This is a genomic window from Pseudomonas sp. H26/SER47-MNA-CIBAN-0231, assembly GCF_040310465.1.
Taxonomy (GTDB): Bacteria; Pseudomonadota; Gammaproteobacteria; order Pseudomonadales; family Pseudomonadaceae; genus Aquipseudomonas; species Aquipseudomonas atacamensis.
The window spans coordinates 55,890-167,117 of record NZ_JBEOPW010000005.1 but is presented as its reverse complement, the minus strand read 5'-3'; the positions used below and the strand labels follow the sequence as shown (position 1 = coordinate 167,117).

Annotated in this window: 109 protein-coding genes, 4 tRNA genes and 2 pseudogenes (2 of these 115 running past the window's edge); 32 read left to right on the top strand and 83 right to left on the bottom strand. The window is 60.9% G+C overall.

The annotated features are described in order from the left end of the window. The 5 genes and pseudogenes from AAEZ10_RS10250 to AAEZ10_RS10230 form a co-directional block, all read right to left on the bottom strand. Positions 1 to 292: the beginning of a 2-dehydro-3-deoxygalactonokinase gene (locus tag AAEZ10_RS10250; RefSeq protein WP_350569056.1), read on the bottom strand. Its footprint begins 698 nt before the window's first position; the window shows 292 of its 990 coding nt (coding positions 1-292); it begins with the start codon at positions 290 to 292; its stop codon lies beyond the left edge, outside the window. Positions 293 to 1,069: 777 nt separating this feature from the next. Next, positions 1,070 to 1,810: an alpha/beta hydrolase gene (locus AAEZ10_RS10245; RefSeq protein ID WP_071173197.1), complete on the bottom strand. Its 741-nt coding sequence runs from the start codon at positions 1,808 to 1,810 to the stop codon at positions 1,070 to 1,072. A gap of 6 nt (positions 1,811 to 1,816) precedes the next feature. After that, positions 1,817 to 2,311: pseudogene (locus AAEZ10_RS10240) on the bottom strand (PAAR domain-containing protein). Continuing rightward, complete coding sequence (locus AAEZ10_RS10235; protein ID WP_350569054.1) at positions 2,308 to 2,970, bottom strand: hypothetical protein; 663 nt, start codon at positions 2,968 to 2,970, stop codon at positions 2,308 to 2,310. Before AAEZ10_RS10235 ends, AAEZ10_RS10240 begins: the two are co-directional and overlap by 4 nt. A gap of 159 nt (positions 2,971 to 3,129) precedes the next feature. Then, entirely contained in the window at positions 3,130 to 3,609 is a 480-nt protein-coding gene (locus AAEZ10_RS10230; RefSeq protein WP_197891417.1) for a GNAT family N-acetyltransferase, read from the bottom strand. A gap of 225 nt (positions 3,610 to 3,834) precedes the next feature. On the opposite strand from AAEZ10_RS10230, the gene AAEZ10_RS10225 reads away from it, so the two are divergent. From AAEZ10_RS10225 to AAEZ10_RS10210, 4 genes are all read left to right on the top strand, one after another. After that, complete coding sequence (locus tag AAEZ10_RS10225; RefSeq protein WP_350569052.1) at positions 3,835 to 4,488, top strand: HD domain-containing protein; 654 nt, start codon at positions 3,835 to 3,837, stop codon at positions 4,486 to 4,488. 108 nt (positions 4,489 to 4,596) lie between these two features. After that, positions 4,597 to 4,941 carry a hypothetical protein gene (locus tag AAEZ10_RS10220; protein ID WP_071173201.1) on the top strand — a complete coding sequence of 115 codons (345 nt, stop codon included), beginning with the start codon at positions 4,597 to 4,599 and terminating at the stop codon, positions 4,939 to 4,941. A gap of 44 nt (positions 4,942 to 4,985) precedes the next feature. Then, complete coding sequence (locus tag AAEZ10_RS10215) at positions 4,986 to 5,243, top strand: hypothetical protein (protein ID WP_110646004.1); 258 nt, start codon at positions 4,986 to 4,988, stop codon at positions 5,241 to 5,243. Between the two features lie 61 nt (positions 5,244 to 5,304). Then, positions 5,305 to 5,685 carry a Rho termination factor N-terminal domain-containing protein gene (locus AAEZ10_RS10210; protein WP_071173202.1) on the top strand — a complete coding sequence of 127 codons (381 nt, stop codon included), beginning with the start codon at positions 5,305 to 5,307 and terminating at the stop codon, positions 5,683 to 5,685. 145 nt (positions 5,686 to 5,830) lie between these two features. Here the strand turns inward: AAEZ10_RS10210 and AAEZ10_RS10205 are convergent, their stop codons facing one another. The 27 genes from AAEZ10_RS10205 to AAEZ10_RS10075 form a co-directional block, all read right to left on the bottom strand. Continuing rightward, complete coding sequence (locus tag AAEZ10_RS10205; protein ID WP_350569050.1) at positions 5,831 to 6,760, bottom strand: PfkB family carbohydrate kinase; 930 nt, start codon at positions 6,758 to 6,760, stop codon at positions 5,831 to 5,833. Beyond that, positions 6,753 to 8,219, bottom strand: a complete 1,467-nt coding sequence (locus tag AAEZ10_RS10200) for a purine-cytosine permease family protein (protein ID WP_350569048.1) — start codon at positions 8,217 to 8,219, stop codon at positions 6,753 to 6,755. The genes AAEZ10_RS10205 and AAEZ10_RS10200 overlap by 8 nt, the downstream gene beginning before the upstream one ends. A gap of 203 nt (positions 8,220 to 8,422) precedes the next feature. Beyond that, positions 8,423 to 9,421 carry an ADP-ribosylglycohydrolase family protein gene (locus AAEZ10_RS10195; RefSeq protein WP_350569046.1) on the bottom strand — a complete coding sequence of 333 codons (999 nt, stop codon included), beginning with the start codon at positions 9,419 to 9,421 and terminating at the stop codon, positions 8,423 to 8,425. Beyond that, positions 9,418 to 10,131 carry a GntR family transcriptional regulator gene (locus tag AAEZ10_RS10190; protein ID WP_073472290.1) on the bottom strand — a complete coding sequence of 238 codons (714 nt, stop codon included), beginning with the start codon at positions 10,129 to 10,131 and terminating at the stop codon, positions 9,418 to 9,420. Before AAEZ10_RS10190 ends, AAEZ10_RS10195 begins: the two co-directional genes overlap by 4 nt. Before the next feature lie 269 nt (positions 10,132 to 10,400). Then, on the bottom strand, positions 10,401 to 11,369 hold the full coding sequence (araH, locus tag AAEZ10_RS10185) for an L-arabinose ABC transporter permease AraH (RefSeq protein ID WP_350569043.1): 969 nt from the start codon (positions 11,367 to 11,369) through the stop codon (positions 10,401 to 10,403). A 12-nt stretch (positions 11,370 to 11,381) separates the two neighbouring features. After that, positions 11,382 to 12,929, bottom strand: a complete 1,548-nt coding sequence (gene araG / locus AAEZ10_RS10180; RefSeq protein WP_041479431.1) for an L-arabinose ABC transporter ATP-binding protein AraG — start codon at positions 12,927 to 12,929, stop codon at positions 11,382 to 11,384. Between the two features lie 53 nt (positions 12,930 to 12,982). After that, positions 12,983 to 13,987, bottom strand: a complete 1,005-nt coding sequence (locus AAEZ10_RS10175) for a substrate-binding domain-containing protein (RefSeq protein ID WP_016770973.1) — start codon at positions 13,985 to 13,987, stop codon at positions 12,983 to 12,985. A 137-nt stretch (positions 13,988 to 14,124) separates the two neighbouring features. Continuing rightward, positions 14,125 to 14,943, bottom strand: a complete 819-nt coding sequence (locus tag AAEZ10_RS10170) for an SDR family oxidoreductase (protein WP_073472288.1) — start codon at positions 14,941 to 14,943, stop codon at positions 14,125 to 14,127. Between the two features lie 270 nt (positions 14,944 to 15,213). Then, on the bottom strand, positions 15,214 to 16,089 hold the full coding sequence (locus AAEZ10_RS10165; protein WP_024013913.1) for an SMP-30/gluconolactonase/LRE family protein: 876 nt from the start codon (positions 16,087 to 16,089) through the stop codon (positions 15,214 to 15,216). A 133-nt stretch (positions 16,090 to 16,222) separates the two neighbouring features. Continuing rightward, positions 16,223 to 16,939 carry a FadR/GntR family transcriptional regulator gene (locus AAEZ10_RS10160; protein WP_350569040.1) on the bottom strand — a complete coding sequence of 239 codons (717 nt, stop codon included), beginning with the start codon at positions 16,937 to 16,939 and terminating at the stop codon, positions 16,223 to 16,225. Between the two features lie 192 nt (positions 16,940 to 17,131). Then, on the bottom strand, positions 17,132 to 17,692 hold the full coding sequence (locus tag AAEZ10_RS10155) for a DUF1285 domain-containing protein (RefSeq protein ID WP_073472283.1): 561 nt from the start codon (positions 17,690 to 17,692) through the stop codon (positions 17,132 to 17,134). 14 nt (positions 17,693 to 17,706) lie between these two features. Next, positions 17,707 to 18,312: a DUF4823 domain-containing protein gene (locus AAEZ10_RS10150; protein ID WP_016770979.1), complete on the bottom strand. Its 606-nt coding sequence runs from the start codon at positions 18,310 to 18,312 to the stop codon at positions 17,707 to 17,709. 166 nt (positions 18,313 to 18,478) lie between these two features. After that, positions 18,479 to 19,447, bottom strand: a complete 969-nt coding sequence (locus tag AAEZ10_RS10145) for a GTP 3',8-cyclase MoaA (RefSeq protein WP_073472281.1) — start codon at positions 19,445 to 19,447, stop codon at positions 18,479 to 18,481. A gap of 138 nt (positions 19,448 to 19,585) precedes the next feature. Then, the gene (locus AAEZ10_RS10140) at positions 19,586 to 20,224 is read right to left on the bottom strand and encodes a TetR/AcrR family transcriptional regulator (protein WP_016770981.1); all 639 of its coding nucleotides are present in this window, start codon (positions 20,222 to 20,224) and stop codon (positions 19,586 to 19,588) included. Between the two features lie 351 nt (positions 20,225 to 20,575). Further along, complete coding sequence (locus AAEZ10_RS10135) at positions 20,576 to 21,367, bottom strand: TatD family hydrolase (protein ID WP_110645998.1); 792 nt, start codon at positions 21,365 to 21,367, stop codon at positions 20,576 to 20,578. A gap of 15 nt (positions 21,368 to 21,382) precedes the next feature. Then, positions 21,383 to 21,739, bottom strand: coding sequence for a PilZ domain-containing protein (locus AAEZ10_RS10130; RefSeq protein WP_016770983.1), 357 nt, complete (start codon positions 21,737 to 21,739; stop codon positions 21,383 to 21,385). A gap of 42 nt (positions 21,740 to 21,781) precedes the next feature. Then, positions 21,782 to 22,765, bottom strand: coding sequence for a DNA polymerase III subunit delta' (locus AAEZ10_RS10125; RefSeq protein WP_073472277.1), 984 nt, complete (start codon positions 22,763 to 22,765; stop codon positions 21,782 to 21,784). After that, positions 22,758 to 23,390 carry a dTMP kinase gene (tmk, locus tag AAEZ10_RS10120; protein WP_016770985.1) on the bottom strand — a complete coding sequence of 211 codons (633 nt, stop codon included), beginning with the start codon at positions 23,388 to 23,390 and terminating at the stop codon, positions 22,758 to 22,760. Before tmk ends, AAEZ10_RS10125 begins: the two co-directional genes overlap by 8 nt. A 19-nt stretch (positions 23,391 to 23,409) precedes the next feature. After that, positions 23,410 to 24,579, bottom strand: a complete 1,170-nt coding sequence (gene mltG, locus AAEZ10_RS10115; RefSeq protein ID WP_110645996.1) for an endolytic transglycosylase MltG — start codon at positions 24,577 to 24,579, stop codon at positions 23,410 to 23,412. A gap of 3 nt (positions 24,580 to 24,582) precedes the next feature. After that, complete coding sequence (gene pabC / locus AAEZ10_RS10110; protein WP_350569035.1) at positions 24,583 to 25,398, bottom strand: aminodeoxychorismate lyase; 816 nt, start codon at positions 25,396 to 25,398, stop codon at positions 24,583 to 24,585. Continuing rightward, complete coding sequence (fabF, locus tag AAEZ10_RS10105) at positions 25,398 to 26,642, bottom strand: beta-ketoacyl-ACP synthase II (RefSeq protein WP_038860467.1); 1,245 nt, start codon at positions 26,640 to 26,642, stop codon at positions 25,398 to 25,400. The genes pabC and fabF overlap by 1 nt, the downstream gene beginning before the upstream one ends. Positions 26,643 to 26,750: 108 nt before the next feature. Continuing rightward, a complete protein-coding gene (gene acpP, locus AAEZ10_RS10100; protein ID WP_003175607.1) occupies positions 26,751 to 26,987 on the bottom strand; it encodes an acyl carrier protein in 237 nt (78 codons plus the stop codon). Between the two features lie 196 nt (positions 26,988 to 27,183). Continuing rightward, positions 27,184 to 27,927: a 3-oxoacyl-ACP reductase FabG gene (gene fabG / locus AAEZ10_RS10095; protein WP_016770989.1), complete on the bottom strand. Its 744-nt coding sequence runs from the start codon at positions 27,925 to 27,927 to the stop codon at positions 27,184 to 27,186. A 16-nt stretch (positions 27,928 to 27,943) separates the two neighbouring features. Then, on the bottom strand, positions 27,944 to 28,882 hold the full coding sequence (gene fabD / locus AAEZ10_RS10090) for an ACP S-malonyltransferase (protein WP_130928912.1): 939 nt from the start codon (positions 28,880 to 28,882) through the stop codon (positions 27,944 to 27,946). A gap of 123 nt (positions 28,883 to 29,005) precedes the next feature. Next, positions 29,006 to 30,016, bottom strand: a complete 1,011-nt coding sequence (gene plsX / locus AAEZ10_RS10085; RefSeq protein WP_073472269.1) for a phosphate acyltransferase PlsX — start codon at positions 30,014 to 30,016, stop codon at positions 29,006 to 29,008. Positions 30,017 to 30,020: 4 nt separating this feature from the next. After that, positions 30,021 to 30,203 (bottom strand): 50S ribosomal protein L32, encoded by a 183-nt coding sequence (gene rpmF, locus AAEZ10_RS10080; RefSeq protein ID WP_003179396.1) that lies wholly within the window; start codon positions 30,201 to 30,203, stop codon positions 30,021 to 30,023. A gap of 13 nt (positions 30,204 to 30,216) precedes the next feature. After that, the gene (locus AAEZ10_RS10075; protein ID WP_003204262.1) at positions 30,217 to 30,744 is read right to left on the bottom strand and encodes a YceD family protein; all 528 of its coding nucleotides are present in this window, start codon (positions 30,742 to 30,744) and stop codon (positions 30,217 to 30,219) included. Positions 30,745 to 30,849: 105 nt separating this feature from the next. Between AAEZ10_RS10075 and AAEZ10_RS10070 the strand changes: the two genes are divergently transcribed. Further along, positions 30,850 to 31,428 (top strand): Maf family protein, encoded by a 579-nt coding sequence (locus tag AAEZ10_RS10070; RefSeq protein ID WP_110645993.1) that lies wholly within the window; start codon positions 30,850 to 30,852, stop codon positions 31,426 to 31,428. An 85-nt stretch (positions 31,429 to 31,513) separates the two neighbouring features. On the opposite strand, the gene sppA is transcribed toward AAEZ10_RS10070, so the two are convergent. From sppA to rluC, 3 genes are read right to left on the bottom strand one after another with little or no spacing between them, the layout of a single operon-like run. Then, a complete protein-coding gene (gene sppA / locus AAEZ10_RS10065; RefSeq protein ID WP_071173216.1) occupies positions 31,514 to 32,503 on the bottom strand; it encodes a signal peptide peptidase SppA in 990 nt (329 codons plus the stop codon). Between the two features lie 23 nt (positions 32,504 to 32,526). Further along, a complete protein-coding gene (locus tag AAEZ10_RS10060) occupies positions 32,527 to 33,189 on the bottom strand; it encodes an HAD-IA family hydrolase (RefSeq protein WP_016770993.1) in 663 nt (220 codons plus the stop codon). Then, the gene (gene rluC, locus AAEZ10_RS10055) at positions 33,176 to 34,135 is read right to left on the bottom strand and encodes a 23S rRNA pseudouridine(955/2504/2580) synthase RluC (protein WP_016770994.1); all 960 of its coding nucleotides are present in this window, start codon (positions 34,133 to 34,135) and stop codon (positions 33,176 to 33,178) included. The genes AAEZ10_RS10060 and rluC overlap by 14 nt, the downstream gene beginning before the upstream one ends. A 699-nt stretch (positions 34,136 to 34,834) precedes the next feature. Here rluC and rne point away from each other — a divergent pair. Then, the gene (gene rne, locus AAEZ10_RS10050) at positions 34,835 to 38,107 is read left to right on the top strand and encodes a ribonuclease E (RefSeq protein WP_071173218.1); all 3,273 of its coding nucleotides are present in this window, start codon (positions 34,835 to 34,837) and stop codon (positions 38,105 to 38,107) included. Positions 38,108 to 38,298: 191 nt separating this feature from the next. Here rne and AAEZ10_RS10045 read toward each other — a convergent pair whose 3' ends face one another. The 12 genes from AAEZ10_RS10045 to AAEZ10_RS09990 form a co-directional block, all read right to left on the bottom strand. Further along, positions 38,299 to 38,895 carry a nucleotidyltransferase family protein gene (locus AAEZ10_RS10045; protein WP_071173219.1) on the bottom strand — a complete coding sequence of 199 codons (597 nt, stop codon included), beginning with the start codon at positions 38,893 to 38,895 and terminating at the stop codon, positions 38,299 to 38,301. Next, entirely contained in the window at positions 38,892 to 39,872 is a 981-nt protein-coding gene (locus AAEZ10_RS10040; protein ID WP_016770998.1) for an XdhC family protein, read from the bottom strand. Before AAEZ10_RS10040 ends, AAEZ10_RS10045 begins: the two co-directional genes overlap by 4 nt. Further along, positions 39,873 to 42,194, bottom strand: coding sequence for a xanthine dehydrogenase family protein molybdopterin-binding subunit (locus tag AAEZ10_RS10035; protein ID WP_350569029.1), 2,322 nt, complete (start codon positions 42,192 to 42,194; stop codon positions 39,873 to 39,875). After that, entirely contained in the window at positions 42,191 to 42,661 is a 471-nt protein-coding gene (locus AAEZ10_RS10030; RefSeq protein ID WP_016771000.1) for a (2Fe-2S)-binding protein, read from the bottom strand. The genes AAEZ10_RS10035 and AAEZ10_RS10030 overlap by 4 nt, the downstream gene beginning before the upstream one ends. A 299-nt stretch (positions 42,662 to 42,960) precedes the next feature. Continuing rightward, positions 42,961 to 43,980: a UDP-N-acetylmuramate dehydrogenase gene (murB, locus tag AAEZ10_RS10025; RefSeq protein ID WP_122746710.1), complete on the bottom strand. Its 1,020-nt coding sequence runs from the start codon at positions 43,978 to 43,980 to the stop codon at positions 42,961 to 42,963. Next, positions 43,977 to 44,441, bottom strand: a complete 465-nt coding sequence (locus AAEZ10_RS10020; RefSeq protein WP_122746711.1) for a low molecular weight protein-tyrosine-phosphatase — start codon at positions 44,439 to 44,441, stop codon at positions 43,977 to 43,979. The genes murB and AAEZ10_RS10020 overlap by 4 nt, the downstream gene beginning before the upstream one ends. After that, positions 44,441 to 45,205 carry a 3-deoxy-manno-octulosonate cytidylyltransferase gene (gene kdsB / locus AAEZ10_RS10015; RefSeq protein WP_073472249.1) on the bottom strand — a complete coding sequence of 255 codons (765 nt, stop codon included), beginning with the start codon at positions 45,203 to 45,205 and terminating at the stop codon, positions 44,441 to 44,443. Before kdsB ends, AAEZ10_RS10020 begins: the two co-directional genes overlap by 1 nt. After that, a complete protein-coding gene (locus AAEZ10_RS10010) occupies positions 45,202 to 45,387 on the bottom strand; it encodes a Trm112 family protein (RefSeq protein ID WP_003179363.1) in 186 nt (61 codons plus the stop codon). The genes kdsB and AAEZ10_RS10010 overlap by 4 nt, the downstream gene beginning before the upstream one ends. A 24-nt stretch (positions 45,388 to 45,411) precedes the next feature. Then, positions 45,412 to 46,422: a tetraacyldisaccharide 4'-kinase gene (gene lpxK, locus AAEZ10_RS10005; protein ID WP_122751512.1), complete on the bottom strand. Its 1,011-nt coding sequence runs from the start codon at positions 46,420 to 46,422 to the stop codon at positions 45,412 to 45,414. Continuing rightward, positions 46,422 to 46,850 carry a flagellar polar localization protein PocB gene (pocB, locus tag AAEZ10_RS10000; protein ID WP_016771006.1) on the bottom strand — a complete coding sequence of 143 codons (429 nt, stop codon included), beginning with the start codon at positions 46,848 to 46,850 and terminating at the stop codon, positions 46,422 to 46,424. The genes lpxK and pocB overlap by 1 nt, the downstream gene beginning before the upstream one ends. Beyond that, entirely contained in the window at positions 46,847 to 47,482 is a 636-nt protein-coding gene (pocA, locus tag AAEZ10_RS09995; RefSeq protein ID WP_350569025.1) for a flagellar polar localization protein PocA, read from the bottom strand. The genes pocB and pocA overlap by 4 nt, the downstream gene beginning before the upstream one ends. 101 nt (positions 47,483 to 47,583) lie before the next feature. After that, positions 47,584 to 49,818, bottom strand: coding sequence for a DNA internalization-related competence protein ComEC/Rec2 (locus AAEZ10_RS09990; protein WP_350569023.1), 2,235 nt, complete (start codon positions 49,816 to 49,818; stop codon positions 47,584 to 47,586). Between the two features lie 136 nt (positions 49,819 to 49,954). Here AAEZ10_RS09990 and AAEZ10_RS09985 point away from each other — a divergent pair, with 136 nt between their 5' ends. After that, positions 49,955 to 50,473 carry a DUF2062 domain-containing protein gene (locus AAEZ10_RS09985; RefSeq protein ID WP_016770668.1) on the top strand — a complete coding sequence of 173 codons (519 nt, stop codon included), beginning with the start codon at positions 49,955 to 49,957 and terminating at the stop codon, positions 50,471 to 50,473. Between the two features lie 137 nt (positions 50,474 to 50,610). Here the strand turns inward: AAEZ10_RS09985 and AAEZ10_RS09980 are convergent, their stop codons facing one another. From AAEZ10_RS09980 to AAEZ10_RS09965, 4 genes are all read right to left on the bottom strand, one after another. Then, positions 50,611 to 51,390, bottom strand: a complete 780-nt coding sequence (locus AAEZ10_RS09980) for an ABC transporter permease (protein ID WP_056788203.1) — start codon at positions 51,388 to 51,390, stop codon at positions 50,611 to 50,613. Continuing rightward, the gene (locus AAEZ10_RS09975) at positions 51,387 to 52,319 is read right to left on the bottom strand and encodes an ABC transporter ATP-binding protein (protein ID WP_016771010.1); all 933 of its coding nucleotides are present in this window, start codon (positions 52,317 to 52,319) and stop codon (positions 51,387 to 51,389) included. The genes AAEZ10_RS09980 and AAEZ10_RS09975 overlap by 4 nt, the downstream gene beginning before the upstream one ends. Before the next feature lie 133 nt (positions 52,320 to 52,452). Beyond that, positions 52,453 to 53,076: a glutathione S-transferase family protein gene (locus tag AAEZ10_RS09970; RefSeq protein WP_024013937.1), complete on the bottom strand. Its 624-nt coding sequence runs from the start codon at positions 53,074 to 53,076 to the stop codon at positions 52,453 to 52,455. A 43-nt stretch (positions 53,077 to 53,119) separates the two neighbouring features. Next, positions 53,120 to 53,779, bottom strand: coding sequence for a transglutaminase-like domain-containing protein (locus AAEZ10_RS09965; RefSeq protein ID WP_110645984.1), 660 nt, complete (start codon positions 53,777 to 53,779; stop codon positions 53,120 to 53,122). Between the two features lie 247 nt (positions 53,780 to 54,026). Between AAEZ10_RS09965 and AAEZ10_RS09960 the strand changes: the two genes are divergently transcribed. Then, positions 54,027 to 56,474, top strand: a complete 2,448-nt coding sequence (locus AAEZ10_RS09960) for an acyl-CoA dehydrogenase (protein WP_339101162.1) — start codon at positions 54,027 to 54,029, stop codon at positions 56,472 to 56,474. Between the two features lie 73 nt (positions 56,475 to 56,547). Continuing rightward, the gene (locus AAEZ10_RS09955) at positions 56,548 to 56,955 is read left to right on the top strand and encodes a PA2817 family protein (RefSeq protein ID WP_039760212.1); all 408 of its coding nucleotides are present in this window, start codon (positions 56,548 to 56,550) and stop codon (positions 56,953 to 56,955) included. Between the two features lie 635 nt (positions 56,956 to 57,590). On the opposite strand, the gene AAEZ10_RS09950 is transcribed toward AAEZ10_RS09955, so the two are convergent. Then, positions 57,591 to 58,589, bottom strand: coding sequence for a LysR family transcriptional regulator (locus AAEZ10_RS09950; protein WP_024013940.1), 999 nt, complete (start codon positions 58,587 to 58,589; stop codon positions 57,591 to 57,593). Between the two features lie 89 nt (positions 58,590 to 58,678). Here AAEZ10_RS09950 and AAEZ10_RS09945 point away from each other — a divergent pair, with 89 nt between their 5' ends. The 4 genes from AAEZ10_RS09945 to AAEZ10_RS09930 all read left to right on the top strand — a co-directional run bounded on the left by AAEZ10_RS09945 (position 58,679) and on the right by AAEZ10_RS09930 (position 62,734). Then, on the top strand, positions 58,679 to 59,305 hold the full coding sequence (locus AAEZ10_RS09945) for a serine-tRNA(Ala) deacylase AlaX (protein ID WP_041479464.1): 627 nt from the start codon (positions 58,679 to 58,681) through the stop codon (positions 59,303 to 59,305). A 90-nt stretch (positions 59,306 to 59,395) separates the two neighbouring features. Further along, on the top strand, positions 59,396 to 60,166 hold the full coding sequence (locus tag AAEZ10_RS09940; RefSeq protein ID WP_076563824.1) for a 2OG-Fe(II) oxygenase: 771 nt from the start codon (positions 59,396 to 59,398) through the stop codon (positions 60,164 to 60,166). Between the two features lies 1 nt (position 60,167). Beyond that, entirely contained in the window at positions 60,168 to 60,806 is a 639-nt protein-coding gene (locus tag AAEZ10_RS09935) for a LysE family translocator (RefSeq protein WP_042610677.1), read from the top strand. 188 nt (positions 60,807 to 60,994) lie between these two features. Then, entirely contained in the window at positions 60,995 to 62,734 is a 1,740-nt protein-coding gene (locus AAEZ10_RS09930) for a dipeptidase (protein WP_350569017.1), read from the top strand. Between the two features lie 137 nt (positions 62,735 to 62,871). On the opposite strand, the gene AAEZ10_RS09925 is transcribed toward AAEZ10_RS09930, so the two are convergent. The 4 genes from AAEZ10_RS09925 to AAEZ10_RS09910 all read right to left on the bottom strand — a co-directional run bounded on the left by AAEZ10_RS09925 (position 62,872) and on the right by AAEZ10_RS09910 (position 63,284). Further along, a tRNA-Gly gene (locus tag AAEZ10_RS09925) sits at positions 62,872 to 62,947 on the bottom strand. 3 nt (positions 62,948 to 62,950) lie between these two features. Beyond that, positions 62,951 to 63,026 (bottom strand) — tRNA-Glu (locus AAEZ10_RS09920). 104 nt (positions 63,027 to 63,130) lie between these two features. Beyond that, positions 63,131 to 63,206, bottom strand: a tRNA-Gly gene (locus AAEZ10_RS09915). Between the two features lie 2 nt (positions 63,207 to 63,208). Beyond that, positions 63,209 to 63,284: transfer RNA gene (locus tag AAEZ10_RS09910), tRNA-Glu, on the bottom strand. Positions 63,285 to 63,667: 383 nt separating this feature from the next. Between AAEZ10_RS09910 and AAEZ10_RS09905 the strand changes: the two genes are divergently transcribed. Continuing rightward, positions 63,668 to 64,426, top strand: coding sequence for a hypothetical protein (locus AAEZ10_RS09905; protein WP_039764159.1), 759 nt, complete (start codon positions 63,668 to 63,670; stop codon positions 64,424 to 64,426). 243 nt (positions 64,427 to 64,669) lie between these two features. On the opposite strand, the gene AAEZ10_RS27920 is transcribed toward AAEZ10_RS09905, so the two are convergent. The 4 genes and pseudogenes from AAEZ10_RS27920 to AAEZ10_RS09890 form a co-directional block, all read right to left on the bottom strand. Continuing rightward, entirely contained in the window at positions 64,670 to 65,533 is an 864-nt protein-coding gene (locus AAEZ10_RS27920; RefSeq protein ID WP_371699606.1) for a methyl-accepting chemotaxis protein, read from the bottom strand. Beyond that, positions 65,531 to 65,755 (bottom strand): annotated as a pseudogene (locus AAEZ10_RS27915) (HAMP domain-containing protein); the annotation flags it as partial. The gene AAEZ10_RS27920 and the pseudogene AAEZ10_RS27915, both read right to left, overlap by 3 nt. A gap of 990 nt (positions 65,756 to 66,745) precedes the next feature. After that, the gene (locus AAEZ10_RS09895; RefSeq protein ID WP_350569013.1) at positions 66,746 to 68,146 is read right to left on the bottom strand and encodes an aminotransferase-like domain-containing protein; all 1,401 of its coding nucleotides are present in this window, start codon (positions 68,144 to 68,146) and stop codon (positions 66,746 to 66,748) included. Positions 68,147 to 68,337: 191 nt separating this feature from the next. Beyond that, positions 68,338 to 69,099 (bottom strand): SDR family oxidoreductase, encoded by a 762-nt coding sequence (locus AAEZ10_RS09890; RefSeq protein WP_110645976.1) that lies wholly within the window; start codon positions 69,097 to 69,099, stop codon positions 68,338 to 68,340. A gap of 237 nt (positions 69,100 to 69,336) precedes the next feature. On the opposite strand from AAEZ10_RS09890, the gene AAEZ10_RS09885 reads away from it, so the two are divergent. Beyond that, positions 69,337 to 70,341, top strand: a complete 1,005-nt coding sequence (locus tag AAEZ10_RS09885; protein ID WP_073472221.1) for an NADP-dependent oxidoreductase — start codon at positions 69,337 to 69,339, stop codon at positions 70,339 to 70,341. A gap of 126 nt (positions 70,342 to 70,467) precedes the next feature. Here the strand turns inward: AAEZ10_RS09885 and pyrF are convergent, their stop codons facing one another. Next, positions 70,468 to 71,166, bottom strand: coding sequence for an orotidine-5'-phosphate decarboxylase (gene pyrF / locus AAEZ10_RS09880; protein ID WP_350569011.1), 699 nt, complete (start codon positions 71,164 to 71,166; stop codon positions 70,468 to 70,470). A 262-nt stretch (positions 71,167 to 71,428) separates the two neighbouring features. Here pyrF and AAEZ10_RS09875 point away from each other — a divergent pair, with 262 nt between their 5' ends. Together AAEZ10_RS09875 and AAEZ10_RS09870 are read left to right on the top strand one after the other, a co-directional pair. Continuing rightward, positions 71,429 to 72,178 carry a response regulator gene (locus AAEZ10_RS09875; protein WP_151551046.1) on the top strand — a complete coding sequence of 250 codons (750 nt, stop codon included), beginning with the start codon at positions 71,429 to 71,431 and terminating at the stop codon, positions 72,176 to 72,178. Continuing rightward, positions 72,178 to 73,227: an ATP-binding protein gene (locus tag AAEZ10_RS09870; RefSeq protein ID WP_350569009.1), complete on the top strand. Its 1,050-nt coding sequence runs from the start codon at positions 72,178 to 72,180 to the stop codon at positions 73,225 to 73,227. Before AAEZ10_RS09875 ends, AAEZ10_RS09870 begins: the two co-directional genes overlap by 1 nt. A gap of 801 nt (positions 73,228 to 74,028) precedes the next feature. Here AAEZ10_RS09870 and AAEZ10_RS09865 read toward each other — a convergent pair. From AAEZ10_RS09865 to AAEZ10_RS09825, 9 genes are all read right to left on the bottom strand, one after another. Next, positions 74,029 to 75,069, bottom strand: coding sequence for an AI-2E family transporter (locus tag AAEZ10_RS09865; protein ID WP_110646673.1), 1,041 nt, complete (start codon positions 75,067 to 75,069; stop codon positions 74,029 to 74,031). 69 nt (positions 75,070 to 75,138) lie between these two features. Next, entirely contained in the window at positions 75,139 to 75,945 is an 807-nt protein-coding gene (locus AAEZ10_RS09860) for a DUF4892 domain-containing protein (protein WP_350569217.1), read from the bottom strand. 115 nt (positions 75,946 to 76,060) lie between these two features. Then, a complete protein-coding gene (locus AAEZ10_RS09855; RefSeq protein ID WP_350569006.1) occupies positions 76,061 to 76,915 on the bottom strand; it encodes an alpha/beta hydrolase in 855 nt (284 codons plus the stop codon). Next, positions 76,912 to 77,718, bottom strand: coding sequence for an alpha/beta fold hydrolase (locus tag AAEZ10_RS09850; protein WP_110646675.1), 807 nt, complete (start codon positions 77,716 to 77,718; stop codon positions 76,912 to 76,914). The genes AAEZ10_RS09855 and AAEZ10_RS09850 overlap by 4 nt, the downstream gene beginning before the upstream one ends. Positions 77,719 to 78,031: 313 nt before the next feature. Continuing rightward, the gene (locus AAEZ10_RS09845; protein ID WP_350569004.1) at positions 78,032 to 78,475 is read right to left on the bottom strand and encodes a hotdog fold thioesterase; all 444 of its coding nucleotides are present in this window, start codon (positions 78,473 to 78,475) and stop codon (positions 78,032 to 78,034) included. A gap of 31 nt (positions 78,476 to 78,506) precedes the next feature. Continuing rightward, the gene (locus AAEZ10_RS09840; protein WP_350569001.1) at positions 78,507 to 80,162 is read right to left on the bottom strand and encodes an AMP-binding protein; all 1,656 of its coding nucleotides are present in this window, start codon (positions 80,160 to 80,162) and stop codon (positions 78,507 to 78,509) included. A 204-nt stretch (positions 80,163 to 80,366) separates the two neighbouring features. Continuing rightward, positions 80,367 to 80,819, bottom strand: a complete 453-nt coding sequence (gene sixA / locus AAEZ10_RS09835) for a phosphohistidine phosphatase SixA (protein ID WP_350568999.1) — start codon at positions 80,817 to 80,819, stop codon at positions 80,367 to 80,369. Beyond that, positions 80,816 to 81,163, bottom strand: a complete 348-nt coding sequence (locus AAEZ10_RS09830; protein WP_350568997.1) for a DUF4389 domain-containing protein — start codon at positions 81,161 to 81,163, stop codon at positions 80,816 to 80,818. Before AAEZ10_RS09830 ends, sixA begins: the two co-directional genes overlap by 4 nt. Positions 81,164 to 81,193: 30 nt before the next feature. Further along, complete coding sequence (locus AAEZ10_RS09825; protein ID WP_024013958.1) at positions 81,194 to 82,219, bottom strand: NAD(P)H-dependent glycerol-3-phosphate dehydrogenase; 1,026 nt, start codon at positions 82,217 to 82,219, stop codon at positions 81,194 to 81,196. A gap of 197 nt (positions 82,220 to 82,416) precedes the next feature. Between AAEZ10_RS09825 and AAEZ10_RS09820 the strand changes: the two genes are divergently transcribed. From AAEZ10_RS09820 to AAEZ10_RS09795, 6 genes are all read left to right on the top strand, one after another. Continuing rightward, positions 82,417 to 84,540 carry a TonB-dependent receptor plug domain-containing protein gene (locus AAEZ10_RS09820; protein WP_350568995.1) on the top strand — a complete coding sequence of 708 codons (2,124 nt, stop codon included), beginning with the start codon at positions 82,417 to 82,419 and terminating at the stop codon, positions 84,538 to 84,540. A gap of 1 nt (position 84,541) precedes the next feature. Continuing rightward, positions 84,542 to 85,474 (top strand): ABC transporter substrate-binding protein, encoded by a 933-nt coding sequence (locus AAEZ10_RS09815; RefSeq protein WP_350568993.1) that lies wholly within the window; start codon positions 84,542 to 84,544, stop codon positions 85,472 to 85,474. Next, positions 85,471 to 87,375 (top strand): ATP-binding protein, encoded by a 1,905-nt coding sequence (locus AAEZ10_RS09810; protein ID WP_350568991.1) that lies wholly within the window; start codon positions 85,471 to 85,473, stop codon positions 87,373 to 87,375. The genes AAEZ10_RS09815 and AAEZ10_RS09810 overlap by 4 nt, the downstream gene beginning before the upstream one ends. A gap of 247 nt (positions 87,376 to 87,622) precedes the next feature. Next, complete coding sequence (gene fabA / locus AAEZ10_RS09805; protein ID WP_024013962.1) at positions 87,623 to 88,138, top strand: 3-hydroxyacyl-[acyl-carrier-protein] dehydratase FabA; 516 nt, start codon at positions 87,623 to 87,625, stop codon at positions 88,136 to 88,138. A gap of 11 nt (positions 88,139 to 88,149) precedes the next feature. After that, entirely contained in the window at positions 88,150 to 89,370 is a 1,221-nt protein-coding gene (gene fabB, locus AAEZ10_RS09800) for a beta-ketoacyl-ACP synthase I (RefSeq protein ID WP_016773647.1), read from the top strand. A gap of 417 nt (positions 89,371 to 89,787) precedes the next feature. Beyond that, positions 89,788 to 89,976, top strand: coding sequence for a hypothetical protein (locus AAEZ10_RS09795; protein WP_016773646.1), 189 nt, complete (start codon positions 89,788 to 89,790; stop codon positions 89,974 to 89,976). A 68-nt stretch (positions 89,977 to 90,044) separates the two neighbouring features. Here the strand turns inward: AAEZ10_RS09795 and AAEZ10_RS09790 are convergent, their stop codons facing one another. The 7 genes from AAEZ10_RS09790 to AAEZ10_RS09760 form a co-directional block, all read right to left on the bottom strand. Next, complete coding sequence (locus AAEZ10_RS09790; protein WP_016773645.1) at positions 90,045 to 90,587, bottom strand: DUF2058 domain-containing protein; 543 nt, start codon at positions 90,585 to 90,587, stop codon at positions 90,045 to 90,047. Positions 90,588 to 90,613: 26 nt separating this feature from the next. Next, positions 90,614 to 91,447, bottom strand: a complete 834-nt coding sequence (gene mazG / locus AAEZ10_RS09785) for a nucleoside triphosphate pyrophosphohydrolase (protein WP_323167437.1) — start codon at positions 91,445 to 91,447, stop codon at positions 90,614 to 90,616. A gap of 146 nt (positions 91,448 to 91,593) precedes the next feature. Next, positions 91,594 to 93,837: a GTP diphosphokinase gene (gene relA / locus AAEZ10_RS09780; protein ID WP_041479585.1), complete on the bottom strand. Its 2,244-nt coding sequence runs from the start codon at positions 93,835 to 93,837 to the stop codon at positions 91,594 to 91,596. A 101-nt stretch (positions 93,838 to 93,938) separates the two neighbouring features. Beyond that, a complete protein-coding gene (gene rlmD, locus AAEZ10_RS09775) occupies positions 93,939 to 95,315 on the bottom strand; it encodes a 23S rRNA (uracil(1939)-C(5))-methyltransferase RlmD (protein ID WP_281878002.1) in 1,377 nt (458 codons plus the stop codon). Further along, the gene (gene cysM, locus AAEZ10_RS09770) at positions 95,315 to 96,217 is read right to left on the bottom strand and encodes a cysteine synthase CysM (protein WP_039757833.1); all 903 of its coding nucleotides are present in this window, start codon (positions 96,215 to 96,217) and stop codon (positions 95,315 to 95,317) included. Before cysM ends, rlmD begins: the two co-directional genes overlap by 1 nt. A 209-nt stretch (positions 96,218 to 96,426) precedes the next feature. Beyond that, a complete protein-coding gene (locus AAEZ10_RS09765) occupies positions 96,427 to 97,851 on the bottom strand; it encodes a sensor histidine kinase (protein WP_350568987.1) in 1,425 nt (474 codons plus the stop codon). Then, on the bottom strand, positions 97,838 to 98,560 hold the full coding sequence (locus AAEZ10_RS09760) for a response regulator transcription factor (RefSeq protein WP_243240921.1): 723 nt from the start codon (positions 98,558 to 98,560) through the stop codon (positions 97,838 to 97,840). Before AAEZ10_RS09760 ends, AAEZ10_RS09765 begins: the two co-directional genes overlap by 14 nt. A gap of 206 nt (positions 98,561 to 98,766) precedes the next feature. On the opposite strand from AAEZ10_RS09760, the gene AAEZ10_RS09755 reads away from it, so the two are divergent. Both AAEZ10_RS09755 and AAEZ10_RS09750 read left to right on the top strand, forming a co-directional pair. Then, complete coding sequence (locus tag AAEZ10_RS09755) at positions 98,767 to 101,520, top strand: response regulator (protein ID WP_350569215.1); 2,754 nt, start codon at positions 98,767 to 98,769, stop codon at positions 101,518 to 101,520. An 81-nt stretch (positions 101,521 to 101,601) separates the two neighbouring features. Then, the gene (locus tag AAEZ10_RS09750) at positions 101,602 to 102,591 is read left to right on the top strand and encodes a 2-hydroxyacid dehydrogenase (protein WP_123443632.1); all 990 of its coding nucleotides are present in this window, start codon (positions 101,602 to 101,604) and stop codon (positions 102,589 to 102,591) included. Positions 102,592 to 102,597: 6 nt separating this feature from the next. Here AAEZ10_RS09750 and AAEZ10_RS09745 read toward each other — a convergent pair whose 3' ends face one another. Continuing rightward, on the bottom strand, positions 102,598 to 103,056 hold the full coding sequence (locus tag AAEZ10_RS09745) for a hypothetical protein (protein ID WP_130929333.1): 459 nt from the start codon (positions 103,054 to 103,056) through the stop codon (positions 102,598 to 102,600). Positions 103,057 to 103,190: 134 nt separating this feature from the next. Here AAEZ10_RS09745 and AAEZ10_RS09740 point away from each other — a divergent pair, with 134 nt between their 5' ends. Next, positions 103,191 to 103,625: a hypothetical protein gene (locus AAEZ10_RS09740; protein ID WP_016773638.1), complete on the top strand. Its 435-nt coding sequence runs from the start codon at positions 103,191 to 103,193 to the stop codon at positions 103,623 to 103,625. Further along, entirely contained in the window at positions 103,625 to 104,029 is a 405-nt protein-coding gene (locus tag AAEZ10_RS09735) for an META domain-containing protein (protein WP_130929331.1), read from the top strand. The genes AAEZ10_RS09740 and AAEZ10_RS09735 overlap by 1 nt, the downstream gene beginning before the upstream one ends. 143 nt (positions 104,030 to 104,172) lie before the next feature. Here the strand turns inward: AAEZ10_RS09735 and AAEZ10_RS09730 are convergent, their stop codons facing one another. Beyond that, positions 104,173 to 104,637, bottom strand: a complete 465-nt coding sequence (locus AAEZ10_RS09730) for a TlpA disulfide reductase family protein (RefSeq protein ID WP_130929330.1) — start codon at positions 104,635 to 104,637, stop codon at positions 104,173 to 104,175. A gap of 113 nt (positions 104,638 to 104,750) precedes the next feature. On the opposite strand from AAEZ10_RS09730, the gene arsC reads away from it, so the two are divergent. The 3 genes from arsC to AAEZ10_RS09715 are packed head-to-tail and all read left to right on the top strand — an operon-like array spanning position 104,751 to position 106,122. Then, complete coding sequence (gene arsC, locus AAEZ10_RS09725; protein ID WP_016773635.1) at positions 104,751 to 105,104, top strand: arsenate reductase (glutaredoxin); 354 nt, start codon at positions 104,751 to 104,753, stop codon at positions 105,102 to 105,104. Then, positions 105,101 to 105,697, top strand: a complete 597-nt coding sequence (gene wrbA / locus AAEZ10_RS09720) for an NAD(P)H:quinone oxidoreductase (RefSeq protein WP_016773634.1) — start codon at positions 105,101 to 105,103, stop codon at positions 105,695 to 105,697. Before arsC ends, wrbA begins: the two co-directional genes overlap by 4 nt. Then, a complete protein-coding gene (locus AAEZ10_RS09715) occupies positions 105,697 to 106,122 on the top strand; it encodes a DUF2069 domain-containing protein (RefSeq protein ID WP_076563849.1) in 426 nt (141 codons plus the stop codon). Before wrbA ends, AAEZ10_RS09715 begins: the two co-directional genes overlap by 1 nt. Positions 106,123 to 106,257: 135 nt before the next feature. On the opposite strand, the gene AAEZ10_RS09710 is transcribed toward AAEZ10_RS09715, so the two are convergent. Both AAEZ10_RS09710 and ttcA read right to left on the bottom strand, forming a co-directional pair. Further along, positions 106,258 to 106,932, bottom strand: a complete 675-nt coding sequence (locus tag AAEZ10_RS09710; protein ID WP_350568982.1) for a DNA-3-methyladenine glycosylase I — start codon at positions 106,930 to 106,932, stop codon at positions 106,258 to 106,260. A 167-nt stretch (positions 106,933 to 107,099) separates the two neighbouring features. Continuing rightward, positions 107,100 to 107,924 carry a tRNA 2-thiocytidine(32) synthetase TtcA gene (gene ttcA, locus AAEZ10_RS09705; RefSeq protein ID WP_056788114.1) on the bottom strand — a complete coding sequence of 275 codons (825 nt, stop codon included), beginning with the start codon at positions 107,922 to 107,924 and terminating at the stop codon, positions 107,100 to 107,102. A 425-nt stretch (positions 107,925 to 108,349) separates the two neighbouring features. Here ttcA and AAEZ10_RS09700 point away from each other — a divergent pair, with 425 nt between their 5' ends. Beyond that, positions 108,350 to 108,952, top strand: a complete 603-nt coding sequence (locus tag AAEZ10_RS09700; protein ID WP_016773629.1) for a Yip1 family protein — start codon at positions 108,350 to 108,352, stop codon at positions 108,950 to 108,952. Positions 108,953 to 109,100: 148 nt separating this feature from the next. Continuing rightward, positions 109,101 to 109,595 (top strand): SprT family zinc-dependent metalloprotease, encoded by a 495-nt coding sequence (locus AAEZ10_RS09695; RefSeq protein WP_024013976.1) that lies wholly within the window; start codon positions 109,101 to 109,103, stop codon positions 109,593 to 109,595. Between the two features lie 107 nt (positions 109,596 to 109,702). On the opposite strand, the gene AAEZ10_RS09690 is transcribed toward AAEZ10_RS09695, so the two are convergent. Further along, positions 109,703 to 110,884, bottom strand: a complete 1,182-nt coding sequence (locus AAEZ10_RS09690; protein WP_350568979.1) for a CaiB/BaiF CoA transferase family protein — start codon at positions 110,882 to 110,884, stop codon at positions 109,703 to 109,705. A gap of 267 nt (positions 110,885 to 111,151) precedes the next feature. Continuing rightward, positions 111,152 to 111,228: the 3' end of a dicarboxylate/amino acid:cation symporter gene (locus AAEZ10_RS09685; protein WP_350568977.1), read on the bottom strand. 1,258 nt of this gene lie beyond the right edge of the window; the window shows 77 of its 1,335 coding nt (coding positions 1,259-1,335); the start codon falls outside the window, past its right edge; its stop codon occupies positions 111,152 to 111,154.

The following is a 111,228-nucleotide window of genomic DNA, read 5'->3' as shown; positions in this document are numbered from 1 at the left end:
CGGCCGGCGTCTCGCAGTAAGCCGCCTCGCGCCAGCCCTGTGCACTGCCGACCATGCCGCAAGCGATTACCGGCAGATCCGGCTGCGCATCGAGCCAGTCACCACAGGCTTCGTCGAAGGCCAGTTCAAAACCATCGGCGCATTCACGGCCGTGGATGATTCGCGGGGTCTTGGGCAACTGCATGATCCCGGACGACAGCGCACGCTGCTCCAGCACCACACCGTCCGCCGCGAGTTTGTAAGCACGTAATGAGGTCGTCCCCCAATCGAGCGCGATCAATTGCGCCTGCATCGCTTCACCTGTTTTGTTTTTGGCAGTGAGTGCGATGGACTATAAACCCGAGGGACGGGAAATCTCAATATATAAATATCGATCCCACATTATGGGAAAATCAACAGTAACGGTATCACCTCACTCAAAGCGCCCCCTCTTGGGCTGCAACGATGGCGATCGAAGGGCCGAGTCAGGCTTGCACGGACAAAAATGCAAGGTTCGCCATGCCGCTGCGGTCGGGAAATACTCAGGGAGAGCGGCCCTCGAAAGAGGCAAGGCCGGACGGGATACTTTTTATTTTGCAGGTCCAGTTGTCAGCAAATCCGCGCTAGGTACCCGCATAATCTTGGAAAAATACGTCTTGTATGTAGTGGAGTGGACTCTATACACACAGGAAAAGGAATCTCTGGCTTTTAAAAAGGGATCCAGTGTTTCCCCTTTCAGGCGCCTTTCTCCCCCCTCATCGTCTACCGACTCGTCAAAAATGACATCTGCTCTATAGATTAACGAGTCCGGCGAAACCCTCTCGATAAACCCGAAGCCGGACTGTTTAATTCGGTGTGCCTGAGAGAAATCAAGGTCATTCGTCAACGAGCAGACCAGCCCACGCCCTATAGACGACTTGAACAGGCCGAGAAGTTCCACGTCGGACTTGAAATAAACTTGATAAATTCCGGTAGTACGAAGCCGCTCTGTCTTTTCGTATTTGAGGTTAGCAATGGGCCGACCATGATTCAAAGAACAAGCCGAGAGTACCGACATACATATTGTCAAGATTAAAACCTTCACAGGTAGTTACCCCTTAATCCATTTGAATATTGACTCCGCTACAATCTGTCGCGCTGACTTTCCACCGGGCAAGGCGTGAGCATACATAGAGTTGGCATCTGCGTGATTGATATCGAGCCGCCCCATGACGTTCGGTCCTTCGGAGATCTCCCATTGCTCACCGAAGTCTGCAACCAGATCTGACAGGTTCCAATCGACCGCAGCTGCCCTGATATTTACCCAATACTGCGCTTTAGGCTTGGGAACCTGACGATATATTTTCGAAATACCATATACGATTTTGCCGTGTCCTACGGGATCCAGGGTCACCAAAATTTTTATTTTGAAACCGCGCTCGGTTAAAATCGCAGACAAATGAGCACCGTTCCAGCCGCCCAAACTGTGGCCAATGATATAAATCGCAGTATTGCAACTTGGAATTTTTCGAATAACGTTACGCTCCAAATCCTCCTCACTCATAAATGAGTTATAACCAAGAGGCAACGTCGTACAAGATTTCTGTATTTCCAGCGCTTCGATGTCCGCGTCGACCATGTCTCGCACATAGTCGACATTGTGATTGGGACCATCAACGTAATACCGTTCCTGATCGCCAGCTCCACCAACAAGAAAAACCATTGCATCGCGGACGCTTACTGTTACTTGCTTGACCGATTGATCTGTCTTGCAAGTAAGTGTATGACTCACCGGATCCCTTTTCGCCATTGGCGGTGGTGGAGCCTCTGCTGTAGCACTTCCATTTGCCATCTCTAATTACTCCACAAATAATTTAATCGTCTCAGCCAGGTGCGAACTGACGGTATGGGTAAATCCCGCCGCATCCGTCACGCCAGACTCTTCACTGCCGTCACCCCGCTGAATGATGTAAGGGTGATAAGAGACCGGCTCTCCGGTGTCCTAATTGACTACTTGCAACCTGTCAGTGAAATGCACCGGCATCGGCAACAGCCCACTAAATGCGGCCCCTCCCCCACTTTGGCCGATGATCACCGTGCCCGAGCCACCGATCACGACATTGCCATGCCCACCAGTGCTATCGAGCATCGCGGCGTTCAGGCCGTTAATGAAAACAGTGCCGGAGACCGCTTCGGTGATAGGGCTGCCACACGCTGATTTATCGGTCATGCGGGCAGCAGCGAGGCCGTCGAAGAATACGTCCGGCGAGCCGGAGACAATCGGGTTGGTGCCGTGACCTGGCAGTGGGCAGGCGGTTGGGTCGGAGACGCGAGCTGCGGGTTTACCACTCAATTCAAAGCTCCTTGCTTAAGGGGTGCCGGGGATGGCTGATAGATGTCGATGTCGGTCGCGACAAAGCGCCAGCGATTATCGACCGGGTCGAACAGAGCATGACAATGCTCACGGCTTTCAGGTGCTGTCGCGGTTTGTATGGCACGCCAGGCTTCGTTGGCTTGCCAACTCAACTCGGCAGGCGTTGCATCATCAAGTTCGTTGAGCCAGGCGTTGTAGTTGCGCAGGTGATTGCGCTCGAAAGTCGATTGCAGTAAGTCGCCCATTTCCACGCCAAGGTCCAGATGATGCCTGGAGGTCCAGCGCCCTACTTCGGAGTAGACGTGCCAGCCCATCGGGATCAACGCACCGTTTTTCAACAGAGAATGACCGGCGAGAGCGACGAAGCCGCAACAGATGTGCAGCATCAGCCAGCCTTGATGGGCGTCGATAATCGCTGTGGGATCAAAGGTTCTCAGCGCTACCACGCGGTAGTCGCCAAGGTCGGCACTGCGCGTCATCAACTCGGCATCAAGCCGCGACACGAAAGCCCGTATAGCCACGCCGCCAGTGCGCTGGGCCATGCAGAGAATTTCGACAGCCTGTCGATTCGGGTCGTCAGAAGAGCCGGTGGTTTTCACCAGACCATACAGACGCATGGACGCCTGCAGTCCGCTCATAGCTGGTCACTCATTGACGCAGCGAGGGCTCCACAGGCGCGGAGAAATTTTGCCAAATGCATTGCAGGTGTCGTCCGTGAGCGCGCAAAAATGGCGCACAGAATGCCGGACTAGAGCGGTGGCGACAACTGAATCAGTAGTAGATTGCCATCATTGTGCTCAGCCCTCGGCAAACTCTCGCAACACCTTGCCGTCCATGCGATACCGCACCCACTCCTCCTGCGGTTGTGCGCCGAGGGATTTGTAGAATTCGATGGCTGGGGTGTTCCATTCCAGCACGCTCCATTCGAAGCGGCCGCAGTCGTTGGCGCAGGCGATTTTTGCCAGGTGGCGCAGCAGGGTTTTGCCGGCGCCGCCGCCTCGTTGTTCGGGAGTGATGTAGAGGTCTTCGAGGTACAGGCAATTGCTGCCCAGCCACGTTGAATAACTGAAGAAGAACACCGCGAAGCCGATCGGCGAGCCGTCGCGCAGGCAGATCAGGCCGTGGGCGGTGGCGCCTTCGCCGAACAGGCTGCGTTCGATGTCGGCGACGCTGGCGATGACTTCGTGACGGGCCTTTTCGAAATCTGCCAGTTCGGTGATAAAGGCGAGGATTTGCGGCGCATCGCTGGGGGTCGCCGCGCGGATTTCGATCGTCATGGACAGGCCTTGTCTGCAAATTAAAGCGCCATACTAAGGCGCGCAGCGGCGCTCGTCACATGGCAAACATACTGATCTGCCCAATTTGCTGAACACTGTTGCCCTTGTGGGAGCGAGCCTGCTCGCGAAAGCATTCTGTCAGTTGAATCAACGTTTGACTGAAATGACGCTTTCGCGAGCAGGCTCGCTCCCACAGTTGATATCGCAAATTCTGAAAGGATGCTTATGACCGTTAACTGTTTTGCGCCGATGGAAGCACTGGCATCAGCGCTGATTCGGCACACACTGGAGTCGTCAGATGACGGCGCCCACGACATCGTCCACCTGCAGCGGGTCTGGCACACCGCACGCACCCTGCATGCGACCGAAGGCGGCGATCTGGAGGTTTTGCTCGCAGCGGTGCTGTTGCACGACTGCGTATCGGTCGAAAAAAACTCGCCGCTACGCTCGCAAGCTTCGCGTCTGGCAGCGGACAAAGCTTCTTCCGTGCTGAAGGAATTGGACTGGCCCAACGAGAAAATCAGCAACGTCGCCCACGCCATCGAAGCCCACAGCTTCTCTGCCAACATCACCCCAATCACTCTCGAAGCGAAAATCGTCCAGGACGCCGATCGCCTCGACTCGCTGGGGATGCTCGGTGTTGCCCGAACCTTCTATGTGGCGGGACGCATGGGCTCGGCGCTGTACGACCCGCAGGATCCCGAAGCGCTTGAGCGTGAGTACGACGACACGCGTTTTTGCCTCGATCATTTCCAGACCAAACTGCTACATCTGGCCGACGGTTTTCAGACCGTGACCGGTCAGCGCTTGGCGCAAATTCGTCATCAACGACTGAAGGGTTTCATGGAGCAGTTCAAGGAGGAAATTGGCATCGTCTGAACAGCAGCCACATGACCCCGGCGAAGACCGTTCGTCGATCATCAGGCACCAATCCGTCATCAGGGCTGACCAATCCAGTGTAAGGATTCCAATCACTGGAGAAGCCCTATGATCCCGTCAAGGTTGACCGCTTTAGTCTTCAGCGCCCTGCTCTGCCCTGCGGTGTTCGCCGCCTCGTCCACGGCAGCGGGCACTGGCCCTACCGATCCGACCCCGCCACGCGCGCCCGCCATCAACAGTGCCCCCGGAATGAACACCGATGGCTCCGGCGTGCCGCTGATCAATCAGCCACCCGCCACCGGCACCGACCCGCGCACTCAAGGCAGTGATCCGGGGCGTCAGGGTGGCATGAACACGCCTGATTCTCCCGCCACTGCGCCTGACAATGCCGGCCCCGGTGTCGGCTCGAAAACCACCACAGGTGGCTCCGGTTCCGAAGGTGCCGGTCAGTAGTTCGCCGACGCGAGCGCCCTATTCACTCCCATGAAGAGGTAACCATGAACGTCGACAAAGACCTGGAAAAAGAAGTTCTCACTCGCCTGTTGCACGCGCATCCCAATGGCTTGGGCAAGGAGGTGCTGGACAACTACCGGGGCGAGAAGGTCGTGGCTAGCGCCCTCGCCGCCCTGCAGGATCGCGGGCTGATTCATCATGGTCATGTGACCATGAGCGAAGCGGGCGAACACTCGCTGAACCTGCCGATCAAGCTCAGTTCTGCCGGCGTCGAAGCGGCGCGCAAACTGGATATGCAGTAGTGCCAAGCCGCTCGCCGTCGAAGCGGCGAGCGGCCGGATCCGCAACTTGAGGAGAAATCCCATGCCTCGTGGAAGCAAAGACAAATACACCAGCGAACAGAAGCGCAAAGCCGAGCACATCGAAGACAGCTACGAGAAAAAAGGCGTGTCGAAAGATGAAGCTGAGGCGCGCGCTTGGGCGACGGTCAACAAACAATCCGGTGGCGGCGAAAAGTCCGGCGGTTCGGGTCGCAAGAAGCCCGCCAGTGCCAAGTCGGAAGATCGCAAAGAATCATCGCGCCGCGCGGTGGCCAGCCGCAAGGGACATTCGCGTAACAGCGAAACTTCGAAGGATACGCAGACTGTCGATAGCCTGATGAAGGAAGCCCGAGCGAAGAATATTCCGGGGCGCTCATCGATGCGCAAGCAGGAGTTGATCGAGGCGTTGCGCAAGGCGAGCTAGAACGACGCCCACTGTAGGAGCTGCCGAAGGCTGCGAACTTCTGCTTTTCAAGATCAAAAGATCGCAGCCTTCGGCAGCTCCTACAGAAGATTTGTGTACGACGTAGATCCAATGTGGGAGCGAGCTTGCTCGCGAAGGCCTCATGTCAGTCGCGGCAGGACTCGCGGATAAATGCGTCCACCTCACCCGCCCCCGGCGATGTCGCCGGCCCCCAGCGAGTCACCGCCAGCGCCGCCGCCGCATTCGCCCGCCGCGCCGCTTCCGGTGCCTCCAACCCCTGCGCCAATCCAGCAACAAACACCCCGGCATGCGCATCACCGGCGCCATTGCTGTCCACCGCTTTGACAACAAACCCCGGCACTTGTCGACGCTCGCCCCGCTGCTGAATCCAGCAACCCTGCGGCCCGTCGCGCACCACCATCAGCACACTTTCCGGCAGCAGTTCCGCGAGGCGATCCATCGCTATACCAATCTCATCGGCTCCGGTAAACCGCAGCGCCTCGACGCTGTTGCTGGTCCACACATCGATGCGCGGCAGCAATGCCTGCATCATCGGCGCGTCAGGTGACTCCACCAACGGCCCCGGGTCGAACACCACATTGACCGCCGCCGGCAGCGCCAGCGTCCAGTCGAGCAACGCCTGCGCCTTGCCCTCGTGCAGCAGACTGTAACCGCTGAGATAAACGTAATCGCCGGGCTCGGCAGCCACGCTGCTCAGGTCCTCCTCGGTCACCTCACCTTCAGCGCCGATGTAGGAAATGAAACTGCGTTCAGCCGACGCATCGGTCAGCGCCACGCACAGACCGGTATCGCGCTCGGCCGGTTCGCGGATGCCGATGCAGATACCTTCCGCCTGCATCGCTTGGCGCGCCAAGTCACCGAAACGCCCCGTGCCATGGCGACCGAGGTAAACCACCGGCAGACCGTTGCGCACCGCAGCGGCCATCACGTTGAAGCCGCCACCGGCTTCGAACCCCGCCGACTGCGCCAGCACGTCGCCGCCAATCTGCGGCAGTTTTTCCACGGCCATGACCAGGTCGATGATGACCTGGCCGGTGTGCAACATCTTAGGCATGAGCATTCTCGGGTTGCGCGGCGCGGCGATCTTTCGCGCCGCCAAGTATCAGGTAAATGCCACCGGCGACGACGAAGGTCACGATCCAGCCGAGGCCGTTGTGGCCCAGCCAGGAGTCGGACAGAACGCCCTTGAACCAGACGTTTTCTGCCGTGGTGCCGATGGTAGTGAAGCTGAAACCAAGGACGATGGCGATCGCCCAGGCGCCAAACGCGCGCCACTCGATGCCGCCGCGATACCAATAGGCGCTGCTCGGGCCGACGTCGAGCAGGTCTTTGGGGCTGTAGTAGTGACGGTGAATCAGGTCGACCACGAAGATCCCCACCCAGGCAGTGATCGGCACTGCCAGCAGGGAAATGAAGGTAATGAACGGGCCGTAGAAACTGTCGGCGATCAGCATGAAGTAGATCGAGCCGGCGAAGATCGCGACGATATCCACCACCACCGCGTAGACCCGTTTGACCTTGAGGCCCAGGGTCAGCGTGGTCAGGCCGGCGGAGTACACCGACAGGTTGTTCGACAGCAGCAGACCGCCGAACGCGGTGATCAGGTACGGCACGGCCATCCACGTCGGCAGCATGTCGCGGATCGCCACGATCGGATCAGTCGCCGACGCCAGATCATTGTTGCCCACCGACAACAAGCCGCCGAGAGTGATCAGCAGCACCAGCGGAATGCCCGCGCCGAACGCCGCCGACGCCACCAGGCGTACAGCCTTGACGCTGCGATGCTGATAGCGCGACATGTCCGCACCGGCGTTGGCCCAGCCGATGCCGGTGCCGGCGGCCATGGTGCCGATGCCGATGATCATTGCGCTCAGCGGTGCTGGCGTGGCGTTGAATACCGCGCTCCAGTCGATCGTCGCGCAGAGAAAACCACCGACGAGAATGTTCAGCGCACCGAACACGTACGTCGCCCACTTCTGGATCACCAGCAGGGTCGCGTGGCCGAGGCCGGACACCGACAAGGTCAGCAGGACGAAGATGGCGATAAAGATCAGCGTCAGGACCGGCGCACTTTTCGCCTCGACCGGCGAGCCGAACAGGATCGAACACAGCGACAGCAGCACGAAGGCAGCGGTGGTGGTATTAACGGTCTCCCAACCCAGACGCGACATCAGCGAAACCAGCGTCGGGCCGATGTTGCCGCGTACGCCGAAAATTGCCCGGGACAGCGTCAGGCTCGGCGCGCGGCCACGCCGCCCGGCAATCGAAATGATCCCGACCACGGCAAACGAACCGGCGGCACCAAGAATCGCGACGATGATCGCCTGCCAGATCGCCAGCCCGCGAAACGCCACCAGCGTGGCGCCCAGCGGCAGGCCGAGGATGGAAATATTCGCCGCAAACCAGACCCAGAACAGCTGCAGCGGATGACCGTTGCACTCGGCTTCCGGCACCGGCTCGATGCCCCGGGTTTCCAGTTGCCCGACGCTTTGCCCGGCGTTTGATGAACTCATGAAGATGCTCCTGTTTGCCTTTTTTGTGGTTGTGGCAATGATGCAAAACGACAAGACAACCGGCCTTCCGAGGCCTGTCTGTGCGATCCATTGCTGTGTGAATTCTTTAGAAATGCGTCGCCCCTTTCGCGAGCAGGCTCGCTCCCACAAGGGAATGCATTCCAATTGTGGGAGCGAGCTTGCTCGCGAAGGCGCCAGCCCAATCAGCGCAAGGCCAACAGCCCCTGCACCAAAGGCTCAAGCTCCAGCTGATTAACAGCTTTCACCGTTTCGATCATCGGCTGCGGCCAGCACTCAAGCCCCAGGCAGGCGCCGAGCATGGCGCCGAGAATCGCCGCGATGGTATCCGTGTCGCCGCCCAGGCTGGCGGCCATGCACAGCGCTTCGAATGCAGTCATCTCGCCGATGGCCACTTGCTGGGCCAGGGCGAATGAAACCACCACCGACTCCTGCGAAGCCACCGATGTGCCGATTACGTCGTAGAGCAGATCCGCCAGCAGCGCCTTGTCGCTGTCGACACTGATGCTGCGCGCCCAACTGATACGCGAGGCGATGCGCCCGCCAGCCACCCAATGCCCGTGGGCTTCGGCCTGCTGGGCGATCTGCTGGCCAAGGTTCAGCGCCTCGCCGAGATCGACGTCATTGATGCCAGCAGAGACCACCGCCGCCACCGCCGCCGCACTGGAAATCCCCAGCGTGGTGTTATGCGTCACCTGGCAAGCCTGCACGACCGCCGTGATGAAGCGCTGCGGGTCGGCCACGTTCGCGGCAATGCCCACCGGGGTAATGCGCATCGCCGCGCCGTTGGTGGTGCCGTAGCGCCCGGCTTCTTCCGGGGAATGCCCGGCGAGGATCATTTCAATGGCGCGCTTGGTCGACGGGCCGAGCAAGTCCTGCGAGCCTTTGGCCTGCATCTCGGCTTCCCATTCGATCAAGCGCTGGGCGAGAACCGCCGGCTCGATGCGGCCGTGACCTTCGACCAATAACTCGCCGACCAGGATCGCCTGCTCGGTGTCATCGGTGATCGAGCCTTTGGGCATGTTCGCGGCGATCGGTTGCAGTGGGCCGGCGTCCTGCAGATCAGTGATCTGGCCGAAGCGCGCCTTGATCGTTTCACGATCGAGCGACTGCGTCGGCATGCCCAGCGCGTCACCCAGGGCCAGACCATAGAAAGCGCCAAGCGCACGGTTGAGCGCGGTCATTTCGATTCTCCGAATTGCAGGTGCAGACGAAAGTGCACCGGGTCGAGCAGGCTTTCCACCTGTTCCATGAAACGGTTCTGCCGGTCGTAGGTGGTGCGCAAGGCTTTGAGAAACACCGTGCCGACCGGACGGCCGAGCAGCTCGGCGTCTTCGGCATTCAGCGGCTCGGCGCCGATCCACTGATCGCCGCGCTCGCCGATGTAGCCGTAGGCGGCCAGGGTGATGGTCAGGGAATTGTCGATCAAACCGACGCGAGGCAGGCTTTCCAGGCCGCCGTTGGCCGGCATCAAGGATCGTTCCAGAGACACTAGCGTACCGTCGGTGGCGCGCCGGCGACGGTCGAGGGTGATGAACTGATCGGTGCCGAAATGCACCAGCAGATCTGGCCGCGTCACGGCTTCGAGGCGCAACACTTCGGTATTGATCAGCGCCCCGCTGTCGGCCAACGCCTGCGCCCAGCCGCTGCGCTGATCCAGCGCGACACCGTCGAAAGTGACGATGGAACCGACACCGCTCTGCGTGGCGATGTAATTACGCCGCTTCAGTTCGGCCAGCGCCTCACGCAAGGTGCCACGGCTGACCTGGAATTCTTGAGCCAACTGATGTTCGCCGGGCAACAGAAAGCCGTCCTCCATGAGGCCGCTTTCGATGCGTCGGACGAGCTCGTCGACCACCCTTTGCTTCTTGTCGAATCGTACCTGTCTAATCATGTACAAATTGATAACCGAAACGGTGCGTGGCGGGCAACAAAAATTTGAGCGAGGTGACCGGTGGAGAGAGCAAAATCAAGAGCCCCTCACCCTAGCCCTCTCCCGGAGGGAGAGGGGACTGAATGGGGGATGCTCAAGAGATACGCCGACCTGAAAGTGCTTCGCCGAATCCATAATCGACGAGAGCTTTCAGGTCGACGGATTACGCAAGACACCTCGGTCGGCCCCCTCTCCCTCCGGGAGAGGGCTGGGGTGAGGGGCTTTTGACGTTAGCGTTGTTTCAGGCGGTCAATGACCACGGCCAGCAACAGAATCGAACCACGAATCACATACTGATAAAACGTATCGATGTTCTTCAGGTTCATCGCATTCTCGATGATCGCCAGAATCAACACCCCGGCAATCACATGGCGAATCATGCCGATGCCGCCACTCAGCGAAACCCCGCCCAGTACGCAAGCCGAGATCACCGTCAGTTCAAAACCCTGACCAATCATCGGCTGCCCGGAAGTCATCCGCGAGGCCAGAATCACACCCGCCAGCGCACCGATCAAACCATGCACGGCGAAGATGATGATCTTGGTCCGGTCAACGTTGACGCCCGCCAGCAACGCCGCTTCCTGGTTGCCACCGATAGCCATGGTGTTGCGCCCGTAGGTGGTGTAGTTCAGCAGCCAGCCGAAAAACAGGAAGCAGACAATGGTGATCAGGATCGGCACCGGCACACCGAACAGCTGGCCGTTACCGAAGACGAAGAACGATTCCTGCGAAACACCGACCGCTTTGCCGTTGGCAAAAATATAGGCCAGACCGCGAACGATCTGCATGGTCGCCAGCGTCGTGATCAAGGCATTGACGCGCAACTTGGCAATCACGATGCCGTTGATCAGCCCGACGACCAGGCCCATCACCAGCGCCGCACTGACCCCGAGAAATACGCTATTGGTGTCACGCATCACCACCGCCGCGACCACGCCGGCGCAGGCGATCACTGAGCCGACCGAGAGGTCGAAGTGCCCGGATGCCAGGCAATAAAGCATGGTGCACGCGGCGATACCGGTGGTGGAAATCGCCAGGCCCAGGCCACGCATGTTCAGCGGCGAGAGGAAGTTGTCGATCAGCAGTGTGCAGGCGACAAAGATGCCGATCGCCGCCAGCAGCATGACCCAGTCATCGAGGAAGCGCCGCAGGTCCAGCGGTTTGCGCTCGGTCGGCAGGGTTTCGTTTTGCGTAGTCATCATAGTCACCTCTCAGTTCGCCACGCCGTCAGCGCGGTGGCGTGGCAAAGCCAGTTGCAGCAGGTTGGATTCATTGGCCTGGTCGCGGCTGACTTCGCCGCGCAGGGCGCCTTCGCACAGCACCAGGATGCGGTCGGAAATGCCCATCACTTCCATCAGATCGCTGGACACCACGATCACCGAAATGCCGTCGGCGGCGAGGTTATGAATGATCTGGTAGATCTCGGCCTTGGCGCCGATGTCGATGCCACGGGTCGGTTCGTCGAGCAGCAGGACTTTCATCGGCATCGACAACCAGCGGCCGAGAATGGCCTTCTGCTGATTGCCGCCGGAAAGGAACTTGATCTGCTGGCCGGCGTGCGGGGTTTTCACTTTCAGGGCCTTGATCTGCTTGTCGGCGTTGCCCTTTTCCCACAGGCCGCGAATCAGGCAGCCGAGCCCGGAATGCGCGCCACGGGCACTGATGTTGATGTTCTCGGCGACACTGGCCAGGGGGATGATGCCTTCTTTCTTGCGATCTTCCGGGCAGAGCAGAATGCCGGCGGCAATCGCATCACGTGGCGAGCGCAGTTTCAGCTCATGGCCGCGCAATTCGAGACGGCCGGCGGTGTTGCGCTCCAGGCCGCTGAGCAAGCGAAACAGCTCGGTGCGCCCTGCCCCGACCAGCCCGAACAGGCCAAGGATTTCGCCCTTGTGCGCTTCGAAACTGATCGGCTCGCGCAGGCCCGGGCCGAGCAGGCCGTCGACTTTCAACGCCACGGCGCCACGCGGGCGATGGCGGTAATCGTAGATGTCCTGAATGTCGCGGCCGACCATGCAGGTCACCAGTTGATCGTGGGTCAACTGGCTCATGTCGTCGAAGGTACGCACGTAGCGGCCGTCCTTGAACACGGTGACGGCGTCGCAGATACGGAAGACTTCTTCCATGCGATGGGACACGTAGAGCACCACTTTGCCTTCGTCGCGCAGACGACCGATGATCGCCATCAAGCGGTCGATCTCGCGTGCCGAGAGACTACTGGTCGGTTCGTCGAACGCGATAACGTGAGCGCCGCGCGACAGCGCTTTGGCGATTTCCACCAACTGCCGCTGCCCCAGCGACAAGCGTCCGACCTTGGTTTGCGGATCGATTTCGTCGGCCAGGCCTTTCAGGCAATTCAAGGCTTTCTGGCGCAGCTCACTGCGATTGATCAGGCCGAAACTCGCCGGCAGATGCCCGAGAAACAGGTTCTCGGCCACGGTCATTTCCGGGACCAGATGCAGTTCCTGGTGAATCACCGCGACGCCGCTGCCGATGCTGTCAGCGGTTGACTTGAAGGCCATCGCCTGCTCGCCGATCTGCAGCTCGCCGCTGCTCGGAATGTAAGCACCACCGAGAATCTTCAGCAGGGTCGATTTGCCCGCGCCGTTCTCGCCCATCAAGGCATGAACCTGGCCGGGGTGGGCGACGAAGCTGATGCCGTCGAGCGCTTTCACGCCGGGAAAGGTCTTGCCGATCCCGTTGAAGCGCAGGCTGCCGCTGGCGCCGTGTTGTTCTTGTGTCTGTACTTGCGCGTGCATAAAGCCACCTCTTCACACCGAAAAACGGCCCGGCTGCCCGGGCCGTCGCTGCCTCAGTTCCACAAGCCGATTTTTTCCAGCTCTTGCTTGAAGTTTTCGCGGGTGATCAGGGTGACGTCATCCATGGCGGTGTACTTCGGCGGCTCTTTGCCGGCGGTGATCCACTCGTACATCATCTCGGCGGTCTTGTAGCCTTCGATGTGCGGGCTTGGCAGCATCGAACCGAAGAAGCCGCTGTTAGGCTTTTTCAACTCGCCGATGGCGTCGGTGCCGTTGATGCCGATGCCGATCACGTTGCTCGCGGCAAAACCGGCCGCTTCGGTGGCGCGCACGCCGCCGAGCACGGTGTTGTCGTTCATGCCGCCGATGATCAGGTTTTTCGCCGCGCTCGGCAGTTTCACCAGCGCCGAGTTGGTGGCGTCCATGCTGCCCGGTACGTCGAGGGTTTTCAGTGCGGCGAAGAGGATGTGGTCCTCGGGCATGCCGGCCTTCTTCAGGGCATCGACCGAACCGTCGGTGCGCTTCTTGCCGGTGTCGAGTTCGTTGTAGGTATTGACCACCGCGTAGGTGTCTTTCCAGTCCCAGTTACGCTTTTTCGCTTCGGCGGCCATGGCGGCGCCCTGCTTCTGGCCGACTTCAAACGCGGCCATGCCCAGGTACGGCACGTCTTCCATGAACTTGCCGTTGGCATCGACAAAACGGTCGTCGACGGCAATCACTTTCAGGTCGTTGATCTTGGCTTTGGCCATGATCGCCGGGCCGAGGGACACGTCAGGCGGGCAGATCACAAAACCCTTGGCGCCGTTGGCGGCCAGGCTGTCGATCGCCGAGAGGGTCTTCTCGCCATCCGGCACCGCGATCTTGATCAGTTCAAAGCCTTTGTCCTTGGCGGCTTTTTCGGCAAAAGCCCATTCGGTCTGGAACCACGGTTCTTCGGCCTGCTTGACCAGAAAACCGATCTTCACCGCGTCGGCGGCGAGCAGCGCACTGCTCAGGCTGAACGCAGTGACCGCCAGGGCAGTGCTGCACAGGGTACGAATCCCGAAACGACGTTTCATCAGATGACTCCTTGTTATTTTTTTTGAGCAAGGTTTGGAAAGCGTTGAAGCGTGTTCTCAGTGAAGCTGTTTGAAAATAGTCATATCGTATGATGATTGGATTTCAAGCGTAGTTCAGCGCTGGAAATCCGTTTTGTTCAGTCGTGGTACATCACCGAGCGGCCACCATCGATGGTGATGCACGAAGCGTTGATAAACGGTGCCTCATCGCTGGCCAGAAATACCGCCGTCATTGCCACTTCGATCGGCTGGCCGATGCGCTTGGGCGGGTGCAGGTCAAAGGCGCGTTGACGCTCGGCATGCGGATCGGCAAAGCCATTCCAGTAATCGACGTTCAGCTGCGTTTCGATGTAGCCCGGCGCGATGGCGTTGACGCGAATGCCTTTGGCCGCGTATTCGATGCCGAGAGCGCGGGTCAGGCCGAGCAAGCCGTGCTTGGCTACCGGGTACGGGAAGCAACCGGGAATGATCTGGCTGGAATGGGTCGAGGCGATGTTGATAATGCTGCCCACGCCCTGCTCGATCATCTGCGGCAGCACCGCTTTGCAGCCATACCAGGCGCCGTCCAGGTCAATGGCGAAGCAGCGGCGCCAGTCTTCTTCCGTCATCTGCAAAGGATCGCGGAACACATTGACCCCGGCACAGTTGACCAGCACATCGATGCGGCCATGCAATTCCACCGCGCGTCGGGCCAGGGCGTGCAGATCCTGCTGATTCGATACGTCGACCTTGAGCGCCTGCACGTCATGGCCCTGATCGCGCCAGTGAGCGGCGACCTGCTCGACCTTGTCAGCCTGGATGTCGCTGATGAGTAATCTGGCTTGCTGCGAGGCGAAGGCGGCGACGATGGCTTCGCCGATGCCCTGAGCGGCCCCGGTCAACAGCACGACCTTGTTTTTCAGGCGCTCGCCTTTCGGCGGGGCCGGCACTGCCGGCAATGTCAGCGCTTCAGCCATGGCTCAGGCCTCCTGCACGCAGGCGCAAAAAAACCGGGCATCGGTCGATGTCCGGTTCTGACGGCTGGGGAAAACAAACAGGCAAGCGCCGCCGCCGGCATTGAGCCGTGGCGAAAGGCGGATCCCGCTTGCGCGGGCGAGAAGAATTCGCTGCATCACTTCACCTGTTTTGTTCTTTTTAAGTGTGAGTGCGTGTTACTGCTGGAGCCGACTATAAACCCGACCGCCAAATAATCTCAATATATAATTTTGCATCCCATATTCTGGGATTTATCCAGCAAAACGCGTACAGAGTTTTCCTGCAACGTCGACGCGCATGCTCAGCACCGCGCCATCCAATGGATGGTTCAGCGGACTTTTGGCGCTGGTGATGAATAAGGTTTTCAAGTCTTCGCCACCGAAAACGCAACTGGTCGGGCGACTGACCGGCAGATCGATCTTGCGGTCCACCTGCCCGTCCGGCGTCAGGCGCAACAGGCAACTGCCGTCCCAGCGTGCATTCCACACGTAGCCTTCGGCGTCCATCGCCGAGCCATCGGGACCACCGTGTTGATCGGACGAGTAAAACACCTGCGGCGCATCAAGACTGCCGTCGGTGCGGATGAAATATCGATTGAGCGTGCTGTCGAGACTTTCACCAAACAGCAGCGTGGTGCCGTCGTCACTCCACAGCAGGGTGTTGGGGATGCCCAGACCGAGCAGCAGCGGTGTCACGCGCTGATCGGGATCAATGCGGAACAGGCCTCCGGAACGGCGCACCAGCGGCAGATCCTCACCGTGCTCGCCGATGTTGTTCTGCATGGTGCCTAACCACAACCGGCCCAAGGCATCGCAACGGGCTTCGTTGGGCCGGTTGCCCGGTTGCGGGTCGGCGACGCAGAACAACGTCAAGCGTGGCTCGAGGCCGGGCGAATCGAGATCCAGCCGATAGACACCGCTGCTCAGCGTGACCAGCGCATCGCCGCTGGCGCAAGGAATGAAGGCGGAGATGTGCTCGGGCATCTGCCAGATCTGCACGTTCTGACCGATCAGGCGCAACGCTTGTTTACCGGCGATATCGACCCAGTACAACGCCTGGGTCGGCGCATCCCAAAATGGGCCTTCGCCGAGTTGCGCGCGGTGTTGGGTCAGTGCGGTGAACGGCATATCAAGTCCTTCTGAGTTGTTGTTTTACTGTGGGAGCGAGCTTGCTCGCGAAGGCGGAGTGTCAGTCAATGATGATTTATCTGACCTGACGCATTCGCGAGCAAGCTCGCTCCCACAGGATGTCTCGACATTTTCAGCTAGCTTTTCTATTGGCCATGACTTTCGGGTAAAAGCGTTTTATCGCCAGATCGGCGTTGTCGATCAAGGTCATGCACGCCCACACGCCACGAGTCGAATCGCGCGCGACGATGGCGTCGGCCATGTCTTTATGGATCGGCAAGGTGCGGCGCAGTTCATCGGGGTCGGCGGCGGAGACTTCGAACGACACCGCCAGCAACGCGCCGAGGGCCGGGACCATTTGTTCGATGAACTGATTATGGCTGGCGGCCAGGATGCATTCGTGGAAGGCCTGGTCGGCACGGTTGTAATCGATGCCACTTTCGACCGCACGCTCCAGTGCATTGAAGGCCAGTTGCACCGCTTCAATCTGCTCCGGCGTCGCCCGCTCACAGGCCCAGCGCACCGCCATCGGCTCGATGGTGCGGCGCAAATCCAGCAGGTCATCGACGAAGTTTTCCGGCAAGCCGTTGCGCGATAGCCAACCGACCACTTGCGGATCGAACAGATTCCAGCGCCGCACCGGCAACACTCGCGTGCCGACCTTCGGTCCGACTTCAAGCATGCCTTTGGCGACGAGGGTTTTGATGGCTTCGCGAATCACCGTGCGGCTGACGCCAAGCTGTTCGCCCAGATCCGCCTCGACCTTGATGGTCTGCCCCGGCTTGACCTGACCGGCAGCAATCCAGCTGCCCAGCCAGTCAACGGTCGACGCATGAAAGCTGCTGGACATGAACACCTCAAGGCGAATCGCGATGGGTGCCTACGCTAATCATCATACGAATAACAGTCAATCGGATTTTTTCAGCTTGCGCAAACCATTGTGGGAGCGAGCCTGCTCGCGAAAGCGTCGCGTCAGTCAACATTGCTGGCGACTGATACAGCGCGTTCGCGAGCAGGCTCGCTCCCACATTTTGATGTTGTGTCAGGGTTCCAGGCCGATGCGAAAGAACTCGCCGCCACTCCACACGCCCAACCAGCGCTGACCATCGATCTCGCGGCTCACCGCCAGTTCCACCAACTGGTAAAACACATTGCGGTGAATCAGCGCTTCAAGGTTGCTGCGCACATGCACATAAGGCGCAGGCTCCTGGGTTTCAGGATCAATCTCGACACGGAGCGGATGCTCTGCCCCCGCCTCGGTGGTTTCCTCGACATTGGTGGTAAAGCGCAAAACCTGCGCCTCGCCCTCCCCCTCCACGTCAACGGCAACCGCCACGAACGGCGCGTCATCGACCTTGATGCCGACCTTCTCGACCGGGGTGATCAGGAAATAATCATCGCCGTCGCGGCGGATGATGGTGGAGAACAGTTTGACCATCGGCTTGCGCCCGATCGGCGTACCCAGGTAGTACCAGGTGCCGTCGCGGGCAATGCGCATGTCGATGTCGCCGCAGAAATCCGGGTTCCACAAATGCACCGGTGGCAGGCCTTTGGTCTTGGGGATCTGCCCCAGCAGGTCATTGGCTGTTTGCGGGTCACTCATGGCGTACTCCTTGATTACTGGTCGCCGATCCCCAGCAGGCTGCGTGCGTATTGCGCCAGCGGCGGACCGATGAGGTCTTCGGGTTTGGAGTCATGGAACGTCAGTAAACCGCCACGACTCTTGATCCGTGCAGTATCAATCAAATACTGGGTGCTGGTCTCGATCAACATGATCTGAATCACGCCGCCGTCGATACCGAGGCGATCCACGGCTTCCTGGTCCAGCCACTCGTCAGAGTTGCCGATGCGGTCGTCAGCCTTGGCGAAACGTGTGTACAGCAGATAATGCGCGCCGGCATCACGGGCTTCGCCCATGGCCTGATCGAGGCCTTCCGGCGCACGGGCGCGGCGGACCATCGGGAAATATTCGACAAAGCCCTTGAAGGCTTCTTCGGCGACCACGTTCGGCCGTGGATAGGAACCACCCGGTGGCGCGAACGCGCCCTGGGCGATGAAGATGAACGAGTCCGGCTGAATGCGGAGATTGTTCACCCGGCGGCTGTCGCTATGGTCCAGAAGCCCCGCATCGCTCATATGATAACGAGTGCCTTCGGCCATATCGCTGACATTCATGCAGCCGCCAAGCGCCAAAACGGCCAGCAGCAAAACCAGGCTACGCATCCTATTCCTCCAGAAGCCGGTGTCGGAAAACCGGCGAATGGCCGTTGGATGCAGCTTTTGCGCCAGCTCGGCAAATTCAGTGATAGAGGCATTCGCGAGCAGGCTCGCTCCCACAATTGAAATGCATTCCAAATGTGGGAGCGAGCCTGCTCGCGAAAGCGATTATTCAGCCACCAATAATCTTCATGACAGTAGCGCCGCCAGAGAACGCCACCTCCTGCTTGTCACCCAACGCCTTGACCAGCAAACGTTGCAGCGCCGGCAAAGCCTGGTGGCGCGGCTTGTCGAGCAGATCGCCGACATAGTGGCGGTTGCTCGACGACAGGCAGCCATGCAGCCAACCGGTCGACGACAGGCGCAAGCGCGAACAAGTGCGGCAGAACGGCACGCTTTCGTTGGCGATCACCCCGAAATTGCCGCGACCGGGAATCGCATAGCGAACGGCCGTGGCGTCCACCGGTGCGTCGGTCTGGGCGTATTCATAACGTTCGCCGATCAGGCCGAGCAACTGCGCAAGGCTGACGAACTGCTGCAGAAAAGCATTCGAGTCCTTGGCCAGATGGCCCATACGCATCAGCTCGATGAAGCGCAGTTCGAAGCCGCGCTCCAGACAGTAATCAAGCAACGGCATGACCTGATCGAGGTTCTGCCCGCGCAACGGCACCATGTTGACCTTGATCTTCATCCCGGCGGCGGCAGCCTGATCCATGCCATCGAGCACGCTGGCCAGATCGCCGCCACGAGCGATGCTGCGAAACGCAGCGGCATCAAGAGTATCGAGGGAAACGTTGATTCGACGCAGACCGGCGTCGACCAGCAGCGGCAGTTTTTTCGCGAGGAGTTGACCATTGGTGGTCAGGCTGATGTCGTCGAGGCCCATCTGGCCGACGGCAGTCATGAACGATTCGAGTTTGGGGCTGACCAGTGGCTCGCCGCCAGTGATGCGCAGGCGCTCGATGCCGGCCGCTTCGATCAGGTATTCGACGCCGCGCGCCATGGCTTCGGCCGACAGTTCATCCTGCGCAGCGACCAACCGCTTGCCGTTGGGCACGCAGTAGGTACAGGCGTAATTGCAGGCAGAGGTCAGGCTGATGCGCAGATTGCGAAAACGCCTGCCTTGACGGTCAACGATCATGAAACACTCCGGCGAAAGAAAATCGAGCGAGCAAAACTTGACTGAGAAATCAGGTTTTAGCAAGCCCTATGCCTGAGTATATTCCTGCGCTATTGCGCCATGTTGTGAAAACACGGCGCAATCAGCCCGCTGAATGACTTATGTGCTCGGGGTTTCCGGGTCGCGCTTGCGCTTGTTGCCCATGCGCACGCCGATGTCCATCAGGAACTGGAAGAAGCCTTCCTGATCTTCCAGCACGTTGCTCCAGAACGGCGAGTGATACAGCGCCACCGCGCCGTGCACCAGCGCCCAGGATGCGCAGTAGTGGAAGTACGGCGGCACGTCTTCGAGCTTGCCTTCGCTGATGCGACCCTTGATCAGCAGGGTCAGGCGTTCGAAGTTCGAGGCACGGATCTTGTGCAGCTCCTCGACCATCTCCGGCACCTGATTGCCCTTGACCACTTTCTCTTCGAGACGGTCGAACAGGCGATAGCGCTGCGGGTCGCGCATGCGGAATTCGAAGTAGGCGCGCGACAGCGCTTCCTTGTCCTTGTCGACATCCGCCGAATGCAGCAGCTCGTTCAGATCGCGCTCGTAGTCGAGCATCAGGCGCAAGTAGATCTCCGCCTTGGATTTGAAGTGCTTGTAGATCGTGCCTTTGCCGATACCCACGGCATCAGCAATCATCTCGACGGTGACACTGTCTTCACCCTGGTCGAGGAACAGCTTGAGCGCGGTATCGAGAATTTCCTGCTCGCGGCGACGAAATTCACGGACCTTACGAGGTTCTTTATGCATAAGAAAAAGGTCTGAAGGGTCAAAATTCGAAGCCGCGTATTATGCCTAACTTGCGCAAAAAAGCACGGTTCATCGACCAAATCTGTGTTTCTTGTTCATTTCGAGAACGATTCGGGTGCAATGAGAACTCAACTGAAGCAAACGTATTCCAAATTTGTTTAAAAACCCCGACCGGCTCACTGGACTGCACGCCAGACTGATCAATACTTGAACTGTCGGGCGACATCTCCCCCAAGTGTCGCGCCGGTAAAGGTACCAACGGACCGCGTGCCTTTGTTTTACTCCTAATGGTCTTAACCCGGATTCACCCCCCAGAACCCGGGTTTTTTTTGCCTGCGATTTGGCCAGCCGTCATACGGCAGATTTAACACTCGCCAGCGGGAACAGACGCTTGAAGTTCTCTGTGGTCTGCTCGGCAAAGCGCTCGTAGTTCTCACCACGCAGCATCGCCAGAAACTCCGCCACTTCGCGCACGTACTGCGGCAGGTTCGGCTTGCCGCGATACGGGATCGGCGCCAGGTACGGCGAGTCGGTTTCCACCAGCAGGCGATCGGCCGGCACTTTGCTCGCCACGTCACGCAAGGCGTCGGCATTGCGGAACGTGACAATGCCCGAGAGGGAAATGTAATAGCCCATGTCCAGCGCCGCTTTGGCCATGTCCCAGTCTTCGGTGAAGCAATGCAACACACCCGCCTGGGGCAGCGCCGCTTCGCGCAGCAGTTCCAGGGTGTCGGCACGAGCGCCACGGGTGTGGATGATCACCGGTTTGCCGGTCTGCTGCGCCGCTTGCAGGTGCAGGCGAAACGATTCCTGCTGCAACTCGGCAGCTTCCGGCTCGTAGTGATAGTCGAGACCGGTTTCGCCGATCGCCACCACTTTCGGGTGATCGAGTTCGTGCAGCAGCCAGTCCAGCGCTGGTGCCGCCCCCGGCTGCACATCCAGCGGATGCACACCGACCGAGCAATCGACATCGGCATACCGCTCGGCGAGGGCTTTGACGTCGGCGGCATTGTCGGCACTGACGCCGATGCACAGAAAATGTCCGACCCCGCGCTCGCGGGCCGCAGCGAGTGCGGCATCCAGCGAGCCGTCATGGGCGGCGAGGTCGAGACGATCAAGGTGACAATGGGAATCTACGAGCATAAAAAGGACTGCAACTTACATCGTATGAGTGGGACGGTCGGATTTCAGCGCTCCGGCCAGATGAGTTTCGATGCGACTGCGCGCGGTGTCGTCGCCGTCGTTGAACTGCACGCCGACACCGGCGGCGCGATTGCCTTGTGCGCCTTTGGGGGTGATCCAGGCGACTTTGCCGGCGACGGGGATTTTTTCCGCTTCATCCATCAGGTGCAACAGCATGAACACCTCGTCGCCCAACCGGTAGCTTTTGTTGGTCGGGATGAACAGACCACCATTCTTGATGAACGGCATGTAGGCGGCGTAGAGCACCGACTTGTCCTTGATGGTCAGGGACAAGATGCCGTTACGCGGCCCCGGGCTGACAGGTTCAATCATGTTCACCTCCACTGCTGATCTTCAGAGTCTAGGTACACATTCTTATCTTTGACCAGGCAATCCCACCCATTGCACCAACAATGCTTCCAGCAAAAGCGCCGGATTGAGGTTGGCCTTGCTCAACACTTTCTGCCGTTGGGCGAGAATCCAGTCCTGAATATCCAGCACTTTGCCCTGCGCGCTTTTCTGCGCCAGATACTGCACGACCTTGCGCATATCGGCCAGGCCGAGGCCGCCTTCGTCCTGTGTCAGTTGATAGCGCAGGATCAGGCTCGACCAGTCGCAGAACCAGTCGAACAGACGCAACATCGGAATACTTTTCCACTCTTCCGCCAGTTGCGTCGGCGATTGCTGGCCCTTGAGCAACTTCTTCACGCCTTCGACAACTTGCGCGCGCTGTTCACGCACACCTTGCGATTGCAGGCTGACCGCCATCAGCGGCGACCCGGCGGCCAGCGTCAGCAGTTCGACACGTTCGTCTTCCGCGCAATCCGGCAGCGCCTGGGCCAGCCATTGCAGGCTCATCGCCTCGCCCGGCAGCGGGCAGGCCTGCTGCACGCAACGGCTCTTGATGGTTGGCAACAAACGGCTCGGCTGGTGACTGACCAACAGCAGAACAGTATCGCCGGACGGCTCTTCAAGGCTTTTGAGCAAGGCGTTGGCAGCGTTGATGTTCATCGACTCGACCGGCTCGATCAACACCACTTTGCGCCCGCCGAGCTGCGCAGTCTGCACGACGAAACTGACCAGATCACGAACCTGATCGACCTTGATCGCCTTGTCCGCCTCTTCCGGCTCCAGGATGTAATTGTCCGGATGACTGCCGGCCTTGAGCAGCAAGCAGGATTTGCACTCGCCACACGCCTCAGGCGTAGGACGCTGACACAGCAGGCTGGCCATCAAGCGTTCGGCCAGAGCACGTTTGCCGATACCGGCGGGACCGTGCAGCAGGTACGCGTGGGCATGCTGACTGCGGCCGGCCAGTTGCTGCCAGAGGCTGTCCTGCCATGGATAGGCCTCAGCCACGGGCCAGCTCCAGCAGATTCGGCAGCAAGGTGTCCAGCGATTGCTGGACCTTGGCCAATGGCTGACCGGCATCGATGCGCACATAGCGCGAAGGATCGGCTTCGGCGCGCTTCAGGAACGCATTGCGCACGTTTTCGAAAAACGCCCGGCCTTCGAGTTCGAAACGATCCAGTCGGCCACGGGCACTGGCGCGGGCCAGACCGATCTCTACGGGCAGATCGAAAATAAGTGTCAGATCGGGCCGCAAGTCACCCTGCACGAAAGTTTCCAGGGTGGCGATGCGTTCCAGCGACAAACCACGACCGCCGCCCTGGTAGGCGTATGTCGAGTCGGTGAAACGATCACACAGCACCACAGCGCCACGGGCCAGCGCCGGGCGAATCACCTCGGCCAGGTGCTGGGCGCGGGCGGCGAACACCAGCAACAGCTCGGCGTCCGGATGCATCACTTCGTCGGCCGGGGTCAGCAACACGTCACGAATCCGCTCGGCCAGCGGCGTACCGCCGGGCTCACGGGTGAGCAGCACTTCGATACCGGCGGCGCGCAGGCGCTCGGCGAGGTATTCGCGATTGGTGCTCTTGCCCGCGCCTTCCGGGCCTTCCAGGGTAATAAACAAGCCAGTCACAGGCAGTCCTTCATCAAAGTCATTGCGCGTTCTGTGGTGCAGCGGCGTCCGGTTCCGGGGCTGGCGCAGGTTCTTGCGACGGCACTTGCGGCAGCGCCTCGGGCGCGGTGTTCGGCGAGGCCGCCGGAATCGCCTCATCGGTGGCCGGCGCGGTTACTGGTGCCGGGCTGGAACGGTAATCGGCACGGCGCTTGAGCTGGTATTCGCGCACTGCGTTGTTGTGCGCATCCAGATCATCGGAGAACACATGGCTGCCATCGCCACGGGCGACGAAATACAGGCTGCTGCCCTCCACCGGGTTGAGCGCAGCATGAATCGCCTCGCGCCCGACCATCGCAATCGGCGTCGGCGGCAAGCCTGGAATCACGTAGGTGTTATAGGGTGTCGGTTCTTTCAGATGCGCGCGGGTCAGCTTGCCGGTGTAGCGATCGCCGAGGCCATAAATCACCGTCGGATCGGTCTGCAACTGCATGCCCAGCGCCATGCGCCGTACGAACACACCGGCAATCTGCCCGCGCTCCTGCGGAACGCCGGTCTCTTTCTCGACCAGCGAGGCCATGATCAGCGCTTGATAAGGTTCGCTGTAAGGCACGTCGGCAGAACGCTGCGCCCACTCTTTGGCGAGCACCTCATCGAGACGATCAAAGGCTTTCTTCAACAGCTCGGCATCGGACATGCCGCGCACGAAGCGATAGGTATCCGGGAAAAACCGGCCTTCCGGGAACAAGCCTTTGTGGCCGATCTTCGCCATGACGTCGCTGTCGCTCAGGCCGGTGAGGGTCTGCTCGAGCTTGTCGTCCTTGGCCAGGGCGGCGCGCACTTGATGGAAAGTCCAGCCTTCGACCAGGGTCAGGCTGTACTGAACCACGTCGCCGCGCTTCCACGAATCGATCAGACCGTTGACGGTCATGCCCGGCTGCATGCGGTACTCGCCGCTGTGAATCGGCGTGCCGGCAAGATTGAAGCGCCAGTAGACGCGCAGCCAGAACGCGTCCTTGATGACGCCATCGGTTTCGAGTTCAAGGAAGGTACGGGTCGGTGTAGAGCCTTTCGGCACATCCAGCAGTTGTTCCTGCGGGATGTTCAGGGGCTGTTCCAGCGCCGAATGAATTTTCCAGGCGCTGGCGCCCAACAGCAGCCCTGCCAGAACCAGTCCGGTTTCCAGCAGCAGCAAAAGTTTACGTCTCACGAATCAAGCATCCAGTAGCGCGCGGGCAATGGTTTGCAGTTTACGGGTGAGCGGGCCAACCGGCCAGCTCAGTGCGGCACAGGCGCGTACCGGCCAGACGCCATAAACGCTGTTGCAGACAAACACTTCATCAGCCCATTGCAGCTGTTCGAGGCTGATATCGGCGATTTGCGTGGGGATGGCCAGTGACTCGGCCTGAAACAAAATTTCCGCGCGCATCACACCTGCGACGCCGCAGCGTTTCAAGTCGGGCGTGATCAAGCCACCGTCGCGCACCAGGAAAATATTGCTGTACACGCCCTCAACGACGCGCCCGGCCTGATCAAGCATCAAGCCTTCGGCATGCTCGCTGTCCTGCCATTCGGCGCGGGCGAGTACCTGTTCCAGTCGATTCAGATGTTTGAGCCCGGCCAACAACGGCTGCGTAGATAAACGCGTGCTGCAGGGAAACAGGCGGATGCCGTACTCGGCATGGGCAGCGGGATACGATGCCGGCGGATTGCCTTGCAGTATGCGTCGGCCCTGCGCCGCAGGATCGGGCGCATAACCGCGCAAGCCGTCGCCACGCGTGAGGATGAGCTTGAGCACGCCCTCGCCCATCGCAGCGGCATAGCTGAGCAGCTCATGGCGAACCAGCTCGAGGTCGGTCGCAATGGCCAGACGCGCGCAGCCATCGGCCAGGCGCGTCAGGTGTCGATCCAGCAGGACCGGCTGTCCACTGCGCACGGCAATGGTCTCGAACAGACCATCGCCGTAAGCCAGGCCGCGATCTTTCAGCGACAGCGCGTCAGCCGGTTGACCGTCGACCCAGCTGTCCATCAGCCGGCGAACCGACGGAACGCCAGCGTGCCGTTGGTGCCGCCAAAACCGAAGGAGTTGGACAGCACGACATCGATGTCCATGTTACGCGCGGTGTGCGCGACGAAATCGAGATCGCAGCCTTCGTCGGGCTCATCGAGGTTGATGGTCGGCGGCGCCACCTGGCTGTTGATCGCCAGCACGCTGAAAATCGCTTCGACCGCGCCCGCCGCACCCAACAGGTGGCCGGTCATCGACTTGGTCGAGCTGACGGCCAGCTTGTAGGCGTGATCGCCGAACACCGACTTGATCGCATTGGCTTCGGCAAGGTCGCCGGCCGGGGTCGAGGTGCCGTGGGCGTTGATGTACTGCACTTGATCGACATTGATCTTCGCGTCGCGCAGGGCATTGGTGATACAGCGCGCGGCACCGGCGCCATCGGCGGGTGGCGAGGTCATGTGGAACGCGTCGCCACTGGTGCCGAAACCGATCAGCTCGGCGTAGATCGTCGCGCCACGGGCCTTGGCGTGCTCCAGCTCTTCAAGGACCAGCGCACCGGCGCCGTCGGACAGGACGAAGCCGTCACGGCCCTTGTCCCAAGGACGACTAGCACGGGTCGGCTCGTCGTTACGGGTCGACAGCGCACGGGACGCGCCGAAGCCGCCCATGCCCAGACCGCAAGCGGCCATTTCCGCACCGCCGGCAATCATCACGTCGGCTTCGTCGTACATGATGTTGCGCGCGGCCATGCCGATGCAGTGCGTACCGGTGGTGCACGCGGTGGCGATGGCGTAGTTGGGTCCCTGTGCGCCCAGATGGATCGACAGGAAACCGGAAATCATATTGATGATCGAGCCAGGCACAAAGAACGGCGAGATCCGTCGCGGACCGGTCTCGTGCAGGGTGCGGCTGGTCTCTTCGATGTTGGTCAGACCGCCAATCCCCGAACCCATGGCCACGCCAATGCGTTCACGGTTGGCATCGGTGACTTCCAGACCGGCGTTGCGCACGGCTTGAAAGCCTGCGGCGAGGCCGTACTGAATGAACAGGTCGAGCTTGCGCGCTTCCTTGACCGACAGGTATTCCTCGACATTGAAGCCTTTGACCGAACCGCCGAAGCGGGTCGAATAGGCAGAAAGGTCGGTGTGTTCGATCAGACCAATGCCACTGCGGCCAGCCAGAATGCCCTGCCAACTGCTCGGCACATCCGTGCCCAGTGGCGACAACATACCCATACCGGTGACTACGACGCGTCTACGCGACACAGCACTCTCCTTTTTCAAATGACGACTTTGCATCAGGCCTAAAGAAAAAACCGCACGCCATGATGGCAGTGCGGTTTTTCCATGACAGCAAGCAACGATTACAAACTGTTACGCCTGGTGGCTGGTAACGTAGTCGATTGCAGCTTGTACAGTAGTGATCTTTTCAGCTTCTTCGTCAGGGATTTCGGTCTCGAATTCCTCTTCCAGAGCCATCACCAGCTCAACGGTGTCAAGGGAGTCGGCACCCAGGTCTTCTACGAAGGAAGCGGTGTTGACCACTTCTTCTTCTTTAACACCCAGTTGCTCGGCAACGATTTTCTTGACGCGCTCTTCGATGGTGCTCATACCTTGTTTTCACTCCTAATGGACAAATTCAGGCAGCTGGCCAGTGGGTAAGTGTATAGAAAGCCTTTTCAGTTTTTCAACTGAAAGCTTCACTCCTCAAACCCTGCGGCCCTCTGCCTATAAATAGATTGCAGCTTTATAACGGATTTTAGACAGCTCGTATGACATTTTTTTGAAGCAATCCGTCACATTTTACTTACATGTACATCCCACCGTTCACCGGGATTGTAGCCCCGGTAACGTATGCCGCACCGTCGGATGCAAGAAAAGCGACCACGGACGCGATCTCTTGAGCTTGCCCCAGACGACCCAGCGGAATCTGCGTCTGCAAGGCTTCACGCTGTGCTTCAGGCAGTTCGCGGGTCATATCGGTGTCGATGAACCCTGGGGTTACCGAGTTGACCGTAATCGAACGCGAACCGACTTCACGCGCCATCGCCCGGCTGAAACCTTCCAGACCGGCCTTGGCGGCTGCATAGTTTACTTGGCCGGCGTTGCCCATGGCACCCACCACCGAGCCAATACTGATAATTCGACCCCAGCGCGCCTTGGTCATGCCACGCAAAACGCCCTTGGACAGGCGATACAGACTGTTCAAGTTAGTATCGATCACGTCGTACCACTCGTCGTCTTTCATGCGCATCATCAGGTTATCGCGGGTGATACCGGCATTATTGACCAGAATCGCCACCGGAGCACCGAACTGCTCCTGAATGCCTGCCAGCACGGCGCTGACCGATTCGTCGCTGGTGACATTGAGTTCGAAACCGGCGCCCTGAATACCGTTTTCCTTCAGGGTCGCGGCAATGCGCTCGGCGCCCGACGCGGAGGTCGCGGTGCCGACAACGATGGCGCCCTGACGACCCAGTTCCAGCGCGATGGCCTGGCCGATACCGCGGCTTGCACCGGTAACCAGTGCAACTTTACCTTGCAGACTCATGCAAGTTTCTCCTGATTCAGGCCTGCGCTGCGCGAGCGGCAGCGAAGGCGTCTGGGGTATTGAGATTGGAAGTCGAAACGCCTTCGGCGCAACGTTTGTTCAGGCCAGCGAGGACTTTGCCCGGGCCGCACTCGACCAGATTGGTCGCGCCCTTGGCGGCCAACGTCTGTACCGATTCAACCCAGCGCACTGGCTTGTAGAGCTGTTCGAGCAGATCACGCTTGAGGGTTTCCAGATCGGCCGGCACTTGTGCGCTGACGTTCTGCACCACGGGGATCTGCGGCGCCTGCCAGTCGATGGCGGCGATGGATTCAGCGAAACGGTCGGCAGCCGGACGCATCAGCTCGCAGTGCGACGGCACGCTCACCGGCAACGGCATGGCGCGTTTGGCACCACGGGCCTTGCAACCTTCGATGGCGCGCTCGACAGCCGCCTTGGCACCGGCGATCACCACTTGGCCCGGCGAGTTGAAATTCACCGCGCTGACGACTTCGCCTTGCGCCGCTTCGGCGCAGGCAGCCAGCACGTCGGCATCTTCCAGGCCGAGGATCGCGGCCATGCCGCCCTGCCCGGCCGGCACCGCTTCCTGCATCAACTGGCCACGGCGCTCGACGAGCTTGACCGCGTCAGCCAGGCTCAGGCTGCCGGCGGCAACCAGCGCGCTGTATTCACCCAGGCTGTGGCCGGCGACAAACGCCGGACGCGCGCCGCCTTCGGCCAGCCACAGACGCCACAGGGCGATCGAAGCGGTCAGAATGGCCGGCTGGGTTTTGTCGGTTTGATTGAGCAGCTCTTCCGGGCCCTGCTGGGTAAGTGCCCATAGGTCGTAGCCCAGCGCAGCAGAGGCTTCTTGAAAGGTTTCAAGGATCAGCGGATGTTGCGCGCCCAGCTCGGCCAGCATGCCGAGGGACTGCGAACCCTGTCCTGGAAAGACGAATGCGAGGGAAGCAGACATGTAACAAGCCCCTAATGATCTTGTCGTCGGAAAATAACGCCCCGTTGGGGACGCCAGAAACTGACAGTTTGGATGGCCCTTTGAACCGGGCGGTCACATTTAAGCATTGTCCGACGAAAACGCCTAAGACAACAGTTCCTCCAGACGACCGTGGAGACGCTCGGGCAGGTTCTCCTGAATCTCGATCAGCGCCCGTTGAATCGCACTCTGAAAGCCTTGAACCCCGGCCGATCCGTGGCTTTTCACGACGATGCCCTGCAAACCGAGAAAGCTTGCGCCATTATGTCGCGCCGGGGCCAGATCAGCCTGCAGACGCTTCATTAACGGCAGCGCGAGAGCGCCGACAGCGCGCGAGGCCAAGTTTTTCTTGAACAGGGCCTCGATGCGCATCGCAATCATCGTCGCCAGGCCTTCGCTGGACTTGAGCAGGATATTGCCGACGAAGCCGTCACACACCACCACGTCGGCCTCACCGCGGTACAAGCCGTCACCTTCGATGAAGCCGATGTAGTTGATCCCGCGCGCAGCCTGCAACAGCGTTGCGGCCAGTTTGACCTGCTGATTGCCCTTGATGTCTTCGGTGCCGATGTTCAGCAACGCAACACGTGGACGGGCGATGCCCAAAGTCTGCGCGGCCACCGAACCCATCACCGCGAACTGCAACAGATGCTCGGCACTGCAATCGACGTTGGCGCCCAGATCGAGCAACTGGCAATAACCGGTCTGCGTCGGAATGGCCGCGACCATGGCCGGACGATCAATGCCCGGCAATGTCTTCAACACGAAACGCGACAAGGCCATCAACGCACCGGTATTGCCGGCACTGACACAGGCCTGCACCTTGCCATCGCGCAGCAGTTCGAGGGCCACACGCATCGACGAATCCGGCTTGCCACGCAGGGCCTGGGCAGGTTTCTCGTCCATGGTGATGACTTCGCTGGCCGCAACAATCGTGAGGCGCGCGCGATCGGCAGCCGACTGGCCGTGGATCAGTTCTTCAAGAAGGGAGGGTTGACCGACGAGGGTCAGGTGCAGCGAGGGTGTAGCAGACAGGCAAGCGAGACTGGCCTGAACAATGCTGCGGGGACCGAAGTCCCCGCCCATTGCGTCAATCGCGATGACTTGAGCAGACAAGTGATTACTCGTCAGCGCCCTTGTCGATCACTTTACGGCCACGGTATACGCCTTCTGGCGATACGTGGTGACGCAGGTGAACTTCACCAGTGGTTTTTTCTACAGACAGGGTGCTAGCCTCGAGAGCGTCGTGCGAACGGCGCATGTCACGGGCAGAGCGGGATTTTTTGTTCTGCTGAACAGCCATAATTGATTAACTCCTAAACGTTTGGGTCACGCTTTAACTGCGCCAATACACTGAACGGGTTGGACCGCGTTACCTCGTCCTCGCTCGGTTCGGGCTCATCTGCTCCCGCCGGCTGCTGGCATTCTTCCGGATGATGAGCAGGCACAATGGGCAAGGCGAGCAGAAGCTCCTCCTCGATCAGTGACTGCAGATCCAATGGATCTTCGCCCAGTTCCAGCACGTCATAACCTTTCGGCAACGACTGGGTATTCGCACCCTCCTTCACCACCGCGTAACTGCATTCGCTGTGGATCGGCAGGGTGACCAGCTCAAGACAACGCTGGCAAACCATTTTGACTTCGGTGTCGATAAAGCTGTGGATGACCACAGACTTACGTTCATCTCGTTCAAAAACGAATTTGGCCTGCACCGTACCGACATCGTCGGAAAGCGGGTCGCAGAGTCTCTTCAAATCGGCCAGCAGCAGTTCACCTTGAAGGGTGGTGCCACGGTCAGCCAATTTGCGCGGGTCAACGTGAGGTGGAATCGGGTCATTCAACATAGGCGCAGCATTATAGGGATGCACCCACCCATGTCAAAGGAAATTGTGCCCTGTCCGTCACTTGCGCGCCTCCGCTAGAATCCGCACCTGCCTCAGGAGACGTCCATGCTGCCTTTATTACTCGCTTCAAGCTCGACTTATCGCCGTGAATTGCTCGCCCGCCTGCACCTGCCGTTCGTCTGCAGCTCGCCGGACATCGACGAAAGCCACCGCCCGGGCGAGTCCGCGATCGATCTGGTCAAACGCCTCGCTGAGGAAAAAGCCCGCGCCCTGGCGGACAGCCACCCTGCTCATCTGATCATTGGCTCGGATCAGGTCGCCGTCCTCGGCGAACAGATCATCGGCAAGCCGCACACCTTCGAGAAGGCTCGCGAGCAATTGATGGCGGCCAGCGGTGCGAGCGTAACCTTCCTGACTGGCCTGACGCTGCTCAACAGCCAGACCGGGCAATGCCAGGTCGACTGCGTGCCGTTTACCGTGCACATGCGTCAGCTGGATCAGGCGCGCATCGAACGCTACCTGCGCATCGAGCAACCGTACGACTGCGCCGGCAGCTTCAAGGCCGAAGGACTGGGCGTGAGCCTGTTTCAATCGACCGAAGGCCCGGATGCCACCAGCCTGATCGGCCTGCCGCTGATTCGCCTGATCGATATGTTATTGGTCGAAGGCGTGCAAATCCCTTAAAAGCAAAAGATCGCAGCCTTCGGCAGCTCCACACCGATCCGTGCAAGAGTTGCCGCCGACTGCGATCTTTCGACCTTCAAACGTCTTAACGCAACGAAGGCCCGTGGAAACCCATCCACATCGCCAACTGCTCGGCCACGCTGGCGCCGAGCTTTTTCGAGAAGCGATCGAACGGCGATTCCTGCACGGTGAAGTCCACCAGCTCCTTCTCGCCAATCACATCACGCGCCACCGAACTGGCACTGCCCAAGCCATCGATCAGGCCCAGCGGCAGCGCCTGCTCACCCGACCAGACCAGTCCGGAAAACAGCTCCGGATGCTCCTTGTCTTTCAGACGATCGCCACGGCCCTGCTTGACGCTGTTGATGAACTGCTTGTGCGTGGTGTCGAGCACGCTTTGCCAGAATGCGGTTTCTTCAGGCTTTTGCGGCTGGAACGGATCCAGAAATGCCTTGTGTTCGCCCGAGGTGTAGGTGCGACGCTCAACGCCGAGTTTCTCCATGGTGCCGACGAAACCGTAACCCGCCGCCGTCACGCCGATCGAGCCGACCAGACTGGCCTTGTCGGCGTAGATCTGATCCGCCGCACTGGCGATGTAATAGGCGCCCGAAGCACCAAGATCGGAAATCACTGCGTAGAGCTTGATCTCTGGATGCAGGCCACGCAGACGCTTGATCTCGTCATAGACATAACCGGACTGCACCGGACTGCCGCCCGGACTGTTGATGCGCAGGACCACGCCTTTGACCTTCTTGTCTTCGAACGCCGCGCGCAGGCTGCCAACGATATTATCGGCGCTGGCCGGCTCCTTGTCGGCGATTACGCCGTCGATCTCGATCAACGCCGTGTAGTTCGGGCCGCGGGTGGCGCTTTTTTCCATGTCCATCAGCGGCGTGAACAGCAGCAGCGCAACAAACAGATAAACAAACGTCAGCAGCTTGAAGAAAATCCCCCAGCGCCGCGAACGGCGTTGTTCCTGCACGCCGGCCAGCAAAGTCTTTTCCAACAGCTTCCAGCTTTTCGCGTCACCGTCGTCGGCACTTGCCTTGGCCGGTGCTTTCCATTCGTCGGTCATGCCATCTACCCCAGCAAAACGTATTAAGCCCGCTGACCCAGCCAGGCGTGCAATTCAGAAAAACGGTCGATCGACAGGCGTGGCTCGAACTGCTGCAGGGACTCGATCGATTGCGCGCCATAACTGACCGCCACCGAATCCATCCCCGCGTTGCGCGCCATCAGCAGATCGAACGACGAATCACCGACCATCAACGCCTGCTCCGGGCGTACGCCGCAGTGGCTGACAATCTGCTCAAGCATCAGAGGGTGTGGCTTGCTGGCAGTTTCATCGGCAGCGCGGGTGATATCGAAATAATCTTCCCAGCCATTGGCCTTGAGCACCCGATCCAGTCCGCGACGATTCTTGCCCGTCGCTACCGCCAGGTGATAACCCTGCTCGCGAAACGATGCCATCGACTCGACCACACCCTCGAACAGCGGCGAAGGCACGGCTTCGGCAGCGATGTAGTGATCGGCGTAGTACTCGCGAAACGCGAGCATTTCTGCGTCGCTGATTTCGGGATACAGGGTGCGAATCGCTTCCGGCAAGCCAAGACCGATGATGCCTTTGACGGCGAAGTCATCGCGCAGCTCGAAACCGGAACGCCCGGACGCCGAGTGCATCGCCTCGACGATCCGATGAATGGAATCGGCAAGGGTGCCGTCCCAGTCGAAAATCAACAGCTTGTAATCAGATGGGCGCACTCAATCGCTCCACGGTCTTGGCCCACATTTCATCGACGGGCGCTTGCAGATTCAGCTTGCCGCCGTCGGGCAGCGGCACGGTCAGCATGTAGGCGTGCAGGAACAGGCGCTTACCACCCAGATCGCGGATTTCCTTGGTGAAATCCTCGTCGCCATACTTGCTGTCACCGGCAATGCAATGGCCAGCATGCAAGGTGTGCACGCGAATCTGGTGGGTACGACCGGTAACCGGTTTCGCCTCGACCATGGTGGCAAAATCGCCGAAGCGGCGCAGCACCTTGAATAGCGTCAGGGCTTCTTTGCCCTCGTCATTGACTTCGACCATGCGCTCGCCGGAGCGCAGATTGCTCTTGAGCAACGGTGCGCGAACCTGCTTGATCGAGGTTGCCCAGTTGCCACGGACCAGCGCCATGTAGCGCTTGTCGACGCCATCGCCACGCAGCTGCTCGTGCAGATGGCGCAACATGCTGCGTTTTTTGGCGATCATCAGCAGGCCGGAGGTGTCACGGTCGAGACGGTGAACCAGCTCCAGCTCCTTGGCGTCGGGACGCAGCTGACGAAAGGCTTCGATCACGCCGAAATTCAGCCCGCTGCCGCCATGAACCGCAATGCCGGCGGGCTTGTTGATCACGATCAGGGCCTTGTCTTCGAAGACGATCGAGGCTTCCAGGCGCTGCAACAGCCCTTGCGCCAGCGGCACCGGTTCGTCGCGCTCAGGCACGCGAACCGGCGGCACGCGCACGATGTCGCCGGCCTGCAGCTTGTATTCGGGCTTGATCCGACCTTTGTTCACGCGCACTTCGCCTTTGCGCAAAATGCGGTAAATCAAGGTCTTGGGCACGCCTTTGAGCCGGGCGAGGAGAAAGTTGTCGATTCGTTGGCCGGCATACTCCGGCGAGACTTCAAGCAGTTGAACGCCTGGAGTCGAAGGGGCAGTAGTTGTCATGCCGCGGATGATAACAATTTTTATGGAATTGAAGCACTTAATCATTGCTGCTATAGTCGCGAACGCCGCCAAAAGCGGCCTGGACAGCGGAACCACGGTCAACGACCGGCCCTGACCAACGCAATTCACCAGGGCGCGAGGCCGTCCTACGGGGCTTTCGCTACGTAACGGTGGAGTTTGCGGTTGTAACGAGCGCAGGTGACATGAGGCCTGAATTACACCGCCGAGCAGAGTTCTCACTCGCCCGGCAGGCAACATTCAAGGCCAGTTCACAAAGTGCAGTCGACTGCGAATGACCCCGAGCGATTGCTTCGGAAACATCGCCTGAATTAGCCATGATGCGTGACCTCCCCTTTCGGAGCTCACGGTAAATGCCAACCCGCTGCGGATTCTGCGCGCGGCAGCACCCGAATTATCAGGGATACGTGTAGGGTGGAGATGCACAACCGCCGGACTGTGTAGCAACAAGCTTTGATCAAGACGCTTCATCTCGTCCACAGCCGCTGGTTGATTCCTCCTCCTGACTGAGTGCTTAAGTAGCCACAGCAAGCAGGACGCGTACGTCGCGGTATCGGCCCAATTGGCCGCACATCGCTGGACACGGGAATGGCCAACCACTCCCGACGCACCTGACACCGACCGTGAGAAGTCGTGTGTGCCGAACGCCGTTTCCGGCAGCCCGGAAACCGACGGTACTACATGAAAAGAATGCTGATTAACGCAACTCAACCCGAAGAGTTGCGTGTTGCACTGGTAGATGGCCAGCGCCTCTACGACCTGGACATCGAATCCGGTGCACGCGAGCAGAAGAAGGCCAACATCTATAAAGGCCGTATCACTCGCATCGAACCAAGCCTTGAGGCTGCCTTTGTCGATTTCGGCTCCGAGCGCCACGGCTTCCTGCCCCTCAAAGAAATCTCCCGCGAATACTTCAAGAAAGCCCCCGAAGGCCGCGTCAACATCAAGGACGTCCTGAGCGAAGGCCAGGAAGTCATCGTTCAGGTCGAGAAAGAAGAACGTGGCAACAAGGGCGCCGCCCTGACCACCTTCATCAGCCTGGCCGGTCGTTACCTCGTGCTGATGCCGAACAACCCGCGTGCCGGCGGCATCTCCCGTCGCATCGAAGGCGAAGAGCGCAACGAACTGCGTGAAGCGCTGAACGGCCTGGTCGCTCCGGCCGACATGGGTCTGATCGTGCGCACTGCCGGCCTGGGCCGCAGCAGCGAAGAAATGCAGTGGGACCTCGACTACCTGCTGCAACTGTGGACCGCCATCAAAGAAGCCTCGCTGGATCGCTCTGCGCCATTCCTGATCTACCAGGAAAGCAACGTGATCATCCGCGCCATCCGCGATTACCTGCGCCAGGACATCGGCGAAGTGCTGATCGACAGCGTTGAAGCCCAGGACGAAGCCCTGACCTTCATCCGCCAGGTGATGCCGCAGTACGCCAGCAAAATCAAGCTGTACGAAGACAGCGTGCCGCTGTTCAACCGTTTCCAGATCGAAAGCCAGATCGAGACCGCATTCCAGCGCGTCGTCGAACTGCCTTCCGGCGGCTCCATTGTGATCGATCCGACCGAAGCCCTGGTGTCCATCGACATCAACTCGGCGCGTGCCACCAAAGGCAGCGACATCGAAGAAACCGCCCTGCAGACCAACCTTGAAGCCGCCGAAGAAATCGCCCGTCAGTTGCGCCTGCGCGACATCGGCGGCCTGATCGTCATCGACTTCATCGACATGACCCCGGCCAAGAACCAGCGCGCCGTGGAAGAAAAAGTCCGTGAATGCCTGGAAGCTGACCGCGCCCGCGTGCAGATCGGTCGCATCTCGCGTTTCGGCCTGCTGGAAATGTCCCGTCAGCGCCTGCGTCCATCGCTGGGCGAAAGCAGCGGCATCGTCTGCCCGCGTTGCAACGGCACCGGCATCATCCGTGACGTTGAATCGCTGTCGCTGGCCATTCTGCGCCTGATCGAAGAAGAAGCCCTGAAAGACCGCACCGCCGAAGTTCGCGCGCAAGTGCCGATCCCGGTCGCCGCGTTCCTGCTCAACGAAAAACGCAACTCGATCACCAAAATCGAACTGCGCACCCGTGCCCGTATCGTCATTCTGCCGAACGATCACCTCGAGACGCCGCACTTCGAAGTTCAGCGTCTGCGTGACGACAGCCCGGAAGCCGCGACCAACCAGTCCAGCTACGAAATCGCTGCCGCCGCTGCCGAAGTCGAAGAAGTCCAGCCAGCCGCTGCGACCCGCACTCTGGTTCGCCAGGAAGCTGCAGTGAAAACTGCGCCGGCCCGTGCCAACGCACCGGTGCCGACTGAAGTTGCTCCTGCCGCACCTGCTCCGGCACCCGCTGCCGCGCCTGAGCCAAGCCTGTTCAAGGGTCTGGTGAAGTCGCTGGTCAGCCTGTTCGCCACCAAGGAAGAGCCAGCCGCACCGGTCGCCGTTGCGAAACCGGCTGCCACCGAGCGTCCTGCCCGCAACGAAGAGCGCCGCAACGGTCGTCAGCAGAGCCGCAACCGTAACGGTCGCCGCGATGAAGAACGCAAGCCGCGCGAAGAACGTGCTCCACGTGAAGAGCGCGCACCACGCGAGCCGCGCGAAGAGCGCCAGCCACGTGAAGCCCGCGAGCCGCGTGAAACCCGCAGCGAAGCGCCGGTAGCCCGCGAAGAGCGCGCACCACGTGCCCCGCGTGAAGAACGTGCACCGCGTGCTCCGCGTGAAGATCGCAAGCCGCGTGGCGAGCGTGAAGAGCGTGTGCGTGAACTGCGCGAGCCACTGGACGCCGCGCCAGCCGCAGCCGCAGCTGTTGCTGCCGTGACCGCTGAAGAGCGTCCGGCCCGTCAGCCACGCGAAGAACGCGCTCCGCGTCCGCCGCGTGAAGAGCGTCAACCGCGTGCCGAGCAGGCCGCTGCTGCCGTCGCTGAAGAAGAAGTGAACAGCAACAACGAAGAGCAACTGCCGGAAGACGGTCAGGACAACGCCGAAGGCGATCGTCCACGTCGTCGCTCCCGTGGCCAGCGTCGTCGCAGCAACCGTCGCGAGCGTCAACGTGATGCCAACGGCAACGTGATCGAAGGTTCGGAAGAATCCGAGTCCGCTGAAAACGCTGGCGAGCCAAGCACTGCCGATCTGGCCGCTGGCCTGGCCGTCACCGCCGCCGTTGCCAGCAGCACCATCAGCGCTCCGGCAGAAGCCGAAGCTCACGAGCAGGCTGAACGCGCCACCGCCGCCACACTGGAAACTGCTCCAGTCGAAGCGCCGGTTGTCGAAGCCACCACTCCAGTGGAAGCGACTGCTGCACCGGAAATCGAAGTCGCTCCGGTCCGCGAAGCTCAGCCTCAGGTTGAAGCAACTGCCGAACCGGAAGCTGTCGTCGAAGCACCAACGGCCATCACTGAGCCAGCGGTAGAAACCGTCAGCGAAAACGTGACCAAAACCGTGCGTGAAGTTCGTGAAGAGCAGACTGCGTTCAACTGGGTTGCCGAGCCAGCCGTCACCGAAGCCCCAGCGCCAGTCGCTGAAGCCGAAGTGCCGCAAGCCATGGTTTCCGAGCCAGTAGTTGCAGCAGCAGAGCCGGCGCCGACACCAGTGGTTGAAACTCCGGTTGCCGAAGCTCAGGTTGAAGAAGCGCCAGCCGCAGTCGAAGCGCCAGCGCCAGTGGTTGAAGCGCCGGCTCCGGTCAGCGCCCTGACGCCGAACGGCCGCGCGCCAAACGACCCGCGTGAAGTGCGTCGTCGCAAGCGTGAAGCCGAGCGTCTGCAGAAGGAAGCCGAACTGGCTGCCGCTGCGGCTGCGGTTGCTGCCGAACCAGCCCCTGCAGCTGAAGTGATCGAGGCAGCCCCTGCCCCGGTCGCGGAGGAAGCATCGGTTGAAGCGGTGATCGCTGAAGCACCACGCTCCGTTCAGGATGCAGTTGAACAGCGCGAAGAGGCCCAGGAAAAAGAGCACGAGCCTAAACCACTCGTGTAATTCCTGAAGCCAATAAAAAGCCCCGCCTGGTGAAAGCCTGGCGGGGCTTTTTTATGCCTGAAATTCCAGCATCATCCACAACCTTTGTGGGAGCAAGCCTGCTCGCGAAAGCGCTGGGTCAGACAATATTCATGTAACTGAACCATCGCATTCGCGAGCAGGCTCGCTCCCACAAGGGATTTCAACACGGCTCAGGACTGAGGAAATACCAAAGATTCAGGCACATCGATATCCCACAACACCCCCGGATCATCCACCGCCACTTCCACCACCCGCCCCTGCGCAAACAACGGCCGTGCGCCACGGTCACCGGTCAGCGCCTGCAATTGCGCGCCAAACGAACGACCAAACCCCACGGGATGGCCAAATTCGCCACCCAGCACCGGCACGCTCACCGCGTCATCAGCCATCGCCGCGAGCACTCGCTCGATACTCGAAGATAGGATAAACGGCATATCGCCGAGCACAATCAACCAGCCATCAGCGTCCGGGCAAGCAGCAACACCTGCGGCAATGCTGTCGCCCATGCCGGTCGATTCGATCGACACCACGTCGCAGCCATGAGCCTGGGCCATGCGCATCGCCTGCGGTCGAGACTCGGTGGTGACCAGCACGCGCTTGTCGAGACTGGCCGGCAGGTTCACCAGCACCTGCTCGATGACCGAGCGCACGGCGCCGTCACGCCCGGTACAGTCAGCGAGCAATTTGTCTTTGTCGGGGCCGGCGATCTGGCGAAAGCGTTTGCCCTCGCCCGCCGCCAGCACAATCACTGCGATGGATTGGCTCACGCACCCTCCAGCGGTTTTTTCTGTTTCAGCTCCACACCGTTCTTGATCGCAACAATTTCCGCCAGCAAGGACAAGGCGATTTCAGCCGGCGAATGACTGCCGATGTGCAAGCCGATCGGTCCGTGCAGGCGATCAATCGACGCTTGCGACAAGCCTAGCTGAGCCAGATTTTCCCGGCGCTTCTGGCTGTTGACCCGCGAACCGAGCGCGCCGACGTAGAACGCCGGCGAGTCGAGCGCGGTGAGCAAAGCCATGTCGTCCAAGCGTGGATCGTGAGTCAAGGCGACAATCGCCGTGCGCTCGTCGGTCTGGATGTTCAACACCGCCTCGTCCGGCATGCCGGGGACGAAACGGCCATGCTGCTCTTCCCAGCCGTAAACGAACTCGGTGCGCGGATCGCAGATCAGCACTTCGAAATCCAGCAGCCGCGCCATGTCGGCGACGTAGCGCGACAACTGCCCGGCACCGATCAGCAACAAGCGCCAGCGCGGGCCGTAAATCGCTCGCAGAGTCTTGCCGTCGAACACCAGCGAATCGGACTTGCTCGCCGGAGCCAGCCGCACCTCGCCGGTTTCGATGTTCAGTTCTCGGGCAACGATTTCATGGTTTTCGCAACGCTGCAGCAACTCGGCGACCCACGCCGGGTCACCGACGCGCTCTTCGGTCAGGCGCAGAGTACCGCCGCAAGGCAGGCCGAAACGCGCGGCCTCCTCGCGGGTCACGCCATAAGTGATCATCTGCACCGGCGGGCCGTCGGTGGCAATGCGGCCGTCGTGCAGCCGCGCGATCAAGTCATCCTCGACACAGCCGCCCGACACCGAGCCGATCACCACGCCGTCCTCGCGCAAGGCGAGCATGGCACCGGGCGAGCGCGGCGCAGTGCCCCAGGTCTGCACCACGCTGAACAGCACCACCCGTTGCCCTGCGCGACGCCACTCGAGGACGCTGCGCAAGACGTTGAGATCGACGCTGTCCATTTACGCCTCCGCCTTCTGCCAGCCTTGCAACTGATACCGCACCGGCAGATTGCGGATGCGCTTGCCGGTGGCGGCGAAGATCGCATTGCACAGCGCCGGAGCAATCGGCGGCACGCCCGGCTCACCAACGCCACCCAACGGCACGTCACCCGGCGGCGTCACCAGATGCACCGCGACTTCCTTGGGCGCCAGCGACATGCGCGCGACCTCGTACATATGGAAGTTGTCCTGCTGGACTTTGCCTTCCTTGAAGCTGATCTCACCGAGCACAGCGTTGCCCAGGCCCATGACGCACGCACCTTCGAACTGCGAACGGATGCGCTCAGGGTTGATCTGCGGCCCGCAGTCCACGGCGATGTCGGCCTTGTGCACGATCAGCGAACCGTCGTCCTTGACCTCGACTTCGATCACTGCCGCGACATAGGTGACGAAGCTGTAATGCACCGCCAGACCGAGACCACGGCCCTTGGGCAGTTTGCGCCCCCAACCGGCGGCCTTGGCGGCAGTTTCCAGCACCGTGCGCATGCGCCCGGTGTCGATCGGATAACGCTCGGGCGATTCGCCGTAGTTCCACTCTTCGCTCAAGGTGCGCGGATCGATCTGCCGGTCCGGGCCGAGCAATTTGATCTGGTACTTGAGCGGATCTTCCCCGGCCTTGTGCGCCAGTTCGTCGACGAAGCTCTGAATCGCGAAGCCGTGGGGAATGTTCGACACCGAGCGATACCAGCCAACCCGCGTGTGTACCTTGGCTTCGGGGTTTTCCAGGCGCACGTTGGGAATCGCATAGGCCATGTTGGTAAAGCCCATGCCCAGCTCGAACGCCGCCTCATGGTTCATGTCCGGCGCAAACAACGCGGTGATGCTCGGCGCCACGGTACGATGCAGCCAGCCGGACGGCATGCCGTTCTTGTCGATGCCGGCCTTGAGATATTCCGCCGACACGGTGTGGAAATACGAATTGTGGATGTCGTCTTCGCGGGTCCACTGCACCCGTACAGCCTTGCCCGGAAACTCCTTGGCGAGGATCGCGGCTTCAACGACGAAGTCCGGTTTCGACTTGCGCCCGAAACCACCGCCCAGCAATGTCACATTGAAGGTGACCTTTTCGAACGGGACGCCCAGGCGCTCGGCGATGCGCTCACGGGTGACCTGCGGTGCCTGACTCGGCGCCCAGGCCTCGCAGACGCCGTCCTTGTAACGGGCGATGGCAACCATCGGTTCCATCGGTGCCTGCGCCAGATGCGGCAGGTAATACGAGGCTTCGAGGGTGCTGGGGGCACCGCTCAAGGCTTTGTCGATATCACCGGTGTTGCGCACCACTTTGCCGGCCTTCAGCGACGCCGCTTCAAGCTCCTTGCGATAGGCAATCGAGTCATAACTGGCATTCGGGCCGTCGTCCCATTCGATCTTCAGCGCCTCGCGGCCCTTGATCGCCGCCCAAGTATTGCTGGCCACAACCGCGACGCCGCCCAGTGGCTGGAACTCTGACGGCAACGGCCGGCCTTCGATCTGCATGACTTTTAGCACGCCGGGGACTTTCAGCGCGGCGCTGTCATCGAGGCTTTTGACCTTGCCGCCGTACACTGCCGGGCGAGCGATAGTGGCGTAGAGCATGCCGTCGAAATGCACGTCGGCGCCGTACACTGCGCGGCCATTGACGATATCGGCACCGTCGATGGCCTTGGTGCCTTCCTTACCGATGTAGCGAAATTCCGACGGCTGCTTGAGTCGCAGGCTGTCACGCGCCGGTACTGCCAGCGCACTGGCCGCAGCGGCGAGTTCGCCGTAGCCCAGTTCGCGGCCGGACGGTTTGTGAATGACTTTGTGCAGCTGCGCATGGCATTCGCCAACCGGCACTTTCCACTGCGCAGCGGCGGCCTGTTCGAGCATGGTCCGCGCGGCGGCGCCGCAACGACGCATCGGCTCGTACCAGTGACGCATGCTGCGCGAACCATCGGTGTCCTGGTTGCCGAAGCGCACTTCGTCACCCGGCGCCTGCTGCACTTTGACCTGAGCCCAATCGGCCTCAAGTTCATCGGCAACGACCATGCTCAGGCTGGTGCGCACGCCCTGGCCCATTTCCGAACGGTTGCACACCACGGTGACGCTGCCATCGGCAGCAATGCTCACGTAAACCTTGGGATCGTCTATCCAGCCATTGGGCATGCCGTCGGCACCGAACTTCTTCGGCGCGTCATCGGCCAGCGCATCCTGCCAGCCCCAGCTCGCGGCGAGGACCAGCGCGCTGGTGGCGCCGACGCCTTTGAGAAAACCACGGCGGCTGAGGTTGCTCAGGGCGAAATCATTCGGGACGCGGCTCATGCCTTCACCTCCTTCAGATGGGTGGAGGCCTGGCGGATCGCGGTTTTGATCCGGTTGTAGGTGCCGCAGCGGCAGATGTTGCCGACCATGGCTTCTTCGATCTGCTCGTCGCTCGGGTTGGGGTTGGTTTTCAGCAGAGCGGTGGCCGACATGATCTGCCCGCCCTGGCAATAACCGCATTGAGCCACAGCGCTGTCGAGCCAGGCTTGCTGCACGACCTTGCCTACCGGGTCGGCGTGGAGATTATCGATGGTGGTGACGTTCTGGCCGATTACCGAGCCGATCGGCGTGATGCAACTGCGTGCTGGCAAACCGTCGATATGGATGGTGCAGGCGCCGCACAGGCCCATGCCGCAACCGAATTTGGTGCCGTTGTAACCGGCGACGTCACGAATCGCCCACAACAGCGGCATGTCTTCGGTGACATCGAGGGAGTGGTCTTGACCGTTGAGTTTCAGGGTAATCATGGGCACGCCCGCATATTTTTTAGTGGTTATGGGTTACATCTTAGCGGCAAGCTGCAAGCTGCAAGCTCAAAGTGAAGGCGCGTCTGATTCGCTCGCAGATTGCAGCTCGCAACCGCGCCTTGGGTGAAGCAAATGATTGGTATCGTTAGGCGGCTAAGTTAACCCAGCATTAACAAAAAAGCCCTGCTTATACAGGGCTTTTTAGCTGCAAGTTTCTAGCTACAAGCTGCAAGCAAGAGCGGCAGATAGCTCATGACGCAGTGCAGCTTGCCGCTCGAAGCTTGAAACTTGCAGCTGCTTCAATACCGATTGGGCTCCATTTCCAGTTCGACATGAAACCGTTCGGCGATGTCTTTCTGGATACGTTGCGCCAGGTCGAGCAGTTGCAGGCCGGTGGCCGTGCCGTAGTTGACCAGCACCAGCGCCTGCAACTTGTGCACGCCGGCATCGCCATCGCGGAAGCCTTTCCAGCCAGCGCGTTCGATCAGCCAGCCAGCGGCCAGTTTCATCTGCCCATCCGCTTGCGGGTAAGCCACCAGATCCGGGTGCTGCGCTTTGATCTGCGTGACCACAGCGGCAGGCACCAGCGGATTCTTGAAAAAGCTGCCGGCATTGCCGAGCACCGCCGGGTCCGGCAGTTTTTCGCTGCGGATGCTGCAGATGGCGCGGCTGACGTCGCTGGGCGTCGGCTGCTCGATGCCCTGCTCGCTCAGGCGCTGACGGACCGGGCCGTATTCCAGATGCAGGTGCGCGGCGCGATCAAGCTTGAAGCGCACCCGCAGGATCAGCCAACGTCCCGGCTGCTGCTTGAACAGGCTGTCGCGGTAGCCGAAATTGCACTGCTCCAGGCTGAAATCCCGCAGCTCGCCGCTCTCGCGGTCCAGCGCAGTCAGGCCGGCAAACACGTCCTTGATCTCGACACCATAGGCACCGATGTTCTGCATCGGCGCGGCGCCGACGGTGCCGGGAATCAGGCTGAGGTTTTCCAGCCCGGCAAAACCCTGGGCCAGCGTGTGCTGCACGAACGGATGCCACGGTTCGCCCGCTTCCGCCTCGACCACCACACGACTGCCATCGTCGCTGAGCACGCGGATGCCGCGCGTAGCCATGCGCAATACCAACGCCGGAATATCCGCCGTGAGCAGCAAGTTGCTGCCACCGCCGATCACCAGCAACGGCACGTCATGGGACGCGGCATAGGCCAGCGCTTCGCGGACATCGTCATCACTGTGGGCTTCGGCAAACAGCTGCGCGCGCACATCGACGCCGAACGTATTGAAGGCCTGCAAAGATACTTGCGGTTGCACCTGCAAACTCATAAACGGCCCTTCACTTCGATCAGCAACTGGTCGCAGGCCGCTTCGATCAGATCGAGCACCTGCTCGAAACCCTGATCGCCGTCGTAATACGGGTCCGGCACTTCATCGACCAGCCCGGCATAACGACGCAGGAACAGATCCAGCTCGGCCCTGCCGGTGGACGGCTGCAAGGCCTTGAGGTTGCGCAGATTGCTGTTATCCATGGCGAGAATCAGGTCGTAGCTGGCGAAATCGGCCCGGCTGACCTGCTGCGCGCGTTGCGTCGACAAGTCATAACCGCGCACTTTCGCCGCGGCCTGGCTGCGCTTGTCCGGCGGGTTGCCGACGTGCCAGTCACCGGTGCCGGCGGAGGCCACTTCGACCACATCGGCCAGCCCGGCTTCACGCAACTTGTGGCGCAACACGCCTTCAGCGGTGGGCGAACGGCAGATGTTGCCCAGGCACACAAACAGAACGCGCATCAGGCCCCCAGCAGGCGACGAACCCGCTCAAGGTCTTCAACGGTGTCGACACCGGTCGGCGGCGCGATCAGCGCGTCGGCAACATGGATACGCACGCCGTGCCACAAGGCACGCAGTTGCTCAAGAGATTCGGTATTTTCCAGCCAGCACGGCCCCCAGCTCACGAAGTCGTGGAGGAACCCGGCGCGATAGGCATAAATACCGATGTGGCGGCGATAGGGCACGCCTTCGGGCAGCTGCTCGCGGCTCTTGGCAAATGCATCGCGAGCCCACGGCAAGGTTGCACGACTGAACGTCAGGGCCAGACCGTTGATATCGCTGGAAACCTTCACAACGTTGGGGTTGAACAGGGTTTCCACGTCTTCGATCGGCTCGGCCAGCGTGGCCATGCGCGCTTCGGTGTGGGCAGCAAGGTTGGCGGCGACCTGGTCGATCACGCTTGGCGGAATCAGCGGCTCATCGCCCTGGACGTTGACCACGATCGCATCAGGCGCAAGACCGAGTTTCGCTGCGACCTCGGCCAGACGATCAGTGCCGGAGTTGTGATCTTCACGGGTCAGCACCACTTCGGCGCCAAAGCTTTTGCATGCCTCGACGATGCGCGCGTCATCGGTGGCAACCACGACGCGGGTCGCGCTGCTTTTGCTCGCCTGTTCCCAGACATGTTGGATCATCGGCTTGCCGGCAATATCCAGCAACGGCTTGCCCGGCAGACGGGTCGAGGCGAACCGCGACGGGATGACAACGGTGAAGGCTGTGGTCATTTATCCAGACGCTCGTCGGTGGTCAGGGTGCGCGCTTCGCTTTCCAGCATCACCGGGATGCCGTCGCGGATCGGATAGGCCAGACCGGCGCCCTTGCTGATCAGCTCGGTCTTGTCGGCACTGAGCTTGAGCGGACCTTTGCACACGGGGCAAGCGAGGATGTCGAGCAGTTTGGTGTCCATGAACATTCCCAGAAATAAAAACAGTTAAGGCAGCAGACGATCCGGCAACAGGCGCATCATCTGAGTGTCGAACCAGGCCACGAAGGCTGGCGACGGCACGGCATCGACCGCCAGATACCACCAGTCGGCAGCAGCAAAGGCACGGCACTTCACCGCGTCCTTTTCGGTCATCACCAACGGCAATGACGGGATGAAATTCAACGCCTGCACGCTGTACTCGGCGTGGTCGGCAAATGCATGGGCGATCGGCCGCCAGTCTAGCGCTTCGAGGGTATTGAAGAAACGTTGCGGGTTGCCGATCCCGGCCACCGCATGCAGCGCTTGCCCGGGCGGAAAATGCTCGAGCGACTGACGTTCGCCGCTGCGCAGGTTGACCAGCGCGGTGGGTTGCAGGCGAAAGGCGAAACCATCGTCGCGATCATCAAGGGCACCGTTGAACAGCACGCCATCGACGCTTTGCAGGCGCTCGACCGGCTCCCGCAACGGCCCGGCCGGCAGACAGCGCTGGTTGCCCAGGCCCCGTGCGGCATCGATCAGCACCAGTTCCAGATCCCGCGCGAGGCGATAATGCTGCATGCCGTCGTCAGACAGAATCAGGTCCAGTGGCTCACTGGCGATCAAGGCTTTGACGGCGGCGCTGCGATCAGGGTCGATCATCAGCGGCACGCCGGTGCGCTGGACAATCAGCAGCGGCTCGTCACCGGCAATCTCGGCACTGTGCTCGGCCTCAACCCGCCACGGCAGTTGCGGCGGTTTGGCGCCGTAACCGCGACTGACCACGCCGACGCGCAGTCCACGGCGTCGGCAATGTTCGATCAGCCAGAGAATCATCGGCGTCTTGCCGGTACCGCCAACGGTGATATTGCCGACCACGATCAACGGAACCGGCGATTGGTAGATTTCACCTTCGCCGTCGAGAAAGCGCTGACGCTTGTTGATCACCACGCGGCGATACAGCATTTCCAGTGGCCGCAGCAGCGTCAGGGCCGGATGCCCCTGATACCACGCGGCGAGCAGGCGATCGGACAGGCTCATCAGGATTTCGGCGCCGCCTCGACCGTGGTCATGCGCAGATGGCTGAAACCGAGCTTGCCGGCCGCGTCCATGGCGGTGATCACCGATTGATGCTGGGCCTTGCCATCGGCACTGATCGACAGCGGCATATTGGTGTCGCCGTTGGATTCTTTCTGCATGGCTTCCATCAGCGTCGCCAGATCATTCTTCGGCAGAATCTTGTTGTTCACCGAGAACACGCCTTCGGCACTGATCGCGACGTCCAGCTGTTTGACCTGCTGATCTTCGGCAGGCGAACCGCTGACCGCTTCCGGCAGATCCACGCGCAACTGGGTTTCCCGAGTGAAAGTGGTAGTCACCACGAAAAACAGCAGCAGGATAAACACCACGTCGATCAGCGACGCGAGGTTGATGTCCACGGTTTCCCGGGGCTTGCGACGGAATTTCACGCTTTGCCCTCGGCCAGATCGACATCACGGTCGCCCTGCACTACTTCCACCAGTTTGATCGCTTCCTGCTCCATACCGACCACCAGCTCGTCGATGCGGCGCTGCAAAAACCGGTGGAAGAACACCGCTGGAATCCCGACCATCAGGCCCGCTGCGGTCGTGATCAGCGCTTTGGAAATACCGCCGGCCAGTACCGAAGCATTGGTAGTCATGCCGGAGCCGGTGAAGGCACTGAAAATGTCGATCATGCCCAACACGGTGCCGAGCAGGCCGAGCAGCGGCGCCATGGCGGCGATGGTGCCGAGTGCGTTGATGTAGCGTTCGAGTTCATGAATGACCCGCGCGGCGGCCTCTTCGATGCACTCTTTCATGATCTCGCGACCATGCTTGGAATTGGCCAGGCCTGCGGCGAGAATTTCCCCCAGCGGCGAATTGGCGCGCAATTCCTTGAGTTTTTCCTTGTTGAACTGCTTGTCCTTGATCCAGACCCAGACCTGACCCAGCAGATGCTCGGGGGTGACGCGACTGGCGCGCAGTGTCCACAGGCGCTCGGCAACAATCGCCATGGCCGCGATGGAACTCAGAATGATCGGCAACATCATCCAGCCGCCGGATTTGACCAATTCCCACACAGTGACAGTCCCCTCGAAAAAGTGCGCCACTTTACCATACCGATCCGCGATTAAGAGTCGCCGCCCCGACGACCGTGAGGTGGCACTCATGCTGGCACCGATCAACGGCCAGCCATCGGTGGATCGCGCCAGAAACGCCGCTGTTGACGCATCGTCCACGGCGGTTTGAAGCTGCCCAGTTGCAGATGAATGGCACCGTGCTCGGCGCTGTCGTAGATGCGCAGGCCTTGCTTGCGGTAGCGCGCCAGTACGGTTGGATGCGGATGACCGAAGGAGTTGCCGTGGCCACGGGAGATCAGCACCGCTTCGGGCTGCAAGGTTTTGAGCAGGGCCATCGATGATGAACTGCGACTGCCGTGATGGGGCGATTGCAGCCACTGAGTCGGCACGGCCAGTGGGCTGTCGAGCAGGACGCGCTCGGCATGAGTGTCGATGTCGCCGGTGAGCAGCAGGCGTTCGCCGTTGGCCTCGATCTGCAACACACAGGAACGCTGGTTACTGTCATCGGCTGCCGACCATTGCCAGAGCTGGAACTGCACGCCGTCCCACTGCCACCGTTCGCCACTCGCGCAGGCTTCGGCGTTCAGCTCCGGCGGCAGGTTTGGCGGATCGCCGCTGACCACTCGGTGCACGTTGAAGCCACGCATGACCGCCCGGGCGCCGCCAGCGTGATCGGCGTCGGCATGGCTGAGCAGCATCAAATCGAGCGCTTGCACATTGAGTTTACGTAACGCTGGCAGCACCACCCGCTCGCCGAGATCGAACTCGCCGAAACGCGGGCCGGCGTCATAGAGCAATGCGTGATGTCGCGTGCGCACAAAAATCGCCAAGCCTTGGCCGACGTCGATTTGCCAGACATCGGCTCGCCCTTCCTCTATTCGCTCTTGAGGCGGCAGTGCCAAGAGCAACAGCAGCGGCCAGCCCAACGGACGCATTGGCACGCCTCGGGGCAACAGCAATAAAATCGCGCCAAGGCTGCCCAGGACCAACACCCAAAATGGAATGGCGGCAGGTATCCACGCCGGCCATTGCCCGGCAATCAGCGCCAGCCCGATAAACAGCCAGTCGATCAAACCACCGGCCAGCCACAACAGCCCTTCGCCAACATAAGGCACGGGCAGCAATAGCGTGCCGAGCAATGCCGGCGGCAGCACCACGAGGCTGACCCACGGAACGGCCAGCAGATTGGCTACAGGCCCGCTGACGCTGATGGGCAAGCTCAGCGCCAGCAACACCGGACACAAGCCGATCGCGATCAGCCACTGCGCGCGGGTCCAGGTCTGCCACCACCGCCAGGCCCCCAGCCGACCGCCGAAGGTGAAGATCAACACTGCCACCGCCGCGAAGGACAGCCAGAAACCCGGACGCAAACTGGCCAGCGGATCAAGCAGCAGCACGCCATTGAATGCCAGCAGCAACGGCCACCACGCGCCGAGATGACGAAAACGCAAGCGCCACAGCAGCACCAGCGCCACCATCACGCAGGCGCGCTGCACCGGCACATCGAAACCGGCGAGCAAGCCGTAACCCAGCGCTGCCGCGAACGCCAGACCACAGGCCCACGGCAGCCACGGCCAGCGCACCGGCCAGATTCCGAAACGCGCCAGCCCGGCGACCAGCAGATACATCACCGCCGCCAGCAAACCGATGTGCTGGCCGGAGATCACCAGCAAATGCACGGTGCCGGTGTCTTGCAGCACCTGCCAATCCTCGCGACTGAGGCCTGAACCGTCGCCAAGCACCAGCGCCGCCAGCGCGCCCTCGCGTCCTTGCGCATCCACCGCCAGCAGGCGTTGGCGAACGCCGTCGCGCCATGCATGGCGGGCCTCAGCCAAGCGCTGGCCATCCTTGATCGTGCCGGTTGCCCCGATCCGTTGCGCCAGCAGCCAGGCCTCGTAATCGAAGGCGTCCGGGTTGAGCAAGCCACTCGGGCGCTTCAACTTCACCGCCAGTCGCCAGCGTTCGCCGCTGTTGACCGGCGGCCCGGCGTACCAGGCCAGGCGCAGCAGCGATGGCAATTTTTCGTGGCGTGAACGCGCATCAGCCAGCTCGAAACGCACCACGCCATCGCTGTGCTGCGGCAAGCCGACCACACGCCCTTCCAGCCAACGGGTTTCGCCGTCCAGACTCGGTGGCAAGCGGTCAGTCAGCGCCCACTGCGCACTGAAACAAGCCCACGTGAAACCAAACAGCAAAAAAGCCAATGGATAGCTGCGAAACGGCAGCAGCATCAGCGCCGCCACTGGCAGCACTGCCAGCAAGCCGACCGGCGGCAAGGCCGGCAATAAAACCGGGGCCAGCAGACCGACTGCCAGCGCCATCATCCCTGTGCGCATATGCCCGTCCTTGAGAGTCCCCTCCTTAGGCATAGCGGGTCTGCGGCACCACCGTCGTCAACAATTGTCACAAAGTCTGAATGGGCGGTTCGTAGAATCCAGACATACTTGCCGCCTTAACCGACCGAGAAGCCTTATGCCCCGGCGCTTATTCAAACGTTACATGCCCGACCCGACGAGCATCAGGGAACACAAGTCCTTACGCTTTCTCGGCACGTTGCTGCATGACCCGAACCTCTGGCATCTCAACCGCCACTCGGTCGCCCGGGCTATGGCGGTCGGCCTGTTTGCGGCATTCCTGCCGATCCCGGCACAGATGCTGGTGGCGGCGGCATTGGCGGTGATGGTGCGCGGCAATATGCCGATCGCGGTGAGTCTGGTCTGGCTGACCAATCCGATCACCATGCCGGCGGTGTTTTTCTGCACCTACCAGGCCGGGGCGTTCCTGATGGATGTGCCAGCGCGGCATCTGCCGGACGAGCTGACCTGGGAATGGATCAGCGGTGAGCTGTCGACGCTGTGGCAGCCGTTCCTGCTCGGCTCGGTGGTCGTCGGTCTGGTGCTGGGCGTCCTCGCCTACTTTCTGGTGATGCTGTACTGGCGCTGGTGGGTGGCCCGGCAATGGCGGCGGCGCAAGAAAAGCCGGCAGAAATGAATGCAAAACGGCCTCCGCGATGGGAGGCCGTTTTTTGTTGTGTCTGGGCTGGCCCCTTCGCGAGCAGGCTCGCTCCACAGAGAACATCATTCCAATGTGGGAGCGAGCCTGCTCGCGAAGAAAGCGACGCGGTCGGATCAGGTACGCATCCCGCGCCCGCTCACCAGCAACCGCGCACAGCCGAGATACAGCACCACGGTCGCCACCAGCATGAAGGTGATGGCGATGCCGATACGGATATCCGAGACGCCAAGGATGCCGTAGCGGAAGGCGTTGACCATGTGCAGCACCGGGTTGGCCAGCGACACGGTCTGCCAGAACGGTGGCAGCAAAGTGATCGAGTAGAACACGCCGCCCAGGTAAGTCAGCGGGGTCAGCACAAAGGTCGGAATGATCGATATATCATCGAAGTTGCGCGCAAACACCGCGTTGATAAAGCCCAGCAGCGAAAAGATCGTCGCGGTCAGTACCACCACCAGGATGGTCACGCCGAGGTGATGCACCTGCAGATGGGTGAAGAACAGCGACAGGATCGTCACGATCAGACCCACCGCCAGACCGCGCAATACCCCACCAATGGTGAAGCCGATCAGGATCGTGTGCGGTGACACCGGCGAAACCATCAGCTCTTCGATCGAGCGCTGGAACTTGCTGCCGAAGAAGCTCGAGACCACGTTGCCGTAGGAGTTGGTGATCACCGACATCATGATCAGCCCCGGCACGATGTACTCCATGTAGGTGAAGCCACCCATGTCGCCGATCTGCCGGCCGATCAGGTTGCCGAAAATCACGAAGTACAGAACCATGGTGATCGCCGGCGGCAGCAACGTCTGCGGCCAGATCCGCATGAAGCGTTTGACCTCGCGGTAGACGATGGTTTGCAGGGCAACGAGGTTGGGACCGAACTCGGAACTCATACCGCCACCTTCGACAGATTTTTCTCCACCAGGGACACGAACAACTCCTCGAGGCGATTGGTTTTGTTACGCAGGCTCAGCACTTCGATGTTCTGCTGCGCCAGCTGGGTGAACAACGCCGTGATGCCCATGGATTTGTCGACCTGCACTTCCAGGGTATGGCCGTCGAGCAATCGGGCCGGGTAGCCGAGCAATTGCGGCGCCGCGCTCAAGTCGTTCTTCAGGTCAAGCAAAAAGGTCTCCACATGCAACTGGCCCAGCAACTGTTTCATGCTGGTGTTTTCGACGATGGTGCCGTGGTCGATGATGCCGATATTGCGGCACAGCTGCTCGGCCTCTTCCAGATAATGCGTGGTCAAAATGATGGTGATGCCTTTCTGGTTCAGCTCGGTGAGGAAGGTCCACATCGAACGGCGCAGTTCGATATCGACGCCCGCAGTCGGCTCATCGAGGATCAGCAGGCGCGGTTCATGCACCAGCGCACGGGCAATCATCAGACGCCGTTTCATGCCGCCGGACAGCGAACGCGAAGGCACATCGCGCTTGTCCCACAGGCCGAGCTGGGTCAGGTACTGCTCGGCGCGTTCCTTGGCGACTTTCGCCGGAATGCCGTAGTAACCGGCCTGGGTCACGACGATGTCGAAGGTCTTTTCGAACTGGTTGAAGTTGAATTCCTGCGGCACCACGCCGATCGAGCGCTTGAGCGCCGCCGGGTTCTTGTCCAGGTCATTGCCGAAAATATTCACGGTGCCGCTGGTCTTGTTGACCAGGGTCGAGAGGATGCCGATGGTGGTGGATTTGCCGGCGCCGTTGGGGCCGAGCAAGGCGAAAAAGTCACCTTCGGCGACGTCCAGATCGATACCACTCAAGGCCTGGAACCCGTTGCCGTAGGTTTTGGTTAGCTGCCGGATGGACAGAGCGGAACTCATATCGGATTTACGCACCAAGAAGGAAGGAAAGAAGTAAATAAGGGCGGGCGGCGAGGGAAACAACCGCAGCGCAAGTTCGCAATGGTGCTTGCCGCCGCCGCACAAGTACAGTCAAGTGTGTCGATAGTAATTATCAAGTCAACGCGGTCATGACCGCTTTCTGATAGGCCGGACGCTGTTTCAAGCGTTCATACCAGGCTTGCAGATGCGGTTGCGGCGCGCGCTCGATGGGCATTTCGAACCAGGCATAAATGAAGCTGCCCAGCGGGATGTCGCCCATGCCGATGTCATTGCCGGAGAGATAAGGCTGGCTGATCAAGGCATGGTCGGCCATGTTCAGCAATTCATCGCATTCCTTGATCGCCGCGTTGATCGCCTTCCAGTCCTGCTTCTCGGCAGGCGTACGCAGCACACCCCAGAACACCGTGCGAAACGGCCCGGCGAAACTGGAAGTGGTCCAGTCCATCCACTTGTCCGCTGCGGCGCGGGCTTGCGCATCCGCCGGATACCAGGCGCTGTCCGGGGCGTGTTTGGCCAGCAGATAGCGCACGATGGCGTTGGATTCCCACAGCACGAAACCGTCATCCTCGATCACCGGCACCCGGCCATTCGGGTTCATCGCGCGGTACTCGGGCGTGTCGACCACACCGAACGCGCCGCCGGCATCGATGGCCTCGTACGCCAGGCCCAGCTCTTCGGCAGCCCATAAGGGCTTTCTGACGTTCGATGAATTTTTCCGTCCCCAGATCTTCAGCATGACCGCCTCTTTGCAAGTGAGTGGACGGCCAGCATACGCCGGATCAGGTGCGACTCAAATCGGCCTGCATGTCGCCCAACAGCACCGGCAGTTGCTCACTGAACAGATGCGGATAGCACTTTTGCAGGTGCTCGAAGAAGAAGGTTTCCGGCACGTCGGTGAACTGGCCGTGATCGAGCAGATACTCCATCAACTGCGCGCCGTCACGGTTGAACGGGTGGAAAACGCTATCGTTGACCCCGTCGAATTCCAGCGCTGCGACATTGAACAGCTCGCACAGTTGCTGGTTGAACGCCGGCGTCGCCTTGACCCAGCGGCCGTCGAGAAACAGCTCGGTGTAGCCATGCATGGCAAACACATCGCTTTTCAGCAACTCGAGCAGACGTGGCGTCGACAAATGATTGCGCACATCGGCCAGACCGATGCGCGCCGGAATCCCGCAATGCCGCGCACAACCGGCGAGCAGCGTGGCTTTCGGCACGCAATAACTCTCCCCCGCCGCCAGTGCATAACTGCCACACAAAGTTTGCGGATCACGACTGAAGGTGTAGGGGTTGTAGCGCACCGCCTCGCGCACGGCGTAATACAGACTGACCGCCTGCTCGCGCGGATCATTACTGGCGCCGCGATGCTGCTCGGCGAACTCCACCACCGCCGGGTGGTCACTATCGATGAAGCGGCCGGGGCTCAGATACTCGTGCATGGCGGCAATCTCCTGGATGAGTCACGAGTCTAGCGACAGCCTGAGCACAGAGATAACGACGTTTCGGCCAAACCTGAAAGCAAAGCTGCGCAGCAACGAACGATTTCCCACACGTGTTGCCCACCGAACCTACGAAAACCATCCGGGGTTTCCCACGATTTCAATCACCATGCTCTGACCACCCTTGTTTGCAGATGCCGTCTAAGCTCTGGAGGGTCGATTTGCTTTGGTTCACGGAGGACTGAATATGCTGTTGTTGTGGATACTGGTTTTGATCGTCGGCGTGGCGTATCTCGCCCATCGACGCATCGCCCCGCTGCCCGCGTTGGGCATCGTTGCGGCCTATCTGGTCGCCATGGGGATTTTCAGTCACGCGCCGGGCTGGCTGCTGTTTGTCTTCTGGGTCCTGTTGGCGGTGGTCGCCGCGCCATTGTTGCTGCCTGACCTGCGCCGCAAGCACTTCACCGCGCCGCTGTTCAACTGGTTCCAGAAAACCCTGCCGCCCATGTCGCAGACCGAACGCGACGCGATCGATGCCGGCACCGTGTGGTGGGACGGCGAGCTGTTCAGCGGCCGTCCGGACTGGGACAAACTGCTGTCCTATCCCAAGGTGCAACTGACTGAAGAAGAACAGGCTTTCATCGATGGCCCGACCGAAGAACTCTGCGCGATGGTCAGCGACTGGCAGATCGGCCAGTCCATGGACCTGCCGCCCGAGGCCTGGACGCACATCAAGGAACATGGCTTTTTCGCCCTGATCATTCCCAAGGAATACGGCGGCAAAGGCTTCTCGGCCTACGCTCACTCACAAGTGGCAATGAAACTGGCGACACGCAGTGGCGACCTCGCCTCCACCGTGATGGTCCCGAACTCCCTCGGCCCTGCCGAACTATTGCTGCATTACGGCACCGACGAACAACGTAATCACTACCTGCCGCGACTGGCCCGTGGCGACGATATTCCGTGCTTCGCCCTCACCGGCCCGCTGGCCGGTTCCGATGCCGGCGCGATGCCCGACACCGGGATCATCTGCAAAGGCCAGTGGCAAGGTGAGGAAGTCATCGGCCTGCGCCTGAATTGGGAAAAGCGCTACATCACCCTCGGCCCGGTTGCGACCCTGCTTGGCCTGGCATTCAAGGCTTATGACCCGGATCATCTGCTCGGTGAAGAGGAAGACCTCGGCATCAGTCTGGCGCTGATCCCGACCGATACCGCAGGTGTGGAAATCGGTCGTCGGCACCTGCCGCTGGGCGCCGCGTTCATGAACGGCCCGAACTCCGGCAAGGACGTGTTCATTCCTCTGGACTACCTCATCGGTGGTCAGGAAATGCTCGGCAAGGGCTGGATGATGCTGATGAACTGCCTGTCCGTCGGGCGTTCGATCTCGCTGCCAGCCGTGGGCACCGGCGCGGCCAAGTTCACCAGTCTGGTCACCGGCCAGTACGCGCAGATTCGCGAGCAGTTCAATGTACCGCTGTCCGCTTTCGAAGGCATCCAGGAAGCCATGGCGCGCATCGGCGGTAACGCGTGGATGATGGACGCCGCCCGCATGCTCACCGCCAACGCGGTGGACCTCGGTGAAAAACCTTCGGTGCTGTCGGCGATCCTCAAATACCACCTCACCGAACGCGGCCGCGAATGCATCAGCCACGCCATGGATGTGCATGGTGGTAAAGCGATCATCATGGGGCCGAACAACTACCTGGGCCGCAGCTGGAACGGCGCGCCGATCTTCATCACCGTCGAAGGCGCGAACATCCTGTCGCGCAACCTGATGATCTTCGGTCAGGGCGCGATCCGCTGCCATCCGTTCGTACTCAAGGAAATGGCCCTGGCCGGTCGCGAGGACAAGGATCAGGCGCTCAAGGAATTCGACGGCCTGTTGCTCAAGCACATCGGTTTTGCCGTCAGCAATGCCGCCAGCACACTGGTGCTGAACCTAGGTCTTGGTCACTTCGAACATGCGCCGGGCGACAGGATCAGTCAGGGCTACTTCCGCGCGCTGAACCGTCAGGCCGCCGCATTCGCCATGCTCGCCGACTTCAGCATGATGCTCCTGGGCGGCGAATTGAAACGCCGCGAACGCCTGTCGGCGCGCCTCGGCGATGTACTGAGCAACCTGTATCTGGCCTCCGCCGCGCTCAAGCGCTATCACGACCTGGATTCGCCGGCGTACATGGAGCCGCTGTTCCGCTGGGCCATGGAAGAAAGCCTCGGCCAGTCGGAGCGTGCGCTGGATGAACTGCTGAGCAACTTCCCGAACAAAGTCTTCGGCTGCCTGCTGCGGGTCATCGTCTTCCCGTTCGGTCGCCGTCACAAAGGCCCATCGGACAAACTCGGCGCCGAAGTCGCTGCGGTCATCGGTCGCGCCAAGGGCGATCCGGCACTGGAAGAACTGCTCGCCGGCTGCTACCGCCCGCAATCGGCGGACGATGCCGTGGGCGCGCTGCAACACGCCAGCGACCTGCTCAATGCCGCGCAACCGCTGCACAAGAAACTGCACACCGCACTGAAGAGCGGCCAGGTCAAACCGGCAGCCGGCGAACACGCTATCGATGCCGCGCTGGAAGCCGGCGTGCTGCAGGCCGTCGAAGCGCAAAGCCTGCGCGACGCCGAAGCGGCCCGCCGCAAGGTGATCGACGTCGATGATTTCGCCAAAGAGGAACTGACCCAGGCAGCGGGCAAAGTCCGCTGATCCCGGTTTATGTGAAAAAACGGCGCGAGGGCTTTATACTCCCGCGCCCGTTTTGCTCTTGAGGACTTATCTCGTGTCCAACGTCGTTGCCGATCATCTCGTGTTGCTCGACCACCTGCGCAGTATCCTGGTCGCCGTAGGTGAGGCCGAACAAGTGCCCGAAGAAAGCCATGCCCTGTTCCTCGAGCGCTTCGACGAACTGCTGGCCTCCCTGCCGATCGACCCTATCGAAAGCCAATACCTGGGCCAGGACATCCTCACTCAAGTCATCAGCCGCTACCCGCAAATCGCCCACCTGATCCCGCGCGACCTGCTGTGGTTCTTCGCCGGCGACTGCCTGCACTACCTCTCCGACGAAGAAATCGACCTCTACCAGGCCCTCGAAGAACGCCGCTACGAAGCCGAACAGAACGACGAACCGTTCGACTGGAACCAGGAAAAACAACTGCTGGCCATGTCTGCGCAGGACAGCAAGCATTGATATTCGACAGGTAATCGAAAGGCCCGCACTGGTGATTCCATGCGGGCCTTTTTTTCAAGATCAAAAGCCCCTCACCCTAGCCCTCTCACGGAGGAAGAGTGGACTGACCGAGGTGTTTGGGCGAGTTACGTCGATGTGAAAGTCCGAGTTGAACTCAGGATTTGAAAAGCACACAAATCAGCTCCCTCTCCTCGGGGAGAGGGCTGGGGTGAGGGGAAAATTCACCACAAAAACAGCCAGACACCACCCGCCCCTCACCACTCAAAACAATGAGCGCAAGCTCGAGTACCGCTTTTGATCTTGATTCACAGGCGACGTCGGAAGGCTGAGCGGAGGGATTGATCCGGGCGTGGGAGCGCAGCGACCGTACGACGCAGTCGTACACAGCGAGTGTAGGTGCAGCGAAGCAAACCGTAGCCGCTGCGCCGGGATCGATCCCGCAGCGAAGGAACCCGAGCCTGCGAGGGCCGAACGCAGGAGCAAGCCTTTTGGGTTACCTTTTTGGCGTTTGAAAAAGGTGACCCGCCGTAAGGGCGGAACCGTAATCCGCAACACCCGCAGAAACGGATATTCACCCAAACCACCAGAGCATGGTCGGCCCAAAGGCCGCCAAGCCCCCCCCCCCAAAAAAAACCTCAAAGCAACCCCTCACTCTCCGGCAGCTCATACGCCACAGCCGCATTGCTCCCACCGGCAGATTTCCCGGGCCTACCCAACGTCGGCTCCTTCTGCAAACACTCCACCAGATAATCAATAAACACCCGCAACTTCGGCGGCAGATACCGCGTCGGCGAATGCAGCAGCCACAACCCACCATGATAAGAGGCAAGAAACGTCCAGTCCGGCAACACCTGCACAATCAACTTCTGCTCCAACGCGTAACGCGCCGTGAAATACGGCAGACTGCCAATGCCGATGTGCTGCAATACCGCCCCCAAGCGCACGCCCGTGTGATTGGCGGCATAGCGCCCACGCACACCGACCGTCACCGCCTTGCTGCCCTTCTTGAACTTCCAGCGCGCATCGCTCGGTGTTTCGCCCAGATAAATACAACTGTGGTTGAGCAAATCGTGAGGATGCGTCGGCGTGCCATGTTCGGCCAGGTATTGCGGCGTGGCGCAAAGCAAATGATCGATGGTCAGCAACTGCCGCCCGACCAGACCGGCCGGTGGACGGTCAGTGATGCGAATCGCCAGATCGACATGATCATCGATCAGATCGACCTGACGATCTTCCAGCAGCAACTCGACGTCGACCTTGGGATAGCGGCGCAGAAACTCCGGCATGTGCGGATGAATCACAAAGCGCCCCACCGCTTTCGGCACGCTGACCCGCACCAGACCTTCGGCTTCGTGGGTGAACTGGCCGCTGATTTCCATCACCGACCTGGCCGCGCTGACCATTTCCTGGCAACGCTTGAACACCTCCTCACCGCCATCGCTCAAGCGCAGTTTGCGCGTGGTGCGTTGCAGCAAGCGCGTGGCCAACGCCTTTTCCAATCGGGAAATACTGCGACTGACCGCCGAGGGTGAGGAACCCATCTGCCGCGCCGCTTCAGAGAAGCTGCCGGTCTCGACAACCTTGACGAAAATCGCCATTTCACCCAGCAGCGGCAGCGGAAGATTGATGCTCACGACGCACAAGTCCTTTGATGTTCGAACGGATTATCACGTTATTGCACGATTCATATAATAAAAACAGAACTTCGATCAGGGCATGGAATATGACGCTTCGCCTGTTTTTTCACAGTGACGACCTCAAGGCGAATGTCGAAGTCCTCGACTGCACACCCCACGAGAACGAATTCGCCGTAGTGCTGCGCGCTACCCTGTTTCACCCCCAGGGCGGCGGTCAGCCTTGCGACACCGGCTGGATCGGTGAAAGCCGGGTGTCGCGCGTGGTGCAGGAACCTGAGCGCATTGTGCATTTCGTCGACCGCCCGCTGCCGCTGGGCATGACCGTCATCCGCATCGACGAAGAACGCCGCCGCTTCAACACACGCATGCACTCGGCCGGGCACCTGATCGGTCATTTCATTCAGGCCATGGGCTGGATGCCGATCAAGGCGCACCACTGGCCGGACGAAGGCCGGGTGCAATTTAAGCCGGGCGATGGCGCAGAAGAAGTCGATGCGCCAACCGTGCAAACCGGCATCGAGCAGTGGATCGAACACGATCTGCCGCGTCTGACTTCACTGCGCGAGGGCGCGCGGGAAATCAGTTTCGGTGAACTGCCAGCCTATGGCTGCGGTGGCACCCACGTACGCAGCCTGAAGGATTTGGGCACAGTCACGATCGCGTCGCTTTCGCAGAAGAAAGGCACGCTGTCCGTCCACTACAGCGTGGATTGAGCATTTCGGACGTTGCCATCGCGCAGCGTCCGACGCCGGGGAACCGCACTCGCCGGTTCCGTTGACTATCGATAGATGGACCTAAAACAAATGATGCTAGACGTCGAGCGTCTCGATGAGACGTGCATAAAAAAACTGGCCAACGAAGAAGTCCTCGCCATCCGCGTCAAACGCTTTCTGCCCGAGCCGCTGGCGATCGAGATCGGCGACAAGATCCTCGCCCCGGGCTTTGAAGGCTACATCAACGCACCGAGCATCGGCCGCATCGGCATGGCCTTTTACGAGGCGGAAAACCAGCCGCTGCTGATCGAGGATTACTTCGAACGCGCCACCCGCAACATCGCCGAACTGCGCCAGCGCTGCGCGCCCTACTCTTCGCCGATCGACACGTTGCGCTGCATGCTCGACGAGTCCTGGCCCGCTGGCGCGCATCTGGAAAATCTCTACGGGCGCAAGATGTATGTCGGCTTGTCGCGCGTGGTCAAACCCGGCGTGTGCTTTCTTGCTCATCACGACATCTTCGCCAAGGACGCCCCGGACAGTTTTCAGGCGCGCAGCCTCGAGGCGCAATTTGCCTGCAACGTCTACCTGAACATGCCCACCGAGGGTGGCGCCTTGCAGATGTGGAACGACCACATCACCCCGGATCAATTCGACGAAATGCGCGGCGACAGTTATGGCATCGAGCCGTCGCTGCTGGGGCCGCCCGCCCTCGAAGTACGACCGCAGCCCGGCGATTTCATCATGTTCAATTCGCGGCGCATGCACTCGGTGACTCCGGGCGTGGCCGATCCGCGTTTGAGCCTGTCGTTCTTTGTCGGCTATCGCGGCAATGCCTCCCCTCTGACTTTCTGGAGCTGACATGCTTTCCAATTACCTGGGCGAGTTTCTCGCATTGGCCACCATCCACTTTCTCGCCGTGGTTGCACCCGGCCCGGACTTCGCCGTGACCATCCGCCAAAGCGTGCGCTTCGGTCGGCTCGTCGGCATCTGCACCGCGCTGGGCATCGGCGCGGGGATTTCCGTGCATGTGCTGTATACCTTGCTTGGCGTCGGCGCCTTGATGCACACCACGCCGTGGCTGCTCACCGTCGCCAAGGTTGTCGGCGGTGCCTACATCCTTTATCTGGGCGTCAGCCTGATCCGCAGCAAACCGAAAAGCAGCGTCGAAGGCGAAAAAAACGCTGACGAGCCGCTGGTCGAACAGTCGCTGTTCAAAGCCTTCAGCACCGGTTTTCTGACCAATGCGACCAACCCCAAGGCCACGCTGTTCTTCCTGGCGATCTTCACCACGATCATCAGCGCCAGCACACCGCTGCAGATCCAGGCGTTCTATGGCTTGTGGATGTGCTTCGTCAACGCGCTGTGGTTTGTGATCGTCGCGCTGTTTTTCTCCAGCAACAAAGTGCGCCTGCTGTTCATGCGCCTTGGACACTGGTTCGAGCGCAGCATGGGCGTCATCCTGATTCTGTTTGCCGGACGCCTGATGCTGTCGATGTAACTCACACAAAAAAAGTCCCGGCATCAGCTGCCGGGACTTTTTCATTTGTGCGCCTCTTTTGCATTTCTGTGCGACAGATCAAGTTTGCGACTCCCTTTCCCAGCGCTCGCAGTGTTAGGTTTACAAAATGTTTCTGTCACAAGCGTCAGAAATACTTTCCCAATCCTTTGCAAAGGAATGCCTGTTCCATGGTCTTTTCCCTGAAAAAACTGGCCGCCGCCACTCTGGTCATGGCCAGCCTCACCGCGTTTACCAGTGCCGCACAAGCCAACATCACTGCCGAGCAAAGTGCAGCGATTCTGAAATCCCTCGACGGCAAGAACCTGACGGACTTCCGCAGCTTCCTTGGCAGCCTGGCGAAAAGCGACCTGGCCAAGTCGGATAAGCTCACCCCGTCCATCAGCGCCTTCCTCGACAACAAGACCCTGAACGCCGACCAGCAGAATGAAATTCATCGCTTGCTGGGCATTTATACCCGCGTGAAATATGGCAAGGCCGCGCTGGAAACCCTGCGCCAACTCGTCGAGATCCCGACCTTCCGCAAGGACGGCGTGGAGCAACACGACAATCCGGAATTCATCAAGATTGCCGGCGAGATCCAGAAACTCGCCGAATCCTTCGGTTTGAAGTTCCGCAATGTCGATAACCGTGTCTACGAAATTTCTCTGGACGGCAAAGGCGACGAAGTCGTCGGTATTCACGCGCACGCCGATGTGGTGCCGGTGACGCCGGAAAACTGGGTGCTGAAAGATGGCACCAAACTCGACCCGTTCAAAGTCACGCTGATTGGCGATCGCATGTACGGTCGTGGTACCGAGGATGACAAGAACGCCATTGTCGTGGCGCTGTACGCCATGAAAGTGATCAAGGACGAGAAACTGCCACTGGCGCGTAACTTCAAGCTGCTGGTCGACACCACCGAAGAAACCAGCGGCGACGCCATTCCCTATTACTTCGAGCGCAACCCGACGCCGAACTACAACATGGCGCTGGACGGCGGTTATCCGGTAGTGATCGCCGAAAAAGGTTACGGCACCGTCATGGCCAACTTTGCCAAGCGCAAAGGCGAAGGCAACGGTGCGGAAATCGTTTCGATGACTGGCGGCAAGGCGACCAACCAGATTCCGTCCGCTTCGGTGGTCACCCTGGTAACCGACAAGCCTGCCGAGCTCGCCGCCAGTCTGCAAAAGGCCGGCGATGCCTATGCCAAAGCCAACGGCGGCGACTTCGAAGTCGCTACGAAGGTTGATGGCAAAGACGTCAAACTGACCGTGACGGGGGTTTCTGCGCACTCCTCCGAACCAGAGTCCGGCGTCAACCCGGTCGCGCGAATGCTGAGTTTCATCAACAGCCTGGACGGCAAAGTCGCGCTCAAGCACAACCAGTTCACCGATGCCGCGCGTTATGCCGATGACAACTGGGGCCTGGATTATCTGGGCAAAAAACTCGGCGTCGGTTTCTCCGACTCGTTCATGGGGCCACTGACCACCTCGCTGACCTACGTCGGTGAGGATGACAAGACCTTCAAACTGGCGGTGAATCTGCGCGTACCGAAGGGCAAGTCTCCGGAAAAGCTCAAGGCTGAGATCGCTGAGAAACTGGATGCCTGGAGCAAGAAGACTCATGTTGCCGTGGCGTTCGATTACTCGGTGGCTGAACCGATGTATCGCAACCCCGAGGGTGAGTGGGTCAAGGCGCTGCTTGCCGTAGCCAGCGAAAACCTCGGCATGAAGTCGGAATTCGGTACTTCCGCCGGCGCGACGTCGGTTCACGAATTGCCGAACGGCGTGCAATTCGGCCTGGCGCGACCTGAAGCCAAATACACCGGCCACACCGATGGCGAATTCAAGACCGTCGACCAGTTCCTGCTGGATCTGCAGATCGTCACGGAAATGATGGGGCGTGTCGGGCAGTTGCCGAAGCTGTAAAGCTCTGCCTGAGCCCGATCATTGATGACCGGGCGCAAAATAAAAAAAGGACCTGTGAAAAGGTCCTTTTTTATTGCCGCCACAAAACGCGCACAAACAAAAACGCCGATCATCACTGATCGGCGTTTTTGTGAAATTGGAGCGGGAAACGAGACTCGAACTCGCGACCCCGACCTTGGCAAGGTCGTGCTCTACCAACTGAGCTATTCCCGCAAATGGCGTCCCCTAGGGGACTCGAACCCCTGTTACCGCCGTGAAAGGGCGGTGTCCTAGGCCACTAGACGAAGGGGACACGCTACCCGGAACACATGGTGTGTGTTTCGGTGTCCAGATCCGCATCCGAAGACTTGGTTCTGGTTTCACTCAGCACCGCCCGAAAGCACTGCTGTTTAAAATTGGAGCGGGAAACGAGACTCGAACTCGCGACCCCGACCTTGGCAAGGTCGTGCTCTACCAACTGAGCTATTCCCGCATTGGCGTCCCCTAGGGGACTCGAACCCCTGTTACCGCCGTGAAAGGGCGGTGTCCTAGGCCACTAGACGAAGGGGACACGCTACAACATTCACTCCCTGCCGCGTTTCGCTGTGTGCTTTACGCTGCAAGTGGCGCGCATTCTATGGATGGATTGAGGGGTCGTCAACCCCCTGATATAAATTTATTTAAATCAATGACTTCGACCTGGATTACGCGCCGCGTAGGGCTTTTCCGTCGTCCGAAACCTGACGCCTATATTCCGCCACTCGCCAAGACGTTATAGTCACCGCACAGTGATGGCAATCTGCACATCAAGCGCCAGCATTCATCTATACAGCTGGCGGCCGATACAGATTGCAGCAGCCGATCAAACCCGTTGAGCGGCGCTAGGCGCCTAAATGCCCAGCCACTACACTCGCATGCGAACCCTATAAAGAGGTCTTACCGGTGACACCACTCATGATCACCCTGCTAGTCGTAGCCGGGATCGCAATTCTGATCGCCATTGGCTACATGAACCATGTGGTGGAAAACAACAAACTGGAGAAGGCCCGCACCAAAGTCGAACTCAACGACCGCCTGCGCCGCTGCGGCGAACTGACCGAAACCTTCCCCGGCCAGTTCATGACCCCGGCGCTCAAGCTACTGCTGACCCGCCTGGAACTCAACGTCTGCCAGCGCCTGCTCAATCTGGAAAAAACCAGCGCGACGACCAAGGCCCGCATCACCGAACTCAGCGCCCTCGTTGCCCAAGGCGAATCGATCCCGGTGAACAACCCGCCCGCGCCGATCCTGACCGAAGCCAAAGCCAAAGACGTGCGCTTCCTCCTCGAAGCCCTGCATGGCCAGATCACCCGAGCCGCCCATGACGGTTTCCTGCCTCCGAACGAAGCCAAACAATGGATCCGCGAGGTGCGCCACATCCTCGTGCTGCTGCACATCGAATTCTTCAACAACCTCGGCCAACAGTCCCTGCAACAAAACCAACCCGGCCAGGCCCGCCTCGCCTTCGAACGCGGCGTGCAATATCTGCGCAAACAGCAGGACCCGCAGATGTATGCCGAGCAACTGCAATATCTGGAAAAACTCCTCGCCCGAGCCAACGCCCAGGTCATGGACAAGATCGCCCCGGTGGAAGGTGAAGAAAACCAACTGACTGCCGGTTTGAAGGATGTCGAAGCCGATGCGGACTGGAAGAAGAAAGTGATTTACGACTGAGGCGGGAATGCTGGAAGAGAAGCCACCGTTATTGGTGGCTTTTTTGTGGGCGAATTGAAAGAGGGTGTGAATTGAAGATCGCTTTCGCGAGCAGGCTCGCTCCCACATTGGGAAGTAGTGTTCTCAGGTAAAAATCGGTCGGCTGTCAGGCCGCCTTCGCTGGCAAGCCAGCTCCCACAGAACAGCAAAAGCGGATATTCATCCAAACCCCAAAAGGCTGATCGGCCCAAAGGCTGCCAAGACTCAAAGCCGAAAATGCCCAACCATCGAGCGCAACTCCCCGCCCAACTGCGCCAGCTCAACACTCGAAGCCGCATTCCCGCGCATCGCCACGGAAGAGTGATCCGCGCTCGCACGAATCTGCGTAACACTGCGATTGATCTCCTCCGCCACCGAACTCTGCTCCTCCGCCGCCGCCGCGATCTGCTGATTCATCTGCTGGATCAACGACACCGCCGCCGCAATACTCCCCAGCGCACTTTCGGTCTGCAACGCATCACTGACCGCCAGCTTCACCAGCTCGCCACTGCTGCGGATCTGCTGCACCGACGACTGCGCCGCCGCGCGCAGGGCACTGACCAGGCGCTCGATCTCCTCGGTCGATTGCTGCGTACGCCGCGCCAGCGCACGCACCTCATCGGCCACCACCGCGAATCCCCTGCCCTGCTCGCCAGCCCGCGCTGCTTCGATCGCCGCGTTCAGCGCCAACAGATTGGTCTGCTCGGCCACGCTCTTGATCACCTCCAGCACCGTGCCGATATTCTGAATCTCGGCGCTGAGGCTCTCGATGCTGGAACTGGCCGAGGTCGCTGAATCCGCCAACTGCTCGATCCGCGCCATGCTTTGGCGCACCACCTGCTGGCCGCTCTCGACCTTGTCATCCGCCGTCTGCGCCGCCAGCGCCGCCTCTTCGGCATTGCGCGCGACGTCATGTACCGTGGCGGTCATCTGGTTCATGGCGGTGGCGACCTGCTCGGTTTCCTCCTTCTGGCTGTTGACCTCCAGATTGGTCTGCTCGGTCACCGCCGACAGCGATTGCGCGGAACCGGCCAAGCGCTCGATCCCGGCCTGCAAGCCACTGACAATCGTGCCGAGGCCGGCAGCCATCTGCTGCATCGCCAACATCAGCTGCCCCATTTCATCGCGGCGCGTCACCTCGACCTTCGCCGTCAGATCACCCGCAGCAATCTGCTGCGCCACGCGAATCACACTGCGCAGCGGCGCCACGATCAGGCGCGTGATCACCCACGCGGCAAGTAATCCGACCAACAAGGCCAGCGCCGAAGAGCCAAAGATCAACACCGTGTTCTTTTTCAGCTCCGCCTGCATCGAAGCATCTTCGGCGACGTAGGCCCGATTGACGCGGTCCACCACCTGCGCAGCACGCTGATGCAGTTGGTCATAAACCGTCTTTTCTTGCGCCAGCAAACCGGTGTATTCAGCCAGTTTCTCGTTGAATCCGGCGATATGCCCCGACACTTCGTTGAGCACCGTCAGATAGCCCTCGTCCTTGACCGTGCTTTTCAACGCTTCAGCCTGCTCCTGCGCTTGCGCGGCCTGCTCGATGTTGCCTTGAGCGGCATTGTCGGCATCGCCCTTGCGGCTCTGATCCAGACGCACCCGCGCTTCGTTCATCGCTTGCAGCATCAGTCGCGAGACCTGACTGACCTGATTCGCCTGTTCGATGAACTGGGCGCCGTCCTTGCCCTCGGTGTCTTTCAAAGTGTAGGCACCATCATCGGCCAGACCGCTCTGCAACACGTCGAGGTTATTGGCCACGCTGGACACCGACCAACTGGCCATCTCCAGCGCGAGGTCCTTGGCCTGGCTCAGCGAGACGAATTCATCGAAGGCCTTGCGATACGCGCCCAGCGCTTGCTCGACATCGCTCATCACCGGGACGTTGGCCGGGGAATGCGCCTTGAGCTCACCGGCAAGGACGATCAGCCCATCGACGCCTTCGCGCAAGGCATCGGCGGTCTTCGGATTGCCGCGCAGGGCGTACTCCTGCTCGAGCAGGCGCACCTTGAGCAGGCCGCTGTTGAGCGCGGACATCTGCTTCAAGCCGTCGAAACGCAGGCTGATGGTTTGCAGCGACCAGACGCCGATCGCCGCCACCAACGCAGTCAGCAGCAAGACCAGCACGAATCCGATACCCAGTTTTTTCGCCATACCGAGGTTGGCAAAACGTCCTTGCACGGCCGAAATCATTGCGCGTAGTCCCCTGCCAAAGTCTGTGAACGAAGATTCGCAACGGGCTCTAACCAGCACAAGACTCTGGCGTCGGAATAATGGCAAAAAGCTACGCCCGCGTCGTTTTCAGAATGCTGGAGGTCGATCCGCGCAAGTATTGCGAAAAAACTGCCGAGCCCGCGGGTCGCAGGCACAGGCCACATTGATGCGCTGCCAGTCACCGCACTCACCGCTGGGACTGAAGGCGTCCGCTGCTGATAACTCCAGCCCGCAACGCTGAGCCTGCCTGCGCACCGACGCCTGGTCGCGCAAGCGTGCCCGCGCCCAGATGAACAACCCGCCAACCGGCTTGCCGAACACTTCCCACTCGGCATCTTCCAGGGCCTGCAAGGCCGCCGCGCGATCGGCATTCAAGCGCTGGCGCTGGCGCTGCACCAGTTTGCGATAGGCGCCGGTCGCCATCAGCCTGGCCAGCACCGCCTCGGCCAGCCTCGAACAGCCCAGGCCGCTGATCATCTTGACCTCCGCCAGGCGCTTCAGCAGCTCGCTGTCCGCCAGGACAAAGCCGATCCGCAACGAACTGCTCAGGGTCTTGGAAAAGCTGCCGACATAAATGACCCGGCCGCCATGGTCCAGCGCCGCCAACCGCGTACCGCTGCCGGTGTGCAGATCAGCGTAGACGTCATCTTCAATCACGCGCAGGTCGTAGGTCTTGCTCAACTGCACGATACGCTGGGCGACCGCAGGCGTCAGGCAACTGCCGGTGGGGTTGTGGTGATGGCTGCCGATGAACAAGGCAGCGGGACGAAACTGACGCAGCACTGACTCGAGCATGTCGATGTCCGGCCCGCTCGGTGTCCGACGCACTTCGAGCATCTGTACGCCGTGCAGGCGCAGCAGGTCAAACAACGGTGCATAACCGGGCGTTTCCACCACCACGCAATCGCCAGCCTTGAACAGGGTGCGCACGATCAGATCGAGCGCATGACTGGCACCGCCGGTACTCATCAGCCGGGTATTGCAGGCGTCGATATGCAGCAGTTTCAGACGCTTGGCAATTTGCTCGCGCAACGCTGGCAGGCCCAGTGGCGAGCTGTAGTTGAACAGGCTGGCCATGTCGGTGCGTGCCACCTCGCGCAGCGCGTAGCTGAGGTCGTCGGGCTCACGCCAGCTCGGCGGCAAGCCTCCTTGCCCCAAGATCAAGCGACCCGTCGAAGCGCTCACCTCATCGCACCACGCATGGCGGCCCTCGAACACTGCCAGTTCCGAGTCCGTTTCGCGCAATGCCGGCGAGGCCGCGACGATGAATCCCGCGCCCTGGCGTGTGGTCAATACGCCTTGCGAAACCAGGCGCTCGCAGGCTTCGACGACACACGACTGGCTGAGCAGATTACCCCGGGCGATTTGCCGTACGGAGGGCAACCGGGTGGCCGGCGGGATACCGCTTTGCACAATCCAGTCAGTCATTCCGTCGACGATCTGCTGCACGACCGGCACCATTGCCTGTCGGTCAATTCTCAGTTCCATGAGCTCGCAAACTCCTGTCAGTTTTGCTGGCAGCAGTAAATCACAGCCGCACCGCCGAGGCTGTGCGACAACGCCGCCAAATGCGCCAGTTCTAACGATTTGATACACATTGTTTAACGGTATTCACAGGGACCGACCGCGAGGTACAAAAAAACCCGCACGCAGGCGGGTTCTTTGTATTTCGGCAACTTTCAGAACGCCGTCACGCCGCCGTCCACCGCCAATGAGTGCCCAGTGGTGAACGCTGCGCCATCGCTGCACAGATACAGCACCGCGCTGGCGATTTCCTCGACCTTGCCAATGCGCCCGACCGGGTGCATGGCGTTGGCGAACTCCGCCTTCTTCGGGTCGGCTTCATAGGCACGGCGGAACATGTCCGTATCGATCACTGCCGGGCACACTGCGTTGACGCGGACTTTCTTTTTCGCGTATTCGATCGCCGCCGACTTGGTCAGGCCGATCACCGCATGTTTCGACGCCGCGTAGATGCTCATCTTCGGCGCGGCACCCAGCCCGGCGACCGACGCCGTGTTGACGATCGCGCCACCGCCCTGCGCCAACAGCAACGGCAACTGATACTTCATGCACAGCCAGACGCCTTTGACGTTGACGCCCATGATCGCGTCGAACTCGTCCAGCGTACCGTCGGCGAGTTTGCCCTTCTCGATTTCGATCCCGGCGTTGTTGAAGGCATAGTCGAGACGACCGTAGGTATTGATCACCTCATCCATCAGATTTTTTACATCGCTTTCCACCGTCACGTCGCAGCGCACGAAGGACGCTTCGCCACCGGCGGTACGAATCAGCGCCACCGTGCCTTCGCCTCCAGCCGCGTCGAGGTCAGCCACCACCACTTTCAGGCCTTCGGCGGCAAACGCCAGGGCTGTCGCGCGACCGATGCCGTAGGCGGCTCCCGTGATTACAACCACCTGACCGGAAAACGTCATGCTCATGGCTATGTCCTCGAATGCAAAAAAAATGGGAGATGTTGGCGTCGCAGCATAGCCAAGGGCAGCGAAAGCACGTCAGCACTATGCAATCGCTGTTTACCGGCGCATGCGCCGCAGTGATGAAACCCGCCCCGTAACCATCACTGCACTGGATCGACTCGCATTCGCCGTATCAGCCAACCTTGCGACATCGGCGTTGAAGAGCTATCAACAAGGCTTCATTCCATTCGAGTGCCTGTCATGACCAACCAGACCAATCGCCAGTTCCTGCTCGCCAAACGCCCGGTGGGCGCCGCGACCCGCGAGACTTTCACTTACCAGGAAGTACCGGTCGGCGAGCCACAGGCGGGACAGATTCTGGTGAAAAACGAATACCTGTCCCTCGACCCGGCCATGCGCGGCTGGATGAACGAAGGCAAGTCCTACATCCCGCCGGTCGGTCTCGGTGAGGTCATGCGCGCACTGGGCGTGGGAAAAGTCATCGCTTCGAACAATCCTGGCTTCGCCGTCGGCGATTACGTCAATGGCGCCCTCGGTGTGCAGGATTATTTCCTCGGCGAGCCGCGCGGTTTCTACAAGGTCGACCCGAAACTCGCGCCATTGCCACGCTATCTGTCTGCACTGGGCATGACCGGCATGACCGCCTACTTCGCCCTGCTCGACGTCGGCGCCCCGAAAGCCGGTGACACCGTGGTGCTGTCCGGCGCGGCCGGTGCGGTGGGCAGCGTGGCCGGGCAGATCGCCAAAATCAAAGGCTGCCGCGTCGTTGGCATTGCCGGCGGGGCCGACAAGTGCAAATTCCTCATCGACGAACTGGGCTTCGACGGCGCCATCGATTACAAGGCCGAAGACGTCGTGGCCGGTCTGAAGCGCGAATGCCCGAAAGGCGTCGACGTGTATTTCGATAACGTCGGTGGCGACATTCTCGACGCGGTGCTGAGCCGCTTGAACATGAAGGCGCGCGTGGTGATCTGCGGCGCGATCAGCCAGTACAACAATAAAGAAGCGGTCAAAGGCCCGGCCAATTACCTGTCACTGCTGGTCAATCGCGCGCGGATGGAAGGTTTTGTGGTGATGGACTACGCCGCGCAGTTCGCCAACGCCGCCCAAGAGATGGCCGGCTGGATGGCCAACGGGCAGCTCAAGAGCAAGGAAGATGTGGTTGAGGGACTGGAGACGTTCCCCGAGACGCTGATGAAACTGTTCAACGGCGAGAACTTTGGCAAGTTGGTTCTGAAGGTTTAAGGCCAGCCTGAAACCAATGTGAGAGCGAGCCTGCTCGCGAAAGCGGTGGATCAGTCGGTAATGATGCCGACTGACACTCCCTCTTCGCGAGCAGGCTCGCTCCCACAGTTGGATCTTCAATAAGCTTTAGGCGATTTCGGCTACGACTGCGGCTAACGCCTGCGCCGGATCTGCCGCCTGGCTGATCGGACGGCCGATTACCAGGTAATCGGAACCGGCATCCAGCGCCTGACGCGGGGTCAGAATGCGCCGTTGATCATCCTGCGCGCTGCCCGCCGGGCGAATCCCCGGGGTCACCAGTTGCAGCGACGGGTGCGCGGTTTTCAGCGCCGACGCTTCCAGCGCCGAACACACCAGACCGTCCAACCCGGCCTTCTCGGCCAGTGCCGCCAGACGCAGCACTTGTTCCTGCGGCTCGATATCCAGACCAATACCGGCCAGATCCTCGCGCTCCATGCTGGTCAGCACGGTCACACCAATCAACAATGGTTGCGGACCACTGCGCTTGTCCAGCTCCTCGCGGCAGGCTGCCATCATGCGCAGACCGCCGGAGCAGTGCACGTTGACCATCCACACACCCATCTCGGCAGCGGCTTTCACGGCCATTGCGGTGGTGTTGGGAATGTCGTGGAATTTCAGGTCCAGAAACACTTCAAAACCCTTGTCACGCAGGGTTCCGACGATTTCCGCCGCGCAACTGGTGAACAGTTCCTTGCCCACTTTGACCCGGCACAATTTCGGGTCCAACTGGTCGGCCAGCTTCAGTGCGGCGTCACGGGTGGGGAAATCCAGGGCGACGATGATAGGAGTCTGGCAGGCGGACATGGATGGGCTCTCAGGCTGGTCGAAAACGGCGCGCATTGTAGCGGAACCGGCGGCGGCGCGGCACCCGATGATCGGTAAATCGTCGCGCTGGCGGTTATCAGCTTAGCCCGCACGGCTATTGTGTCGACTCCGATACACAGCCGACACGCCGGCAACATGCATTCGGGTTAGCCTCGCCCGGCGCAACACGTCCTTACAACAGCACTTCCCGCCTCCGGGCCGGACGCCTATGCTGAAACCACCCCTGGCAGTGAACAGCCCCATGCACAACACCCCGACAACCGTGACGGATGAAAGCAAAGACGACAAGCGCTGGAGCATCCGCGCGCTGATCGTCGATGATGACGTGCCGATCCGCGAGCTGATGATCGATTACCTCGCCCGTTTCAACATTCACGCCAGCGGCGTCACCGACGGCGCGGCGATGCGCCAGGCGCTGCAGGGCGAACATTTCGACGTCATCGTCCTCGACCTGATGCTGCCCGGCGAAGACGGCCTGTCGCTGTGCCGCTGGCTGCGCGCCGAATCGGACATCCCGATCCTGATGCTCACCGCCCGTTGCGAACCCACCGACCGCATTATCGGCCTGGAACTGGGCGCCGACGATTACATGGCCAAACCGTTCGAACCACGCGAACTGGTCGCCCGCATCCAGACCATCCTGCGCCGCGTGCGCGACGACCGCAGCGAACAGCGCACGAACATTCGCTTCGACAACTGGCGCCTCAACAGCGTCCTGCGCCAAGTGGTCGCCGACAATGGCCTGGTAGTGCCGTTGTCCAACGCCGAATTCCGCCTGCTCTGGGTCTTCATCGAACGCCCGCGCCGCGTGCTCAGCCGCGAACAACTGCTCGACGCCGCTCGCGGTCGCTCGATCGAGGCTTTCGACCGCAGCATCGACCTGCTGGTCTCGCGCCTGCGGCAAAAACTCGGCGACGACCCGAAAGCCCCGCAACTGATCAAGACCGTGCGCGGCGAGGGTTACCTGTTCGACGCGCGGGACATCGGTTGATGAAGGCGCGCTTCGACACCCTGTTCGGTCGCCTGTTCGGGGTGCTGTTCGTGGCGATTGTCCTGGCGCACCTGCTGGCCTTCGCCTGGTTCAGACTCTACGGCCCTCCTCCGCCCCCACCACCGCCCGAGTTCTCAGCGAACATCGACGGCCAACCGCCGCTGCACAACACCGCTTACCCACCGAGGCAAACACGCCCCTGGTTCGGTGGCCCGGTGGTGCCGCTGACCTTTCAGTTCATCACCCTGATGATTGCCGCCTGGTACGGCGCCAAGCTGCTCAGCCGGCCGATCCAGCGCCTGAGCGACGCCGCCGAGCGCCTGAGCGAAGACCTCGACAGCGACCCCCTCGACGAATCCGGCCCGCGCGAGGCCCGGCAAGCGGCGCACACCTTCAACCTCATGCAACGACGCATCCGCGAACAGGTCCAGCAACGCGCGCGCATGCTCGGCGCCGTCTCCCACGACCTGCGCACGCCACTGTCACGGCTGAAACTGCGTCTGGAAAACATCAGCGACGACAAGCTGCAAAGCCAGATGCGCCAGGACCTGGACGACATGATCGGCATGCTCGACGCCACCCTCACCTATCTGCACGAACAACGCACCAGCGAAGCCTTGCAGTTGCTGGACGTGCAGGCGCTGGTCGAATCGCTGTGCGAAAACGCCCAGGACCAGGGCGCCGATGTACAGGTCAGCGGCCACTGCGCGCCTTTGCCAGTACAACCGATGGCGCTGCGCTCGTGCATCAACAACCTGCTGGACAACGCCCAGCGTTACGCCGGACAGGCGCGGATTGAACTGTTGGAACAGCGTGAGGAATTGCTGATTCGGGTGATTGATCACGGACCGGGTATTGCTGAAGACCAGCGGGAAGCGGTGTTCGAGCCGTTTTACCGACTGGAAGGCTCGCGCAACCGCAATTCCGGCGGCGTAGGGCTGGGCATGACCATCGCCCGCGAAGCCGCGCAGCGGTTGGGTGGGCGGTTGGATCTGGAAGAAACACCGGGTGGTGGGCTGACCGCCGTTGTCCGGTTGCCACGGGGCTGAGGCTCAGCCGACTTGAAGCGGGAGCGAGGCTGCTCGCGAAAGCGTCTGATGATTCAATACATCTGTTGAATGTACCGGCCTCTTCGCGAGCAGGCTCGCTCCCACAATGAAACTGAGTGTATTCGGTAGATATTGGTTGGCTTTCAGGGCGCTATCGCGAGCAGGCTCACTCCTACAGTTTGATTGAGCGCGTCCAGCAAGAAATGGGTTGGCTGCCAGGCCGCCTTCGCGAGCAGGCTCGCTCCCACAATGAAACTGAGTGTATTCGGCAGATATTGGTTGGATGTGGGGGCGCTATCGCTGGCAAGCCAGCTCCCACAGGCATCGAGTGGTTTCAGAGAGAGATGGGTTGGCTGCCAGGCCGCCTTCGCGAGCAGGCTCGCTCCCACAAAATCAAAAGCCAAAGCAAAGCAGCGCAGCTGCCCGCGGCGAAGCCGCCCCACTCAACAATGAGCGCAAGCTCGAGTGCTTTTGATCTTGATCCACCGGCGACGTCGGAAGGCTGAGTGGAGGGATTGATCCGGGCGTGGGAGCGCAGCGACCGTCTGGCGCAGCCAGACACAGCGGAAGGAGGTGCAGCGAAGCAAACCGTAGCCGCTGCGCCCGGATCAGTCCCGGAGCGAAGGGACCCGAGCCTGCGAGGGCCGAACGTAGGAGCAAGCCTTTTGGGTTACCTTTTTGGCGTTTGAAAAAGGTGACCCGCCGTAAGGGCGGAACCGTAATCAGCAACACCCGCAGAAACGGATATTCACCCAAAACCCCAAGAGCATGGTCGGCCCAAAGGCCGCCAAGCCCCCCCCGCTAGACCCGAGCCTGACTCTTACTCCAATCCGTCAAAAGACTATAAGCCACCGCCAACAAAGTAGGCCCAATAAACAACCCGATAAAGCCAAACGCAATCAACCCGCCAAACACCCCGAGCAACACAATCACCAACGGCAGATTGCCGCCACGGCTGATCAGATACGGCTTGAGCACATTGTCCACGCCACTGATGATGAACGTCCCCCAGATCCCGAGAAAGATCGCCATCCCGTACTCACCCTTCCACACCAGCCAAGCCGTGGCCGGCACCCACACCAGCGGTGGCCCCATCGGAATCAGACTCAGCATAAACGTGACGATCCCCAGCACCAGCGCCCCCGGCACCCCGGCAATCAAAAAGCCGATCAACGCCAGCACCGCCTGCGCCGCCGCCGTACCAATCACACCGTTGACCACCCGCTGCACCGTGCCCGCCACCAATTCGATGTAATAACCGGCACGATCGCCAATCAAGCGCTGCAACAGACTGTGCACAAACGCCGCCAGTCGTGGCCCGTCACGGTAGAAAAAGAACACGAACACCAGGCTCAGCGTCAGCTCGAGAATCCCGCCGCCGATCTGCGCACTGCGCGCCAGCAGCCAGTTACCGACCTGGCCCAGATATGGCTTGATCGAGACCATCAACGCCGCGCCCTGCTGATCGATGCTGTCCCACATCGCCACCAGTCGCTCACCAACCAATGGCACGCTGCCAAGCCAGGTCGGCGCTTCAGGCAAACCGTCGACCTGCACATCCTTGATCAATGCCGTGGCATCGCGCACATGATCGGCAAGATTGAAACCCAGCCACACCAGCGGCGCCGCCACCAGCAACATCCAGCCCAGTGTCAGGATCAACGCGGCCAGCGATTCACGACCATTGAGCGCGCGGGTCAGCAAACGCATCAGCGGCCAACTGGCGAACGCCAGCACCGCGCCCCAGAACAGCGCCGACCAGAACGGCGCCATCACCCACAGGCTGGCACCAAACAACACCAGCAGCAGAATCTGCACCAGCAGGCGATCGTTATTGAGCATGGAAAGTCCCGGCAAAGTCAGTCAGCGAAAGAGTAGGCGAACACTGCGTGCGTGCTCGCCCGGCACAGCTTATCGCAACAGGTCGATGCGCAGGCCCGAGCCTTCGAGATTGCCGGTTTCCATCCGGGCCGCCCGCACACCCTGAGTGATCAACGCCTGGCGCCAGGCTTCGGCCTTGGGCCCGGAAACCGTGACCCGCAAGGTCGTGTCGAGATTCAGGCCACGGGAAATCAGGCGCAACCAGGTGGCATCCGGCTCCTCGACCAGTTTCGGGAAATCCAGCTCACCAGTGCTTTTCAACTGGCGCAGCAGGGTCGCCGAGGTCGGCAACAACTCGCCCAACGGCGCAGTCGCCTCGAATTGCTCGACATGCAGATAGGTTTTGCGATTGCCGCGAGTGATGCTGTAGAGCGCCACCAGCGTGTTGTCCTTTGGCGCCGCCAGCCGGAGCAACAGATAAGCCTGCTGCTCGTCAGCGCCATACAGCTTGGCGTTGCCGAACACCTCGTTGGCCCACAGGCTGCTTTCGCCGCAATCGCGGGCCTGGCACCAGAACAGCAACTCGGCGTCCTGCTGTTGCAGGGCTTCGCGGGCGGCGGTGAAGGCTTCGGTGGCGGAATGTTCCGGCGGCAACTCGTAGGTCACCGAGGTGGTCTGGCCGCGGGCGGTGACCTGGCCGTCGAAGCGCAACTGGCCGCTGATCTTGCGGATCGAGCCCAGCGGGTAGATGCGCTCCAGCTCGGCCGCCGGGCGATAGTCGACGATCTGTGCGTCGGCCAGACGCGGCACGATTTGCAGATCCTGGCTGCCCGGCACATCGGCAGCGAAGGACAAGGAGCTGAAGCAGCACAGCGCGAAAAGACTGAGTGGCCGCATAGTCAGGCTCACCGGACGTTCATGGCTGGGCGGGTCGGGGTCGCAGCGGTATAGAAATCCATCAAGTTTGTCTCCTGTTTCAACCCGCCCAGCCTCGGCAGTTGCCGGTAGCAAGTCAAGGCATGGCGAAGAAGCGATTGAAACAGTCTGCTACAAGACCTGCGCCAGCCTCATCATTCAGGTGCAGATGATGCCCGCCCGGCAACTGTTCGTGGCTGAAGGGTAGACGCTCCAGCAACTCAGGATGCCTGGCCAACATGCCATCCGCCGCGACCACCAGATGAGCCGGGCAACTGACGCGCGAGGCAAACGCCATCGCCTGTTCTTCCGTCAGGCGCAGCGGCGATGGCAGGGTCAGGCGATTGTCGGTGCGCCAGGTGTAACCGCCGGGCACCGGCATCAAACCGCGCTGGGCCAACAGCTCAGCGGCTTCGCGACTGACCGCCACCAGACCTTTCATCCGTGCCTCGATGGCTCGCTCGAGGGTGGTATAGACCGGTTTGCGCTTGTCCCGCAGAGCGAGTTGCGCCTGTAAGGCCATGCCCATGCGCTCGGCAGCGTTTTCGCCCTTGTCTGTCGGAGGAATCACGCCGTCGATCAGCGCCAGATGGCTGATGCGCTCGGGCAGCGAACCGGCCAGCACCATCGAGACAATCGCGCCCATCGAATGCCCGAGCAGGCCGAAACGCTTCCAGCCCAGTTGTTCAGCGACTTGCAACACATCATGGGCGTAGTCCCACAAGGCATAACCGGCGCCGCTTGGCCGATGCCCGGAATGACCGTGGCCGGCCATGTCCAGCGCGAGGATGCGCAGGCCGTCAAGCTTGGGCGCCAGCCGGGCGAAGCTGTTGGCGTTGTCGAGCCAGCCGTGCAACGCGATCACCGGCAAGCCGTCCTCGGGGCCGAACATATGCGCGGCCAATTCGATGTGCGGCAGGTTCAGGCGCACTTCTTCGCAGGTCGGGCTCATGCGCAATCCTTGTTCTGTCGCTGTTCCCAGCGCATGAACAGATTCTTGAGCAGCCGCGCCGTGTCCTGCGGACGCTCCAGCGGGAACATGTGCCCGCCAGGCATGCTCAGCGCCTCGCCCTGTGGCAGACGCGAGACGAAACGTGTGTGATGGCGCATGACCACGCGGCTCTTGTGCCCCCGCACGATGGCCAGCGGCACCTGCAACTGCCGGGTGCGCCCGGGGCTGGTGTGCGGCACGCCGCGATAAATGCTGATTTCGGTAGCCGGGTCAAAACGCAGGCGCAGCTTGTCGTCGACCTGATGCAAACCATGTTGCAGGTAGGCATCGAAGCATTCCGGGTCGAAGCCGCGAAACAGGGTTTTGCCGGAAAAGTAACTGCGTGCACTGTCGAGATCGGCGAATTCCTCACGCCGCCCGAGGGTGCGCCCGGCGGGAGTCAGCCGGTCGATGAAACCAAAGCGCTTGGCCGCGCGAATCACCCACTGATCAGTGCGGGTCAGTACCGGTGAGTCGAGCATCACCACGCCGCGATACAGCTCGGGACAGCGCAACGCCGCGTGCAAGTGCAGCAGACCGCCAAAGGAATGGCCAACGCCCCACACCGGCTGTTCCTGCAGCTCGAGGTGATGGATCAGTTCATCGACCAGGTTGTACCAGTTGTCGTCCGCCGGAAAACGCGGGTCATGGGCGTGCTGCTCCAGATGCACGACCCGATACTCCGGCGCCAGCGCCGCGAACAACTTGCCATAGGTCCCCGAGGGGAAACCGTTGGCGTGGGCGAAAAAGATCGGTTGCGACATGCGGGCAAATCCATGGGCGGGAAACGTGGCGTTGATTGTCCGCAAGAGCCGGCACCGCAGCAATGACTGTAAGTGCCAGGAATGATGACAGTCCGGTCAGGGTGATGTGTACCAGCGAGACCGCTGCCCCCTCACCCCAGCCCTCTCCCCCAAGGGAGCGAGGGGGAAAGGGAGCAGATCGGGGGAGTGTCCGGGACCTGAGCTCGACTCGAATTATCAGGTCGACGAGGATCGCGAAAACCACACGGTAGGCCCCCTCTCCCTCTGGGAGAGGGCTGGGGTGAGGGCTCGACCTGACGGAACCCGATAAATGTCAACGCAGCGGCGGCTGTTCCCCCAGCGGCATCACCGCCATGGTCAGGCGCGATACGCAACTGGCCTTGCCTTCGTCGCTGGTCAAACGGATGTCCCAGACATGCGTGGTGCGGCCGATATGGATCGGCGTGGCCACTGCCGTCACCCGCCCACTGCGCAAACCGCGCAAATGGTTGGCGTTGATCTCCAGGCCGACGCAATAGAATTTACTGGCATCGATGCACAGATAACTGGCCATCGAACCCACGGTTTCCGCCAGCACCACCGATGCGCCGCCATGCAGCAGACCGTAAGGCTGATGGGTGCGATGGTCGATGACCATGCTCGCGGTCAGCGACTGTTCGTCGAAGGCTTCGAAACGAATATCCAGCACTTCGCCGATGGTGTTCTTCTGGATCGCATTCAACTGTTCGATGTCGGGAGTAGTACGCCACAAGCTCATCGCAGACTTCCTTTGTTGTTGTAATCGATGCTCAATCCTGCCACAGCACCGCCTCGCTGCGCGCGCTCCATTCTTCGAAGCGTGCGCCGTAGCGGTCTTCGATGACGTTGCGTTTGATTTTCAGAGTCGGCGTGAGGAAGCCGTTATCCACCGCCCAGTTGTCCTTGACCACCACCAGCCGGCGCAGGCGTTCGTGCTTGTCGAGGGCGGCGTTGACCTCTTCCAGCAGCTTTTCCAGGCTCGCGTGCAGACTGGCACGAGGCTCTTGCTGATTGACGGTGGACAGCACGCACAACCCCAGCGGTGCACTCAGGCCATCGCCGACCACGCACACTTGTTCGATGCGTGAATGCACGGCCAGACGGTTTTCGATCGGCGCCGGTGCGACGTATTTGCCCTTGCTGGTCTTGAAGATTTCCTTGAGTCGCCCGGTCAGACGCAGGCGCCCTTCGCTGTCCTGCTCACCCTTGTCGCCGGTGCGCAGAAAGCCGTCTGCGGTGAGGGTCTCAGCGGTTTTTTGCGGTTCCTTGAAATAGCCGAGCATGTTGGCCTGACTGCGCACCTGCACCTCGCCGGACTCATCGATGCGCACCTCGACTTCCGGGCACGGCTGGCCAATCCAGCCTTGCTTGTATCGCCCCGGCAGGCAGATATGCGAATAACCGCAGCCCTCGGTCATGCCGTACACCTCCAGCACATCGAGGCCAAGTTTCTGATACCAGGCGAGCAAGGTCTGCGGTACCGGCGCAGCGCCGGACAACGCCACGCGCAAGGCATCCAGGCCGAGCCCGGCGAGCACTTTGTGGCCGACGCGCTTGCCGATGAAGGGCAGCCCGAGGAGAAAATCCAGGCGCTGCGCCGGGATCTTGCTGTACACACCCATCTGGAATTTGGTCCAGATACGCGGCACGCCGAACATTGCCGTAGGCCGCGCGCGCTGCAGATCGGTGATGAAAGTCTCGAGGCTTTCGGCGAAGAACACTGTCTGCCCGGTATAGATCGAGGCCAATTCGACAAACATGCGCTCGGCAACGTGGCACAGCGGCAGATACGACAGCAGCCGATCGTTCTCGTTGAGCCCGAACAGCTGCGTGCCGCGACTGGTGGCGAAACCGAGATTGGCGAAACTGTGCATCACGCCTTTAGGCAGGCCCGTGGTGCCGGAGGTGTAGATGATCGTCGCCAATTGTCCGGCGGCGGGGCGTGGATCGTCCTGGATTGGCGAACAGCTCTGCAGGTCCGCCCAGCTGTAATCGAACTCGCCTGGCGGATGCAGCGGCAGGCTGATGGTCGGCAGGCCCGCCGGCACGCCTTGCGCCATGCCTGCCCAGTCATCGAGCTTGCCGATGAACGCCAGCGCACTTTCCGAATGAGTCAGCACTTGCGCCACGGATTCAGCGGTGAGATTGGGGTACAGCGGCACCGACACATGCCCGGCCATCCAGATCGCCAGGTCGGCGATGATCCAGTGCGCGCAATTTTTCGAGATCAGCGCAATGTGGCTGCCGGGCGGCAGCTCCCGCGCGCGCAACCAGTGCGCCGCACAGCGGGCCTGATGGCCGACATCGGCCCACGTCAGCGTCTCGACCTGACCACCGCCGATGGGCTGCACCAGAAAGCGCTGGCGCGGGTGCCGGGCTTCCCGTTCGTAGAACACGTCCAGCGGCAAACGGAAGGCGGCAGACATGCGACTCGCTCCTGTTTTTTTGGTCTGGAGCAAGCGTAGTCAACCAAGCAAGTGCTTGGTTGGAATTTTCAAACAAATAATTTCATGGGTTGGCAGAAATCAATGTGGGAGCGAGCCTGCTCGCGAATGCAGTATGTCAGCCCCAAAAAAGGGTGAATGACACGCCGCCTTCGCGAGCAGGCTTGCTCCCACAGGGATATGGCGTTAAGGGTGCTTGAGGCTGTTGAGCCTCATCGAGCCAATCAGCAGTTCGCTGTGCTCAAGCTCCGCGAGCCCCGCCGTACTGACCCGCTCCGGCGGATGCCCGGCGCCGTGCTGCAGATAGCTGAGCAGATTGCCCACCAACGGGTTGTGGCTGACCAGCAGCACATTGCTCACCGACACCAATTGCTCGGCGACCTTGTCCGGATCGCTTTCCGGCGTCAGCCATTCGACCGTGCGAATCTCCGGCTCGAAACCCAATGCCTCGCGGACAATCTGCGCGGTCTGCTGCGCGCGCAGATAAGGGCTGGCGTAAATCGCCGTCAGCGGCTGGCCCATCAAATGCGCGGCGCTGCGCAGGACTTCTTTGCGACCGTGCTCGGTCAACTCGCGCTCGGAATCGATTTTCGAGCCGTGAGGCACCGCCTCACCATGACGCAATACCCACAGTTTCATAGCTTGGGCTCCTCATCGCGCACCGGGTGCGCGGTCGGGGCGACGGTGTGCGGCGCTTCCCCTTCCGGGGTGCGCGGCGCTGGCCAGTCGGCGAACGGCCAGGGCTTCTGGTCATTGTGGAACGTGCCGAAGCGGCCGATCTGCGCGAGGAACTGGCTGAGGCTGTCGCCGAAATTCATCAGGCTGGCGCTCGGTGCGCCGTAGATCAGGCGGTAGATCAGTTGCACCAAGACCACCGCGCCGAGGATGAACTGCGCGACTTGCCAGACCAGCAGATAAACGATCATCCACAACACCCGCAGGAGGATGGATTCGTACTGGGTTTCGCTTTTCGGATCGTTCATGGCTTGCTTCCTGTCCGTGTAACAGCTGAATCAGTTGAAACCGCTGGTGGAAATAAAGTCGACGTCGGTTTTCGGCTCGGCACGCATCAGTAGACCGATCACCTGCTCCAGCGTGCGTCCTTCGAACAGGATCGCATGCAGCCCGGCGACCAGCGGCATGTACACGCCGACTTCCTGGGACTTGGCCTTGAGCACTTTGAGGGTGTTGACCCCTTCGGCGACCTCGCCGAGACGCGACACCGCTTCGTCAAGGCTCAAGCCCTGACCGAGGGCGAAGCCGACCTGGTAGTTGCGGCTTTTGGGCGATGAACAGGTGACGATCAGATCGCCAACCCCGGCCAGACCAAGGAAGGTCATCGGGTTGGCGCCCTGATTCACGGCGAAGCGGGTCATCTCGGCCAAGGCGCGAGTGATCAGCATGCTCTTGGTGTTCTCGCCCATTTCCAATGCCACCGCCATGCCGGCGATGATCGCGTAAACGTTTTTCAACGCCCCGCCCAGCTCGACACCGAAACGGTCGGCGCTGGCGTAGACGCGGAAGGTGCGCCCGTGCAGGGCGGCTTGCACCGCTTTGCACAGTTCTTCGTCTTCACTGGCGACCACCGTGGCGGTCAGTGCGTGCTCAGCGATTTCCCGCGCCAGGTTCGGCCCGGACAACACGCCGATGCGCGCCTGCGGGGCGATCTCTTCGAGAATCTGGCTCATCAGCTTGAAGGTCTGCGCTTCGATGCCTTTGGTCAGGCTGACCAGCATCTTGCCGCTCAAGCGCTCGGCGTGGGCGGCGAGTACCGTGCGCAACGCGCTGGATGGCAGCGCGACAAAGCACAGATCGCAGGCATCGAGAGTGGCTTGCAGGTCGGTGACAGCAGTCACGCCCGGGAGAATCTTGATGCCTTTGAGGTAACGCGGGTTTTCGCGATTGACCCGGATGGCCTCGGCCTGCTCGGGGTCACGCATCCACTGAAGGACTTGATGGCCGTTCTCGGCCAGCAGATTGGCCACGGCGGTACCAAAACTTCCGCCTCCCAGGACCGCAATCGGGCGCTGTTCAGTCATATGCAATCCGTTAATCCATACCAGTGGCGATGCCGGGCATTATACGGGGCGACCCGATGGCGGCCAGCCCCAGCAACAATTACCGACATTTGTAGGAAGAAGACCAATAAAACCTAGGAAAATGCCTGCAACGTCACTGGAAAAGTCGCCGCCCTCGGTTAACATGCGCGCCAATTCTTCTCTCTGCAGGCTGTGTCGTGTTTTCTGGCCCTCCTCCCCCGCGCTCGCCGCTGCTCCTGGCGCTGCTGTTCAGCCCGCTAGTGCTGGCGGACGATCTGTTCGTCGACAGCCAGACGCTGCCGCAGGTACTCACGGCCACGCGGCTGAAGCAGACGCCGGCGGAAGTGCCCGGGAGCATGACCGTTCTCGACAGCGAATTGATCAGCGCCAGCGGTGCCCGCGACATCAGCGAGCTACTGCGACTGGTGCCGGGGATGATGGTTGGCAGCATCAACGGCAATCAGCCGGCGGTGAATTACCACGGCACCAACGCCAGCGAAGCACGGCGCATGCAGGTGTTGATCGATGGCCGCTCGGTGTATCGCGCCGGCCTGGCGACGGTGGACTGGAGCGATATCCCGGTAGCGATGGAAGACATCGACCGGATCGAGGTATTTCGCGGCCCGAACACCGTCAGCTACGGCGCCAACGCGCTGATGGCGGTGATCAACATCATCACCCGCCACCCGGCCGACAGCCATGGCACGCGCCTGAAAATCACCCGTGGCCAGCGTGGCATCAACGACTTTTATGCCAGTCAAGGCACCGGTTGGGCTGGCGGTGATCTGCGCCTGTCGCTGTCCGGCCAGGAAGACGACGGTTTCGACAGCGACCGCAACGGCGCGGATTATCGCGACAGTCGACGCTTGAATCGTCTGAGCCTGGCGGTCAGCCACGACCTCAATGAAGGGCAAAGCCTCGACTGGCAGCTCAACGCCAAGGACGGCAGCAATCAGCGACCTTATACCTACCGCCCGGTGTTCTCGGGGATTACCGACGCCGGGAACAATTCCGACGTGGTGGCCAAGGATTACGCCGGTTCGGTGCGCTGGAACCTCGATATCAATCCCGAACACAGCCTGTATGTGCAAGGTTCGGCGCAGCACTGGGATCGCCAGCAAGTCTGGCGCGCCTGCGATGCCGAGGTGTCGTTCAGCCCCGAGCTGGCGCAGCTGTGGCAGCTCAACCCGAATTACACCGAACGGCTGGCGCGCAACATCAACCAGTTCACCGGCCCCGGCGCGGCACCCGGCACGCCGCAGGAAATGGCGCTGGCCAATCAAGTGCTCGAGCAATGGCGCAACGGCGCCAGCCAGACCTTGTGCGGCGATATCGACCAGAGCGCCCGCGAATCGCGCTACGACCTCGAGCTGCAGGACACCCTCAGCCTGTCCGACAGCCTGCGCCTGGTCAGCGGCCTGAATTACCGCTACGACCGCGCCGATTCCGAAACCTACTTCAACGGCACCCTCGACGACACCACCTGGCGCGCCTTCGGCCAACTGGAATGGCGCGCTACCGAGCACTGGCTGGTGCAGGGCGGAGCGATGTTCGAAGACACGCAACTGATCGGCAGTTCACTGACCCCGCGCTTCGCGGTCAACTACCTGATCAACCCGCGTCATGGCCTGCGCGCGGTGTACTCGGAGGCGATCCGTTCGCCGGACATGTTCGAGAACAACGTCAATTGGAGCTATCAGGTCAGCAACCTGCGACCCTCGGCTTACGGCCAGTCGTCGGCGCGCTATTTCGTCAAGACCCGTGGCCCCGGTGATCTCGATCAGGAACACATGCGCTCGCGGGAATTGGGCTACAACGGCTACTTCGCCGAGCTCGGACTGGCGGTCGACGTGAAGCTGTTCTACGACGAAATCACCGGGATGATCAGCGAGCCGCTGCGCAACAATCAGTACATCGCCAGCAATGCCAACAGCTCGCGCTTTCGTGGCAGCGAAACGCAACTCGACTGGCGCCTCAGCAGCGCCGACCGCTTGCGTTTGACCTACGCCTTCATCGACGCCGAGGCGAGCAATCCGCTGGATCAGCAGTTGACCTCGCGCAACAGCGGTTCCGCCGGTTGGCTGCGCAACTGGGGGCATGGCTGGAACAGCGCCCTCTTCTATTACGGTGACAACGCGCTCAACGGCTATCGCTTCGAGCGCGTCGACACGCGCATCGCCAAACGCATCGCCATTGGCAAAGCTCAGCTGCAATTGGCCGGCGTGCTGCAACAGCGCCTCGACCATCAGCCGAACACTTTCGTCGACAATAATTACGATGAACGCCGGGTGATGTATTTCAGTGCCGAGCTGGAGTTCTAGGATGTGCACCGGCCCGTCACGGAAGACGCCCACCCTGGGCCACTGGCTGGCCGGGCTCTGCCTGTTCATGACTGCGTGGCTGCACGGCGTCGCGGTGCAAGCGGCGGATATTCTGTTGACCGGCGCCGAGGAAAGCCCCGGCGTGCAGGCCTTCGTGCAAGCGCTGAGTGAACTGCGCCCGACCGACAATGTGCGGTTCCAGCCGCTGGCCAGCCTGCCGGCTCCGGGCAAACTGCCGGCCAGTCTGCGCTTGATCCTCCTAGACCTGCCCAGCCTCGACTGGCGTCTGCAAGACTCACAAGGCCCGTCGACGCTGGTGTTGCGCATCAGCCGCTTGCAGGCGCGCCAGCGTTTTGCCGATGCCCAACCGGCGCGCCTGAGTCTGCTCTGGAGCGACCCGCCGCTGAGCCGGCAACTGCAACTGATCCGCCGGATCTTGCCGCAGGCGCGGCGGGTCGGTGTGCTGTTCGATGAACACGGCGAATTCCTCATTGGCGAATTGCGCGCGGCTGCGCGGCCGCTGAATCTGGAGATTGTCAGCCAGCGCTGGGACAACATTCATGACAGCCGTCCGCTGCAAGCGGTGCTGAAAGGCAGCGACGTTTTGCTCGGCCTCGACGACCCCGATCTGTACAACTCGCAAACGGCGAAAAACCTCCTGCTCAGCAGCTACTCGCGACAGGTTGCGCTGATCGGCCCCAACATTGCATTCGTTCGCGCGGGCAGCCTCGCCAGTACCTACAGCGACCAGAGCGACTGGCTGGCCGTCCTCGACCATTTGCTCGATCAGCCCACCAGCGCATGGCCGCGAACGCTTTACCCCGCTCGTTTCAAAGTCTCAAGTAATGCGCAGGTGGCTCGTTCCTTAGGCATCGAACCGCTGAATGAAGCATCTGTCGCCAGTGCCTTGGCCGAAGGAGAGCGCCGCCCATGAGTTTTCGTCGCCGTTGGGACATCAACACCCGCACGCAGCTGATCAGCCTCGGGCCGGCGCTGCTGCTGACGTTGCTGTTGATCAGCTTCTTTACCTTCGTGCGCATCCAGGATTTGCGCCAGGAGCTGAACCACACCGGCCAGTTGATCGCCAACCAACTCGCCCCGGCCACGGAATACGGGGTGATCTCCGGCAACAACGAAGTGCTGGAAAGCCTGCTCAAGGCGACACTGGCCACGCCCAACGTGCGCTTTCTCGAAGTGCAGGACAGCGCCAACCGGATTCTGGTGTATGTCGAACAACCGGCCGATAGCCACAGCCGCCCGCATCAGGTCGAAGTGTTCCAGGCGCCGGTGCGTTTGCAGCGGATCGCCTTGCACAACGATTTTTTCCAGGACGGCAAGGTCAGCAACAGCGCCGCCGGCGAGGATTATCTGGGGCGAGTGATCGTCGGTTTGTCCAACGATGCTTTCAGTCAGCGCCAGCAGGAGATCCTGTTCAAGGCCGGGATTCTCGCGCTGTTCGCCCTGCTCTTCACCTTCGTCGTCGCCCGTCGTCTGGCCGGCAGTCTGTCGCAGCCGATCCGTGACATTGGCGATGCGGTCAAGGCGATTCAGGAAGGCGATTACAAAACCCCGCTGCCGATTGTCGATGACACTGAACTGGGTGCGCTGTCGCAGCACATCAATAACCTCGCCCAGGCGCTGGAACAGGCCAGCCGCGAACAGCAGCAGGCGATGGCGCAACTGATCCAGACCCGCGAAGAGGCGGAAAAGGCCAACAACGCCAAATCGGATTTTCTGGCGATGATGAGCCATGAACTGCGCACGCCCATGAACGGCGTGCTGGGCATGTTGCAGTTGCTTGAAACCACCGAGATGACCGAGGAGCAGGTCGAATACGCCGCACTCGCTTCGGAGTCGACCGAGCACTTGCTCAAGGTCATCAATGACATTCTCGACTTCTCGCGGATCGAACGTTCGGAGCTGGAGCTTGAGCACATTCCGTTCAACCTCGCCGAGCTGATCGGCGCCTGCGCGCAGTCGTTCCAGCACAGCGCAGTGCAGCGAGGCCTGGTGCTGAATCTGCGAATTCCCGACGATATGCGCGGTTTGCAGGTGCAGGGCGATCCGACACGGATCCGGCAGATTCTGGTCAATCTGGTCGGCAATGCCTTGAAGTTCACCGAGCAGGGCCGGGTCAGCATCGAGGCGCAATGGCAATCGCTGGATCACGAACTGCTGTGGTTCACCTGCTCGGTGCGCGACAGCGGCATCGGCATTTCATCGCAGAGCCTGGAGCTGATGTTCAATGCCTTCCAGCAGGCCGACAGTTCGATCTCCCGTCGTTACGGTGGCACCGGGCTTGGTCTGCCGATCGCACGGACGCTGGCCGAACGCATGGGCGGTAAGTTGCGCGCGCAGAGTGAGGAAGGACGCGGTTCGGTATTCACTCTGGAAATTCCATTGGCGCTGTATAAGCAGGCAATGCCAGCGCTGGCCGCGCCGCGCACCCTGAACGGCAGTGGTCAGGGCGAAGGACGCCATGTGTTGCTGGTCGAAGACAACCCGGTCAACCAGACCGTGATCGAAGCGATGCTGCGCAGCCTCGGCTTTGCCGTCAGCGTGGCGACCGATGGCGCGCAAGCGGTGCGCAGTGCCGAGGGTGGCGAATTCGAAGTGATTCTGATGGATTGCCGGCTGCCGATCATCGACGGCTACGAGGCCACGCGACAGATCCGCGACCTGCCCGGACGCCGCGATGTGCCGATCATCGCGCTGACCGCCAACGCCTTGCAGGGCGATCGCGAAACCTGTCTGGCAGCGGGGATGAACGATTACCTGGCCAAGCCGTTCAAACGCAATGACCTGCAGCAGATTTTGCAGCGCTGGGTGTCGTAGTGTGGGCCTTTCGACCATCTGCGACTGGCGTGAAAAGCGAAAGTGCGGCAGTCTTAGGCACCCGAACGAGCCCCAAAAGGGGCTTGATTAAAAATTTCAGTGCACAAGTGTACATTCATGTCCTTGGTGCTGTGACTTTCACCACAACGCAATAGTCTATGAGTAGGCTGCCGGTTCGAGGCATGAACGCCTTGAACGGTCGGGAAGATCTGCCCCACCTGCCGCATGGGATTATTGAGGAGCTCGCATGACCAAACAAAACGCCTTTACTCGGGAAGACCTGCTGCGCTGCAGTCGCGGTGAGCTGTTCGGCCCAGGTAACGCGCAACTGCCCGCCCCGAACATGCTGATGGTGGATCGCATCACCCATATCAGCGAAGAAGGCGGCAAGTACGGCAAAGGTGAATTGGTCGCCGAGCTGGATATCAACCCTGACCTGTGGTTCTTCGCCTGCCATTTCGAAGGCGATCCGGTGATGCCGGGCTGCCTGGGTCTGGATGCCATGTGGCAACTGGTCGGCTTCTTCCTGGGCTGGCAAGGCCTGCCGGGCCGCGGCCGTGCGCTGGGTTCGGGCGAAGTGAAATTCTTCGGTCAGGTGCTGCCGACCGCCAAGAAAGTCACTTACAACATTCATATCAAACGCGTCCTCAAGGGCAAGCTGAACATGGCCATCGCCGATGGTTCGGTCAGTGTCGACGGACGCGAAATCTACACCGCCGAAGGCCTGCGCGTCGGCGTGTTCACCTCCACTGACAACTTCTAAGGGTTATTCGCATGCGCCGCGTCGTTATCACTGGTCTGGGCATCGTTTCGTGCCTGGGCAATGACAAAGAGACCGTCTCCGCTAACCTGCGTGCAAGCCGCCCTGGCATCCGGTTCAACCCGGAATATGCTGAAATGGGTCTGCGTAGCCAGGTTTCCGGCTCCATCGACCTCAACCTTGAAGAGCTGATCGATCGCAAGATCTATCGCTTCGTCGGTCATGCAGCGGCTTACGCCTACCTGGCCATGAAAGACGCCATCACTGACTCCGGCCTGACCGAAGAGCAAGTGTCCAACCCGCGTACCGGCCTGATCGCCGGTTCCGGCGGTGCTTCCACGCTGAACCAGATGGAAGCGCTGGACATCCTCCGTGAGAAAGGCGTGAAGCGCGTCGGCCCGTACCGCGTCACGCGGACCATGAGCAGCACCGTTTCCGCTTGCCTGGCCACGCCGTTCAAGATCAAGGGCCTGAACTACTCCATCGCTTCTGCCTGCGCCACCAGTGCTCACTGCATCGGTACTGCCATGGAACAGATCCAGATGGGCAAGCAGGACATCGTCTTCGCCGGTGGCGGTGAAGAAGAGCACTGGAGCCAGTCGTTCCTGTTCGACGCGATGGGCGCCCTGTCCAGCAAGCGCAACGACACCCCGGAACAAGCTTCCCGCGCCTACGACAAGGACCGCGACGGTTTCGTCATCGCTGGCGGCGGCGGCATGGTTGTCGTCGAAGAGCTGGAACACGCTCTGGCCCGTGGCGCGAAGATCTACGCCGAGATCGTTGGCTACGGCGCAACGTCCGATGGCTACGACATGGTTGCTCCGAGCGGCGAAGGCGCGATCCGCTGCATGCAGCAGGCGCTGTCCACCGTCGACACCCCGATCGACTACCTGAACACCCACGGCACTTCGACTCCGGTCGGCGACGTTGCGGAAATGAAAGGTGTGCGTGAAGTATTCGGCGACAAGGCTCCAGCGATCAGCTCGACCAAGAGCCTGTCCGGTCACTCCCTGGGCGCCGCCGGCGTACACGAAGCGATCTACTGCATGCTGATGATGGAAGGCAACTTCATTGCCGGCTCCGCCAACATCGACGAGCTCGACCCGGAAGTGGCCGATCTGCCGGTGCTGACCAAGACCCGCGAGAACGCCACCATCAACACCGTGATGAGCAACAGCTTCGGCTTCGGCGGCACCAACGCCACGCTGGTACTGAAGCGCTGGGAAGGCAAGTAATTCCCCGCTGCTGAGCCGCACATGAAAACGCCCCGACTGGTTCGGGGCGTTTTTTTTTCGTCTGCAGAAATCAGCCGGGAAACTTCCGGTCAGTGTTGTTGATCGTTCCCACGCTCTGCGTGGGAATGCAGCCCGTGACGCTCCGCGTCACTGAACGCGGAGCGTCCCCAGAGGCATTCCCACGCGGAGCGTGGGAACGATCAAAGACAGGGATCCAGAGTGTTCTGGAGATGAAACTTCTGTCATGAAACTTACTACCCTGCGACCGAATGTCGCGGTTTACGCGGCCTCCAGCTTTGTTGCGAAATCCGCAACAACACCTTGCGCCAATCGACAGTTTACTTAGCTGACTAACAAATCCTATAACAGAGTCCTGCACACGCCTTGGTGCAGTAACTTGAGATCTGGAGCTAGCAGATGACTGTAAAAGTAACTGAACGCGACGATTCACACATGTCCCACGAAGGCCTGGCCGCCGGCATCCGTATCTGGGATGTGCATCAACAAGACTTGCTGGTCGGCATGTTCCACAACGAGATCGATGCCCACAACTACAAGGCTGAACTGGAAGTGCAGGAACAGCAACGAGAACTGAAGTCCGCCTGAAACAACACAGCATTTGAAAACGACAAACCCCGCCATGAGCGGGGTTCGTCGTTGTTACAGCCTTGGATTTACCACATCAGATCGTCAGGGATCTGGTACGCCGCGTACGGATCGTCCTCGGCGTTGACCTCTTCGGTCTGCACGTTGAGCTGGACGATGCGCTGCGGGTCGCGCTCCTGGATCTTCAGCGCCGCTTCACGGGGAATCACTTCATAGCCGCCGTTGTGGTGCACGATCGCCAGCGAACCGCTGCTGAGCTTGTTGCGCATCAGCGTGTTGACCGAGATGCGCTTGACCTTCTTGTCATCGACGAAGTTGTAGTAGTCCTCGGTGGTCAGCTTGGGCAGACGCGAGACTTCGATCAACTGCTTGACCTGCGCGGCGCGGGCCTTGGCCTCGGCTTTTTCCTGCTGCTGACGGTTCAGCTCCTGGTCGCGCTTGACCTTCTCGGCCATGGCTTCCTGGGCGGCGCGCTGCTGCGAATCGTCCAGCTCGGCCTGGCCTTTGTGGGCCAGGCGCTGTTGCTTCTGCTTGTCTTTGCTGACCTGCTTGGCCTGCTTTTGGTTGACCAGGCCTGCTTTGAGCAACTGGTCGCGAAGGGAAAGGCTCATCAATGCTTACTCACTTGGGCAACGGCTCAGCCGCAGCTGGGCTCATTCTTTTCCTGGCGTTTGGCTTCGCCCCACAGGGCGTCCAACTCTTCGAGGGTGCAATCTTCCATGGGACGGTGGGTGTCGCGCAATGCCTGTTCGATAAAACGGAAACGTCTTTCAAACTTGCCATTGGCGCCGCGCAGGGCGGTTTCCGGATCGACCTTCAGATGCCGGGCCAGATTGACCACGGAAAACAGCAGATCGCCGATCTCGTCGGCCACCGCCACCGGATCGTTTTCCGACATGGCTTCGAGCACTTCATCGAGCTCTTCGCGCACCTTGTCGAGCACCGGCAAAGCGTCCGGCCAGTCAAAACCGACCTGCCCGGCGCGTTTTTGCAACTTGGCTGAGCGCGACAGTGCCGGCAAGGTGGCCGGCACGTCGTCGAGCAAGGACAACTGCTCGGGCGCTGAGGCTTTCTCGGCACGCTCTTCGGCCTTGATCTCTTCCCAGCGCTGCTTGACCTGCTCTTCGCTCAAGCGCGGCACGTCGAGCGGCGCGTACAGATCGCCCGTCGGGAACACATGCGGATGACGGCGGATCAGTTTGCGCGTGATGCCGTCGATCACCCCGGCAAATTCGAACCGCCCCTCTTCCTTGGCCAACTGGCTGTAATACACCACCTGAAACAACAGATCGCCCAACTCGCCCTGCAAATGGTCGAGATCACCACGTTCGATGGCATCGGCCACTTCATAGGCTTCTTCGAGGGTGTGCGGGACGATGGTCGCGTAGGTTTGCTTGATGTCCCACGGGCAACCGAACTGCGGATCGCGCAGGCGGGACATCAGGTGGAGCAGGTCTTCGAGGCTGTACATTTTTCTAACTCTGAATAGACCTGTGGGAGCGAGCTTGCTCGCGAAGACGGCGGCTCCGCCGACATCCATATTGACTGATACACCGCTTTCGCGAGCAAGCTCGCTCCCACATTGGATCGGCGTTCAACATTCGAAATCGTCGATCTTCACGGAGTACGGTTACGTCGCGTTTCGATGATGTTCGGCAATTGCGAAATCCGCCCCAGCAGCCGCCCGAGCGCATCCAGACCGGGGATCTCGATGGTCAGCGACATCAGCGCGGTGTTGTCTTCCTTGTTCGAGCGGGTGTTGACCGCCAGCACGTTGATGCGCTCGTTGAGCAGCACCTGCGAGACGTCACGCAGCAGCCCGGAACGGTCGTAGGCGCGGATGATGATGTCCACCGGATAGGTGAGCACCGGCACCGGCCCCCAGCTGACCTGGATGATCCGCTCCGGCTCGCGCCCGCCCAGTTGCAGCACCGAGGCGCAGTCCTGGCGGTGAATGCTCACACCACGGCCCTGGGTGATGTAACCGACAATCGCATCGCCCGGCAGTGGCTGGCAGCAACCGGCCATTTGCGTCATCAGGTTGCCGACGCCCTGGATCTGGATATCGCCCCGCTTGCCCGGCTTGTAACCGGTCGCCTTGCGCGGAATCAGCTCCAACTGTTCGTTGCCGCGCTCCGGCTCGACCAGTTGCTGCGCAAGGTTGACCAGATGCGCCTGACGCAGGTCGCCGGCGCCGAGGGCGGCGAACATGTCTTCGGCGGTTTTCATGTTGGCCTTTTCGGCCAGCTTGTCGAAATCCACCGCCGGCAGGCCGAGGCGATTGAGTTCGCGCTCGATCAGGGTTTTACCGGCCGCGACGTTCTGATCGCGAGCCTGCAGCTTGAACCAGTGAACGATTTTCGCCCGCGCGCGCGAGGTGGTGACGTAACCGAGGTTCGGGTTCAGCCAGTCGCGGCTCGGCGTGCCGTGCTTGCTGGTGATGATCTCGACCTGCTCGCCGGTCTGCAGGCTGTAGTTCAACGGCACGATACGGCCGTTGATCTTCGCGCCCCGGCAGTTGTGGCCGATTTCGGTGTGTACCCGATAGGCGAAATCCAGCGGCGTCGCGCCTTTCGGCAAGTCGATGGCGTGTCCGTCGGGAGTGAAGATGTAAACCCGATCGGGCTCGATGTCGACGCGCAGCTGCTCGGCCAGACCGCCGATGTCACCCAGCTCTTCGTGCCATTCGAGCACCTGACGCAGCCAGGAGATTTTCTCTTCGTAATGGTTCGAGCCGGATTTGACGTCGGTGCCCTTGTAGCGCCAGTGCGCGCAGACGCCGAGTTCGGCTTCTTCGTGCATGGAGTGGGTGCGGATCTGCACCTCGAGGACCTTGCCTTCCGGGCCGATCACCGCCGTATGCAGCGAGCGGTAGCCGTTCTCTTTCGGGTTGGCGATGTAGTCGTCGAATTCTTTCGGGATGTGCCGCCACAGAGTGTGGACGATGCCGAGCGCGGTGTAGCAGTCGCGCATTTCCGGCACCAGCACGCGCACCGCGCGAACGTCGTAGATCTGGCTGAATTCCAGACCCTTGCGCTGCATTTTGCGCCAGATCGAGTAGATGTGTTTGGCCCGGCCGCTGATGTCGGCGTCGACGCCGGTTGCCTGCAGTTCGTCCTTGAGCTGGGTCATCACGTCGCTGATGAAACGCTCGCGATCCAGCCGCCGCTCGTGGAGCAACTTGGCGATCTGCTTGTATTGATCGGGTTCGAGATAGCGGAAGGACAAGTCCTCCAGCTCCCATTTGATGTGACCGATGCCAAGGCGATGCGCCAGTGGCGCATAGATGTCGAAGACTTCGCGAGCGACGCGGTTGCGCTTTTCATCGTCGGCGGTTTTCACCGCACGGATGGCGCAGGTGCGTTCGGCCAGTTTGATCAGCGCAACGCGCACATCATCGACCATGGCCACGAGCATCTTGCGCAGGTTCTCGACCTGCCCTTGGGTGCCCATGACCATCGATTGCCGTGGGCTGAGGCTGGCGCTGATGGCCGCCATGCGCTGCACGCCGTCGATCAGCTTGGCCACCACCGGACCGAAGCGCTGGCCGATGGCCGCCAGCTCGATCTGGCCTTCACGCACGCCGCGATACAACACGGCGGCGACCAGCGAATCCTGGTCAAGCTTGAGGTCGGCGAGGATCTCGGCGATCTCAAGGCCAGTGCTGAAACTGCCGGAGCCTTCGGCCCACAGATTCTTCTTCGCGTTGGACTGCTGTTCGGCCTCGCGAGCGAACTCGCAGGCCTCTTTCAAGGCCTCGCGATCCAGTGCCAGATCGACACTGACCGCGTGATCGAGCCAGGCCTCGAGATTGATACTGCCGTCGGTGTTGATCGGCTGGTGTGCTCTCACCTGTACCATGCTGCTTTACCTTCCCTACGACGCAGATTCAATGCGTCAAATCGCTGATCCTCAGTGTCCGTTCGCGCTCGCGGGGCTCAGGCGAGCGCTGCGCGGACAGATCAGACGGATTCAGACGAGCCGTCCTGGCTCGCTTCAAATAACGCCATGGCCTCGACATGTGCCGTCTGAGGAAACATATCGAGAATCCCGGCACGTTTTAACCGGTAGCCCTGCTTGATCAATTCCTGCGTGTCGCGCGCCAGCGTGGCCGGATTGCACGACACATATACCAACCGTTTGGCACCCAGGGTCGCGAGCTTGCGCACCACCTCGAAAGCACCGTCACGCGGTGGGTCCAAGAGTACCGCAGAAAAGCCGTTTCCGATCCACTGGGCATCGCTCAAAGGCTGGGATAAATCGGCTTGAAAAAACTTTGTGTTATGCAAATTGTTACTGACGGCGTTGGCAGCGGCCCGCTCGACCATGGTCTGCACGCCCTCCACAGCCACCACTTCACGGACGCTTTTGGCCAGCGGTAGTGCAAAATTTCCCAACCCGCAAAACAGGTCGAGCACGCGTTCTTCAGCCGTCGGTTTCAGCCAGTCCAGCGCCTGGGCGATCATCGCTTCGTTGACCCCGGCGTTGACCTGAACGAAGTCACCCGGCCGATAAGCCAGCTCGAGATTCCACTGTTCCAGGCGATAACCGAGGCTCTGACCGGCCTCGACCGGTTGCGGTTCACCTTCGCCATGCAGCCACAACTGCGCTTCATGGAACTGGCAGAAATCCTTGAGGATGCTCAGATCCGCTTCGGACAACGGCGCCATGTGCCGCAGCAATACCGCCAGAGATGAGCCGCTGAACAACTCGACATGGCCCAGCGCCTGCGGTTTGCTCAAGCGCCGCAGCATCTCTGGCAAGCGGGTCATGATCGGTTGCAAGGGCTGTACCAGCACCGGGCATTCGCTGATCGCGACGATGTCCTGACTGCCGGCGGCGCGGAAACCTACTTCGAGTTTCTTTGCCTTCATGTCCCAGCGCACGGCGATCCGCGCGCGCCGACGGTAGCCGAATTCCGGGCCGGTCAGCGGCGCCGCCCATTCTTCAGGTTCGACACCGGCCACCCGCGACAATTGCTCGGCGAGCATGCGCTGTTTCAGGGCGAGTTGTTCGTCGTGGGGCAAGTGCTGAACGCTGCAACCGCCACAACGGCCGAAGTGCGCGCACGCTGCCGGACGACGCAATTCGCTGGCAGTGAATACCCGTTCGGTACGCGCCTCGACCACTTTGCCGTGGGCGCCGAGCACCCGTGCTTCGACCTCTTCACCGGCAAGGGCGCCGAGGACGAACCAGGTTTTGCCTTCAAAAAAGGCGATACCGCGACCGTCATTGGCCAGGCGCTCGATACTCAAGCGCTGCTTTTTGCCGGTCGGGATCTGTGGCGCCTTGCTGCCGCCGGTGGGCTGGAAGCGCAGGCCTCTCTCGTGTTTGGCCATCAGTTCGGCGCGTCGAAAATGCCGGTCGACAGGTAACGGTCGCCACGGTCGCAGATGATCGCGACGATCACCGCGTTTTCAACTTCTTTGGACAAGCGCAGCATCGCTGCCACCGCACCGCCCGAGGACACGCCGCAGAAGATGCCTTCTTCGCGGGCCAGGCGCCGGGTAACGTCTTCGGCTTCGCTTTGCGCCATGTCGACGATGCGATCGACGCGGTCAGCCTGGTAGATCTTCGGCAGGTATTCCTGCGGCCAGCGGCGGATGCCGGGAATGGCCGAGCCTTCCATCGGTTGCAGACCGACGATCTGCACGCTGTCGCTCTGCTCTTTGAGGTAGCGCGACACGCCCATGATGGTGCCGGTGGTGCCCATCGAACTGACGAAATGGGTGATGCTGCCCTGGGTCTGACGCCAGATTTCCGGGCCGGTGGTGGTGTAGTGCGCTTCGGGGTTGTCGCCATTGGCGAACTGGTCGAGCACCTTGCCACGGCCTTCGGCTTCCATACGCTGGGCCAGATCGCGGGCGCCTTCCATGCCCTCTTCCTGAGTCACCAGGATCAGTTCGGCACCGTAAGCGGTCATCGCCGCTTTACGCTCGGCGCTGGAGTTGTCCGGCATGATCAGGATCATCTTGTAACCCTTGATCGCAGCGGCCATCGCCAGCGCGATGCCGGTGTTGCCGGAGGTCGCCTCGATCAGCGTATCGCCGGGATTGATCTGCCCGCGCAACTCGGCGCGAGTGATCATCGACAACGCCGGGCGGTCCTTGACCGAACCCGCCGGGTTGTTCCCTTCGAGCTTGAGCAAAAGGGTGTTGCTGGTGGCGCCGGGCAGGCGCTGCAAACGCACCAGCGGCGTGTTGCCGACGCAATCGGCGATGGTTGGGTACTGCAAGGTCATGGCGTATTCGCAATCCAGACGTGCGGGGGCGCCTATCATACCGGCAAACCCGCGCAGGCCATATCACGCAAAGTGCGGTGCTTATGGTTTATGGGAATAAGGCACAAAAGTCTCACCAGTGGTGAGCCTTTTATTTGCGCAACACTCAGTTCTCGTGGTGCTGCTTGGAATTCGCGAGCAGGCTCGCTCCCACAGGGGATGAATGTTGCTTATGCGATCTGCGGTGAATGCACAGCCATTGTGGGAGCGAGCCTGCTCGCGAAGGCGTCCGCATGGGCAACACCATCATCCGCCAGCAAGCGCAAATTCAACCGCAGCCCCGCCCCGGTGTTTTGCGCCCAGAGCAACCCGCCCTGGCGCTGCACCGCATTGCGCGCAATGCTCAAGCCCAGGCCAAAGCCACCATCCCCGGGTCTCGATCCATCCAATCGAATGAACGGCGAAAAGATTCGCTGCAGATCTTCGTCAGCCACGCCGCCGCCCTGATCCTCCAGCCACAAATGCCAATACTCGCCATCGCGCCGTGCATCGAGACGCACAATCCCGCCCTCGGGCGAGTGACGAATGGCATTGCGCAGGATGTTTTCCAGCGCTTGCGCCAGGGTATCGAGGTTGCCGCGCACCCAGCACGATGCCTCGACCGAGCATTGCAGTTGCAGACTCGGCCAGCCGCTTTCATAGCAGGCGTTGTCGGTAAGCATTTCCCACAGCGCCTGAATCTGGATCGCTTCATCCGGCAACGGCGAGCGGTCGGTGTCGAGCCAGGCCAGTTGCAGGGTGTCTTCGACCAGCCGCTGCATGCCGTCGACTTCGCGGCCGATGCGCTCGCGCAATTGCGCCAAGCCCCGTTCGCTTTCGCTGGCCACACGCAGACGGCTCAGCGGCGTGCGCAGTTCGTGGGACAAGTCGCGCAATAACTGCTGCTGCAAGGCGACCGTGCTTTGCAAGCGCTCGGACATGGAATCGAAGGCCCGCGCCAGCTCACCGAGTTCATCCGGGCGCTGGGTGATGCCGCTCGACAGGCGCACGCTCAACTGATCAGCGCGCCAGGCGTTGGCCTGTTCGCGCAGGTTGTTCAGCGGCACCACCAGCAGGCGATACAGGCCGACGCAGAGCAACAGGGTGAACAGCCCGGGAATCACGCCGTTGGTGATCACCCGCCAGAACACCCGGTACTTGCCCGGGACAAAACGCTCGGGCAATTCAATGACGAGAATGCCGACGGTCGGATCCTGAGGGAACGGTACCCGCAGCCAAGGTCGGCCCTTCTTGTGGATCGGCCAGTCGAGGCCGCGCAAAAAGGTCAGGTGCTGCACCTCTGCCGCGTTCAACGGCTGGCTGCTCAGCGACTGCAAATCAGCGCCGATCACCCCGACCCAACTGGCCTCGCGCAATTCCATGCTTTGCAACCAGTCATCGACGCCACTGCGCCCGCCGCGCTGCCACGCTTGTTCGGCTTGCGCGGCGTAACGGCTGAGGGTGCTGCGCGCGTCACTGGAGAGGAACTGATTGCGCTCCTCCATGTAGCGGCCCCACGACCAGCTCAGCCAGATCATCAGCAGACAGAACGCCACCAGCAGGCACGCCAGTTTCCAGAACAGCGAATGCCGCCCCGGCAGTTCAGACAGTTTCATCGGCGCCGCTCAAGACGTAGCCCTTGCCCCACACCGTGCGCACTTCGCGCTCGGTGTAACCGATGGCTTTGAGTTTGCGGCGGATCTGGCTGATGTGCATGTCGAGGCTGCGGTCGTGCGCCGCAAAGCCGCGTTGCAGGACGTGCTGATAAAGGAAGGCCTTGCTCAGCACTTCCTCGTTGTTGCGGTGCAGGGTTTCCAGCAGACGGAATTCGCTACGGGTCAACCCCGCCGCTTGCTCGCGGTAGAACACGTCGCACTGTTCGTCATCGAAACGCAGGGTGCCGCTGACCACCGCAGCGGTAACCGCAGGCGGGCGCCGATCCAGGGCCACGCGGCGCAGGATCGCTTCGATGCGCACATGCAACTCGGCCATGCTGAAAGGCTTGGGCAGATAGTCATCGGCACCGAGGCGGAAACCGCTGATGCGATCGGCCTCGGCACCCAGCGCCGACATCAGCAGCACCGGCGTCGAATGGCTCTGCCGCAATTGCGTCAACAACTGCAGACCATCGAGCCCCGGCAGCAGAATATCCATCAGCACCACGTCGAAAGGCTGGCGCTGGGCGACGTTCAGACCTTCCTGGCCGTTCTGGCACCAGGTCACTTGAAAACCGCTGCGGCCCAGATGCTCGTGCACATACGCGCCGAGGACCGGATCGTCTTCAATGGAAAGGATGCGTGGCTGGCCAACGGAAACAGGAGTCATGAGTATCTGCAAGTAATTCTCAGTTGGCGGATTATTCAAGATTGTCCGACAGCGGGCAACATAAGCTTGGCCTGTCGGACGAACGAGTGCGTGGGCGGCGCTGCATTTTCCGCAAGATTGCCCGCCTGCAAATCGCTACACTGCGCCCATGTCGCGTGCCGGATGCACGCATGTGTCAACAGATCAGCGGGATGCGGGAGATAGGCGTGCTCAAGAAACTGGGAATCAAAGGTCGCGTGCTGTTGCTGACCTTGTTGCCGACCAGCCTGATGGCGCTGGTGCTGGGTGGCTATTTCACCTGGACGCAGCAGACCGACCTGCAAAGCCAATTGATGCAGCGCGGCGAAATGATCGCCGAGCAACTGGCGCCGCTGGTGGCGCCGGCGATGGGCCACGGCGATGCCGATCTGCTCGAGCGCATCGCCACCCAGTCCCTTGAACAACCTGACGTGCGCGCGGTGACTTTCCTCGCGGCGGACCGCTCGCCACTGGCCCACGCTGGACCGACCATGCTCAATCAGGCCCCGAGCGGCGACAGCGCGCTGCTGCAACGACGCAGCGGCAATGACGCGACGCGCTACCTGATGCCGGTGTTCGGCAAGCACCGCAACCTCGCCGGCGAAATCATTCCCGAAGAATCCGAACGCCTGCTCGGCTGGGTCGAGCTGGAGCTGTCGCACAACGGCATGTTGCTGCGCGGCTATCGCAGCCTGTTCGCCAGCCTGCTGCTGATCGCCGCCGGACTTGCCGGCGCCGCCCTCCTCGCGTTGCGCATGGGCCGCACCATCAACCGTCCGCTGAGCCAGATCAAACAAGCGGTCGCGCAACTCAAGGACGGTCATCTGGAAACCCGCTTGCCGCCCCTCGGTAGTCAGGAGCTGGATGAACTGGCCTCGGGTATCAACCGCATGGCCGGCACCCTGCAGAACGCTCGCGAAGAATTGCAGCACAGCGTCGATCAGGCCACCGAGGACGTGCGGCAGAATCTGGAAACCATCGAGATCCAGAACATCGAGCTGGACCTGGCGCGCAAAGAAGCGCTGGAAGCCAGCCGGATTAAATCCGAATTCCTCGCCAACATGAGCCACGAGATCCGCACGCCGCTCAACGGCATTCTCGGCTTTACCCACCTGTTGCAGAAAAGCGAACTGACCCCGCGCCAGCTCGACTATCTGGGCACCATCGAAAAGTCCGCCGACAGCCTGTTGGGGATCATCAACGAGATTCTCGATTTCTCGAAAATCGAGGCCGGCAAACTGGTGCTCGATCACATTCCGTTCAACCTGCGTGATCTGTTGCAGGACACCCTGACCATTCTCGCCCCGGCCGCGCACGCCAAGCAGCTTGAGCTGGTCAGTCTGGTCTATCGCGATACGCCGCTGTCGCTGGTCGGCGATCCGCTGCGCCTGAAGCAGATCCTCACCAATCTGGTCAGCAACGCGATCAAGTTCACCCGCGAAGGCACCATCGTCGCCCGGGCGATGCTCGAAGACGAACACGAAGACAGCGTGCAACTGCGCATCAGCATTCAGGACACCGGCATCGGTCTGTCGAGTCAGGATGTCCGCGCGCTGTTCCAGGCTTTCAGTCAGGCCGACAATTCGCTGTCGCGCCAACCCGGCGGCACCGGGCTGGGGCTGGTGATTTCCAAGCGCCTGATCGAGCAGATGGGCGGCGAGATCGGCGTCGACAGCACGCCGGGCGAAGGTTCGGAATTCTGGATCAGCCTGAGCCTGCCCAAGACCCGCGACGATGCCGAGGACCTGCCCGCCGCGCCGCTGCTCGGGCGCCGTGTGGCGGTGCTGGAAAACCACGAACTGGCGCGTCAGGCCTTGCAACATCAACTGGAAGACTGCGGACTGCAAGTTACGCCGTTCAATACTCTGGAGAGCCTGAGCAATGGCGTCACCGGCGCGCATCAGACCGATCAGGCGATCGATCTGGCAGTGATCGGCATCACCAGCAACGACATGCTCCCGGAACGCTTGAATCAGCACATCTGGGACCTCGAACACCTGGGCTGCAAAGTGCTGGTGCTGTGCCCGACCACCGAACAGACGCTGTTTCATCTGTCGGTGCCCAACCCGCACAGCCAGCTGCAAGCCAAACCGGCGTGTACGCGCAAGCTGCGCCGGGCGTTGTCCGATCTGGTCAATCCGCGCCAGACCCGCAGCGAACCGGGCGAGCCGCTGTCCAGCCGTGCGCCGCGCGTGCTGTGTGTCGACGACAACCCGGCCAATCTGTTGCTGGTGCAAACCCTGCTCGAAGACATGGGCGCCCGCGTGCTCGCGGTGGAAAGCGGTTACGCGGCCGTCAAAGCCGTGCAGAGCGAATCTTTCGATCTGGTGCTGATGGACGTGCAGATGCCGGGCATGGACGGCCGCCAGACCACTGAAACCATTCGCCAGTGGGAAAGCGAGCGGCATTGCACGCCGCTGCCGATCGTCGCCCTCACGGCCCACGCCATGGCCAATGAAAAACGCGCGCTGCTGCAAAGCGGCATGGACGACTACCTGACCAAACCGATCAGCGAGCGGCAACTGGCGCAGGTGGTGTTGAAGTGGACCGGACTGGCCCTGCGCAATCAGGCGCCGGAGCGCAGCGGCGACAGCGCGGCGAATCAGCAGGAACTGCCGGTGCTCGATCACGAAGAAGGCTTGCGTCTGGCGGCGGGCAAGGCGGATCTGGCGGCGGACATGCTCGCCATGCTGCTGGCGTCGCTGGAAGCCGACCGCGAAGCGATACGCGCCGCGCGTGACAGCCACGACCAGAATGCCCTGCTCGAACGCGTGCACCGTTTGCATGGCGCGACCCGTTATTGCGGCGTGCCACAACTGCGCGCCGCCTGCCAGCGCAGCGAAACCCTGCTCAAGCAGGACGATCCGAAAGCCGCCGCCGCACTGGATGAACTGGAGCGCTCGATCAATCGACTCGCGGCGCAGGCGCGCATCAGCGCCTGATCCACGGCAAGGCACGGCGCGCGCAAAGCGCTACAGTTGTCGCGGGCCATTGCGGCCCGCGTCGATGTTCCAGGAGGATTCATGCGCACGATCATTTTCAGCAGCCAGACCTACGACCGCGACAGCTTCCTCGCCGCCGACTGCCCGGCCGGGCTTGAACTGCATTTTCAAGCGGCGCGGCTCAGCCTCGATACGGCGGCGCTGGCCGAGCAACACGAAGTGGTCTGCGCGTTCATCAATGACGACCTCAGCACCCCGGTGCTCGAGCGCCTCGCTGCCGGTGGCACGCGGCTGATTGCCCTGCGTTCGGCGGGTTACAACCATGTCGACCTGCCGGCGGCGAAACGCCTCGGCCTGGCCGTGGTTCGTGTGCCCGCCTACTCGCCGCACGCCGTGGCCGAACATGCGGTGGCGCTGATCCTCGCCCTCAATCGTCGCTTGCATCGCGCCTACAACCGCACCCGCGAAGGCGATTTCAGCCTGCACGGCCTGACCGGTTTCGATCTGGTCGGTAAAACCGTCGGCATTGTCGGCACCGGACAGATCGGCGCAACGTTCGCGAAAATCATGCACGGCTTCGGCTGTGAACTGCTCGCTTACGATCCGTATCCCAATCCCGAGGTGCTGGCCTTGGGCGCACGTTATCTGAGCCTGCCGGAATTGCTCGCGCAATCACGGATCATCAGCCTGCATTGCCCGCTCAACGAGCAGAGCAAGCACCTGATCAATCGCGACTCACTGGCGCACATGCAGGCGGGGGCGATGCTGATCAACACCGGGCGTGGCGGGCTGGTTGACACGCCAGCGCTGATCGACGCGCTGAAGGACGGCCAACTCGGTTATCTGGGGCTGGATGTTTACGAGGAAGAGGCGCAGCTGTTTTTCGAGGATCGCTCCGACCTGCCGTTGCAGGACGATGTGTTGGCGCGTCTGCTGACGTTTCCCAACGTTATCATCACCGCGCATCAGGCGTTTCTGACCCGCGAGGCGCTGGGCGCGATTGCCGCGACCACCCTGCACAACATCGCGACCTGGGCGGCAGGTGCGCCGCAGAACCAGGTCGAGGGTTGAACGGTTTTACTTGGACAGCGAAGACGCCAGGATCAGCAAGCCCAGCCAGCCGAAACCGAGCAGGCGCTGCTTGCTCGAATGGCCGTTGCGCAGCAGGAACCAGACGAAAAACGCTGGCAACAGAAACACCATGATTTTCAGCCAGCCTTCCACCGGGCGACTGCCATCGGCGTTGAGCGGTTGCTGCGCCTCGCGGGCCTGTTCTGCGGCCTGCTGACGACGGCGACGCCCTGCTGCTGCCGGCATCACTTTGGGTAAAGGCTCGGACACTGGCGGCGCAACCGCCTCGGGCACTGCGTTGTTACGTGGCAGGCTGCCGAAGGAAATCGTCGAGGCTTGCACCGGTGCCGCCGTCGATTGCGCCTGCATGGCGGCATGTTCGGCCATCGGCGCGCCGCAGTGAATGCACACCAGCGCTTCGGAACTGATGCTCCGCTTGCATTCATAACATTCGATCAGCGCCATGTTCCGTTCCTTCAGATTCGGGGGCCGGCAGTTTGCCATGACTGTCGGCGCATTTGAACCGGATCGAAGGTCGCACGCGTGCATCATTCTGCAATCGAGCCCGTGCTAGCATGTCGCGCATATTTGGAGGACCCATGGTCGAACACGATTTCCGCTACACCCTGATGAACCCGCAACACACCCTCACCGAATGCCGCGCCCTGGTTCCGGGCCGCTATCAGGTGACCGGCAACGGTGGCTCGATCCGTATCGGCGATGCCCTGTTGGTCACGCTCAAAGGCAGCAAGGATTTGTCCATGCGCCTGACCGTCGACACGGTCCGCCACCTGATCAATCCGCCAGGCCAATGGACCGCAATGACCACAGGCCCGGTGTTCGGCGAACTGGCCATTCACACCTGGCAGGTCAACTGCGACAGCTGCGCGAAAGAGCTGAGCTTCGAATTCGCCGTGGACGCCAAACTCGGCAAGTCCGCCGAGAAACCCGCCGCCACCGCGCGCATCGCCGAGCTCGGCTGGAAAGCCGTCGGCGACAAGCACCTGTGCCCGAAATGCCAGGAGCCTGCGTGATGAAACGCCTCGCCCTGACCGCACTGATCGGTGTCGGCCTGGTCGGTTGCGCCGCAGAGCCGGTGCAACTGCAGCACAACCGCAGCTACATTCTGGAATGGATCGGCGAGCGGCCATTGATGGATTACAGCCATCTGACCGTGACCCTTGGCGATGACGGCCGCGCCTACGGCAACGGCGGCTGCAACCATTGGTTCGCGCCTTACACGCAGGACGGCGACAAGCTGAGCTTCGGCAAGATCGGCAAGACCCGCAAGCTCTGCGCCCCGGCGTTGATGGAGCAGGAACAACGCTTCTTGCAGGCGCTGGAAAAAGTCGAGCGCTGGGACATTTCGCCGATCGAGCAGATACGCTTCTGGCCGGCTGAAGGCAAACCGTTGCGCTGGTGGCTGGAAGAGGGCTGAGCCCTTCTGTGCCCGCAGGGGTTACCTGTGGCGAGGGGATTCATCCCCGTTGGGCTGCGTAGCAGCCCTGAGTTTGCAGTTCGCCCGGAACTGCGCATGGGGCCGCTTCGCGACCCAACGGGGATGAATCCCCTCGCCACAGGTTACTTGTTCCGCAACGCCTCCAGCTTCGCCATTACCCCCGCCGCCGTCTGCTCACCCAGCAACTGCTCACGCACCTTGCCCTTGTCATCGATGATGAACGTCACCGGCAGCGCCTCACTGCGCGGCAGGTCGAACAGCTCGGCCGGATCCTGCGCCAGCACGGTGAACTTGATGCCGAGTTTCTCGCTCGCCTCTTTCAATTCCGCGCCCTGCACGTTGTCGAAGTTGACCCCGAACACCCCGACGTTCTTGCTCTTGAGCTCATCAGCCAAATGATTCAGCTCGGGAATTTCCGTGCGGCATGGGCCACACCATTCGGCCCAGTAATTGAGCACCACCCACTGTTTGTCCAGACGTTCGGACGCTACCTTGTGGCCGTTCTGGTCGATGCCGTAATCATTACCGCAGCCCCCCAGCATCAACGCCCCGAGAATCGTCAATGCCGCTGCCAATCGCCGTGTCATGTCGTGTTCCTTGTGAAAATTCGAAAGCGCCTGCGACCCATCGCCTCTGACGGTTCTGGATTGCGCGCCGCACAGTTAGAATAGCCGCCACTTTACGCCAGAAGCGACCCGCCATGACCGATCTGACGCTTTATCACAATCCGCGCTGCTCGAAATCCCGCGGCGCGCTGGAACTGCTCGAAGCCCGCGGCTTGACTCCGACTGTCGTGCGCTACCTGGAAACGCCGCTCAGCGCCACGCAGATCAAGGCCCTGCTCGGCAAGCTCGGGATCAGCGCGCGGCAGCTGCTGCGCAGCGGTGAAGAGGAATACAAAACCCTGAACCTGGCCGACGCCAGCCTCAGCGAGCAGCAGCTGATCGACGCCATCGCCGCGCACCCGAAACTCATGGAGCGGCCGATTCTGGAAGTCGGCGACAAAGCCGTCATCGGTCGCCCACCGGAAAACGTGCTGGAGTTGTTGCCATGAGCACGCCGTACATTCTGGTTCTCTATTACAGCCGCAACGGTTCGACCAACGAGATGGCACGGCAAATCGCCCGTGGCGTCGAGCAGGCCGGAATGGAAGCGCGTCTGCGTACGGTGCCGGCGATTTCCACCGAGTGCGAAGCGGTGGCGGCGGAGATTCCCGCTGAAGGCGCGCTCTACGCCAGCCTCGATGATCTGAAGAACTGCGCCGGCCTCGCCTTGGGCAGTCCGACGCGTTTCGGCAACATGGCCGCGCCGCTCAAGTACTTCCTCGATGGCACCAGCAACCTCTGGCTGACTGGCGCGCTGGTCGGCAAACCGGCCGGTGTGTTCACCTCCACCGCCAGCCTCCACGGCGGTCAGGAAACCACGCTGTTGTCGATGATGTTGCCGCTGTTGCATCACGGCATGTTGATCACCGGCCTGCCCTACAGCGAATCGGCCCTGCTCGAAACCGAAGGTGGCGGCACGCCGTACGGCGCCAGCCATCATGCCGGTGCCGACGGCAAGAACGGTCTCGATCAGCACGAAGTGGCGCTGTGTCGCGCACTCGGTCTGCGCCTGGCGAAAACCGCGCAGAAACTGGTGGGCTGATGGCGAAGAAGCCGAAAGTCCTGCCCTCGATAGAGTGGCTTGAGCCACGGGTCAAGGCGATGCGCGTGCTCAGCCTGCTGAGCTTTTTCGCCCTCGCCGGCTTGCTCGCTGTTTATTACCTGGTGTTCGCCGACCTGCATGGCGCGCGGCCTTGGGTGATTCTGCTGGTCGAGCTGATCCCGTGGCTGGTGCTCGCCCCGGCGATGATCATGGGCAGCGCCCGTGGCCATTCATGGATGTGTTTTGTGGTGAACCTGTATTTCATCAAAGGCGCCCTGGCGGCGTACGACCCCAACCGGCAGCTGTTCGGCCTGCTGGAAATGGCCGCGAGCCTGGCGGTGTTCTGCTCGGCGCTGTTGTATGTGCGCTGGCGCTATCAGCTGAATCGCAAATTGGCTGGCGAAGGCGAGATCAGCGTCGCCTGACCGATCGCCATCAGTTGCTACACCGATCGTTCCCACGCTCTGCGTGGGAATGCATCCAGAGACGCTCTGCGTCTCAGGGACGCGGAGCGTCCCGGGCGGCGTTCCCACGCGGAGCATGGGAACGATCGGATTGACTCAATGGTTCACGGTATAGGCGAGCATCATCGAAATCTGGCTCATCGGCCGTCCGCCGCTCTGTTCGTGCCACTGGTTGAACGCGTTCTGCACCGTCGCCAGATCACGCTGGCTGGTCGGCACTTTGTCGACGATGTTCTGTGCATTCAGCGCCGCGACCACGTCGTAGCTCGGCACGAACGTGTCCTTGCCGACCATGCGCAAAAAACGTGGCGCCGACAGCCCGCCGAGTTGGTGGCCGTGCTTTTTCAGGTACGTCCACAGGCCGACGATATCGGTCACCGGCCAGTCGGCGATCAACGCGCCGAAGCTGCCCTTGTCCTTTTCCACATCGAGAATGAACTGCGCATTGCGCGGCACACTTTTCAGCTTGCCGAGATGGCGGATGATCCGCGCGTCCTGCATCAGGCGCTCAAGGTGTTCGGCGCTCATCAGCACGACTTTTTCCGGATCGAACTTGAAGAACACTTCTTCGAACGCCGGCCACTTGGCGTCGACCAGGCTGTGCTTGAGCCCGGCGCGAAAAACCCGCAGGGCCATGGTCGAGAGGTAGCGGTCGTCGCGGATCTTGCGCAGTTGTGCGGGGGTCTTGGGAACGGGCAGATGGGCTTCCAGTTCAGCCGCCGAACCGAAACGGTTCAGACAGTATTCGTGCAGCCACTTGTAATCGCGCATGCCCTCTCCTGAGGTTTGGAAATGAATAACACCTGCAGCAGCAGGCCCCTGTGGCGAGGGGATTCATCCCTGCTGGGCTGCGCAGCAGACCCCGAGATTTTGGGGCCGCTTCGCGCCCCAGCGGGGATGAATCCCCTCGCCACAGGGCTCGCTTCTACAGGTTGTGTTTACAGATTGACGACATTGACGAAACGCGAAGCCGCGGTTTCGTCGATCTTCAGGCTGGTGAAGTCGAACAGGTTGCGGTCGGCCAGTTGCGACGGCACCACGTTCTGCAGGCTGCGGAAAATCGATTCGGTGCGGCCCGGGGTCTTGCGGTCCCAGTCCTGGAGCATTTCCTTGACCACCTGGCGCTGCAGGTTTTCCTGTGAGCCGCAGAGGTTGCACGGGATGATCGGGAATTGCTTGAGGTCCGAGTAGGCCTGAATGTCCTTCTCGTTGCAGTACGCCAGCGGGCGGATCACCACGTTGCGGCCATCGTCGGCGCGCAGCTTCGGCGGCATCGCTTTCAGGGTGCCGTTGAAGAACATGTTGAGGAAGAACGTTTCGACGATGTCGTCGCGGTGATGACCGAGGGCCATTTTCGTCGCGCCGATTTCGTCAGCGAAGGTGTACAGCGTGCCGCGACGCAGGCGCGAGCACAGCGAACAGGTGGTCTTGCCTTCCGGCACCAGTTCCTTGACCACCGAGTAAGTGTCCTTCTCGACGATGTGATACTCGATGCCCAGTTCTTTCAGGTAGGCCGGCAGGACGTGCTCGGGAAAGCCCGGCTGTTTCTGGTCCATGTTCACCGCGACGATGTCGAACTTGATCGGTGCAACCTTCTGCAGGTGCATCAGCACGTCAAGCATGGTGTAGCTGTCCTTGCCCCCGGACAGGCAGACCATGACCTTGTCGCCGTCTTCGATCATGTTGAAATCGGCGATCGCTTCGCCGGCCAGGCGGCGCAGGCGCTTTTGCAGTTTGTTCTGGTTGACCGTAAGAGTGCCCATGACGCGAAATCCGTGAGGTGTGACGAAAGGCCGGCATTTTACGCAAAAACCCCGGTAGCGCGAAGCATCTGTGGCGAGGGGAGTTATCCACGCTGGGTTGCGAAGCAGCCCTGAAACCTGAGAACTCGTATTGCCTGACACTGCGCGGTGTATGGCTTGGCGACTGCTGCGCAGCCGAACGGGGATAAATCCCCTCGCCACAAAAGTGTTTCAACCCCAAAAATGCCTTCCCCGCAAGACCCCGAGGCGATTACCTGCAATGTTTACAGCGCGATTTGCTCTAAGCCCGGCATACCGGTGCGCTGGACTCCTTTCTATACTGCGACATAAGGTCGCACACATCTGAAGACCTGTATTTGCTCGGCCATCTTGGCCCGTAGGCGCTCCGTTGGGGGGCGATGGCAATGACAAGAGGAGTGAATGGCATGATCCATCACGTAGTGGGACTGTTTACCCACCCCGATCAGGAATGGAAGGAGATCCGTGGCGACCAAGAGGAAAGCATCAGCCACATGTACCTGACGCACACGCTGATTCTGGCGGCGATCCCCGCTGTCTCGGCGTTCATCGGCACGACCCAGGTCGGTTGGGTGATCGGCAATCGCGCGCCGGTGATGCTGACGTTCGAAAGTGCCTTGTGGATGACCATCATGTCCTACCTGGCGATGCTCGGCGGGGTCGCGGTGATGGGCGCCTTCGTGCACTGGATGGCACGAACCTATGACGCTAATCCAAGCCTGGCCCGTTGCGTGGCATTCGCCACTTACACGGCGACACCGTTGTTCGTCGGCGGTCTGGCGGCGCTGTATCCGCACATGTGGCTGGGGATGATCGTCGGTACGGCGGCCATCTGCTACACGGTCTATCTTTTGTATGTCGGCTTGCCGACGTTCATGAACATCCCTTCGGATGAAGGTTTTCTGTTTTCCAGCTCGGTGCTCGCGGTTGGGCTGGTGGTGCTGGTGGCGATCATGGCGTTCACCGTGATTGTCTGGGGCCTGGGTGTCGGCCCGGTCTATACCAACTGACCTGTTTCCTCCCTGAGAAAAACAACATCTGCCAATACAGGCCGCCGCAAGGCGGCCTTCTTGTTGGAGCGACGACCATTCGGCAGGTCGACGATTCGCAAGTCGCCGGGGTTGCGGCATACTCGGCGTCTCTGGAGATCCATCAAGCATGCCCGAGCAACTCAATACCCGCGTCGAAGATTGTTACCAACTCGCTGAATCCTTTTTCAAACGCTCCTTCAAACGCCCCGTCGTCAGCCTCAAGCTGCGCGGGCAGAAAGCCGGTGTCGCGCATCTGCACGAGAACCTGCTGCGCTTCAACCCGCAGCTGTACCGGGAAAACACCGAACACTTCCTCAAGCAGACCGTGGCCCACGAAGTCGCCCACCTGATCGCTCATCAACTGTTCGGCGACCGCATCCAGCCCCATGGCGAGGAGTGGCAACTGATCATGCGCGGCGTCTACGAACTGCCGCCGGATCGCTGCCACACCTATGAAATCAAGCGGCGCAGCGTGACCCGCTATATCTACAAATGCCCGTGCCCCGACAGTGACTTCCCGTTTACCGCCCAGCGCCATGGCCTGGTGCGGCAAGGGCGGCGGTATCTGTGCCGGCGCTGCCGCAGTACGCTGGTGTTCAGTGGTGAAATGCGGGTGGAATGACAGTTTTGTAGAGTATCGGCGGGCCCCTTCGCGAGCAGGCTCGCTCCCACAGGGGAATGCATTTCAATGTGGGAGCGAGCCTGCTCGCGAAGGCGGCGGCATGAGCGCTACAGAATCACCCTGGCCGAACGCAACTCGGCGATCCGCTCAGCACTCAACCCTAACTCCCCCAACACCTCGTCCGTATGCTGCCCCAACCCCGCGCCAACATGCCTTGGCTCCGGCAACGCCTCAGAAAATTTCAACGGACACGCCATCTGCGCCTGCGTCGTGCCATCGCCGCGCGGCACCTGAGTCACCAGCTTCCGCGCCTGCATTTGCGGATGGCGCAGCGCCTCGCCCAGACTCAATACCGGCTCGACACAGGCATCGACCCCGGCGAACAACTCACACAGTTCTGCAAAATCATGCCGTTCGAATTCGATCCGCAACGCCTCTTTCAAGGCCTGTTGTTGCTCAGGCCTGGGCGACAACCCTTGCGCCGCCAGTTCCGGCCGGCCCAGCGCCGTGCACAATTGCTGCATGAAGGCCGGCTCCAGACTGCCCACCGACATCCAGCGCCCATCCCGGGTGCGGTAATAATCGTAAAAGCTGCCGCCATTGAGCATCTGGTCTTCCCGACCCGGTTCCACGCCGCAGGCCAGATAGCCAGCGCCAGCCATGGCGTTCAGGCTGAACGCGCAGTCGGTCATGCTCACATCCAGATGGGTGCCATGCCCGGTTTGCTGACGGGCAATCACCGCTGCCAGCAAGCCGATCACGCCGTGTAGCGAGCCGCCTGCCACGTCCGCCACCTGCATGCCCAACGGCAACGGCCCGCTGTCGACGCGTCCGGTGTAACTGGCAAGTCCCGCCAGCGCCAGATAGTTGATGTCATGCCCGGCGCGCTCCTTGTACGGCCCGGTCTGGCCGTAACCGCTGATCGACACATAAATCAGCTTTGGATTGATCGCTTTCAACGCTTCATAACCCAGGCCCAGACGCTCCATCACCCCGGGGCGAAACTGCTCGAGCACGATGTCGTATTCGCCCAGCAGTTGCTTGATGATCTGCAGCGCTTCGGGCTGTTTCAGATCCAGCGCCAGACTGCGCTTGTTGCGGTTCAGATAAGCGTGGCTGGCCGAGACACCGCCATCATGCGGCGGCAGCACCCGCAGCAGATCCATACGGGTTGGCGATTCGATGCGCAGCACCTCGGCGCCCATGTCCGCCAGCAGCAACGAGGCGAACGGCCCCGGCAGCAAGGTCGAGAAATCGAGAATCTTCAGTGAGGCCAGCGGTGCAGACATGGGCGAACTCCTTGGGCGATGCACTCAGCCTAGGCAGCCATCGTCGATGCGGCAATCACCGCAAATGTCAGCAGGTGTGACCGTTGCGCTCAAATTCCGGGCAAGAAAAAACCCCTGTGGCGAGGGGATTTATCCCCGATGGGTCGCGAAGCGGCCCCTTCTCTGGAATTGGAAGAAGAGGCCCGCTGTGCAGTCCATCGGGGGTAAATCCCTCACCACAAGGGATTTTTTACAACCTCACATCGTACTGATGCGCAGTTCTTGTATTTACTTCACATTGCTCGGGGTTGGGCCTTCAGCCACGCCCAGGTCGTCTTCTTCACGCTCGTCGGAGATACCGCGAC

What these genes read in the sequence shown, in the direction of transcription:
- AAEZ10_RS09740 (WP_016773638.1), top strand. Translation starts at nt 103,191, where the DNA reads ATGGTCGAACACGATTTCCGCTACACCCTGATGAACCCGCAACACACC.
- fabG (WP_016770989.1), bottom strand. Translation starts at nt 27,927, where the DNA reads ATGAGTCTGCAAGGTAAAGTTGCACTGGTTACCGGTGCAAGCCGCGGT.
- AAEZ10_RS09895 (WP_350569013.1), bottom strand. Translation starts at nt 68,146, where the DNA reads ATGGAACTGAGAATTGACCGACAGGCAATGGTGCCGGTCGTGCAGCAG.
- AAEZ10_RS09830 (WP_350568997.1), bottom strand. Translation starts at nt 81,163, where the DNA reads ATGAACGATCCGAAAAGCGAAACCCAGTACGAATCCATCCTCCTGCGG.
- AAEZ10_RS09930 (WP_350569017.1), top strand. Translation starts at nt 60,995, where the DNA reads ATGGTCTTTTCCCTGAAAAAACTGGCCGCCGCCACTCTGGTCATGGCC.
- AAEZ10_RS09855 (WP_350569006.1), bottom strand. Translation starts at nt 76,915, where the DNA reads ATGAGCCCGACCTGCGAAGAAGTGCGCCTGAACCTGCCGCACATCGAA.
- mazG (WP_323167437.1), bottom strand. Translation starts at nt 91,447, where the DNA reads ATGTACAGCCTCGAAGACCTGCTCCACCTGATGTCCCGCCTGCGCGAT.
- AAEZ10_RS10205 (WP_350569050.1), bottom strand. Translation starts at nt 6,760, where the DNA reads ATGCCTAAGATGTTGCACACCGGCCAGGTCATCATCGACCTGGTCATG.
- pyrF (WP_350569011.1), bottom strand. Translation starts at nt 71,166, where the DNA reads ATGTCCGCCTGCCAGACTCCTATCATCGTCGCCCTGGATTTCCCCACC.
- AAEZ10_RS10035 (WP_350569029.1), bottom strand. Translation starts at nt 42,194, where the DNA reads ATGAGCCGCGTCCCGAATGATTTCGCCCTGAGCAACCTCAGCCGCCGT.
- AAEZ10_RS09825 (WP_024013958.1), bottom strand. Translation starts at nt 82,219, where the DNA reads ATGACTGAACAGCGCCCGATTGCGGTCCTGGGAGGCGGAAGTTTTGGT.
- AAEZ10_RS10160 (WP_350569040.1), bottom strand. Translation starts at nt 16,939, where the DNA reads ATGTCCAGCAGCTTTCATGCGTCGACCGTTGACTGGCTGGGCAGCTGG.
- rpmF (WP_003179396.1), bottom strand. Translation starts at nt 30,203, where the DNA reads ATGGCTGTTCAGCAGAACAAAAAATCCCGCTCTGCCCGTGACATGCGC.
- araH (WP_350569043.1), bottom strand. Translation starts at nt 11,369, where the DNA reads ATGACTACGCAAAACGAAACCCTGCCGACCGAGCGCAAACCGCTGGAC.
- AAEZ10_RS10010 (WP_003179363.1), bottom strand. Translation starts at nt 45,387, where the DNA reads ATGGACACCAAACTGCTCGACATCCTCGCTTGCCCCGTGTGCAAAGGT.
- AAEZ10_RS09945 (WP_041479464.1), top strand. Translation starts at nt 58,679, where the DNA reads ATGACGCTTCGCCTGTTTTTTCACAGTGACGACCTCAAGGCGAATGTC.
- AAEZ10_RS10040 (WP_016770998.1), bottom strand. Translation starts at nt 39,872, where the DNA reads ATGGACAGCGTCGATCTCAACGTCTTGCGCAGCGTCCTCGAGTGGCGT.
- AAEZ10_RS10150 (WP_016770979.1), bottom strand. Translation starts at nt 18,312, where the DNA reads ATGCGTAGCCTGGTTTTGCTGCTGGCCGTTTTGGCGCTTGGCGGCTGC.
- AAEZ10_RS10175 (WP_016770973.1), bottom strand. Translation starts at nt 13,987, where the DNA reads ATGAAACGTCGTTTCGGGATTCGTACCCTGTGCAGCACTGCCCTGGCG.
- AAEZ10_RS09965 (WP_110645984.1), bottom strand. Translation starts at nt 53,779, where the DNA reads ATGCACGAGTATCTGAGCCCCGGCCGCTTCATCGATAGTGACCACCCG.
- AAEZ10_RS09970 (WP_024013937.1), bottom strand. Translation starts at nt 53,076, where the DNA reads ATGCTGAAGATCTGGGGACGGAAAAATTCATCGAACGTCAGAAAGCCC.
- araG (WP_041479431.1), bottom strand. Translation starts at nt 12,929, where the DNA reads ATGCACGCGCAAGTACAGACACAAGAACAACACGGCGCCAGCGGCAGC.
- AAEZ10_RS09975 (WP_016771010.1), bottom strand. Translation starts at nt 52,319, where the DNA reads ATGAGTTCCGCTCTGTCCATCCGGCAGCTAACCAAAACCTACGGCAAC.
- cysM (WP_039757833.1), bottom strand. Translation starts at nt 96,217, where the DNA reads ATGACCTTGCAGTACCCAACCATCGCCGATTGCGTCGGCAACACGCCG.
- AAEZ10_RS10165 (WP_024013913.1), bottom strand. Translation starts at nt 16,089, where the DNA reads ATGCCGTTCACCGCACTGACCCAACACCGCGCGCAACTCGGCGAAGGC.
- AAEZ10_RS09695 (WP_024013976.1), top strand. Translation starts at nt 109,101, where the DNA reads ATGCCCGAGCAACTCAATACCCGCGTCGAAGATTGTTACCAACTCGCT.
- lpxK (WP_122751512.1), bottom strand. Translation starts at nt 46,422, where the DNA reads ATGAGCCTGTCCGATCGCCTGCTCGCCGCGTGGTATCAGGGGCATCCG.
- AAEZ10_RS09730 (WP_130929330.1), bottom strand. Translation starts at nt 104,637, where the DNA reads ATGACACGGCGATTGGCAGCGGCATTGACGATTCTCGGGGCGTTGATG.
- AAEZ10_RS10030 (WP_016771000.1), bottom strand. Translation starts at nt 42,661, where the DNA reads ATGATTACCCTGAAACTCAACGGTCAAGACCACTCCCTCGATGTCACC.
- AAEZ10_RS09860 (WP_350569217.1), bottom strand. Translation starts at nt 75,945, where the DNA reads ATGCGGCCACTCAGTCTTTTCGCGCTGTGCTGCTTCAGCTCCTTGTCC.
- murB (WP_122746710.1), bottom strand. Translation starts at nt 43,980, where the DNA reads ATGAGTTTGCAGGTGCAACCGCAAGTATCTTTGCAGGCCTTCAATACG.
- relA (WP_041479585.1), bottom strand. Translation starts at nt 93,837, where the DNA reads ATGGTACAGGTGAGAGCACACCAGCCGATCAACACCGACGGCAGTATC.
- rne (WP_071173218.1), top strand. Translation starts at nt 34,835, where the DNA reads ATGAAAAGAATGCTGATTAACGCAACTCAACCCGAAGAGTTGCGTGTT.
- AAEZ10_RS10020 (WP_122746711.1), bottom strand. Translation starts at nt 44,441, where the DNA reads ATGCGCGTTCTGTTTGTGTGCCTGGGCAACATCTGCCGTTCGCCCACC.
- AAEZ10_RS10145 (WP_073472281.1), bottom strand. Translation starts at nt 19,447, where the DNA reads ATGATCGTTGACCGTCAAGGCAGGCGTTTTCGCAATCTGCGCATCAGC.
- fabA (WP_024013962.1), top strand. Translation starts at nt 87,623, where the DNA reads ATGACCAAACAAAACGCCTTTACTCGGGAAGACCTGCTGCGCTGCAGT.
- AAEZ10_RS27920 (WP_371699606.1), bottom strand. Translation starts at nt 65,533, where the DNA reads ATGGCTGCCGGCCTCGGCACGATTGTCAGTGGCTTGCAGGCCGGGATC.
- AAEZ10_RS09750 (WP_123443632.1), top strand. Translation starts at nt 101,602, where the DNA reads ATGCGCACGATCATTTTCAGCAGCCAGACCTACGACCGCGACAGCTTC.
- AAEZ10_RS09850 (WP_110646675.1), bottom strand. Translation starts at nt 77,718, where the DNA reads ATGTCGCAACCGATCTTTTTCGCCCACGCCAACGGTTTCCCCTCGGGG.
- AAEZ10_RS09715 (WP_076563849.1), top strand. Translation starts at nt 105,697, where the DNA reads ATGGCGAAGAAGCCGAAAGTCCTGCCCTCGATAGAGTGGCTTGAGCCA.
- AAEZ10_RS10210 (WP_071173202.1), top strand. Translation starts at nt 5,305, where the DNA reads ATGCCTCGTGGAAGCAAAGACAAATACACCAGCGAACAGAAGCGCAAA.
- AAEZ10_RS09940 (WP_076563824.1), top strand. Translation starts at nt 59,396, where the DNA reads ATGATGCTAGACGTCGAGCGTCTCGATGAGACGTGCATAAAAAAACTG.
- AAEZ10_RS09990 (WP_350569023.1), bottom strand. Translation starts at nt 49,818, where the DNA reads ATGCGCACAGGGATGATGGCGCTGGCAGTCGGTCTGCTGGCCCCGGTT.
- AAEZ10_RS09700 (WP_016773629.1), top strand. Translation starts at nt 108,350, where the DNA reads ATGATCCATCACGTAGTGGGACTGTTTACCCACCCCGATCAGGAATGG.
- AAEZ10_RS09865 (WP_110646673.1), bottom strand. Translation starts at nt 75,069, where the DNA reads ATGCTCAATAACGATCGCCTGCTGGTGCAGATTCTGCTGCTGGTGTTG.
- AAEZ10_RS10130 (WP_016770983.1), bottom strand. Translation starts at nt 21,739, where the DNA reads ATGATTGAACCTGTCAGCCCGGGGCCGCGTAACGGCATCTTGTCCCTG.
- rlmD (WP_281878002.1), bottom strand. Translation starts at nt 95,315, where the DNA reads ATGGCCAAACACGAGAGAGGCCTGCGCTTCCAGCCCACCGGCGGCAGC.
- AAEZ10_RS09690 (WP_350568979.1), bottom strand. Translation starts at nt 110,884, where the DNA reads ATGTCTGCACCGCTGGCCTCACTGAAGATTCTCGATTTCTCGACCTTG.
- AAEZ10_RS10200 (WP_350569048.1), bottom strand. Translation starts at nt 8,219, where the DNA reads ATGAGTTCATCAAACGCCGGGCAAAGCGTCGGGCAACTGGAAACCCGG.
- AAEZ10_RS09735 (WP_130929331.1), top strand. Translation starts at nt 103,625, where the DNA reads ATGAAACGCCTCGCCCTGACCGCACTGATCGGTGTCGGCCTGGTCGGT.
- AAEZ10_RS10135 (WP_110645998.1), bottom strand. Translation starts at nt 21,367, where the DNA reads ATGCTCGTAGATTCCCATTGTCACCTTGATCGTCTCGACCTCGCCGCC.
- AAEZ10_RS09840 (WP_350569001.1), bottom strand. Translation starts at nt 80,162, where the DNA reads ATGTCTGCCGCCTTCCGTTTGCCGCTGGACGTGTTCTACGAACGGGAA.
- AAEZ10_RS09765 (WP_350568987.1), bottom strand. Translation starts at nt 97,851, where the DNA reads ATGAAACTGTCTGAACTGCCGGGGCGGCATTCGCTGTTCTGGAAACTG.
- ttcA (WP_056788114.1), bottom strand. Translation starts at nt 107,924, where the DNA reads ATGGGCACTCTTACGGTCAACCAGAACAAACTGCAAAAGCGCCTGCGC.
- AAEZ10_RS10215 (WP_110646004.1), top strand. Translation starts at nt 4,986, where the DNA reads ATGAACGTCGACAAAGACCTGGAAAAAGAAGTTCTCACTCGCCTGTTG.
- AAEZ10_RS09980 (WP_056788203.1), bottom strand. Translation starts at nt 51,390, where the DNA reads ATGAGTTCCGAGTTCGGTCCCAACCTCGTTGCCCTGCAAACCATCGTC.
- AAEZ10_RS09935 (WP_042610677.1), top strand. Translation starts at nt 60,168, where the DNA reads ATGCTTTCCAATTACCTGGGCGAGTTTCTCGCATTGGCCACCATCCAC.
- sppA (WP_071173216.1), bottom strand. Translation starts at nt 32,503, where the DNA reads ATGACCGACGAATGGAAAGCACCGGCCAAGGCAAGTGCCGACGACGGT.
- AAEZ10_RS09760 (WP_243240921.1), bottom strand. Translation starts at nt 98,560, where the DNA reads ATGACTCCTGTTTCCGTTGGCCAGCCACGCATCCTTTCCATTGAAGAC.
- AAEZ10_RS09815 (WP_350568993.1), top strand. Translation starts at nt 84,542, where the DNA reads ATGTGCACCGGCCCGTCACGGAAGACGCCCACCCTGGGCCACTGGCTG.
- AAEZ10_RS09890 (WP_110645976.1), bottom strand. Translation starts at nt 69,099, where the DNA reads ATGAGCATGACGTTTTCCGGTCAGGTGGTTGTAATCACGGGAGCCGCC.
- AAEZ10_RS09905 (WP_039764159.1), top strand. Translation starts at nt 63,668, where the DNA reads ATGATCACCCTGCTAGTCGTAGCCGGGATCGCAATTCTGATCGCCATT.
- AAEZ10_RS10190 (WP_073472290.1), bottom strand. Translation starts at nt 10,131, where the DNA reads ATGATTAGACAGGTACGATTCGACAAGAAGCAAAGGGTGGTCGACGAG.
- fabB (WP_016773647.1), top strand. Translation starts at nt 88,150, where the DNA reads ATGCGCCGCGTCGTTATCACTGGTCTGGGCATCGTTTCGTGCCTGGGC.
- wrbA (WP_016773634.1), top strand. Translation starts at nt 105,101, where the DNA reads ATGAGCACGCCGTACATTCTGGTTCTCTATTACAGCCGCAACGGTTCG.
- AAEZ10_RS10170 (WP_073472288.1), bottom strand. Translation starts at nt 14,943, where the DNA reads ATGGCTGAAGCGCTGACATTGCCGGCAGTGCCGGCCCCGCCGAAAGGC.
- AAEZ10_RS09885 (WP_073472221.1), top strand. Translation starts at nt 69,337, where the DNA reads ATGACCAACCAGACCAATCGCCAGTTCCTGCTCGCCAAACGCCCGGTG.
- AAEZ10_RS09810 (WP_350568991.1), top strand. Translation starts at nt 85,471, where the DNA reads ATGAGTTTTCGTCGCCGTTGGGACATCAACACCCGCACGCAGCTGATC.
- AAEZ10_RS09710 (WP_350568982.1), bottom strand. Translation starts at nt 106,932, where the DNA reads ATGCGCGATTACAAGTGGCTGCACGAATACTGTCTGAACCGTTTCGGT.
- AAEZ10_RS10245 (WP_071173197.1), bottom strand. Translation starts at nt 1,810, where the DNA reads ATGGCAAATGGAAGTGCTACAGCAGAGGCTCCACCACCGCCAATGGCG.
- pabC (WP_350569035.1), bottom strand. Translation starts at nt 25,398, where the DNA reads ATGGACAGCTGGGTCGACGGTCAACCGGCTGACGCGCTGTCGCTGAAA.
- AAEZ10_RS09845 (WP_350569004.1), bottom strand. Translation starts at nt 78,475, where the DNA reads ATGAGCTTGTGGCGTACTACTCCCGACATCGAACAGTTGAATGCGATC.
- AAEZ10_RS10220 (WP_071173201.1), top strand. Translation starts at nt 4,597, where the DNA reads ATGATCCCGTCAAGGTTGACCGCTTTAGTCTTCAGCGCCCTGCTCTGC.
- AAEZ10_RS10155 (WP_073472283.1), bottom strand. Translation starts at nt 17,692, where the DNA reads ATGAGTGACCCGCAAACAGCCAATGACCTGCTGGGGCAGATCCCCAAG.
- AAEZ10_RS09790 (WP_016773645.1), bottom strand. Translation starts at nt 90,587, where the DNA reads ATGAGCCTTTCCCTTCGCGACCAGTTGCTCAAAGCAGGCCTGGTCAAC.
- AAEZ10_RS10075 (WP_003204262.1), bottom strand. Translation starts at nt 30,744, where the DNA reads ATGTTGAATGACCCGATTCCACCTCACGTTGACCCGCGCAAATTGGCT.
- fabD (WP_130928912.1), bottom strand. Translation starts at nt 28,882, where the DNA reads ATGTCTGCTTCCCTCGCATTCGTCTTTCCAGGACAGGGTTCGCAGTCC.
- AAEZ10_RS10235 (WP_350569054.1), bottom strand. Translation starts at nt 2,970, where the DNA reads ATGAGCGGACTGCAGGCGTCCATGCGTCTGTATGGTCTGGTGAAAACC.
- AAEZ10_RS09960 (WP_339101162.1), top strand. Translation starts at nt 54,027, where the DNA reads ATGCTGTTGTTGTGGATACTGGTTTTGATCGTCGGCGTGGCGTATCTC.
- arsC (WP_016773635.1), top strand. Translation starts at nt 104,751, where the DNA reads ATGACCGATCTGACGCTTTATCACAATCCGCGCTGCTCGAAATCCCGC.
- AAEZ10_RS09745 (WP_130929333.1), bottom strand. Translation starts at nt 103,056, where the DNA reads ATGGCGCTGATCGAATGTTATGAATGCAAGCGGAGCATCAGTTCCGAA.
- AAEZ10_RS09795 (WP_016773646.1), top strand. Translation starts at nt 89,788, where the DNA reads ATGACTGTAAAAGTAACTGAACGCGACGATTCACACATGTCCCACGAA.
- AAEZ10_RS10070 (WP_110645993.1), top strand. Translation starts at nt 30,850, where the DNA reads ATGCTGCCTTTATTACTCGCTTCAAGCTCGACTTATCGCCGTGAATTG.
- acpP (WP_003175607.1), bottom strand. Translation starts at nt 26,987, where the DNA reads ATGAGCACCATCGAAGAGCGCGTCAAGAAAATCGTTGCCGAGCAACTG.
- rluC (WP_016770994.1), bottom strand. Translation starts at nt 34,135, where the DNA reads ATGACAACTACTGCCCCTTCGACTCCAGGCGTTCAACTGCTTGAAGTC.
- AAEZ10_RS09870 (WP_350569009.1), top strand. Translation starts at nt 72,178, where the DNA reads ATGAAGGCGCGCTTCGACACCCTGTTCGGTCGCCTGTTCGGGGTGCTG.
- AAEZ10_RS10230 (WP_197891417.1), bottom strand. Translation starts at nt 3,609, where the DNA reads ATGACGATCGAAATCCGCGCGGCGACCCCCAGCGATGCGCCGCAAATC.
- AAEZ10_RS09875 (WP_151551046.1), top strand. Translation starts at nt 71,429, where the DNA reads ATGCACAACACCCCGACAACCGTGACGGATGAAAGCAAAGACGACAAG.
- AAEZ10_RS10195 (WP_350569046.1), bottom strand. Translation starts at nt 9,421, where the DNA reads ATGACCGCGCTCAACCGTGCGCTTGGCGCTTTCTATGGTCTGGCCCTG.
- sixA (WP_350568999.1), bottom strand. Translation starts at nt 80,819, where the DNA reads ATGAAACTGTGGGTATTGCGTCATGGTGAGGCGGTGCCTCACGGCTCG.
- kdsB (WP_073472249.1), bottom strand. Translation starts at nt 45,205, where the DNA reads ATGACCACAGCCTTCACCGTTGTCATCCCGTCGCGGTTCGCCTCGACC.
- AAEZ10_RS10140 (WP_016770981.1), bottom strand. Translation starts at nt 20,224, where the DNA reads ATGCATAAAGAACCTCGTAAGGTCCGTGAATTTCGTCGCCGCGAGCAG.
- AAEZ10_RS09985 (WP_016770668.1), top strand. Translation starts at nt 49,955, where the DNA reads ATGCCCCGGCGCTTATTCAAACGTTACATGCCCGACCCGACGAGCATC.
- AAEZ10_RS10225 (WP_350569052.1), top strand. Translation starts at nt 3,835, where the DNA reads ATGACCGTTAACTGTTTTGCGCCGATGGAAGCACTGGCATCAGCGCTG.